Annotated in this window: 104 protein-coding genes and 1 tRNA gene (2 of these 105 running past the window's edge); 57 read left to right on the forward strand and 48 right to left on the reverse strand. The window is 49.0% G+C overall.

Annotation, left to right across the window (positions count from 1 at the left end):
* Window positions 1-232: the end of a hypothetical protein gene (locus AC1S52_RS32725; protein WP_482033241.1), read on the forward strand. It extends 443 nt beyond the left edge of the window; only the last 232 of its 675 coding nucleotides appear in the window; its start codon lies off the left edge, out of view; it ends in the stop codon at window positions 230-232.
* Window positions 233-401: 169 nt separating this feature from the next.
* On the opposite strand, the gene hemH is transcribed toward AC1S52_RS32725, so the two are convergent.
* Complete coding sequence (hemH, locus tag AC1S52_RS32730) at window positions 402-1,565, reverse strand: ferrochelatase (RefSeq protein WP_482033242.1); 1,164 nt, start codon at window positions 1,563-1,565, stop codon at window positions 402-404.
* Window positions 1,566-1,858: 293 nt separating this feature from the next.
* On the opposite strand from hemH, the gene AC1S52_RS32735 reads away from it, so the two are divergent.
* Window positions 1,859-2,428, forward strand: coding sequence for a deoxycytidylate deaminase (locus AC1S52_RS32735; RefSeq protein ID WP_482033243.1), 570 nt, complete (start codon window positions 1,859-1,861; stop codon window positions 2,426-2,428).
* A 30-nt stretch (window positions 2,429-2,458) separates the two neighbouring features.
* Here AC1S52_RS32735 and AC1S52_RS32740 read toward each other — a convergent pair whose 3' ends face one another.
* Both AC1S52_RS32740 and AC1S52_RS32745 read right to left on the reverse strand, forming a co-directional pair.
* Window positions 2,459-2,890 carry a helix-turn-helix domain-containing protein gene (locus AC1S52_RS32740; RefSeq protein WP_482033244.1) on the reverse strand — a complete coding sequence of 144 codons (432 nt, stop codon included), beginning with the start codon at window positions 2,888-2,890 and terminating at the stop codon, window positions 2,459-2,461.
* A gap of 188 nt (window positions 2,891-3,078) precedes the next feature.
* The gene (locus tag AC1S52_RS32745) at window positions 3,079-5,256 is read right to left on the reverse strand and encodes a protein kinase domain-containing protein (RefSeq protein ID WP_482033245.1); all 2,178 of its coding nucleotides are present in this window, start codon (window positions 5,254-5,256) and stop codon (window positions 3,079-3,081) included.
* Between the two features lie 479 nt (window positions 5,257-5,735).
* On the opposite strand from AC1S52_RS32745, the gene AC1S52_RS32750 reads away from it, so the two are divergent.
* Window positions 5,736-7,982 (forward strand): FdhF/YdeP family oxidoreductase, encoded by a 2,247-nt coding sequence (locus AC1S52_RS32750; RefSeq protein ID WP_482033246.1) that lies wholly within the window; start codon window positions 5,736-5,738, stop codon window positions 7,980-7,982.
* Window positions 7,983-8,347: 365 nt separating this feature from the next.
* Complete coding sequence (gene trmFO / locus AC1S52_RS32755) at window positions 8,348-9,745, forward strand: FADH(2)-oxidizing methylenetetrahydrofolate--tRNA-(uracil(54)-C(5))-methyltransferase TrmFO (RefSeq protein WP_482033247.1); 1,398 nt, start codon at window positions 8,348-8,350, stop codon at window positions 9,743-9,745.
* 34 nt (window positions 9,746-9,779) lie between these two features.
* Here the strand turns inward: trmFO and AC1S52_RS32760 are convergent, their stop codons facing one another.
* A complete protein-coding gene (locus AC1S52_RS32760) occupies window positions 9,780-10,127 on the reverse strand; it encodes a hypothetical protein (RefSeq protein ID WP_482033248.1) in 348 nt (115 codons plus the stop codon).
* Between the two features lie 147 nt (window positions 10,128-10,274).
* Here AC1S52_RS32760 and AC1S52_RS32765 point away from each other — a divergent pair, with 147 nt between their 5' ends.
* Window positions 10,275-10,505 (forward strand): hypothetical protein, encoded by a 231-nt coding sequence (locus AC1S52_RS32765; RefSeq protein WP_482033249.1) that lies wholly within the window; start codon window positions 10,275-10,277, stop codon window positions 10,503-10,505.
* 47 nt (window positions 10,506-10,552) lie between these two features.
* Here the strand turns inward: AC1S52_RS32765 and AC1S52_RS32770 are convergent, their stop codons facing one another.
* From AC1S52_RS32770 to AC1S52_RS32785, 4 genes are all read right to left on the reverse strand, one after another.
* Window positions 10,553-11,029 (reverse strand): nucleoside deaminase, encoded by a 477-nt coding sequence (locus tag AC1S52_RS32770; protein WP_482033250.1) that lies wholly within the window; start codon window positions 11,027-11,029, stop codon window positions 10,553-10,555.
* A 313-nt stretch (window positions 11,030-11,342) separates the two neighbouring features.
* On the reverse strand, window positions 11,343-14,702 hold the full coding sequence (locus AC1S52_RS32775) for an AAA family ATPase (RefSeq protein ID WP_482033251.1): 3,360 nt from the start codon (window positions 14,700-14,702) through the stop codon (window positions 11,343-11,345).
* A 199-nt stretch (window positions 14,703-14,901) separates the two neighbouring features.
* The gene (locus AC1S52_RS32780) at window positions 14,902-15,360 is read right to left on the reverse strand and encodes an SRPBCC family protein (RefSeq protein WP_482033252.1); all 459 of its coding nucleotides are present in this window, start codon (window positions 15,358-15,360) and stop codon (window positions 14,902-14,904) included.
* A gap of 237 nt (window positions 15,361-15,597) precedes the next feature.
* On the reverse strand, window positions 15,598-18,141 hold the full coding sequence (locus AC1S52_RS32785) for a sigma 54-interacting transcriptional regulator (protein WP_482033253.1): 2,544 nt from the start codon (window positions 18,139-18,141) through the stop codon (window positions 15,598-15,600).
* A 180-nt stretch (window positions 18,142-18,321) separates the two neighbouring features.
* On the opposite strand from AC1S52_RS32785, the gene AC1S52_RS32790 reads away from it, so the two are divergent.
* Window positions 18,322-19,587: an ABC transporter substrate-binding protein gene (locus tag AC1S52_RS32790; protein ID WP_482033254.1), complete on the forward strand. Its 1,266-nt coding sequence runs from the start codon at window positions 18,322-18,324 to the stop codon at window positions 19,585-19,587.
* Between the two features lie 263 nt (window positions 19,588-19,850).
* Window positions 19,851-20,849 carry a UDP-glucose 4-epimerase GalE gene (galE, locus tag AC1S52_RS32795; RefSeq protein ID WP_482033255.1) on the forward strand — a complete coding sequence of 333 codons (999 nt, stop codon included), beginning with the start codon at window positions 19,851-19,853 and terminating at the stop codon, window positions 20,847-20,849.
* A gap of 29 nt (window positions 20,850-20,878) precedes the next feature.
* Here galE and AC1S52_RS32800 read toward each other — a convergent pair whose 3' ends face one another.
* Together AC1S52_RS32800 and AC1S52_RS32805 are read right to left on the reverse strand one after the other, a co-directional pair.
* Window positions 20,879-21,097 carry a hypothetical protein gene (locus AC1S52_RS32800; RefSeq protein ID WP_482033256.1) on the reverse strand — a complete coding sequence of 73 codons (219 nt, stop codon included), beginning with the start codon at window positions 21,095-21,097 and terminating at the stop codon, window positions 20,879-20,881.
* A gap of 17 nt (window positions 21,098-21,114) precedes the next feature.
* The gene (locus tag AC1S52_RS32805) at window positions 21,115-21,738 is read right to left on the reverse strand and encodes an ABC transporter permease (RefSeq protein ID WP_482033257.1); all 624 of its coding nucleotides are present in this window, start codon (window positions 21,736-21,738) and stop codon (window positions 21,115-21,117) included.
* A gap of 269 nt (window positions 21,739-22,007) precedes the next feature.
* Between AC1S52_RS32805 and psb34 the strand changes: the two genes are divergently transcribed.
* The 7 genes from psb34 (at window position 22,008) to AC1S52_RS32840 (ending at window position 28,483) form a co-directional block, all read left to right on the forward strand.
* A complete protein-coding gene (psb34, locus tag AC1S52_RS32810; protein WP_482033258.1) occupies window positions 22,008-22,172 on the forward strand; it encodes a photosystem II assembly protein Psb34 in 165 nt (54 codons plus the stop codon).
* Window positions 22,173-22,390: 218 nt separating this feature from the next.
* Window positions 22,391-22,588, forward strand: a complete 198-nt coding sequence (gene pgr5 / locus AC1S52_RS32815) for a cyclic electron transport protein PGR5 (protein ID WP_482033259.1) — start codon at window positions 22,391-22,393, stop codon at window positions 22,586-22,588.
* 246 nt (window positions 22,589-22,834) lie between these two features.
* On the forward strand, window positions 22,835-24,064 hold the full coding sequence (locus tag AC1S52_RS32820; protein WP_482033260.1) for a geranylgeranyl reductase family protein: 1,230 nt from the start codon (window positions 22,835-22,837) through the stop codon (window positions 24,062-24,064).
* 258 nt (window positions 24,065-24,322) lie between these two features.
* On the forward strand, window positions 24,323-24,910 hold the full coding sequence (locus tag AC1S52_RS32825) for an FKBP-type peptidyl-prolyl cis-trans isomerase (RefSeq protein ID WP_482033261.1): 588 nt from the start codon (window positions 24,323-24,325) through the stop codon (window positions 24,908-24,910).
* A 17-nt stretch (window positions 24,911-24,927) separates the two neighbouring features.
* Window positions 24,928-25,566, forward strand: a complete 639-nt coding sequence (locus AC1S52_RS32830) for a lysophospholipid acyltransferase family protein (protein WP_482033262.1) — start codon at window positions 24,928-24,930, stop codon at window positions 25,564-25,566.
* A 506-nt stretch (window positions 25,567-26,072) separates the two neighbouring features.
* The gene (locus AC1S52_RS32835) at window positions 26,073-27,881 is read left to right on the forward strand and encodes a polysaccharide deacetylase family protein (RefSeq protein WP_482033263.1); all 1,809 of its coding nucleotides are present in this window, start codon (window positions 26,073-26,075) and stop codon (window positions 27,879-27,881) included.
* Between the two features lie 413 nt (window positions 27,882-28,294).
* Entirely contained in the window at window positions 28,295-28,483 is a 189-nt protein-coding gene (locus AC1S52_RS32840) for a hypothetical protein (RefSeq protein ID WP_482033264.1), read from the forward strand.
* 142 nt (window positions 28,484-28,625) lie between these two features.
* On the opposite strand, the gene AC1S52_RS32845 is transcribed toward AC1S52_RS32840, so the two are convergent.
* The 3 genes from AC1S52_RS32845 to AC1S52_RS32855 all read right to left on the reverse strand — a co-directional run bounded on the left by AC1S52_RS32845 (window position 28,626) and on the right by AC1S52_RS32855 (window position 31,834).
* Window positions 28,626-29,369, reverse strand: coding sequence for a Stp1/IreP family PP2C-type Ser/Thr phosphatase (locus tag AC1S52_RS32845; protein ID WP_482033265.1), 744 nt, complete (start codon window positions 29,367-29,369; stop codon window positions 28,626-28,628).
* 67 nt (window positions 29,370-29,436) lie between these two features.
* On the reverse strand, window positions 29,437-31,455 hold the full coding sequence (locus tag AC1S52_RS32850; protein WP_482033266.1) for an ABC1 kinase family protein: 2,019 nt from the start codon (window positions 31,453-31,455) through the stop codon (window positions 29,437-29,439).
* A gap of 49 nt (window positions 31,456-31,504) precedes the next feature.
* Complete coding sequence (locus AC1S52_RS32855; protein ID WP_482033267.1) at window positions 31,505-31,834, reverse strand: DUF6825 family protein; 330 nt, start codon at window positions 31,832-31,834, stop codon at window positions 31,505-31,507.
* Window positions 31,835-32,164: 330 nt separating this feature from the next.
* Between AC1S52_RS32855 and AC1S52_RS32860 the strand changes: the two genes are divergently transcribed.
* Window positions 32,165-32,443 carry a hypothetical protein gene (locus tag AC1S52_RS32860; RefSeq protein WP_482033268.1) on the forward strand — a complete coding sequence of 93 codons (279 nt, stop codon included), beginning with the start codon at window positions 32,165-32,167 and terminating at the stop codon, window positions 32,441-32,443.
* Window positions 32,444-32,857 carry a transposase gene (locus AC1S52_RS32865; RefSeq protein WP_482033269.1) on the forward strand — a complete coding sequence of 138 codons (414 nt, stop codon included), beginning with the start codon at window positions 32,444-32,446 and terminating at the stop codon, window positions 32,855-32,857.
* Between the two features lie 271 nt (window positions 32,858-33,128).
* Here the strand turns inward: AC1S52_RS32865 and AC1S52_RS32870 are convergent, their stop codons facing one another.
* A complete protein-coding gene (locus tag AC1S52_RS32870) occupies window positions 33,129-33,737 on the reverse strand; it encodes a chorismate lyase (protein WP_482033270.1) in 609 nt (202 codons plus the stop codon).
* A gap of 202 nt (window positions 33,738-33,939) precedes the next feature.
* Complete coding sequence (locus tag AC1S52_RS32875) at window positions 33,940-35,310, reverse strand: FAD-binding oxidoreductase (protein ID WP_482033271.1); 1,371 nt, start codon at window positions 35,308-35,310, stop codon at window positions 33,940-33,942.
* A gap of 290 nt (window positions 35,311-35,600) precedes the next feature.
* Here AC1S52_RS32875 and AC1S52_RS32880 point away from each other — a divergent pair, with 290 nt between their 5' ends.
* Together AC1S52_RS32880 and AC1S52_RS32885 are read left to right on the forward strand one after the other, a co-directional pair.
* The gene (locus AC1S52_RS32880; protein WP_482033272.1) at window positions 35,601-35,771 is read left to right on the forward strand and encodes a Tse2 family ADP-ribosyltransferase toxin; all 171 of its coding nucleotides are present in this window, start codon (window positions 35,601-35,603) and stop codon (window positions 35,769-35,771) included.
* Between the two features lie 13 nt (window positions 35,772-35,784).
* Window positions 35,785-35,982: a hypothetical protein gene (locus AC1S52_RS32885; protein ID WP_482033273.1), complete on the forward strand. Its 198-nt coding sequence runs from the start codon at window positions 35,785-35,787 to the stop codon at window positions 35,980-35,982.
* 67 nt (window positions 35,983-36,049) lie between these two features.
* On the opposite strand, the gene AC1S52_RS32890 is transcribed toward AC1S52_RS32885, so the two are convergent.
* Both AC1S52_RS32890 and AC1S52_RS32895 read right to left on the reverse strand, forming a co-directional pair.
* Window positions 36,050-37,531 (reverse strand): cytosine deaminase, encoded by a 1,482-nt coding sequence (locus AC1S52_RS32890; RefSeq protein ID WP_482033274.1) that lies wholly within the window; start codon window positions 37,529-37,531, stop codon window positions 36,050-36,052.
* Window positions 37,532-37,802: 271 nt separating this feature from the next.
* Window positions 37,803-38,777 (reverse strand): acetamidase/formamidase family protein, encoded by a 975-nt coding sequence (locus tag AC1S52_RS32895; protein ID WP_482033275.1) that lies wholly within the window; start codon window positions 38,775-38,777, stop codon window positions 37,803-37,805.
* Window positions 38,778-38,833: 56 nt separating this feature from the next.
* On the opposite strand from AC1S52_RS32895, the gene AC1S52_RS32900 reads away from it, so the two are divergent.
* The 3 genes from AC1S52_RS32900 (at window position 38,834) to AC1S52_RS32910 (ending at window position 42,489) form a co-directional block, all read left to right on the forward strand.
* On the forward strand, window positions 38,834-39,514 hold the full coding sequence (locus AC1S52_RS32900; RefSeq protein WP_482033276.1) for a potassium channel family protein: 681 nt from the start codon (window positions 38,834-38,836) through the stop codon (window positions 39,512-39,514).
* 113 nt (window positions 39,515-39,627) lie between these two features.
* Window positions 39,628-41,016: an asparagine--tRNA ligase gene (gene asnS, locus AC1S52_RS32905; protein ID WP_482033277.1), complete on the forward strand. Its 1,389-nt coding sequence runs from the start codon at window positions 39,628-39,630 to the stop codon at window positions 41,014-41,016.
* Window positions 41,017-41,373: 357 nt separating this feature from the next.
* A complete protein-coding gene (locus tag AC1S52_RS32910) occupies window positions 41,374-42,489 on the forward strand; it encodes a hemolysin family protein (protein ID WP_482033278.1) in 1,116 nt (371 codons plus the stop codon).
* 220 nt (window positions 42,490-42,709) lie between these two features.
* Here the strand turns inward: AC1S52_RS32910 and AC1S52_RS32915 are convergent, their stop codons facing one another.
* Window positions 42,710-42,901, reverse strand: coding sequence for a hypothetical protein (locus AC1S52_RS32915; RefSeq protein ID WP_482033279.1), 192 nt, complete (start codon window positions 42,899-42,901; stop codon window positions 42,710-42,712).
* A gap of 306 nt (window positions 42,902-43,207) precedes the next feature.
* On the opposite strand from AC1S52_RS32915, the gene AC1S52_RS32920 reads away from it, so the two are divergent.
* A complete protein-coding gene (locus AC1S52_RS32920) occupies window positions 43,208-43,669 on the forward strand; it encodes a phosphate-starvation-inducible PsiE family protein (RefSeq protein WP_482033280.1) in 462 nt (153 codons plus the stop codon).
* Window positions 43,670-43,712: 43 nt separating this feature from the next.
* Window positions 43,713-44,165 (forward strand): nitrate reductase associated protein, encoded by a 453-nt coding sequence (locus tag AC1S52_RS32925; RefSeq protein WP_482033281.1) that lies wholly within the window; start codon window positions 43,713-43,715, stop codon window positions 44,163-44,165.
* 568 nt (window positions 44,166-44,733) lie between these two features.
* Here AC1S52_RS32925 and AC1S52_RS32930 read toward each other — a convergent pair.
* A complete protein-coding gene (locus AC1S52_RS32930; RefSeq protein WP_482033282.1) occupies window positions 44,734-47,274 on the reverse strand; it encodes an EAL domain-containing protein in 2,541 nt (846 codons plus the stop codon).
* Between the two features lie 730 nt (window positions 47,275-48,004).
* On the opposite strand from AC1S52_RS32930, the gene AC1S52_RS32935 reads away from it, so the two are divergent.
* Window positions 48,005-48,538 carry a hypothetical protein gene (locus AC1S52_RS32935; RefSeq protein ID WP_482033283.1) on the forward strand — a complete coding sequence of 178 codons (534 nt, stop codon included), beginning with the start codon at window positions 48,005-48,007 and terminating at the stop codon, window positions 48,536-48,538.
* Between the two features lie 136 nt (window positions 48,539-48,674).
* Here AC1S52_RS32935 and AC1S52_RS32940 read toward each other — a convergent pair whose 3' ends face one another.
* Entirely contained in the window at window positions 48,675-50,369 is a 1,695-nt protein-coding gene (locus AC1S52_RS32940; protein ID WP_482033284.1) for a DUF1565 domain-containing protein, read from the reverse strand.
* Window positions 50,370-50,545: 176 nt separating this feature from the next.
* Here AC1S52_RS32940 and AC1S52_RS32945 point away from each other — a divergent pair, with 176 nt between their 5' ends.
* The gene (locus AC1S52_RS32945) at window positions 50,546-51,091 is read left to right on the forward strand and encodes an alpha/beta hydrolase (protein WP_482033285.1); all 546 of its coding nucleotides are present in this window, start codon (window positions 50,546-50,548) and stop codon (window positions 51,089-51,091) included.
* 25 nt (window positions 51,092-51,116) lie between these two features.
* Here the strand turns inward: AC1S52_RS32945 and AC1S52_RS32950 are convergent, their stop codons facing one another.
* Both AC1S52_RS32950 and AC1S52_RS32955 read right to left on the reverse strand, forming a co-directional pair.
* On the reverse strand, window positions 51,117-51,683 hold the full coding sequence (locus AC1S52_RS32950; RefSeq protein WP_482033286.1) for a Uma2 family endonuclease: 567 nt from the start codon (window positions 51,681-51,683) through the stop codon (window positions 51,117-51,119).
* A gap of 37 nt (window positions 51,684-51,720) precedes the next feature.
* The gene (locus tag AC1S52_RS32955) at window positions 51,721-51,969 is read right to left on the reverse strand and encodes a hypothetical protein (RefSeq protein ID WP_482033287.1); all 249 of its coding nucleotides are present in this window, start codon (window positions 51,967-51,969) and stop codon (window positions 51,721-51,723) included.
* Window positions 51,970-52,211: 242 nt separating this feature from the next.
* On the opposite strand from AC1S52_RS32955, the gene AC1S52_RS32960 reads away from it, so the two are divergent.
* Window positions 52,212-53,558, forward strand: a complete 1,347-nt coding sequence (locus tag AC1S52_RS32960) for a molybdopterin molybdotransferase MoeA (RefSeq protein WP_482033288.1) — start codon at window positions 52,212-52,214, stop codon at window positions 53,556-53,558.
* Between the two features lie 155 nt (window positions 53,559-53,713).
* Window positions 53,714-55,576, forward strand: coding sequence for a class I SAM-dependent methyltransferase (locus tag AC1S52_RS32965; RefSeq protein ID WP_482033289.1), 1,863 nt, complete (start codon window positions 53,714-53,716; stop codon window positions 55,574-55,576).
* A 5-nt stretch (window positions 55,577-55,581) separates the two neighbouring features.
* Here the strand turns inward: AC1S52_RS32965 and AC1S52_RS32970 are convergent, their stop codons facing one another.
* Entirely contained in the window at window positions 55,582-56,826 is a 1,245-nt protein-coding gene (locus AC1S52_RS32970; protein WP_482033290.1) for an allantoate amidohydrolase, read from the reverse strand.
* A complete protein-coding gene (locus AC1S52_RS32975) occupies window positions 56,783-56,956 on the reverse strand; it encodes a hypothetical protein (protein WP_482033291.1) in 174 nt (57 codons plus the stop codon). Before AC1S52_RS32975 ends, AC1S52_RS32970 begins: the two co-directional genes overlap by 44 nt.
* Window positions 56,957-57,056: 100 nt before the next feature.
* Here AC1S52_RS32975 and AC1S52_RS32980 point away from each other — a divergent pair, with 100 nt between their 5' ends.
* Window positions 57,057-57,467 (forward strand): allophanate hydrolase-related protein, encoded by a 411-nt coding sequence (locus AC1S52_RS32980; RefSeq protein ID WP_482033292.1) that lies wholly within the window; start codon window positions 57,057-57,059, stop codon window positions 57,465-57,467.
* Window positions 57,464-57,718, forward strand: coding sequence for an IS1/IS1595 family N-terminal zinc-binding domain-containing protein (locus AC1S52_RS32985; RefSeq protein ID WP_482033293.1), 255 nt, complete (start codon window positions 57,464-57,466; stop codon window positions 57,716-57,718). The genes AC1S52_RS32980 and AC1S52_RS32985 overlap by 4 nt, the downstream gene beginning before the upstream one ends.
* Window positions 57,719-57,764: 46 nt before the next feature.
* Here AC1S52_RS32985 and AC1S52_RS32990 read toward each other — a convergent pair whose 3' ends face one another.
* The 3 genes from AC1S52_RS32990 to guaA form a co-directional block, all read right to left on the reverse strand.
* Window positions 57,765-58,061 carry a DUF5615 family PIN-like protein gene (locus tag AC1S52_RS32990; RefSeq protein ID WP_482033294.1) on the reverse strand — a complete coding sequence of 99 codons (297 nt, stop codon included), beginning with the start codon at window positions 58,059-58,061 and terminating at the stop codon, window positions 57,765-57,767.
* A 14-nt stretch (window positions 58,062-58,075) separates the two neighbouring features.
* Entirely contained in the window at window positions 58,076-58,393 is a 318-nt protein-coding gene (locus AC1S52_RS32995; protein WP_482033295.1) for a DUF433 domain-containing protein, read from the reverse strand.
* Between the two features lie 186 nt (window positions 58,394-58,579).
* On the reverse strand, window positions 58,580-60,187 hold the full coding sequence (guaA, locus tag AC1S52_RS33000; RefSeq protein WP_482033296.1) for a glutamine-hydrolyzing GMP synthase: 1,608 nt from the start codon (window positions 60,185-60,187) through the stop codon (window positions 58,580-58,582).
* 475 nt (window positions 60,188-60,662) lie between these two features.
* Here guaA and AC1S52_RS33005 point away from each other — a divergent pair, with 475 nt between their 5' ends.
* Entirely contained in the window at window positions 60,663-61,100 is a 438-nt protein-coding gene (locus AC1S52_RS33005) for a hypothetical protein (protein ID WP_482033297.1), read from the forward strand.
* A 197-nt stretch (window positions 61,101-61,297) separates the two neighbouring features.
* Here the strand turns inward: AC1S52_RS33005 and AC1S52_RS33010 are convergent, their stop codons facing one another.
* From AC1S52_RS33010 to AC1S52_RS33020, 3 genes are all read right to left on the reverse strand, one after another.
* A complete protein-coding gene (locus AC1S52_RS33010) occupies window positions 61,298-61,492 on the reverse strand; it encodes a DUF2949 domain-containing protein (protein ID WP_482033298.1) in 195 nt (64 codons plus the stop codon).
* A gap of 713 nt (window positions 61,493-62,205) precedes the next feature.
* The gene (locus AC1S52_RS33015; protein ID WP_482033299.1) at window positions 62,206-62,859 is read right to left on the reverse strand and encodes a DUF192 domain-containing protein; all 654 of its coding nucleotides are present in this window, start codon (window positions 62,857-62,859) and stop codon (window positions 62,206-62,208) included.
* Between the two features lie 144 nt (window positions 62,860-63,003).
* Window positions 63,004-64,341 carry a TIR domain-containing protein gene (locus AC1S52_RS33020; protein WP_482033300.1) on the reverse strand — a complete coding sequence of 446 codons (1,338 nt, stop codon included), beginning with the start codon at window positions 64,339-64,341 and terminating at the stop codon, window positions 63,004-63,006.
* A 184-nt stretch (window positions 64,342-64,525) separates the two neighbouring features.
* Here AC1S52_RS33020 and AC1S52_RS33025 point away from each other — a divergent pair, with 184 nt between their 5' ends.
* The 4 genes from AC1S52_RS33025 to AC1S52_RS33040 all read left to right on the forward strand — a co-directional run bounded on the left by AC1S52_RS33025 (window position 64,526) and on the right by AC1S52_RS33040 (window position 69,155).
* Window positions 64,526-65,035 (forward strand): hypothetical protein, encoded by a 510-nt coding sequence (locus tag AC1S52_RS33025; protein ID WP_482033301.1) that lies wholly within the window; start codon window positions 64,526-64,528, stop codon window positions 65,033-65,035.
* Between the two features lie 216 nt (window positions 65,036-65,251).
* Window positions 65,252-66,553: an ABC transporter ATP-binding protein gene (locus tag AC1S52_RS33030; RefSeq protein WP_482033302.1), complete on the forward strand. Its 1,302-nt coding sequence runs from the start codon at window positions 65,252-65,254 to the stop codon at window positions 66,551-66,553.
* Window positions 66,554-66,602: 49 nt separating this feature from the next.
* The gene (locus AC1S52_RS33035; RefSeq protein WP_482033303.1) at window positions 66,603-68,219 is read left to right on the forward strand and encodes an FkbM family methyltransferase; all 1,617 of its coding nucleotides are present in this window, start codon (window positions 66,603-66,605) and stop codon (window positions 68,217-68,219) included.
* A 3-nt stretch (window positions 68,220-68,222) separates the two neighbouring features.
* A complete protein-coding gene (locus tag AC1S52_RS33040; RefSeq protein WP_482033304.1) occupies window positions 68,223-69,155 on the forward strand; it encodes a class I SAM-dependent methyltransferase in 933 nt (310 codons plus the stop codon).
* 3 nt (window positions 69,156-69,158) lie between these two features.
* On the opposite strand, the gene AC1S52_RS33045 is transcribed toward AC1S52_RS33040, so the two are convergent.
* Both AC1S52_RS33045 and AC1S52_RS33050 read right to left on the reverse strand, forming a co-directional pair.
* Entirely contained in the window at window positions 69,159-71,702 is a 2,544-nt protein-coding gene (locus AC1S52_RS33045) for a hypothetical protein (protein ID WP_482033305.1), read from the reverse strand.
* Window positions 71,703-72,065: 363 nt separating this feature from the next.
* Window positions 72,066-72,887, reverse strand: a complete 822-nt coding sequence (locus tag AC1S52_RS33050) for a glycosyltransferase (RefSeq protein WP_482033306.1) — start codon at window positions 72,885-72,887, stop codon at window positions 72,066-72,068.
* Window positions 72,888-73,518: 631 nt separating this feature from the next.
* Here AC1S52_RS33050 and AC1S52_RS33055 point away from each other — a divergent pair.
* The 17 genes from AC1S52_RS33055 to AC1S52_RS33135 all read left to right on the forward strand — a co-directional run bounded on the left by AC1S52_RS33055 (window position 73,519) and on the right by AC1S52_RS33135 (window position 88,719).
* Window positions 73,519-74,226 carry a transaldolase gene (locus AC1S52_RS33055; RefSeq protein WP_482033307.1) on the forward strand — a complete coding sequence of 236 codons (708 nt, stop codon included), beginning with the start codon at window positions 73,519-73,521 and terminating at the stop codon, window positions 74,224-74,226.
* 3 nt (window positions 74,227-74,229) lie between these two features.
* Window positions 74,230-75,171, forward strand: a complete 942-nt coding sequence (locus AC1S52_RS33060; protein WP_482033308.1) for an NAD-dependent epimerase/dehydratase family protein — start codon at window positions 74,230-74,232, stop codon at window positions 75,169-75,171.
* Window positions 75,172-75,248: 77 nt separating this feature from the next.
* Complete coding sequence (locus AC1S52_RS33065; RefSeq protein WP_482033309.1) at window positions 75,249-75,959, forward strand: class I SAM-dependent methyltransferase; 711 nt, start codon at window positions 75,249-75,251, stop codon at window positions 75,957-75,959.
* A 102-nt stretch (window positions 75,960-76,061) separates the two neighbouring features.
* Window positions 76,062-76,751 carry a class I SAM-dependent methyltransferase gene (locus AC1S52_RS33070; RefSeq protein ID WP_482033310.1) on the forward strand — a complete coding sequence of 230 codons (690 nt, stop codon included), beginning with the start codon at window positions 76,062-76,064 and terminating at the stop codon, window positions 76,749-76,751.
* An 11-nt stretch (window positions 76,752-76,762) separates the two neighbouring features.
* Window positions 76,763-77,515: a nucleotidyltransferase family protein gene (locus tag AC1S52_RS33075; RefSeq protein ID WP_482033311.1), complete on the forward strand. Its 753-nt coding sequence runs from the start codon at window positions 76,763-76,765 to the stop codon at window positions 77,513-77,515.
* On the forward strand, window positions 77,512-78,561 hold the full coding sequence (locus AC1S52_RS33080) for a GHMP family kinase ATP-binding protein (RefSeq protein ID WP_482033312.1): 1,050 nt from the start codon (window positions 77,512-77,514) through the stop codon (window positions 78,559-78,561). The genes AC1S52_RS33075 and AC1S52_RS33080 overlap by 4 nt, the downstream gene beginning before the upstream one ends.
* 64 nt (window positions 78,562-78,625) lie before the next feature.
* Window positions 78,626-79,939 (forward strand): UDP-glucose dehydrogenase family protein, encoded by a 1,314-nt coding sequence (locus AC1S52_RS33085; RefSeq protein ID WP_482033313.1) that lies wholly within the window; start codon window positions 78,626-78,628, stop codon window positions 79,937-79,939.
* 79 nt (window positions 79,940-80,018) lie between these two features.
* Window positions 80,019-80,891, forward strand: coding sequence for an SDR family NAD(P)-dependent oxidoreductase (locus AC1S52_RS33090; protein ID WP_482033314.1), 873 nt, complete (start codon window positions 80,019-80,021; stop codon window positions 80,889-80,891).
* Between the two features lie 112 nt (window positions 80,892-81,003).
* Window positions 81,004-82,008: a Gfo/Idh/MocA family protein gene (locus AC1S52_RS33095; RefSeq protein ID WP_482033315.1), complete on the forward strand. Its 1,005-nt coding sequence runs from the start codon at window positions 81,004-81,006 to the stop codon at window positions 82,006-82,008.
* On the forward strand, window positions 82,001-82,588 hold the full coding sequence (locus AC1S52_RS33100; RefSeq protein ID WP_482033316.1) for a D-glycero-alpha-D-manno-heptose-1,7-bisphosphate 7-phosphatase: 588 nt from the start codon (window positions 82,001-82,003) through the stop codon (window positions 82,586-82,588). The genes AC1S52_RS33095 and AC1S52_RS33100 overlap by 8 nt, the downstream gene beginning before the upstream one ends.
* 25 nt (window positions 82,589-82,613) lie before the next feature.
* A complete protein-coding gene (locus AC1S52_RS33105) occupies window positions 82,614-83,210 on the forward strand; it encodes an SIS domain-containing protein (RefSeq protein ID WP_482033317.1) in 597 nt (198 codons plus the stop codon).
* A 140-nt stretch (window positions 83,211-83,350) separates the two neighbouring features.
* The gene (locus AC1S52_RS33110) at window positions 83,351-83,647 is read left to right on the forward strand and encodes a hypothetical protein (RefSeq protein ID WP_482033318.1); all 297 of its coding nucleotides are present in this window, start codon (window positions 83,351-83,353) and stop codon (window positions 83,645-83,647) included.
* Window positions 83,631-84,554 (forward strand): glycosyltransferase family 2 protein, encoded by a 924-nt coding sequence (locus AC1S52_RS33115; protein ID WP_482033319.1) that lies wholly within the window; start codon window positions 83,631-83,633, stop codon window positions 84,552-84,554. The genes AC1S52_RS33110 and AC1S52_RS33115 overlap by 17 nt, the downstream gene beginning before the upstream one ends.
* A 42-nt stretch (window positions 84,555-84,596) precedes the next feature.
* Window positions 84,597-85,535 (forward strand): hypothetical protein, encoded by a 939-nt coding sequence (locus AC1S52_RS33120; RefSeq protein WP_482033320.1) that lies wholly within the window; start codon window positions 84,597-84,599, stop codon window positions 85,533-85,535.
* A gap of 127 nt (window positions 85,536-85,662) precedes the next feature.
* Window positions 85,663-86,421 carry a glycosyltransferase family 2 protein gene (locus tag AC1S52_RS33125; protein ID WP_482033321.1) on the forward strand — a complete coding sequence of 253 codons (759 nt, stop codon included), beginning with the start codon at window positions 85,663-85,665 and terminating at the stop codon, window positions 86,419-86,421.
* Window positions 86,414-87,481 carry an NAD-dependent epimerase/dehydratase family protein gene (locus AC1S52_RS33130; protein WP_482033322.1) on the forward strand — a complete coding sequence of 356 codons (1,068 nt, stop codon included), beginning with the start codon at window positions 86,414-86,416 and terminating at the stop codon, window positions 87,479-87,481. The genes AC1S52_RS33125 and AC1S52_RS33130 overlap by 8 nt, the downstream gene beginning before the upstream one ends.
* Before the next feature lie 173 nt (window positions 87,482-87,654).
* Window positions 87,655-88,719 (forward strand): NAD-dependent epimerase/dehydratase family protein, encoded by a 1,065-nt coding sequence (locus AC1S52_RS33135; protein ID WP_482033323.1) that lies wholly within the window; start codon window positions 87,655-87,657, stop codon window positions 88,717-88,719.
* Here AC1S52_RS33135 and AC1S52_RS33140 read toward each other — a convergent pair.
* A complete protein-coding gene (locus AC1S52_RS33140; RefSeq protein ID WP_482033324.1) occupies window positions 88,706-89,377 on the reverse strand; it encodes a class I SAM-dependent methyltransferase in 672 nt (223 codons plus the stop codon). The genes AC1S52_RS33135 and AC1S52_RS33140 overlap by 14 nt on opposite strands.
* A 75-nt stretch (window positions 89,378-89,452) precedes the next feature.
* On the opposite strand from AC1S52_RS33140, the gene AC1S52_RS33145 reads away from it, so the two are divergent.
* Together AC1S52_RS33145 and AC1S52_RS33150 are read left to right on the forward strand one after the other, a co-directional pair.
* Entirely contained in the window at window positions 89,453-90,397 is a 945-nt protein-coding gene (locus AC1S52_RS33145; protein WP_482033325.1) for a glycosyltransferase family 2 protein, read from the forward strand.
* A 9-nt stretch (window positions 90,398-90,406) separates the two neighbouring features.
* The gene (locus AC1S52_RS33150; protein ID WP_482033326.1) at window positions 90,407-92,218 is read left to right on the forward strand and encodes a glycosyltransferase family 2 protein; all 1,812 of its coding nucleotides are present in this window, start codon (window positions 90,407-90,409) and stop codon (window positions 92,216-92,218) included.
* A 146-nt stretch (window positions 92,219-92,364) separates the two neighbouring features.
* Here the strand turns inward: AC1S52_RS33150 and AC1S52_RS33155 are convergent, their stop codons facing one another.
* The 3 genes from AC1S52_RS33155 to AC1S52_RS33165 form a co-directional block, all read right to left on the reverse strand.
* Window positions 92,365-93,627: a hypothetical protein gene (locus tag AC1S52_RS33155; protein WP_482033327.1), complete on the reverse strand. Its 1,263-nt coding sequence runs from the start codon at window positions 93,625-93,627 to the stop codon at window positions 92,365-92,367.
* 158 nt (window positions 93,628-93,785) lie between these two features.
* A complete protein-coding gene (locus AC1S52_RS33160; protein ID WP_482033328.1) occupies window positions 93,786-95,048 on the reverse strand; it encodes a hypothetical protein in 1,263 nt (420 codons plus the stop codon).
* 220 nt (window positions 95,049-95,268) lie between these two features.
* Window positions 95,269-98,148 (reverse strand): CHASE domain-containing protein, encoded by a 2,880-nt coding sequence (locus tag AC1S52_RS33165; RefSeq protein WP_482033329.1) that lies wholly within the window; start codon window positions 98,146-98,148, stop codon window positions 95,269-95,271.
* Window positions 98,149-98,440: 292 nt separating this feature from the next.
* Between AC1S52_RS33165 and AC1S52_RS33170 the strand changes: the two genes are divergently transcribed.
* On the forward strand, window positions 98,441-98,689 hold the full coding sequence (locus AC1S52_RS33170) for a hypothetical protein (RefSeq protein WP_482033330.1): 249 nt from the start codon (window positions 98,441-98,443) through the stop codon (window positions 98,687-98,689).
* Window positions 98,690-99,058: 369 nt separating this feature from the next.
* Here the strand turns inward: AC1S52_RS33170 and AC1S52_RS33175 are convergent.
* Window positions 99,059-99,131, reverse strand: a tRNA-Ala gene (locus AC1S52_RS33175).
* Window positions 99,132-99,417: 286 nt separating this feature from the next.
* Here AC1S52_RS33175 and AC1S52_RS33180 point away from each other — a divergent pair.
* Entirely contained in the window at window positions 99,418-100,245 is an 828-nt protein-coding gene (locus AC1S52_RS33180; protein WP_482033331.1) for a metallophosphoesterase, read from the forward strand.
* A gap of 26 nt (window positions 100,246-100,271) precedes the next feature.
* Here AC1S52_RS33180 and AC1S52_RS33185 read toward each other — a convergent pair whose 3' ends face one another.
* The 5 genes from AC1S52_RS33185 to AC1S52_RS33205 all read right to left on the reverse strand — a co-directional run bounded on the left by AC1S52_RS33185 (window position 100,272) and on the right by AC1S52_RS33205 (window position 105,135).
* Window positions 100,272-100,811: a cell division protein SepF gene (locus tag AC1S52_RS33185; protein ID WP_482033332.1), complete on the reverse strand. Its 540-nt coding sequence runs from the start codon at window positions 100,809-100,811 to the stop codon at window positions 100,272-100,274.
* A gap of 377 nt (window positions 100,812-101,188) precedes the next feature.
* Entirely contained in the window at window positions 101,189-102,655 is a 1,467-nt protein-coding gene (locus tag AC1S52_RS33190; RefSeq protein WP_482033333.1) for a GAF domain-containing sensor histidine kinase, read from the reverse strand.
* Between the two features lie 498 nt (window positions 102,656-103,153).
* Window positions 103,154-103,672: a GUN4 domain-containing protein gene (locus tag AC1S52_RS33195; RefSeq protein WP_482033334.1), complete on the reverse strand. Its 519-nt coding sequence runs from the start codon at window positions 103,670-103,672 to the stop codon at window positions 103,154-103,156.
* A gap of 157 nt (window positions 103,673-103,829) precedes the next feature.
* On the reverse strand, window positions 103,830-104,327 hold the full coding sequence (gene rfaE2, locus AC1S52_RS33200; protein ID WP_482033335.1) for a D-glycero-beta-D-manno-heptose 1-phosphate adenylyltransferase: 498 nt from the start codon (window positions 104,325-104,327) through the stop codon (window positions 103,830-103,832).
* 121 nt (window positions 104,328-104,448) lie between these two features.
* The gene (locus tag AC1S52_RS33205) at window positions 104,449-105,135 is read right to left on the reverse strand and encodes a response regulator transcription factor (RefSeq protein ID WP_482033336.1); all 687 of its coding nucleotides are present in this window, start codon (window positions 105,133-105,135) and stop codon (window positions 104,449-104,451) included.
* A gap of 651 nt (window positions 105,136-105,786) precedes the next feature.
* Here AC1S52_RS33205 and AC1S52_RS33210 point away from each other — a divergent pair.
* Window positions 105,787-107,211: an NADP-dependent isocitrate dehydrogenase gene (locus tag AC1S52_RS33210; protein ID WP_482033337.1), complete on the forward strand. Its 1,425-nt coding sequence runs from the start codon at window positions 105,787-105,789 to the stop codon at window positions 107,209-107,211.
* A 121-nt stretch (window positions 107,212-107,332) separates the two neighbouring features.
* Here AC1S52_RS33210 and AC1S52_RS33215 read toward each other — a convergent pair whose 3' ends face one another.
* From AC1S52_RS33215 to AC1S52_RS33235, 5 genes are all read right to left on the reverse strand, one after another.
* The gene (locus AC1S52_RS33215) at window positions 107,333-108,448 is read right to left on the reverse strand and encodes an LptF/LptG family permease (RefSeq protein ID WP_482033338.1); all 1,116 of its coding nucleotides are present in this window, start codon (window positions 108,446-108,448) and stop codon (window positions 107,333-107,335) included.
* A 144-nt stretch (window positions 108,449-108,592) separates the two neighbouring features.
* Window positions 108,593-109,321: an LPS export ABC transporter ATP-binding protein gene (lptB, locus tag AC1S52_RS33220; protein WP_482033339.1), complete on the reverse strand. Its 729-nt coding sequence runs from the start codon at window positions 109,319-109,321 to the stop codon at window positions 108,593-108,595.
* A gap of 55 nt (window positions 109,322-109,376) precedes the next feature.
* Window positions 109,377-109,970, reverse strand: a complete 594-nt coding sequence (locus tag AC1S52_RS33225) for an LptA/OstA family protein (protein WP_482033340.1) — start codon at window positions 109,968-109,970, stop codon at window positions 109,377-109,379.
* Between the two features lie 199 nt (window positions 109,971-110,169).
* Window positions 110,170-110,604 (reverse strand): DUF309 domain-containing protein, encoded by a 435-nt coding sequence (locus AC1S52_RS33230; RefSeq protein WP_482033341.1) that lies wholly within the window; start codon window positions 110,602-110,604, stop codon window positions 110,170-110,172.
* A 275-nt stretch (window positions 110,605-110,879) separates the two neighbouring features.
* Window positions 110,880-112,055, reverse strand: a complete 1,176-nt coding sequence (locus AC1S52_RS33235) for a DUF58 domain-containing protein (protein WP_482033342.1) — start codon at window positions 112,053-112,055, stop codon at window positions 110,880-110,882.
* A gap of 311 nt (window positions 112,056-112,366) precedes the next feature.
* Between AC1S52_RS33235 and AC1S52_RS33240 the strand changes: the two genes are divergently transcribed.
* Entirely contained in the window at window positions 112,367-113,572 is a 1,206-nt protein-coding gene (locus AC1S52_RS33240; RefSeq protein WP_482033343.1) for a type IV pilus twitching motility protein PilT, read from the forward strand.
* Window positions 113,573-113,630: 58 nt separating this feature from the next.
* On the opposite strand, the gene typA is transcribed toward AC1S52_RS33240, so the two are convergent.
* A protein-coding gene (typA, locus tag AC1S52_RS33245) for a translational GTPase TypA (protein WP_482033344.1) crosses the window boundary here: on the reverse strand, window positions 113,631-115,343 show its 3' portion. It continues 84 nt past the right edge of the window; only the last 1,713 of its 1,797 coding nucleotides appear in the window; its start codon lies off the right edge, out of view; its stop codon occupies window positions 113,631-113,633.

Raw genomic sequence — 115,343 nt, forward strand, 5'->3', positions numbered from 1 at the left:
CTTCCTTTATCAGGTGATGAAGCCCATTGGAGACGGTGACAGCAGCCAGGGCATTCAAGTCCGCACAAATATTCTGCGCTTCTGGCTGGTGTTGTATGGCTTTGTCGGTAGCCAGCTTGGCTGGACGCTCCGACCTTTTTTTGGTTCACCCGGACAGTTTGAATGGTTTCGCCCCAGGGAAGGGAGCTTCTTTTCCGGCGTTTGGAACGCCCTCATCAATCTCTTGACCTGAAGTGTTCTAGATCTGCTGTTTACGTTCCGTAGGGCGTAGCAATGCAATGCCCCTACCAAACATCGACCACACCTTTGAAACACCACCTGCTAATCAGAGGTATGAATTTAAGCAGGATGAATCACAACTTTGTTCTAGTTCATCCTGCTATTCAGCTATCCTCTAATTGCTACAACAGCCCGATCGCGTGAAGTGGACCCCGTCCTAGCAGCATTTCCATCAAAACCGCAATAATTCCAATCATTGCCAGACGACCATTCCACACTTCCGCAGAAACGGTCATTCCCCACTCCCACTGCTCCGGTGGATACATTTTCACCTGCTTTTCTGGATGCATCACTTCCGACAGTCTCATGCTGGGAGCATTCATCGATTCCAGCACCATGTTTGCCAGATCGTCAATAAACACGGGATGGGTGTTGAGGGCAGGTACACGATGGAAGTTTTCGATCCCAGCTTCTTCGGCAATTTCTCGATATTCCATGTCAATCTCTTGCAATGTTTCAATGTGCTCTGAAACAAAGCTAATCGGCACGACGACCATATCCTTCACACCCTGCTCTGCCAGTTCTTTAAGGGCATCTTCGGTATAGGGCTGCAACCACTCAACTGGACCCACCCGGCTCTGATAAGCCAGGGTATGCGGATTTGGACGGTTGAGGGTGTACATAATTAGCGCGACACAATCCTCAATTTCTTTCTGATAGGGATCACCCGCTTCCTCAACATAGCTGATCGGAACGCCGTGGGCACTGAAGAAAACATGCACCTGAGTGGGATCAGAGAACTGATCAAGTTCCTGGGCAATCAGTTGTGCCATCGCTTCTAAGTAGCCCGGTCGGTCATACCAGGATTGCACCACGGTGTAGTCAACTTCCTGGAGAGCCGCATCTTCTTCCCAAATCTTTTCCAGCAGACGAAAGCTGGAGCCACTGGTACTGATGGAGAAATGAGGGTAGAGGGGAAGAATGACCAGTTGCTTGATGTGATCGCGCTTAATCCGGGCGATCGCCTCCTCGGTAAAGGGATGCCAGTAGCGCATCCCCACGTAGACGTGAGCTTCTTGCCCCTTTTGTTGCAGTCGGGTTTGTAATGCCTGAGCCTGCTCCTCCGTAATCCGCCTTAACGGAGAGCCACCGCCAATTAATTGATAGTTTTCCTGGGATTTTTTAACCCGCATGGTTGAAATAAACCACGCCAGGGGACGTTGCAACCAGGGAAAAGGCAACCGAATGATTTCTGGGTCTGCAAACAAGTTATATAGAAACGGACGAACATCCTCTATCCGGTCCGGTCCGCCCAGATTTAACAACAGAACCCCAACTTGACCCATGACGGCTACGACTTTCCCGCTTTCTAAGGTTTGTAACTGATTTTAACAATAAATCTATACTTGAAATAAAGATAGGGAATAAATACCTATCCAGGCTGGGTTTTGGCAATATTTTTGTCACATTGCCCCTTTATTATCAAGTTTTCGCTCAGTTATCTGTCGTCTGTTGCTTGTTGCCTATTGCCTGCTATATAAAGTTCAGGGTTATTACCTGTTGACTAATCAGCCCCATTTTATGGGTTCACAATAACTTTTCCTAGCATTCAATACATTTGATACCCGATAGGCTACCGATGAATCCAATCCCCCTAGATCATGACTCACATCAAAGACCATCCTGGGATGAATATTTTTTGATGCTTGCTAAACTGGCAGCGACCCGTTCAACCTGTTTAGCTTTCCCTGTAGGAGCCGTAATTGTAAAGCATAAACAGATTCTAGCAACGGGTTATAACGGACCGCCATCCGGTTCAGCCCACTGCATTACCCAGGGTTATTGCTATCCAGATCTGAGCAGTTGTGATGCCAGCAAAACCATGCCTTCGCGGGCAGTTCATGCGGAGGCAAATGCGATCGCCCAGGCTGCAAAGCATGGCATTTCAACCGATGGTGCAAGTATTTACGTGACCTTAGAACCCTGTCTTTTCTGTCTTAAACTTTTAATTTCAGCGGGAATCCGGGAAGTATTGTTTGAGACCAGTTTTATTAGTGGACCCAGTACCTTAATCAGGGATTCTTTTATCCAGGAAGGGCTTGTTAGTTTAAGGCAAATTGTACTATCTGACACAACAGCTAAAAAAGCATCTTTTTCCTTGTTGAATCCAACTTCGATCGCAAAAGCAAAAGATGGTATTGCTGAGTAGGAGCCACCCCTATCAATACCTGCAACTTATTTAATTCTCACTTCTAAAACGCTTCAAATAGTCCCATCCCCGTTGGGGATAAACTTCTCTCCCAATTTTTTCGGCAATCCAGCGGGCAACTTTAGGACCAGACCAGTTACCTCCTTCAGCCGGAGGTTGTTTTAGAGCCTCACGGAGTTCTTGCTGCTGTTCTGGGGTGAGGAGCGATCGCGGAGATGGTTGTCGTTTCTGACTGCGGCTTTTAATCGCGGCAGGACCTTCTCGATTGTATCGGCGGACAATTTCTTTAGCGTAGTCGTAGTTTAAACCAATGACATGGGCAGCTTGCTTAATCGTCCACTGTTCGGCAACAAGATGAAGCAGATGCCATCGACGGGCTTCTGTGGTGTCCTGCGCTTGTCGATAAAGACGCTTGAGTTCTTCAGCCGTCAGGTGGGGGGTCAAATGGGCTTTCGGTGGCATGCCCTCAGGGGTCAGAAAGGGGTAGGTAGGGTTAGGGGAGACGCGGGTAAGGGGGAGACACGCTTCATTTATCAGGAGTTTTGTGAATTCTCCGGATAAAAGCCGTGATTGATTTAGATTTTTTTAGTCTGAAATAGCAGGGGTTGGGTGTCAGATGTCAGGGTTTGCTACTCCCGTCTCCCCTCCTCCTACGGGCTAACTTCTCGCAGGTAGCTACCTGGATTCAGATCCGGGATATGGGAAACCGGCATCGTTACAGTGGATGATGGAGTTGAAGACAGGGAGGAGCGATCGATAAATAGATTGGGGTCATACGAGATCGCATCTGCCTCGACTGGTTGCAAGATTCCAGCTTGCTTCTGCTGCTGCAACCGGGCATACTCGTCCATTTTCTCGCGGGCTGTACCATAGGAAGGAGTGCCCAAGGGAACCTGTTTCAGTAATTCCATTGCGCTAGAGTATTCTTGCTTGGTTGCCCGCTCATTCGCTTTTAGCAGCAAATCATCTGACCAGACGGAGAGCCGGTCGGTATATTCCGCTGTTTTTTCTTGAACTTTGACATCCAGGGAGGAGCCAGTCGGAATTTTTTCTAAGGAAGTCAGGGCACTCAGATAGCTGCTGGCATTGGCTTGCCTTTCAGCGGTTTCTAACCAGGCTTTTAGCCGAATTTCTTGTTTTTTCGTGTATTCCGGGATCTTAGGTTTCGCCGTTCCATAGGCAGCCGTATCCGGGTGAATTTGCCTCAAGTAGATTAATGCACCTTCAAAATCGCGTTTAGCTGCTCGGTTGTAGGCTTTTTGCAATAGGGCAGTAGCTCTGATTTCCCGCTTCTGGGTGTACTCACGAATTTTTTCCTGTGCCTGAGCGTAAAGCGTTGTGCCGGTGGGAATCTGTTTGAGTGTGTCCAAAGCACTGGTGAAGTTCTTGGCGATCGCATCCCCATACGCCTTCACCATCAACTGGGTCGCCTTGTCTTCCGCAATTCGGTTTGCCTGCTGCACCAGGTCTGCACTGCGCTCTTTCCAATAAGCATTCTGGGGTAAAGCCTTCGCTTCCTGCAAGGCGGCTTGCCAGTTGGACTGCTTCAGTGATGATTGCATTTTCTGGTAAACAGAAGTTGCCTCGCGCCAGTCCTGTTGCCAGGAGTCGATCGCATCTCGGGCTGAGGTATAAGCCTGACTGGTAATCGGAATAGATTCTGCCAGACTAATTGCCTGCGGCAGTTTTCCTTGCTGATACTGATCTTTTGCCTGTTCTAAAACCTGCGGTCCGCGATCAGTCAGATCTGGCGGACTCATGAGAAAGGCATAGCCGACGCTGGTTGCCGTCACGACCGTGCCAATTCCCAACCCCACCATCAAAGTCATGCCATGCCGTTCCGCCGATGACAGGTTTCTGACCGGAGAATTGCTTTGGGCGACGGGATAGAGGACAGAACCCGGCTCTACAGTAACCGCTAAAGAAGCATCTCCAATCGGCTGCGGCGCAACTGTTTGCCCAAATTGCCGAACTGCCTCTAACGCCTCATTGGCAGAGGCATAGCGCTGGTTGCAGTCGGAATGCACCATCCGGTTGAGTAGCAAGACTAGTTCTTCTCTGGGGGAATCCCCATTTTGGAGAGACGACTGCCAGAAAAATTCTCCTTGTTTAGATCCGGTTTCAAACAGGGACGGATGGGTGCCGGTGAGTGCTTGAATGGCAATGACTCCAACGGCATAAACATCACTAGCCAGGCAGGGCATTCCCTGAAGCTGCTCTGGAGCCTGGTAGCCCTGGTTAATAATCTCTGGGGGCAAAACTGCCTGTCCGTGTAAGGACAACAAAGACTGGTGAAGTTGCCTGACACTATCAAACCCGACTAAGACAAACTTGCCATCCTGCATTCGCCGCACCAGATTTTCAGGGGTCATGTTCCCATGCCGAATACCCTGGCTATGGACAAATGCCAATGGCTCCAGACACTCCAGCAGCAGTTGCACAATTTCATGCTCATCCCAGGAGTGCTCTGCCTGAAGCTCCAGACTGAGGGGATAACCGCTGACAAACTCTTGAACCAGATAAAACCCCTCTTCGTCTTCAAAACAAGCTAATAGTTGGGGAATCTGATCATGGTCTGCCAGTTTTTCAAGGATGGCAGCCTCCCGGACAAACAGATGGCGGATGGCATCTTGATATTCGGGTTCAACCGCAATCGGCTTGACGTGCTGGATGATGCATTGGGGTTGGCTGGGACGGCGAGTGTCTTGTGCCAGATAGACCTGTCCCCCGTCCTCGGTACTCAACACCTGCACGACCCGGTACCGCCCATCTAACAGTGCTTCCAGTTCCAGGTAGGTTGTCCCCTCACGCGATAGCAAGTTTGACATGGGTTTTTCTTTCGGTATATGGCTTAACGGTTGATAGAGTGCTCATTAATCAACTCTTTCGCTGCCTGTTGCCAATCTCCGGATACCCCATACAAGTTGAATTATTTAGTTTTCAATGAAATTTTCGACTGATGGTGAAGAGGGGATGGGTGAATAAGTGGATGAGTGGATGAGTCGCCCCACTACCCGTCTATCCCACTCACGCAAAACGTCTGCCATAAAGCAACTAGAGGGGACTACGTGATCTATCAAGTTACGATAGAAATGGTTGTCGCCAGGTTAGGGTACGGCTCTGGTATGCGGTGGACAACCTGCAATTATTTGTACAGAGTGTAGACTGGGCGATCGCAGCCATCCGCATCCCCTTTTTCGCTCTTATAGATCATCGACAGGACGCGAATCCAGACTAATTTTTACAGCCAATCCCCCCATCTCCCATCTCCCATCCCCCATCCCCCATCCCCCGACACATCTCCACCATGCTACGCAAACCTAAAAAAGGCTGGACTCCCCAACATTGGGCAAGCTGGAAACCCTTTGGAATTGGCGAACAGTATCCCAATAACTACTGGGAAGTGTTTCGGGCAGTTTGGCAGAGCCGTGATCAGCTTCCCTACGCATGGCGGATTCTCAACCAGGGTGTTTGTGATGGTTGCGCTTTGGGCACCACCGGCATGAAAGATTGGACCCAGGATGGCATCCATGTCTGCAATGTGCGGTTGCGGTTGCTGCATCTAAATACGATGCCAGCGCTTGATTCCAGTCTATTAGAAGACATTTCGCTGCTTCAGTCCAAAAGTGGACAGGAACTCCGCGACCTGGGGCGTTTGCCCTATCCGATGGTTCGACAGAAAGGTGAAACAGGGTTTCGCCGTGTCCGTTGGGATGATGCCGTGAACCTGATTGCTAACCATATTCAGGAAACCACCCCAGACCGGCTTGGCTTTTACATTACCAGTCGGGGAACCGGGAATGAGACCTATTACGCTACCCAGAAAGCAGTACGGGCAATGGGCACGAATTCCATTGATAATGCTGCCCGTATCTGCCATTCACCCAGTACAGCGGCTTTGAAAACAACGATTGGTGCAGGCGCAACTACCTGTTCCTACAAAGACTGGATTGGGACTGATCTGCTGGTATTCATTGGCTCCAATGTGGCGAATAACCAGCCCGTTACGGTCAAATATCTCCACCTGGCAAAGAAAGCAGGGACTCGAATGGTCGTGATCAACAACTATCGGGAACCAGGAATGGAACGCTATTGGGTGCCCTCCGTGGTGGAGAGTGCGCTGTTTGGCACCAAGTTTGCCGAAGACTTTTTCCTGGTTAATGTGGGTGGTGATATTGCCTTTCTGAATGGTGTGCTGAAGTGGATGGTCGAGAAGGACTGGTGCGATCGCGATTTCATTCAGCGCCATACCACCCACTTCGACCAGCTAAAAACAGCCCTGGAATCCCAATCCTGGGAGGAACTGGAGCAGGTTTCGGGAGCTTCCCGGCAGGAAATGTTGACCTTCGCCCAGATGGTTGCAGCAGCCAAAACCGCTGTCTTCGTTTGGAGCATGGGCATTACCCAGCATGAGTGTGGAGAAGACAACGTCCGCGCCATTATTAACCTGGCTCTGAGCAAAGGGTTTGTCGGACGGGAAGGTTGTGGGCTGATGCCGATTCGCGGTCATTCTGGAGTCCAGGGTGGGGCAGAGATGGGCTGCTATGCCACCGCTTTTCCAGGGGGAAAGCCGATCACACCAGAGACGGCTAGCCAGTTAAGCCAGCAGTGGGGGTTTGAAGTGCCCTCTAACCCAGGTTTGACTGCTCCTGAAATGATAGATGCGGCTCATCGGGGTGAAATGGATGTGCTGTTTACCGTCGGCGGCAATTTTCTGGAAGTGCTTCCTGACCCGGATTATGTAGAAGCGGGCTTAAAGCGTGTGCCATTGAGAGTTCACATGGACATTGTTTGTTCTAAACAAATGCTGACTGACCCCAGCGAGACGGTCGTGATTCTGCCTGCAACCACCCGCTACGAAGTGCCCGGTGGGATCACCGAAACCAGTACCGAACGCCGGATTATTTTTAGCCCAGAAATTCCCGGTCCCCGTATTGGAGAAGCCCGCCCCGAATGGGAAGTGTTTATGGAACTGGCACAACGAGTTCGCCCAGACCTGAGCGAAACAGGCGACCGATCGCCGCTCGATTTCCCCAGCACAGCCGCCATCCGGGAAGAAATTGCCCAGGTTGTCCCCTTCTACGCCGGAATTCAACATTTAAAAGAAGCAGGAGACCAGTTCCAGTACGGCGGCTCCCATCTCTGCTTTGGCTGGCAGTTTGCCACCCCAGACGGCAAAGCCCACTTTACCCCCCTGGGGCTTCCCGATCGCACCATCCCCGCAGGCTACTTTTTACTCACCACCCGGCGGGGGAAACAATTCAACAGCATGGTGCAGGAGCGCAAGGACCAGATTACCGGTGCAGCGCGTGAGGCAGTTCTGATGAGCCAGGCAGATGCCAATCGCCTTTCTCTCAGCAACGGCGATCCCGTCTTACTGAAGAACGACCAGGGTGAGTATCGGGGACGGGTTTATCTGGCTCCCGTCAAGCCAGGAAATCTCCAGGTTCATTGGCCCGAAGCCAATCGTCTGTTAGACCGAACCCGGCGATCGCCGATTGGTGGTGTTCCTGACTACAACGCTCTGGTGCAGTTGGAGAAGTGTGAGGGGTGAGGAGGGAGAAAGGGGGTAGGGGGTGGATGGGTAAGGGAGTTGTTGGTTGTTAGTTGTTATACCAATTTCATTTAAGGATGAGCAGAACTAACCCTTGTCAGGCAAGGGGCTTAAGCCCCTTGTTCAGTGCAGCCTCATAAAGAAATGGTATTAGTTGTTGGTTGTTAGTTGTTAGATAAGAAGGAGGCGAGGAAAGCTGGTTATCAAGGGAGGCAAGGGAGGCATGGCAATGTTTCCAAAAGATACTCTCCAAATCCCACCCTTCCAATCCTCATCTCTCTATCCTCAACTCTCAACTCTTCATTCCCTTCCCCCTTGCTCCTCCGCCCCTCTGTCCCCCTCACCCCTCACTCCCTCACCCCCTCATGTCAAACCTTCTTCCAATTCAAGTCATCGGTGGTGGACTGGCTGGCACCGAAGCCGCGTGGCAAATTGCTCAGGCTGGGATTCCCGTTATCCTGTACGAGATGCGCCCGCAGCGGCTCAGTCCGGCACACCATAGCGAGCACCTGGCAGAGCTGGTGTGCAGCAACTCCTTTGGGGCGCAATCCAGCGATCGGGCGGCGGGGCTGCTGCATGAAGAACTGCGTCGTCTGGGTTCCATTATTATCAGCAAGGCGGACGAGCACCAGGTTCCTGCTGGCGGTGCCCTGGCGGTCGATCGCGCCATTTTTAGTCAAAACTTGACGGAAACCCTTGCCCAGCATCCCTTGATTGACCTGCGTCGGGAAGAAATTCACCAGATTCCCAGGCAAGGCTTGGTCGTTCTGACCACCGGACCTCTGACCAGTCCTGCTCTAGCAGAAGACCTGCACCGCTTCACCGGCATGGAATACATGAGCTTTTTTGATGCGGCTAGCCCCATTGTGATTGGCGAATCGATTAACTTTGAGATTGCCTTCCTTGCCTCCCGTTACGATCGCGGGGAAGCCGCCTACCTCAACTGTCCCCTCAGCAAAGAACAGTACCTCCATTTCTGGCAACAACTCTGCACCGCTGAACAGGCAGAGTTAAAGGATTTTGAGCAGGAAACCGCTAAATTTTTTGAGGGCTGTCTGCCAATTGAGGAGATGGCACGTCGGGGAGAAGACACCATGCGCTACGGTCCACTCAAACCAGTGGGCATTTTTGACCAGCGGTTGGGAGACTTTCGCGATCCCGACAACCGCCTCAAACGCCCCTATGCAGTAGTGCAACTACGTCAAGAAGATCGGGCAGGACAACTCTGGAATATGGTTGGCTTTCAGACCAATCTCCGCTGGGGCGAACAGAAGCGAGTCTTTCGCCTGATTCCCGGACTGGAAAATGCCGAATTTGTCAGGATGGGAGTTATGCATCGTAACACGTTCATCAACGCACCCGAATTACTCCATCCCACACTGCAATTCAAAACCCGCCATACCCTGTTAGCCGCTGGTCAACTGGTCGGCACTGAAGGGTATACGGCGGCAGCAGCAGGTGGCTGGCTGGCTGGCACCAACGCTGCCCGTCTTGCCCTGGGACAACCTCCCATCGCCCTGCCCCCAACTACCATGATGGGTGCCCTATTTGACTTCATCAGTTCCGCCTCACCCAAACACTTTCAGCCGATGCCACCCAACTTTGGCATCCTGCCAGAGCTACCCCAGCGCATTCGCAACAAGCAGGAACGCTATGGAGTCTACCGCGATCGCGCCTTGATAGAACTGGCGAACTGGATGGAAGAGGTCGGGACTGGGGGATTGGGGACTGGGTACCAGGGGGAGTTGAGAGTTGAGAGTTAAAAGTTTTGAGTTAAAAATACTCATCCTTCATCCTTTATCCTTCACCCTTGTGCCCCTCTTCCTTCATCGCGGTTATCGTCCATTGCTTATACCGCTTTGGGCTATAGCAGCCTCGGCTATAGCGGACTTCCTGCCGGTTGCTGGAGGTGAACTGGACGCACCACTGGCGCTGTAGGTGTTGCCAGTAGATAAAGGCGGAACCAGCCGCTAATAAGCCAATGCCTGTAGCGATCGCAATCAGTATTTTTTGCTGGCGTAGTATCTTCATAGACTCAATAATGCCCAATCTGTCTAGAAACCAATCGGGGGAAACTGTGGAAGGATGAAAGCTAAAGGATGCGGGATAAAGTTTAGAAGGCAGTAGCCCCTGGTCATTGGTCATTAGTCATTGGTCATTGGTATTTACAAAGGACGAATGACAAAGGACAACCCATTCCTCACTATCTGAAAACTCTCACCTCAAAACTCTCACCTCCCAACCCCCACCTCTTAAGACACAATGAATTAGAGAAATAGGAGGACGGCAGTAATGAGTGGTGGATTTCCCTGGTACTTTGTAATTAATGATCGCCCAGTCAAGGTAATCGCAACGCCGGATGGGGGAATGGATGTGCTGATCTTGAACCTGGAAACTGGCAAGTTAGAACGCAACATGGCATACCTTTCCCGCTGCTTTGAGCCTGGACAGGATGTGAACCGGCTTTCAGAGGAAGCGTTTAATCATCTGGTTGAAACCATCCGGCATTCTTTAAAAAAGTAGCCTTTATCAGAATAATGGTTGGAATGCTGTGTTTGGGCAATTGCTCATTAATATTCAACTTTATCGGGTTTAGCTGCCCATTCCTGAAAGACCGCGATCGCCTCTTCTGGTAATAACTGGTCCATGGGTAGTTTACGGGCTTGTATGGGAACATCCAGTTCATCATAAATGAACTGATCATCAAAACCGATAGCAGCCGCATCTACTTTAGTATTGCCATAGTAAATTCGGTCGGGTCTTGCCCAGTAAATTGCTCCCAAACACATGGGACAAGGCTCACAGCTTGTAAAGATTTCACAGCCAGTGAGTTGAAAGGTGTTTAGGGTGCGACAGGCATTCCGGATGGCAACCACCTCAGCATGGGCAGTGGGGTCGTTGGTGGAGGTGACCTGGTTGTTTCCCGTCGCAATCACTTTTCCATCTTTAACAATGACGGCACCGAAGGGTCCCCCCTGTCCCGAACGAATGCTGTGCCGGGAAAGGGCGATCGCCTCGCGCATGAACTGAGCGTTGGAATCAGTCATAGAAGAATTTTGAAGCATTGAATTTGTCATGAAATTTAGGTTTAGAACTTAATCATGGAATCGTTGAAGTCTAAACCCCAACACTTCAGTATTTTCGTATGGAAAACAACAAATTTGAATAGCTCCTATGGCAGTTGATAGGTAATCGGTGGCACGAGTGGTTAATTGTCGGTTGTTGAGTGGGCATAAACCGCCGCACCAGATGCGCCTTATTACCCAGCGTTGCTGATTTTGGGTATGAATTGGGAAGTTGTATGAATTGAAACGTCGTTCCAATTCATACGGCTATTCAGCACCACCTATTACCCTGATCTCAAACCGATAGGCTTAACTGGGAGCCGTTTTCGGTCTTGTATACTTCTACCCGCGACTGGAATGCCTCTTTAAAGTGAGGCACATGGGTAACGGTGAGGATGCAGGCGAAGTCAGGCGCGATCGCGTTGATGGCGGCAATTAAGCGATCGCAGCCCTCCGCATCTTGAGTGCCAAAACCTTCATCCACAATCAACATTTGCAAAGCCATGCCTGATCGGTGTGCTAGTAGCCTTGCCAGTGCCAACCGAATGGCAAAGTTAACCCGAAACGCTTCTCCACCAGAGTAAGTTTCGTAGGGACGGGTGCCGCGGGCATCGGCAATCAAAATATCCAGGGTATCAATCAGCTTGGCACCAGATTTGGTTGCAGATTTGCTACCTTTGCCTGCCCGCTGGGTGACAAACTGAACGTGTAACTGGTTAGCACTGAGGCGGCTCAAAATCTGGTTAGTTTCAGCTTCCAGTTGGGGTAGGGCATTTTCAATCATCAATGCCTGAATGCCATTCTTGCCAAATGCCTGGGACAACTCTTGATAAATCCGATACTGACGTTGGGCAGATTGCAGGTCGCCCTTGAGTTTTAAGCTTTGAGTTTTGAGTTGTTCTAACTGCTGTTGCTGTTGTTGTAGCCGACCCAGGTGGGCTAGTTTTTCGTCCAGGTGCGATCGCCGTTCCTGGATTTGTTGTTCTAATTGGCGAATCTGAGTTTGACCATCAGGTGTTTGCTCCAGTTGTTGAATCAGTGTTTCAAGGTTGAGTTGAACTGAGTGGAGGGCATGTTGACGTTCCTGAAGGGCGTGGGCTAGTTGTTCTAACCGTTGCTGCGCCTGGGGATAGTGTTGTCGCGCCTGGTAGAGTTCTTGATATCGCAGTTGCCAGGGTTGTGCTTCACGAATGTGCTGGCGCAATTCATTGTGTTGATCCAGGTTGTAGCCAACTTCTAAAATTTGGCGATCCAATCTATCTAATTGGTAAGTGGTTTCCTGATTCAACTGCTCTAGCTGGTTCTGTAACTCGGTCAGTTGAGCCTCTAGTTCGGGTTGTCGCTGGGCAATCTGGTGTTGTCGTCGCTGTGCCTGCTTAATTTCTGCCTGCCGAATTTCTGCCCACCGCCAGCGATCGACTTCGCCCCGTGCCAGGGCATGGTTTTTCTCGTCGTAGCCCAACGGGTGAATACTCTGATCTAACAGGAACAGCTCTTTCTGTAGCTCTGCGGCAAAATCTCCCGTTTGCAGCGATCGCTCCAGTTGACTCACTTCAGCCGTAATCTGTTGCAAATGGGTTTGCCCATCTGCCGTCATCTGAAGTTGTTCCTGAAGTTGACCACGGCGTTCTAGAACCGTGCCATACTGCCCTAACTCCTGCTCTAGTTCGCGGTATTCCTGCCGTAAAACCTGAATTTCTCGTTCCGAAACCGAGAGTTGCTCCCGAATCATCCAAATCTGCGCCAGAATTTCCTGCTGTTGAACCCGATGCTTTTCCAGCACCAGGTTCCAGTGGTGTTCATCCAGAGGGCGATCGCAAAGAGGGCAGGGGGGATAGGCAGAGGAAGCTGGCATGACTTCACCGCCAGCAAATCCATTCTCCAAAGGTGTATTTGAAGAGTCGGCGGGAGAGGAAGCCATTATCTCAGTTCGGTGCTGGGCGGGTTGGGTAATCTCGATGTCTCCCTCCTCTAAAGGGACTGAATCGGCTGTAATCGCCGTTCCCTCCCTCTCCCCTCTCCCCTCTCCCTGCATCAGCAGTTGAATCTTCTGCTCAACTTCCGCCAAGTGAGTTTCATAGTCGCGCTGATGAGCCTGGAGGCGTTCCATAAAACTGCGGCGCTCTAGTCCCTTCTCCCGCACACGCTGCTGGTAGGCGCGGCGTTCTTCCAGGGTCTCAATCCGGTCACTGACTTCCAGAACTGCCTGTTGCAGTTTGGGCTGGCGTGCCTGCTGGGTATGCAGTTGGTGGGCAGTGCTGCGGAGTTCTTCTAACCGTGCTGTCATAAGGGTTTGGGCACGGTCAAGCTGAGACTGAATCTGCTGGCGACGTTGCAACAGGGGGGCAACCTGTGCCTGTGCCTGGTCTAGTTGCACCAGATGGGCGCGTGCCTGCTGGAGTTGGACTAAAGCCGCCTCAATATCGGCAGACTTACTCAAGACATGCTGAATTTCACCTTCTTGCTGCCATAGCGCCTCCAGTTGTGCCTGAATCTGCTGCACCTTGCTTTGCAGTTGGGCTGTTGCCTCATTCTGTTGTTGCTGGTACTGCTGGCGTTGCTGCTGCATCACCTGGTAGCTCTTCAGCTTACCTGCCAACACTTCTTCCTGTGCCTGAAGGGATTGAAAATTGTGAAAACCAGCGGCGATCGCCCCCTCCTGCTGAAGCAAAGACTCCAACCCCTGGTGCTGGTGCTGGGCAGCGACTAGCTCCTGCTGCAACCGTTGACAGTCCTGGATTAAAATGCGCTGCTGTTGCTGCTGCCAGGTCAACTCCTGCTGCCAGGTTTGGCGCTGGTGCTGAATTGCCTGGAGGCTCTGCAACTGGTTGCTGGCTGCCGTTTGCTGCTGCTGCATTTCAGCCAGTATGGCATCCAATACTGCCTGTTCCTGGGCGATTGCCCCACTTTGCTGAAGCTGGTCTTGAATCGATTCCAGGTTTCGCTCCAGCAGTTCAATCTGTCCCTTCAACTGGCGTGCTTGATCCTTTGCTCGCTCTGCCAGAACATCGTATTGATCGAGCTTCAGCAAATCTGCCAGAATTTCCTTGCGCTCCCCAGGACGCTTCAACATAAACTCATCTGCCCGCCCCTGGCGCAGATAGGCGGAGTTGATAAACGTTTCATAGTCCAGCTTAAGATGCTCCAGGATAAGCTGTTGAGTCGCTCGAACTCCTTTTGCGGTTAGGGGGCGGAAGTTGGAAGGAAAGTGGGGAATAGGGAGTGGGGAGTGGGGAGTGGGGAATGGGGAAGCCGTTTCCAGTTGAGGATTGTTCGTTGTTGGTGATTCCGGTTGGCTCTCTGTATCCTCTTCCCTAACCCTCTGCTCCCCCGCTCCCTCTCTCCTACTCTGTTCCCCAATCTGAAATTCCAACACCGTTCCCTGTCCCCGGTAGCGGCTACGGATGATGCGGTAGGTCTGCTGATTGTTGGTAAAGATAAAATCAACCTGAGTTTCCTGGGTACCGATGTGGATGATGTCATCCTCAGACAGGGCACGGCTTTGACCCCAAACCACCCAGGCGATCGCCTCTAAGAGGGAAGACTTTCCCGCCCCATTGGGTCCACAAATACACGCAGTATGCAACCCTTCGAAGTTCAGGGTTGCCTCACGGTAGCTCAAAAAATTTTTCAGCGTCAGGCGTTGCGGAATCATAGCAGTCAAATGCCATAGCCTATAATTCCCAGATTAGCAGTACATCTGCATTAAAGTACATACGAACTTCAGTACAAATGAATTTAAGAGCCTAAAAACTTTACAGGTGGGATTATTAACGAAACGCCCTTCAAGCCCATTTTTAACAAAACTGCCGGAGTTTCAGATGCTTACGCTCCATCCTCTGTCCTTCAATTGACTAAAGTTCTCGTTGGTAAACCTCTTCCGCAACTTGCTTCAGTCGCCGTAATTGTGCTTGCATATCCGTTTGGGTCCAGGAGGATGCAATGGCATTGAAGCCAAGACGAACCAGAGGATTGGGAATTTCAAACTCAAATCGATTCAACAGGCGAGTCCCTTGCGCTTCTGGATTGCACTCCCAGCGATCGCGTCCCTTAAAAAAGCCCTTAAATTCCCAGACAACCAGACCCGGTTCTCGCTCGACCACCACACTTTTCAAGCTCGGTTGCACCAGCGGCACCTGAATGATGAAGCGGCTCTGGCTACCCAGATCGGTTGACCAGTCACCAATCGGTTCACACCGGAGGGCAGGGTTTAGCCAGCGATGCATCAGAGTACGGTCAGTAATACACCGCTCGACTACGGTGGCACTGGCGTTGATCTGGACAGCTTGCTCGAAAATTCTCTGGTCTGACATGGTTAGGGAAGTAGCGGGGAGGGGTTGTTAGTTGTTGGTTGTTAGTTGTTAGAGAGGAGCAGAGGAGTTGTTAGTCATTGGTGATTGGTCATTGGTAATTGGTCATTAGTCAGTAGGATTCATGATTGGTCATTAGTCATTGGTCATTGGTCTTTACAGATGACAGATGACAGATGACAAAGGACAAACAACCATTCCCCAACTTTCAACTTTTATCCTTCATCCTTTGCCAAAACTTTACCACCCTACAATTACCTTCCACATTAAAGAGCCGATCGCAACCATCGCCAGGTGTTGCGGCAGCAAATTCCAGAAGGACTGGCGGGCAATTTTTTGGGTCAGAAAGACGCTAAGCCAGAAGGCAAAAATCAGGGTCATGGCTTGCAGAAAGGCAATCACAGCAGGGTGGGCAATGGCAATTGGGAGATTGGCGGTGCCAAAGCCAAAGGTCGCAAAGGTGACGGGAATGATTTGCCCCATCTCGGTCAGTCCCAGCCGCAGGTAATGGGCCAGGTTTGCACCTAAAACCAGGGGCAGGTACCCATAGGCAAGTTCCCGAAAGGGACGGGTAGAGACATTTCGCCGTAATGTTTGGCTCAGTCGCAGTAGGGCATGGGCAACCAGGGCGATCGCAGTGGGCACTAGTAATGCCAACACCGACACTCCGGCATGAATCCCAAAATGGTCCAGATACAGATCCCAGCCAAGCTCACCTTCAACTTCTGGTAAGCGATGAAGAAACACTGCTCCAAACAGCAGAAACAGGAGGCAAACTTCAGAATAGGTAGGCTTGTGGGTTGTCCATAGCTCGATACCGGGTGGGCGTAAGTTAAACTCGACCGAACGGTGGGGGCAAGCTTTAAGGCAGGTCATACAGAGAACGCAATCCCGGTTGTCTTCCAGTTGTGCCGGATGGGAATAGAGGGGACAGCCACCCGTTTCCATGCCTTCGCCTTTCTGCGGTCCCCCTTTATAGCACTGGTAGGTGGTGCAGGTTGCGGAACAAATGCCCTGTTGTGCTCGCAGTTCCGTCACCGATAACTTAGCAAATAGCCCATTCATCCCCCCAATTGGACAGAGGTAACGGCACCAAAATCGGCGTTCAAATAGGAGGGAAAAAATAACGGCTCCTGCCGTAATCAAGAGCAACAAACACCCCGATAAATAGGCAGTATTTTCCAGGTCCCACAGTTCCTCCCACAGCAGAATCAGAGTGAACATGCCAAACAGGAACCAGCCCCCCCATTTTTCTGCTGCTTGCCGGTTCCAGGGCAACAGTTGACGCGGATATATCCAGAGAGACACTTTTTGTGCCAATTCGCCATAAATCATGAATGGGCAAAAAGCACACCAGATGCGTCCTAAAAATGGAAAGATTGCCAGAATTAAGAGCCACCACCATGCCCAGAAGAGGTTGAGCGCAACGTTGGCATTCCGGCTTTGGGGTCCCAGCATCAGGACGGCGACAACGACCGCGAACAAGCCTAAAGTGATGCCATAGTTGATGCGATCGGGATACCAGTCACTCCGCAGAAACTTACGCAAACTGGGATAAAGGTTCAGCAGATTAACCCGAAAGCGTCTACCTTTGGTATCCACTGACCAGAACACTTCTTCAGTTAGTTCGGCGGCTCCGTTTGCCTGTAACAGTGCCCGCTCTACCATACTTTCCAACTCAGTCAGGTTGCCAGGAAAGTCGTATCCCTGAAGCCGCCGAATTGCTTCAGGAGTCACCTTTGGTTTTTGAAACCCTCTGGCACGGCAGGTCAAACTCAGATAGTACTCAACCTGTCCAGCAATATCAGCTTTTCGCACTCGCAATGGGGGCACTTTGATGCTGTGACCGACCAGTCCTTTTCGCTTCAGGGCTGGTAAGACTTTCTCAGAAGTCATCATGATGCGCGCCTGACTTTGGCGGGGTGCGGGAGGGGGTTCGCCTTGCCGCTCCACTGGTGTGTATTCACCCGTTTCCAGCAGGTCCACTAGTTTTTCCTGAAGCTCCGTTGTCAGTTCTTGAACATTATTAAGCAGGAGGGTTCCTTCCCCCAGCCACTCAATCAGTCCCGGCTTGCCGCCTGCCCGCCCAAATAATTCTGCTCCACTGGCTTGAATGGTGTCACAGTTGATTTTGATCATTGGCTCATGGCGGTAGCTAGAGCCAAAGTGAATTAGCCCAGCCGCGTTATCTTTTCCCAAGCCCGGTTCACCAAAGATGAGGACGGATTTCCGATCTTGAGACGCTTTACGAATCTCCTGACGTAACCGCACGGCATAGCGACTGGTACCAATAATTCCCCGTTTGACTTTGGGCACCAGGTAGGGACGCAGGGCAGTCTGCCGCTCCCGTTCATAGGTCAGTTGGGCAGAAACCTGATCCAGTTCGGTGGCTAACTGGCGAGAGAAGATCTGACTAATTTCGGGGTATTGTTGGGCGATCGCCAAAAACTCAGCTTTCGGAAGCACCCACAAAACCCCATCACTTAAGGTAATTACCGTTTGTTCTGCCACCTGATCCAGCAGCAGTTCCTTTAAGTGCAAAATGCTCCCCGGTAGAAGGCTAACCGCTCTGGCAAGACTGGTTTTACTGGTCCGGTAACTCTCCAACCGTCCCGTTTTCAGAATATACAGTGCCTCCGGTGAGGTGTCCTCCAGCACAATGCGGCGGTTTTCCTGGAAGGGATCTTCCTGAATGGCAGCGGCGATCGCCCCCAATGCTTCTTCCGATAAAGATTCCAGATTGGTGTTTTGCCGCAACCATGCAATGCGTTCTGTCTGTTCCACCCGTTCACCTCCGGCAACCCAACTTCCTGGCAAGTCCTCTCTATTGTTAGAACAAAGGTCTGTAGCAGAGGAGTGGTGTTAACTAATCGCAATAGTTGAGGTGGCAGGTGCAGGGTACCTCATATAGCCGATGTGTTACAGCTATACCTATGAGCCTCAGAATTTCTTTTCAAAAGTGTTATGAATTTAGTAATGAAGTCGATAGGGATGTTCTTTTTGGCAGTGGTGGCGATCGCCCTCCCCGGTTGCCGTCCATCAATGCAGCAGTCTGAGCAGACGATCACTCTCCGGTTAAGCGGCTGGCAAAGTAACCCCAATGAAAAGCAGCTTTTAGAAAACCTGATTAGAAACTTTGAGAAAAAGCATCCTGACATTCAAGTGAAATACGAAACCATCAATAGCGAGTACATGGATGTAATCAAAACTCGCTTGATTGGGGATGTGGCTCCCGATGTGTTTTATCTGGATGTGTTTGAAGCCCCCCTGTTAATGAAATACAACGTGCTGGAGCCTTTAGATCTCTACATCACTCCAGGGTTTGATCTGGCTGACTTTGAACCTTCATTGCTGAATGCGTTCAAACACAATGGGCAGCTTTATGGATTGCCCAAGGACTTTTCCACCCTGGCACTGATTTATAACAAAAAAGCACTGGCTAATGCCGGAATTACCCAACTGCCCACAACCTGGGAAGCCTTGATGGCAGATGCGAAAAAGTTAACGATCGACCGCAATCGGGATGGAAAAATTGACCAGTATGGGTTGGGTCTTGCTCCGGAACTGGCTCGTCAGACATTCATGATCAAAGCGTTTGGGGGGCAGTTGATCGACCTGGATGGCTACGCTCAATTTGCGAAACCCAACAGCTTACAAGGGCTAGAGTTGGTGGTTGACCAATATCGCCACGATCGCACGGCTGCCCAACCCACCGATGTAGGCGCAACCTGGGGCAGTGAAATGCTGGGTCAGGGGAAAGCAGCAATGGTGATTGAAGGTCCCTGGTCAATTCCCTACTTTAAGGAAACCTTTCCCAAGCTGGATTTTGGCACTGCCGAAGTTCCAACCGTCAATGGTAAGCCTGGAACAATGGCATATACCGTTGCCTATGTCATGAACCGAAAAGCTAAACACAAAGACGCTGCCTGGAAATTAATTGCTTACCTGACTGAAAAGGAAGGGATGAAAGCCTGGGCGGATCAGGGGTTAGCCCTCCCTGCCCGTCGTTCGGTATTAGCTGAACTGGGCTACGACAAAAACCCTCTTTACGCGCCCTTTGCTAAGGGAGCCAGTTACGCGACCATCTGGCAGGCAGGGAAAAATTTGCCGATCATTCGGATGAATTTTAACAACCAGTTTGTTAGCGCCCTGCTGGGCGAACAGCCCTTAGCAGATGCCATGCAAAAAGCGCAGGATACGGCTAATCGGGAGATTTATTGGGCGAATTAAAGCAACGAGTAGGAGGTAAGGGATAGGAATTGGCAAGGATCCTCAACTTCTTCAGAGAAATCGGGCTTTTAGCCTGCATTGTTTATGGGCAACTGGGCAGAAGCGTGACAAAACACTTCTTCATGAATGCTCAATCAATTTGTTTAATCTTTGTGTGAAGCAAGGTAGGTGTTTTACACCCTTGCGATCGCCTAGTTAGACTGAACCAGAGAAATCGCTAGCTGAAATTTTCAAATTCAAAGTCATTAAGGGAAGGTGTGAACGTGTCATCAAGTAAGCAGACGGTTCTAGTCACCGGAGGCGCGGGCTATATTGGTTCCCATGCGGTACTGGCATTGAAACAAGCCGGGTACGAAGTCGTGATTCTGGATAATCTGGTCTACGGGCACCGGCAAATTGCCGAAGAGGTGTTGAAGGTTGAGCTAGTTGTGGGAGACACCTGCGATCGCGCCCTTCTGGATCAGTTGTTCGCCAGTCGTGAAATTGTCGCTGTGATGCACTTTGCCGCCTACGCTTACGTAGGAGAGTCTGTTACTGACCCAGCAAAGTACTATCACAACAACTTTGTCGGCACCCTGACCCTGCTGGAAGCTATGCTGGCAGCCTCGATCAAGACCTTCGTATTCTCCTCAACCTGTGCCACCTATGGCGTTCCCAACGAGGTACCCATTCCAGAAAACCATCCTCAAAATCCCATCAATCCCTATGGTGCAACGAAACTGATGGTTGAGCGGGTTCTGCAAGACTTCGACCAGGCTTATGGTTTCAAATCGGTCTGTTTCCGTTATTTCAACGCCGCTGGGGCTGACCCAGAAGGTCATTTAGGTGAGGATCATAACCCTGAAACCCACCTTATCCCACTGGTATTGCTAACGGCATTGAGTCAGCGCCAGTCCGTCTCTGTTTTTGGCACCGATTACCCCACCCCCGATGGTACGTGTATTCGAGATTACATCCATGTCACAGACCTGGCACAGGCCCATGTCTTAGGTCTGGACTACCTGCTTAAAGGTGGTGATACCACCGTGTTTAACCTGGGCAACGGCAACGGTTTTTCAGTCAAGGAAGTGATTGAAACGGCGCGTCAGGTGACTGAAAAGGAGATTCTGGCTGTCGAGTGCGATCGCCGTCCCGGTGATCCTCCTGCGCTGGTAGGCAGTAGCGATCGCGCCCGCACCATCCTGGGTTGGAACCCTCAATACGCGGATCTGAATGCTATCCTCACCCACGCCTGGAACTGGCATCAAAAGCGGCATGGGTAAAAAAAACTCACACTTTTCTCACCGTGTCTTTACAGGGAATTCACCCAATCTGCGATAGCAAAAGTTACCTTAGATTCAGTTGGGTTGGTAATGCCCACTCCATGAGAAAAACAGGACGGACAGCAGCGGGGGGCTTGTTGCTGTCCGTCTTGCTTTGGGGGGCTAACCATTACATCAGCACCACCAGGCAAAATTTCGGGAAATTTATCACTTGCCAGATTAATTTCAAATCCACTCTCCTCAGGCACGAAGGATTTCCCCCTGACTAAGTTTTGATCGCGAACCGTCTTTCTAGCCAGCCAATGCCGTAGTCAGCCAAAAGGGCGATCGCTGCTGCTGGAACGGCTCCTGCCAGAATTAACTGGTTGTTCACAACGGAAATGCCGCGAAAAATAAACACGCCTAATCCGCCTGCTCCGATGGCGGCGGCGATCGTGGCAATACCAATTGCAATCACGGCGGCGACTCTGACACCTGCCAGGATGACACTCATTGCCAGGGGAATTTCAACCTGGGACAACAGTTGCCTGTCGGTCATGCCCATGCCTCGTCCCGCCTCCTTCACCGCAGGGTCAATGCTGGTAATGCCCACGTAGGTGTTGCGAATGATGGGGAGAAAGGAGTAAACCGTCAGGGCAATGATGGCAGGCACAGGACCAATCCCGACCAGGGGAATCAGTAAACCAAACAGCGCCAGGCTGGGAATGGTTTGCAAAACGTTGGCAATTGCCAGGATTGGTTGTCGCAGTAGAGTATTTCGCGTAATCAGGATACCGAGCGGAATGCTGATCAAGATGGCGATCGCAATTGCAACGGTTACCAGTAACAAATGTTCTCCTGTGCGCTGCACAATCTCAGAACCGTAACGAATTAGAAAAAACTGGTTCATCTGAATTTTGGGGTTCCATCCACATGAGGATGTTCTACCTATACAGCACTTTCCCATCGCAGGAGCAAGTCTCTTCTAAGAGAGGCAAGGGATTGAGGGAAGCAGGTACTTCGCCGTTTTTTCGCCTGGGACTGGGGGAAGACAACGATAAGCCAGACCAATCTGTAGCATCAACAAATTTTTTCCGCAACATCTGTTGACATTTCGTAACAATTTGGTTTACATTTATTTACATAAGGAAACAGATGAAATTCTCAAGGAGAAACACCATGCGTACCGTTAACGAAGAAGGACTGTTGAACAACTACGCTACCGAGCCTGCTGTTTACTACGCTGAATATCCCTCTGTTGAAGAGCAGCGTCAGTATGTTTTCCAGGGCGCGATCGCAACCTTGTTTGTCATAGCCATGCTTCTGACTGCCTTTGTTGCCTAAACAGGAATTCAGCTATCAGCTTTCAAGCCAATCGAAAAAAACTGAAAGCCAGGTACAGATCGACTCCGAGCAGTTTTTAGGTTCTCGGTTCTTTCAATCCAGCCTGAAGCTATTCACTCTCTAAAGGCTGATAGCTGTACTCCTTTTACCTTCCACCTCCATTGTTTTTCGACTCCAATTAACCCTTTTCATTCATAGTCATTCACAGGAGACTTGAAATGTTTGCACCTATTGTTGTTGTCGTTCGTCGTTTGATGGGAGATGCTAAGTTTGTTCGTCTGCGGGGACAGGCGATCGCACTCCACTCAAAGGTCATCACCAATTTCTGTGAAAGAGTTGGGATTGATCGCAGCCAGCGCCAGAACATGATTCGGGTGGCGCGTGACAATGGCAAGCGTTTGGGATTACTGGCTTAGGCAGGAAATAGGTGATAGGTAGCAGGCAGTAGAGTGAACCGTTCTGGTTCTAGCCCCTTCGAGGCAAACTGTCGCCAGTATTGAAAGTTTTGCAGTTTCCGATTGAATGACTCCAAAACTCCAACGTTCTAGCGTTCCCAAGATGGTATTCCCCCACTTGACGAAGACGATTAAGAGCATTGAGCCGTTATGCTGATTCAAGCGTCTTTGTCGAAGTCATTGCAGGAACGGTTGGAGTAGGAACTGGTGAAAAGTTACGACTTAATTGTTTGTGGTGCGGGACCGGCAGGCGCAACCGCCGCCGCGATCGCAGCCAAAGCAGGGCTAAAAGTTGCGCTAGTCGAAAAGTGTTCCCTTCCCCGACACAAAACCTGCGGCGGCGGTATGCCAATGGTGATCCAGGATTTTCTTTACGATCTGGCACCTGAGGCATTCGTAGAATCTGATGTGCTCTTCATTCGCCATACCTGGAACTTTGACGACTCTTACCTGGCACCGATTAATCCCCAGGCTACGGATCGAAAGTTATCGATTTGGATGGTGCAGCGTCCCGTCTTTGATAATGCCCTGGCACAGGCTGCCGCCAAAGCAGGGGCTGATTTGCTGGATGGTTTAGCGGTACGTTCTGTTGCAGTTGAGGGCAATCAGGTCAAGGTTTGCACTCAGGCAACGGCTTCTGCGGCCAGGAGTAATGGATTTGAGCTCAACGCTTCTGCCCGTCATGTTATTGGTGCAGATGGTGCCAATGGCATGATTGCAAAGGCGGTTGGTTTACGCCAAAGTCGAGCGATCGCGCTTGGCATGGAAGTAGAATTTCCCTATGCCTGGAAGGAGCATCACCCTCATTTGCGTCCTGATGTGGTGCATCTAGAATATGGTGCCGTTCCCTCTGGGTATGCCTGGATATTTCCCAAAGCTGAACACTTAAATATAGGGGCAGGAGTCTTTCATACTAAGGGTGGGGATGTCCGGGGCGATCGCAGGGTTCGCGAACAGATTCGGCAGGCGATCGCCGGTTATCTGAATGCCTTTCAACTGGGTTATGACCTGGATGCCTTGCGATTTCATGCCCATCCTCTACCAGTTTGGAACGGGAAGGAAACACTCCATACTTCTGATGGGCGAATTCTATTAGCAGGCGATGCTGCCGGACTGATCAATCCTTTCTTTGGCGATGGCATTTTACATGCCGTCAAAAGTGGAATCCTTGCCGCAGAGTGTGTGATAGAAGGAAAGGTACTGGAATATAGCGATCGCATTCATACGGAATTTGCCAGCAGTTTTGATGCTGCCCGCCAGTTGGCACAGATTTTCTACCGCTTTCCCCATTTCTGTTACCGCTATGGGGTAAAAAACCCAAAAGCAACCCCTGCCGCGGCTCAACTGCTTGCCGGGGAACGACCTTTTAATGGGGTTGTCCGACGAGCCGTTCGCCATGTGGGGCAAACCATGGTGAGTTCCTTGAGCAATTGGTAGGTGTGGGGATTTCTTGGATCGAAGCTACTCACTCCCTGGACGGTTGGCGTTTGGAGCAGCCTGGTTCCAGAGCCAGGTTTTTAGACCCTAAATTCAAGGTGGTGCTGAATAGCAGTATGAATTGGAACGAAGTTTCAATTCATACAACTCTCAATTCATACCCAAAATCAGCAACGCTAAATTCAACGCTACCTGACCGCACGGCTAGGGAACTTCCCGGTAAAATGGGCAATGAGAGAAAGCCACAGGAGGGTTGTTGTGAAGGAAATTTTAGTCAGTTTTGGGGTGATGGTGGTTTGCGTTCTGGTGCTGCTGGTTTCTCAACTCAGCGGTAACCGGAGTCAGGCGATCGCCGCAAACCTACCCAAAGCCGAATCTCAAACTATGGCAGCCGCTGTCGAAAGTCAACTCACGATTGGCGAAACTTCAGCGCCTCTGGTAGCCGATAATAGTGCAGCGAATATTGCAACCGACACTGTTGCTGCCAATACCAAAGAAGGAGACGAAACGGTGATTACAACCCCTTCCGGTCTGAAATACGTGGATCTGGTCGAAGGAACAGGCACTTCCCCAAAAACAGGGCAAACCGTAGAAGTTCACTACACCGGCACCCTGGAAAACGGCAAGAAGTTTGATAGCTCCCGCGATCGGGGTGAACCTTTCAAGTTCAAGATTGGAGTTGGGCAGGTCATCAAAGGTTGGGATGAAGGGGTTGGCACTATGAAAGCTGGCGGTCGCCGTCAGTTGGTGATTCCACCGGAACTGGGCTATGGTGCCCGTGGCATTGGTCCGATTCCACCTAACTCTACCCTGGTGTTTGATGTTGAGTTGTTGGGTGTGAGTTAGTGGTTCAATGTTCAGTTATGAGCAGAAATCGCGAACCATTAACGAGTTTATTCCTCTATCACCTGTTTAAATGGTCAGTGGTAAGCCCGGTCCTGCATGTGTATTTGAAGGGTCGGGTTTACGGGGCAGACAATGTGCCAAAGGATGGTCCCCTGGTGGTCGTTAGTAATCACGCCAGTGATTTTGACCCACCAATTCTGTCCTCCTGTGTGCAGCGTCCGGTGGCATACATGGCGAAGGAAGAACTGTTTCGGATTCCCGTGTTGAAGCAGGCGATCGCCCTTTATGGGGCATACCCAGTCAAGCGGGGTTCTGCTGATCGCAGTGCGATTCGAGCCGCTTTGGGTTCCCTTAGCCAAGGATGGGCAGCAGGAGTGTTTATCACGGGTACCCGCACGCCCGACGGACGGGTGACTGACCCTAAGTTGGGCGCTGCCCTGATTGCTGCAAAGGCAAACGCGCCCCTGTTACCAGTGAGCCTCTGGGGAACTCATGCTATTTTTCAAAAAGGTTCCGCTGTCCCCCGCTCGGTTCCTGTCACAGTTAGAATTGGTAACCTGATCTCTCCGCCAGCGTCAACCGAACGGGAAGTCTTAGAAACAGTAACTCAGCAGTGCGCAGATGCGATCAACGCTTTACATGACTTAGGCAGGTGAATCGTTACACTTATGGCAGGCTCTATTAGTGGCAGGCTCTACTAGAAAGAGATACCTCTGCTACCGAATTCCCTTGTGATTGTCAAGAAAACTCGATAACGGGGCAGGTTCAATAGAGGAAGGCGATCGCGTATACAGTTTTTTGTCTAGAAATATAGAACGATAGTGCCTGTCCTAGAGTCAAATCACCATAACTAAACAGCCTCCTGCAAGGAGGCTTTTATTTTTTATAGCAATTCTCAAATCAGGGGGGGGGATAGCTGAGATTAAGCCATTTGGCAGGAGTCAGAAGTCATACTAAGGATTTCCAAGCAATCTCCGTATTTGTTGGGGCAAATGGTAGGTTTTTCCAAAATAAGGGGTTGGCATATCATTACTGATTATGCTGATCTCCGGGTAGCAAAAGGTCTATTTGATTTTTTTTTGAAGTAAGTGTCTAAAAGAACCTGACAAAGCGCCAAAAATGGGGTACATATAACAAGGAATTTTTTATTTTCTTAACCCCTATGCCACTGTGGTGTAAGCGTCAGTCTAAACGGGTTGCCAAACGTGGGTTTGGTAATCGTCTGCGGTTTCTGCTGGCAGGTAGTTTGACCGTTCTACTACCCATTAATGTTGGGGTACCCTCGCTGGAAGCATCGGTTGCGATCGCCCAGAGTCAGCCAGATCCCCCTACCATTCCTGCGATTGACTGTCCTCCTGTCCAAACCGTTGCCACGACAGGCATTACTCACCTCATGGGTAATCTGGCTCAAACGGCAACCTGGGCAGATCAACCGGCGATCGGGATTGGCTCCTTAATTGAGCAGGTGGGACCCCAACTCCTGGCATACCTGAATGCCAGCCCTTTTCCAGAGGTTAACCCGCAAGCAAGGCAGGCTAAGGTACCCGTGATGATGTATCACGACATCCTGCCGGAAAAGGAAGTGTTTTTTGACGTAACACCAGAGGAGTTTGAGGCGCATCTGAAACTGATTCAGGAGAAGGGATTGACTCCAATCAGCATGGATCAGTTGGTGACTCATCTGCGGACAGGACTACCGCTACCCGAAAAGCCGATCTTGTTGACCTTTGATGATGGCTACCTGGGGCACTACACTTATGTTTACCCCCTCTTAAAAAAATATAACTATCCCGCTCTGTTTTCCATCTACACCGACAAGATAGACAAGCGCTTAGGTCGTCCTGGTGTGACGTGGGAGCAGGTACGAGAGATGGCAGCAGACCCCTTGGTGACCATCGCCTCCCACAGTGTGACCCACCGCCTGATGCCCGATCTGTCCCCAGCGGACGTTCAAATGGAACTGCAAAAGTCCAGGCAAATCCTGGAGTCGGCGTTGGGGATCCCGATTCGTTACTTCACATATCCGGAGGGCAAGTACAACGCCAAGGTTGCTGAGGCTGTACAGACAGCAGGCTATACGGCAGCTCTGACGATGGATGATGCTGAGGATCGGTTGGCAGGGCAGTCAGAAAGCTTGATGGCGGTTGATCGGGTGGGTCAGTCTGGGATAGAGCAAATGGTGGATATTGCCTGGGGTGGGCCCAAACTGCAAGCCTGGAGTTTAGGGTTTGATTTTGCATCTCCCGTACAGAAAACAGAGACGGCAATTGACGATACCCCCTTCATTTTTATTTCAGGGGGTAAGCCAATTACCATCCATGCCGATAGTCGCTACCAGGTGCCAGAAATTCTGGCAAAGTCTGACACTGGGGCGATCGCGGCGGTTGATGGTGGCTTCTTTTCCCTCGAGTTTTTGGACTCCAATGAGATGCTGGGTCCTGTCCTAAGTCAAGTTCATGGTCGGTTCTTTCCAGGCAGAAAGGGCGAAATTCCCTTAATTAACAACCGCCCCCTGGTGCTGATCAGTGAAAATACGGTCAGGTTTGTTCCGTTTGATAGTCTTAAGCACAACACGCTGGAGGGCATCCAGGCTGAACTTCCCAATGTGACGGATGCTTTTGTGGGTGCTGGTTTTCTGGTAGAAAATGGGCAGCCTCAACCGCCTGAACGGTTTGGCAAGCTATTTGACTTCAATGAGCCTCGACATCGAGCGTTCTGGGGAATTAATCAGCAAGGTCAGCCAGTCGTCGGGGTATCTGTGGAGCCAATTGGTTCCGTCGATTTAGGTAAGGCATTGGCAAAAGCGGGTTTCCGGGATGCTGTGATGCTGGATTCGGGTGCCAGTACATCCCTGGCATACCAGGGTCACTCCCTGGTTGGCTATGTCCCACGTCCCGTCCCCCATGTGGTCGCGCTCGTCCCGCCTGCGGTGCAACTCAGTGCATCCTGTGCGTTGGTGTCCTCTCGCTAATTGGTGGATGGCTAGGCAGGAACGGCAAACTTGAACTTAGGGTTATCGCAATTTCATCCCCCCACTACCTACCTACCTACCATCCACTCACTACTGGACAGTTGTTTCTGCTGGTCTAGACTAGTAGAGCGCCCAACATTTTTAACGGTCAGATGTTGCAAAATTAATTACTCACTCCACTAAGGAGTCCTGTAGAAATAACTTAAGCGGCAAGGGGCTTATGGAAGTTGAATAATAAAGCGGGTAACAAGTAGGAGGCATCGTTGAGCGCCGTGCTGAAAATTGCAGCGGGAGCAAGTGGGTTGCAAGTGGCAAAGAGCGGATTGCTGAAGCGACGCAAAGCCGATAGGTATACGAGTGGGTGCATCGCTACGACAAAGATGGGATTCGAGGTCTGATGCTACGGGACGGACGTGGGCGCAAGCCTGCTTTTTTCCCCTCAGCACGAGAGCGCTCAAGCGGCTAAGCAATCGGTGCTCAATGGCACCCAGAAAGAATCTGCCAAGGATGGCATTCGTGCCAAGCGTCTCAGGGCAGGCTGGGATGACCACTATCTACTCAAGGTGTTGTCTCAGTCCTTCAGCCCTGTTTCTAAAACATGAAGAAACGCGTGCGTTTGCCCTAGGGACGTAGCTCCTGTCATCCCCAAAGTGGAATCAATCACTTCTCCTCGTTAGAAATAGCACAACCCCTCTATAAACTGCCTTAAAGGACTGCTCCAGGCTTCAGTAAAGGTACGGGTTCTCAACTTTCACCCCGCGTCAGACGGTCGATCGCGACAATAACCACAGTGATATTGTCACGCCCACCTCGATCCTTCGCGGCATTGATCAGGGCAGTGGCGGCTTTCTCACAGGCGCGGATGGATTTGAGATGGGAGGCAATAAGCTGGTCAGACAGTTCCTCGGTTAAGCCATCACTACAGAGCAGGAGGCGATCGCCCGGTTGCACCTGAAACGGTTGAATCGAAATCTCTTGCAGGTCTTCCCGTCCCAGGCATTGTGCCAGCACATGTCTGAGTGGATGAACCCGTGCCTGGTCAGGGGTAATTTCCCCGTACTTCATTAACCGGGCAACCAGCGTATGGTCTTCGGTAATTTGCTCCAGCTTGGAGCCGCGCAGTCGGTAGAGGCGCGAATCGCCCACATGGGCACACCAGGGCTGCTCCTCTCGGAAAATTGCCACCACGGCGGTCGTTCCCATATCAGACCGCTCCGGGTGATAGTACTGGTCTTGCAGAATTGCCTGGTTAGCAGCGATGAATGCCGCTTCTAAAAGTTGTTCAGAGGGTTCAACAGAATACCAATGGTTCTGCAAATAGGTTTGAATTGCCTGAGTAGCGATCCGACTGGCTTCTTGCCCACCCGCATGACCACCCATTCCATCTGCCACGATGAAGAAGCGTCCTTCTGGGTCAATAAAATAGGCATCCTGGTTCACAGAACGCAAAAGCCCTACATCAGTTTGTCCCGTAAAAAAAAGCTTCATCGGTGGCTGCCCTTCGTTTGGCATGTGAGCCAGGCTACCATTAGTTTACTGTGAGATGCCTGTGGGATTACGGAGTTCGTTCTGAACGTTCAAGACGGATCAGGAGGCGAATCAGTACGATGGCAAAGATAATCGCGGCGATCGCCGGTATCAGAGCCAACCAACCATGCCCGGTTGCCAGAATGATAGTTGCCGATAGGGTAAACGTACAAACTAGCAGGGTGTAGTTAGTCCCCATATTAACGCCATTCATGCGGCGTAATATCCGGTCGGTCTCCATTGAGCGCACTCGCACCCGCAGATCACCCCGCTCCAGTTTGTCGAGGGTTTCCTCAATTCGGCGCGGTAGCCCCAGGGCAGTACTGCTTACCTGGGCTGCCTGACGGCTCAGTTCACCTAGAATATTACCTGCATCTGATGAAGGATTTCCATTCGTCATAAGCCGCATTGCAAAAGGCTTTGCAACCTCCATAAAGTTAAATTCGGGGTCCAACCCCTTGCCTACCCCTTCCAGGGTAGAAAAAGCGCGCATCACAAACGTAAAGGTTGCCGGAAATCGAAAAGGCTGACCATAGGCAATCTCGTAGAGATCATCGCTAATTTCGCTCACCGATTGAGACTCAAACGGCTTATCCATAAAATTATCCAGCATAAACTGGACGGAGCGGCGCACAGGTCCCATATCATCTGCGGCGGCAAGTGCTCCCAATTCAATCAAAGCCGCTACCACGCGATCGCCATCCTTCTGGGCAATGCCAAAGAACAAATCCATTAACTTAGAACGGGTCACTGGTTTGACCTGCCCCATCATGCCAAAGTCGTAGAAGATTAACGATCCATCTGGGCTGGCAGCAATGTTGCCGGGATGGGGATCAGCATGGAAAAACCCATCATTGAGGAGTTGGTGCAGGTATGCCCTGGCACCCATCTGGGCAAGGGCTTTGCGGTCAAGACCTGCCGCTTCGAGCGCTTCGTAATGGCTAATCTTAATACCTGGAAGATACTCTAGAGTCAGGACTCTGGGTGAGGCATAGCGCCAGTAAACCCTGGGCACGTTGACCCAGTCTTCGTTACGGAAATTACGACGGAAGGTGTCGGCGTTGCGTCCTTCGTTGAGGTAGTCCACCTCTTCATACAGAATGCGACAGCACTCGTCATAGATACCTAACCAGTCTCGCCCTCTGCCCCAGTCAGGATGGTTCTGAAAATAGCGAGCAATGCCTTTCAAAATTGCCAGGTCAATCGCAAACAGCTTCAACAAACCCGGACGCTGAACCTTGACCACAACCTCTTCGCCCGAATGAAGTTGCGCCCGGTGTACCTGCCCCAGGCTGGCAGCCGCGATAGGAATTGGGTCAAAGTTGCGATAAAGCTCCTGGATGGGTTTGCCCATCTCCTCTTCGACAATCTCTTTAACCTGCTCGTAGCCAAAGGCAGGCACCTTATCCTGGAGTTTTGAGAGTTCCTCTACGTATTCCGTTGGAAACAGGTCTGCACGGGTCGAGAATAGTTGCCCCACTTTGATAAAGGTAGGACCCAGATCAAGGAAGGTTTCACGCATCCAAACCGCGATCGCCCTGCGCCGTTTTTCCTGTTTTGCTTCCGTTATCCCACCGGGATAGCTCCAGGGCTTTTGATAGAGCCAGAGAGCAAACAAAAATGACCAGACAAACCCCCAAATGTCTAGAAAGCGTCGTTGACGAGAGTAATTGCTGCGGTTCCAGCGATAAGCCTTGTCTCCATAAGCTTTTGGCTTGGAACGGTACTCTAAGCCAGCAGATTCCCCTAACGCCGACCAGCGTTTCGATTGCAAAGACTGTTCATAACGATGAGACACAGCTTCTTCCGAAAAGTACCGCTGACGAGAGGCTTCCTGTCCTAAGTCCTCCCGTTCATCCAAAGGAGAGCAACTGTCTGGAGTCTCAGACATCGAAGCTAAAAAATCACTCTCCCCACCTTTGGGTCTGTGGTTGTTCAACCCGTTCATGCCAATGTCAATATCTAAACCATCGAGATGCACATTCGTGCCCTCCAATGGCTCTGCTGGTTGGCTAGGGGGGTCAGAGTCGCGAGAAAAAACAGACACTCGATTTCCTGAACTGGTGATTCAACAAGGGAACGGTCTTGCCTGGCACTTAGGCAGTTTGGCTACTGCGGTAACGCTTTAGCTCGGAGCGCAACTGAGCAATCTCTGCCCGTAAGTCATCAATCATAGCTTGCAAATCAGCCGATTCCTGGTCACCCGGTGCCGTTGTGCCTGTACTACGCCCCCGCATAGCTTCGGCTTCTGCCCGGTTGGCGCGATCCACGACTTCTGCCGTAAATTGGTGCAGACTTTCTCGCAACTCTGCATCAAGTTTACCAAGATCACTAAGCGTATTCGTTAACGCTTTTTCTGCCTGCTCATACAGCGCTTCCGATAGCGCTCTGCCCACAAAGAAGGCATGAACCAGAGGATTAGTCATGAAACATTGCTACACACTTCGCCCAAATTATAACGCGCCTGAGTAGAAGAAGGGGGGCGGATTTGGCGAAGCAGATGAAGGGAGAGATAACAAGTGAGGAAGGGGAAGTGAAGAGTTAGACGTGGAAAAGTTAGGAGTGAAGAATTTAGGAGCCAAAAATTAAAGATTTCACAAGGTATGTCCTAGAAAGAAGAGGCTTATGGAAGTTGAATAATAAAGCGGGTAATAATTAGGAGGCATCGTTGAGCGTTAAGTGAGTCCCAATGATGAGCCGCCGTCCGATTCAACTGCAACTGAGCGCTGAGCAATAGCAAGCCTTGGAAAATGTTCGTGATTGCGCCCCGCAAGCGTACTGGCGTGGGCGCAAGCCTGCTTTTTTCCCCTCAGCACGAGAGCGCTCAAGCGGCTAAGCAATCGGTGCTCAATGGGCTGCGACATGCGCCGCAAACCTTTGGACATGAGCAAGCACACTGGCGGTTGCAAGACTTGTTGGAGCCGTGCCCGAGTTTAGGTCTCAAGAGCAGATCAGGATTGAGCAAATTGTTGTCCCGGTTCGACATTGGCTACAAACGAGGGCGACCGTATGTTCACAGTCCTGACCCTGACTAGGTGGGCAAATGCGACCAGATTGAACTGGCGTGTTTACGTGCCAAGTACGCGCCAGACAAGTACGTTGTGGTTTTCCTCGATGAAGTCACCTTCTACCGACAACTCACGGTAGCGCAAGATTGGGAGGAGCAAGTGTGGCGCTACCCACCCAAACTGCCGCAAAGTTGGCAACCCGTGAGTGCCACACCGGGCGACCCAAACGGACGGCCGATGGTGCTACTGAACTTGCCCACCTATGCCTCTTGGCTCAATCCGATTGAGAAACTCTGGCGTTGGCTTAAGCAGGATCTGCTGCACATGCATCGTCTCAGCAGCCGGTCGGATAACCTCAAGCAGAAAGTCGATCAGTTTCTAGATCGCTTTGATGCTCGCTCTATCCCCCTGCTGCGGTACGTTGGTTCATTACCCGATTAAATCGTCAACTTCCATCAGTCCGCTGTCCTACTGTGTACACACATCTCGACTCGCATACCAAAACTCTGCAAGATCCCGCTCAATCCCCCTTAAAAAGGGGGACTTCCAATCCGGTTCCCTCCTTTTTAAGGAGGGTTAGGGAGGATTAAGCCCAGCATTGGCTAGACTCAGATAACTTGTGTGTACACGGTAGGACCCTTGTCTTGTGAAGGCTAATTCTGCTCATCCTCAAATGAAATTGGTATTACTCATCTAAAAATCGCTGATTAAGTTACGAGTGGGTTGGACCCAGATATTTGGTGAGATAGGGAGAGAATACTTCATAAATTAGGGTCAGGGGTTGACCGTGGTGCCAGAAGAGATAATGGCGACCCCAGAAGGGACCCTGCTGTTCAAAAGCCTGTCCCAACGCAACAGAGTTGCCGTAGTAAATGCCCTGTACATCCCGGTAAAGTTCGGTTCGCAAGCGGGCAAGGCTTGCCCAGATGGGGAGCGATCGGTTTTGCAGGTACTCATCCACATGACTGGCTTCCCACCATGAAGTTGCATAGGCGAGTCGCTGACCCGTGGACGTTCTCAGCCACACCTGCCGTCGCAGTCGCGGTCCCGGCACAACCTGGATTTGACGGGGGGCGTTGTCAGTGTCCATGCCAACAGGTGACATATCAATCACATCCACTTCCGTCGGTTCCCCAGTCAACAACTGTAAATGCCGGGTCGGTGAACCATCGCCCAGTAGCAGAATTTGCCATGCGGGTGCGAGTTGATGGTGGGGTAAACCTTGTTGAACTATTGGCTCATCTCCTTGCCAGATAGGGTCAAGGGCGTGCCAGGTGGCTGGCAGAGTGAAGCTATCTGGAGATTTAAACGTTGCTGTCAATTTTCTTCACACAACTTAACCTCACATTTATCATAGCGTTACCCTGGGGCTTTATAGCAGGTGTCAGGCGGAACAGGACGGTGGGACAGCGTTTTGCGCGATCTCTTACAGCCATTTTCAGTTGTGTATGCCACACCTAGCCACTGTTTTGCATGAATCTAAAGGCATCACCTGGGTGGCACTCGTCTGAAAACCGCTGTAATTACATCAAATAACTCGATCGCTCCTGCCATGCTCGCATTTTGCCTGGGTTCAATAGCCCGTAGGGATCAACCATTTCCTTAAATTTGAGTTGGGTGACATCGACGGTTTTTCTGCCACCATCCTCCAGAATGCAAGTATGGGGGTCAAAAATCATGGCTCCCTGTTCTTCGTGGTAGTCCATAATTGCCTGGAGCCGTTCAGGGGTGGTGTAGCGGACAATTTGCAGAGCAGCGGGAATTGCCTGTCCGTTAAACCTCAGATATTCCAGGTGCATCATCACCTCGTCCCCAAAGTAGTGATACATGTGCTCAACCAGTTTCAGGCTTTTGTCTGCTGGGAACAGGGTTTGCAGGTAGGTGAGGGTAGGGTCTACACTGCGGGCATGCAGGGTGGTGTGGTTCCAGGAATATTCAATCAGGGTTGCCCCCTTACTGGCTTCCTGGGCTGTTTTTTGATAGGTGACGCTGCCACCAAATTCCTTTACCAGTTCCGCAAAGGGTTCCAGACAACACTCGGCTACCAGAACCAGGGCACAGTGGCTTCCCTCTGGCATGTAGCTTTTGAGGGCGGCGAAATAGCCGGGAATAGGAGCCGCGAGAATGCAGACCAGCTTTTTGATCATGCCGTCACTGTCGCTAAATACCTGTCCAAAACGGGCGGCGGTCATAAAGTCGGTAAAGGTGACGATCGCCTCAGCCCAGGCATAGGCGGGTCCCAGAGGAATTTCCAGTTCCGTGATAATGCCGTTGGTGCCCCAGGCATGGGCAACTTTGTAGACATCATCGCCACGCAACTCAATCACGCGGGGTTCATCTTCCATTGTCACAACCCGCAGTGCCAACAGGTTGCCGCGATCGCGCAGTTGCCCGTAGGTCACCGAACCGACTCCTCCGCTGCCGCCGCCAATGAAGCCACCAATCGTGGCTTTGCGATAGGTAGAAGGAGCCATCCGCATCTCCCACCCCGTTTCCCGTGACTGCTTATCTAAGGCTGCCAGCTTTACCCCCGGTTCCACGCAGGCAATTCCTGGCTTAATCCACTTAATTTTTTGCATATTGGACAGATCCAGAATCAGCCCCCCCTGGAGCGGCACACACTGCCCATAATTGCCGGTGCCTGCCCCGCGTACCGTTAACGGAATCTGGTGTTTAACGCATACTTTGGCAATGTGCAGCACTTCAGCTTCTGTCGTGGGACGAACAACCAGATCCCCTCGCTTATCACCCAGGATTCCTTGCAGGATAGGGCTATAGGTGTAGTAGTCCTGGGAAAGCTTGGATACCTGGGATGGGTCGGTAATGATTTCTATCCCAGGTAAGTCCGCAGTGATCGCCTTAAGGTCAACAGATTGAGTATCAGCAGATGTCATTAGAGTGAACTCCAAGCCTGAGAAAAAACCACAATTGAACTCTATTGAACTCCTGTTCTAGCCAGCCTGAGTTCCGCAATAGAATTTTTAAACATCACAGCCCATTGCGGCGTGTTGTTTGATGCAAAACTCTAGGGAATGAACAAAACCCCTGTTTCACTTTACCGAATGGGAAACGCTAATTCTCCCAGAGTGGATAACATACGCTCTCAGGACGTGAGTACGTATAAAGAAGCTGGCGAAGTTTGGGTTATAGCCAGGTCAGGCGGTATCTCTACCTTTTTCAGGGTATGGGAAAGAATTGGTGGAAGCTAGAGGCGGGAATTGAAATTCCAAAGGAGCTAGAGCTAGTGAACGTTCATGGTAATCATTGGTCATGGGAACCTAAGTACAATATGCGCATGGACGACTACAAAGCAGCACTAAGCGTTGTAGGTCGTTTCTTTTGTAAGGTGAGTTAGTGGAGGATTGGCTATGGAACTGTCTCCCAAAGCAATTCGGTTTATTATCGAGGCGCTGGAATATCGGATGAAAACCTATCAAGAGCTACTGTTAACAGATGGATTGGACGAGAATCAAATTTCAGATATTACTAATGACACCATGTATCTGGATTCCTTGTGCCAAGAGTTAAGGAAAACCCGCGCGATTTCTGCTTCACCCCTTTCGTAAGGAAGTTACAGCCAGTAAATTGAAGTAGTTGCCATCATTTCTTAAATCGATAAAAAATCGCTGGAAATTAATTCTCTGGTTGTTTCTTCAGTTGTAAGTCATCCAATTCAGCGTAGTCTGGCAGGGTGGTATCAATCACCTTACCCTCTCGCAGGACAATGCGATCGCGCTGTGAGCGGGATAACAATTCGCCATAGTTGCGTGCTCGAAATAGCACCAGATCTGCCGGTAAACCGACACCAATTCGCCCCACGGTGGGCAACCCCATCAGGTCAGCAGGGATAGTGGTGATAGAGCGACACCAGTTGCCGTAGGGTCTGTCTAGATGAGCGATTTTGACCGACATGGAAAACACTTCCAGGGCATCATGGTCGCCAAAGGCGTGGAATGGGTCGCGGCAGTTGTCGCTGGAGAGTGCCACGGGAACACCTGCCTGCTGAAGTTCATGGATTAAAGTCACCCCACGCCAGCGGGGAGTGCGTCCGGGTTGCCGATCTTGCAAATACAGGTTGCACATGGGTAGGCTGACTACCCCAATACCCGCTTTTCTAACCCGGGCGATTGTGGCTTTGGCTGGCGCGGACTCCTGGACTGACAGGCTACAACAGTGTCCACACACCACTTTTCCCTGGTAATGGTGACGGATGGTTGCCTCGGCTATATATCGTAGGGTAATGGAGCCAGGATCATCTGTTTCATCGGCATGAAAATCCAGGTTGAGTTTTCGTTCTTTTGCCAGGACAAAGGCGCGATCGACCTGTGCTTCAATATCGGGATTCATATAAGCCACTCCGCCTAAAATCCCCCCCAGTTCAGCGATCTGATCTGCCAGCTTTTCTCCTGCTGGTGTCAAAAGGTAGTCCAACGCGACCAGGCAGGCAGGTTGCAGAATGAGCCGATCCTGCCATTCCTGTTGCAGGGTTTTGAAAACTGTTAGGCTCAGGTTTGCCAGGTTCCCCCCAGAGTCGATATGAGTGCGGATCGCTTTTGTCCCGTGGGCATAACTGCACTTCAGCCCAAACTGCATGCGGCGGTAGACATCCTCCGGATCCCAGTAATGGTCAGAATCCCTTTGAATTTGGTTAAGGGCACTGGCAAAGCTGCCGTCGGGATTGGAGGTCCGCTCCCAGATGTGTCCCTTATCTAGATGGGTGTGAATGTCTACAAAGCAGGGAAATGCCATCCCACTGCGCAAATCGACTGAAGGAGCGGTGTAACTGGTCAGGGTTCCGGCTGTGGCAATGCTGGCAATGGATCCCTTAATAATTTCCAGATCGACGGGGAGCAGTTCTGGGGAGGGATTGGGAGATGGGGAAGATGGGGTCAACCAATTTCTGCTTTTACCCTGACCACTGCGCACCATCAAAGGAGGTGGAATGTGAACGTTGGTTAACCAGTAGTGATTCGAGTGGGGAATCATTTGGGGGGAAGGGGAGAGAGGGAGAGAAGGAGGGAGGGGGAGCTGATATTTGCCGAAGTTTGGGGGCGATCGCTGACCAGACAGGTAGATAAAGTACCCAAATGGAGGGCGATCTGGTAGGGATCTCATTATTTCGGAAGAACTGAGACAACCACAATCCGCTAGATGAGTGAAATTCATGACATCCAAGACCTCGGAGGTTTTCAAAACCTCCGAGGTCTAAGCCTGACGATATTTCCCACTGCTTTTGCTCCTGATCCCTGGCACCTGCTATATCTCACAAGCGAATCTTAGACAGCAATTCTCAGTATGGAACGAGGCTACTGGGTTCCAGCGATTTGTCGGCTTGTAAATAATCGTAAAAGCCTCTTTGTTTAAGGGCTTCAACGACCCCACTCTTTTAAAGTAAGAATTGCTGCACCGTAGGAGGCAAAATAGCTTTTGGTAGTAACCCATGTACCCCTTTTTGAGGGTTGTTCACCACCTGGGTAATGTGAAAGTTAGCCGTCAGGCTGCACAGAACGTATGCCTCTTCAGCGGAGATGCCCGTGTAGTGGACTAAAAAATCAATCATGCGCTGGAGGGCAACCTCAAAAGCTTCATCCAGGGTTTGCCCAAATCCCATTGAAATATAGTCAGTGGAAGTTTCAGCAAAGGGCGCGGTGAACTTCAAGTCTTTCCGCAGGATGAGTTGGATCGTTCCGTTCATTGAGGTTTCGATCGCCGTTACATTCACCTCTCCATCCCCTTGAGCCGCGTGCCCATCCCCAATGGAAAACAGGGCACCAGGTAGAAAGACCGGCAGAAAGACTCGCGAACCTGCTTGTAACTGGCGATTGTCAATATTGCCCCCATACAGTCCAGGTGGGACAGAGGTACGGTGGGTTTCCTGCGTTGCGACACCCAAAATCCCAAAGAACGGATGGAGGGGAAACTTGATGCCGCTTCCGGGGGGGAACTCAGCCGTTTGATGGATCAGATCCAGGGGAATAAAGCGCAGGGCAGGCTGGGTAAAGACCTCTGGCAACGCGCCCCAACCGGAACGGATCGCGTTAAACCCAATCGGCAAGCTGGGCGTAATTTCCTCTAACCTCACTTCCAGAACATCGCCAGGTTCTGCACCATTCACCACAATGGGACCTGTAAGCAGATGGGGACCAGGTCCAACTCGGCGATCGCTCGGTAGGTGTTCACAAATCTCACGCAAGGCTGCTGGCACAAACTCAGCGGGGGCTTTCTGGTACACATTCATGCCAGAGAAGGTTTCAATGTGGATGCGCTCGCCCGATTCCACGCACAAAGCAGGTTTTAGTTCAGATGAAAACCCTCCAAAATGAACAGTTTCACAGGTCGCCTTCAGAATATGTTCAGCCATTAATCATCAATAGAAAAAGTACGTTAGACTCAAAATTCTCCCACGGAGGTTGCTCAATGTATGTACTGATTGGTGGAGCAGGACTGGTTGGGCTGGAGTTGGCGCAGCAGTTGGTCAACCTGGGACATGTGGTGGCGATCATTGATGTGGATCCGGTTGCCTGTCGCTATGCCCGTGAACGGCTTGGGGTGATGGCATTTGAAGGTAGCGCTGTTAGTACCGAAGTGTTGCTGGAAGCCGGAATTCGCAAGGCAGATGCTCTGGCAGCGGTATTACGAGATGATGCGCTCAATCTGGCAATGGTGACTTTGGGAAAACACTTTGGGGTGCATCACATTTTGGTCAGAATGCGCCACCGGGACTTTATGGAACCTTACCGGATTGCCGGAGCAACTCGGATTATTAATGCGATCGACCTGGCGGTTTCGACGATGGCAAATGCGATCGAATATCCCCAGGTGGAATCAATCATGCATTTTGAGCAAGGTCAAATTGAGGTGTTGAAACTGTCTATTCCTGGAAACTGCAACGTGACTGGGCGTAGTGTCGCAGAAATCGCCCAAGATCCTCAGTTTCCTTCAGGTTCACTGATCATCGGCTACCAGTCTCATCCCCATGCTGCCTTAGCCATTCCCAATGGCAACACCGTTCTAGAATCCGGTTCAACCGTGCTGATTGTGACCAAACCCGGGTCGATGCACGCGATGATTGACTTTATTCAAGGATGTGGGATCTGAGGCAACGCCCGATCAGCATCCCGCTTACCTCGGAATGTTCAATCAACGCTAAACTCAATGATCAGTGCGACCATATCAGCACAACCAAATTCCACTTCACTTCTGTTTCATCCATGAATCGACGCATTATCGACCTTCTCCGCAATGGTCAACCCAATGAAACTGTCACTATTCAGGGCTGGGTGCGTACCAAGCGGGAGCAGAAAGAATTTAGCTTTGTCGAGGTGAATGACGGCTCCTCAATGGCGGGACTGCAAGTGGTGGTGAATCAGGATGTGCCAGGATATGCGGAAGCGATTAAGCGGGTGAATACGGGTGCGTCGGTAGAAATTACGGGTACGTTGGTGGAGTCGCCTGCCAAAGGTCAGCGAATTGAGCTAAAGGCAGCCTCGATCGCGGTCTACGGAGATGCCGATCCAGAAACCTACCCGCTTCAGAAAAAGCGCCACTCGTTTGAGTTTTTGCGCGAAATTGCCCATTTGCGATCGCGCACCAATACCCTGGGGGCGGTGTTCCGGGTGCGGAATGCCGCGTCTGCGGCAATTCATCAATTCTTCCAGGAACGGGGCTTTATGTGGGTGCATACTCCCGTCATCAGCGCCAGTGATTGCGAAGGGGCAGGGGAAATGTTTGCCGTTACCAACCTTGACCTGAAGCATGTGCCCTTGACTGAAGACAACACCGTAGACTTTGGCAAAGACTTTTTCGGTAAACAGTCCTACCTGACGGTCAGCGGACAACTGGAAGCCGAGATCATGGCAATGGCATTCAGCAATGTTTATACCTTTGGTCCCACCTTCCGGGCAGAAAACTCTAACACCTCTCGCCACCTGGCAGAGTTTTGGATGGTAGAGCCGGAAATGGCTTTCTGTGATCTGGAAGGCGACATGGATCTGGCAGAAGCGTTTCTGAAGTACATCTTCAAAACAGTGTTAGAGCAGTGCCCAGAGGATATGGAGTTTTTCAATCAGCGAATTGACAAAACGGTTTTGGCAACCGCTGACAATATCATTCATAACGAGTTTGCGCGGGTCACCTATACAGAAGCCATATCCGTCCTGGAGAAATCAGGTAAAACCTTTGAATATCCGGTTGAATGGGGTTTAGATATGCAGTCTGAACACGAACGCTATTTGGCGGAGGAGCACTTTAAGAAGCCTGTGATCGTGACCAACTACCCCGCTAAAATCAAAGCCTTTTATATGCGTCTTGACGAAGATGAGAAGACTGTCGCAGCGATGGATATTCTGGCTCCTAAGATTGGCGAAATTATTGGCGGCTCCCAACGGGAGGAACGACTGGACGTGCTGGAACGGCGAATTCAGGCTGTGGGGCTTGATCCCAAACCCTACTGGTGGTACCTCGACCTGCGCCGCTATGGGACGGTTCCCCATGCGGGGTTTGGGCTGGGTTTCGAGCGGTTGGTGCAGTTCATGACGGGAATGGGCAATATTCGAGATGTGATCCCATTTCCCCGCGCTCCCCAGGAAATAGAGTTTTAGAGTGTACTGGTCTTAGCAATGGAATGGTTGAACATTTCTGAATGAATAGCTGCGAAAGGTTCTGGCTATCCGGGCGATCTCGAGTCAAAGTCAGGAAAACCTCATCCAGAGCCGCAAATTATTTAGAAATCTGATGAATGCCTGGAAGCAGGAAAGTTATTATCAACAAATAACGATCGCTCTTTTTAGGGCTGGTGCAAAAAATAGCTCATGGATAATCGGCAAAAGGTAATCCCTTTACTATGCTTTGTGGTCGATTAGCTTTGACCAAATCCCTAATCTTTTTTGCGTCTGTTCTTTTCACTTGATTTACTCTTTGTCGCCTTAGGGCATCTCGTGAACTTACCCATACCATCTTTGTTTCTTACTGTTGTCGGTCCGCGTCCACTGTTCGGAGATATTGCGATCGATATAGCAGTGTTAATCCTGATGCTGGCACTGTCAGCATTTTTCTCCGGATCAGAGACCGCTATTACCGCCCTGGACAACCTGAAACTCCGAGCCTTGATCAACGAGCGGGGCGACCCAAGTCGGATTTTCACCCTCGTATTGAGTAATCGACGACGGTTTATCACCACCTTACTCGTCGGCAACACGTTGGTTAACAACTTTTCCAGCATTTTGACTGGTAACCTGTTTGCATTTTGGTTGGGGGGGAACCAGGCGATCGGGATTGCCACCTTTGTCATCACCTTTCTAACGCTGACTTTCGGCGAAATTATTCCTAAATCGCTGGCGATCAACAGTGCAATGCCTTTGTTCAAAGTGGTTGTACGTCCAATTTACTTGCTGTCCCAGATTCTGTCGTTTTTGGGCATTATCTGGCTCTTTGAGAAAATTACCCAAGCAGCCATCCGTGCTTTTCAAAGGAATCTAGTGCAGCAGGGTGAGTCCGTACAAGACTTACAGTTATTAATCGAAATTTTGGGTGGTAAGGGGCATCTCGACCTGGATAAACATCAGTTATTGAATAAGGCACTGATGCTGGACAAGCTGAGCGCCAGGGAGGTGGTTAAGCCCCGGATTGATATGAGGACGATTTCTCGAGAGGCAACCCTGCAAGAATTGATTGACCTGTGCCTGGAAACAGGCTACTCCCGCATTCCTGTCCAGGAGGAGTCCAAGGATGAAATTGTGGGAATTGTCTATTTAAAGCGGGCACTTCAGCAATTAAACCTGTTAAAGCGGGAAGGTAAAACTAACGCCTCTGTGACGGAGGCAATGGATCCGCCAGTGTATGTACCCGATACTAAACGGGTAGCCGATTTGCTCAAGGAGATGCTTCAGAGCCGCATTCACATTGCGATCGTTGTAGATGAGTATGGTGGAACGGTGGGGCTGGTCACCTTAGAAGATATTTTGGAAGAATTAGTTGGAGAAATTTACGACGAAAGCGATTTTCCCAGCCGTGGAATCGCTGCCAGACATGCAACTACACTGAACCGGGAGCGAGCCAGTCGGGGATTACGATAGGACTAAGCAAGCAGTCGCCTTAGCGAGACTATTCGCGGAAGCGTTCCCAGGGTAGACAAGCTATACAGACACTAGCGAAGCGGAGCGGAGCCATACCCCCAGGGTTATAGCCTACTTCCGCAGGCTAAGTAAATCTCTCCTTTGCCTGAGTTCGCACAGGCGGACTTTATTGGTCTAGTCGCGGTTTTAACCCCCGGATACTTTTCAAACACTCCCTAACCTAAAAAACGGGTCTGGCAACCTGGACAGGGCACCGATAGGGAATTCGATCGACAAAGTAAATCAGCCACGTGTCCATTTCATCCATCTTCACACTCCGAATCTGGACTCGCTTGTGGCTGCCTTTATGGGGCACAATCACAATTTGTCCAGGACAAAACCCAATCTTTTCACTGGTATCAATTGTTTGCATGATTAGCTGGAATAGGAATTACATATGAGGATAAAGTGATGAGCACAGCCTGCTGCGATAAGCTCATGCTGCAACAGTAGAATAACCCTGTATTTATACTGAACTTGTCACCCACGCTACTGGAAACTTGTTTTTAGGATCATCTTTCTTGAGTAAGATCACTGCCTAAAGTGGAATAATATTGTCCTAATGGATGCGGTAAGAGCCACGCATTATCCAGGCAAAACCTGATAAATTGGTGTCGATCACGCTCAATATGAGTAGGCTCAGATCCGTATGTGTATGTTGCGATAGGACAAGCAGCCTTTGCGTAAACTGTTTAAGCAGGTCAAGGCATCTTTTAGTGATGACAACTTTCTCCATTCTGTGCATCAGGTAGAGAGCATTGTTTCTAAGCTCTTATCGATCGCAATGGTTATCGTTATCCTGGTTGCAGTCTATGAACTGGGGATCTACCTGGTTGTGGAGCTGTTCACGCATCCAATTGCAAGGTTTGGTACCACTCTGCTCAATGTTTTTGGGCTATTTTTGAATGTTCTGATTGCCCTAGAAATTTTAGAGAACATCACTGCCTATCTCAAGAAACATGTGGTTCAGGTTGAACTCGTGATCAGCACTTCACTAATTGCGATCGCCCGTAAAATTATTATTCTCGACCTGGGAAAGACTTCTGGACTCGATTTATTAGCTCTGGCATCCACCATCCTGGCGATTTCAATTGGCTACTGGTTAATCAAGCGGGTTAACCGGAAGTCGGGTGAGCAGTAAGCAGGAGAGTACAATTTTAGGAAGCTTCCGACTCCTCTCTCCCATGTCCCAATTCTTTCAATTTGAATCTGATTTTGTCGAATCCCTGCGCTGCATCCCCATGCAGGTCAGGTTTAAGCTAGATACCTGTGGAGTCAAACTGAAACTGTCTCAGTGGAACCACTTCTACCAGGTAGATCGGCAGAACCTGGTTGAGTTGCCCTGTGAAACAGAGGATGAAGTTCATGAATACCGGGAGTTTCTCCATCAACTCATTCAGAAACGCACCCATGCCCAGGCAACCGATCTACCAGTTGATCCCGATCCACCGTGGCTAAGCCCCACAACTATTCCAGACAGTGTTTTAGAAAAAGCCAATGAAGTGGGGGTGGCGATCGCGCCTAATCAATGGGCATCCCTCACATCCTTACAACGCTTTGCCCTGATCAAACTCAGTCGTTCTGGGCATGAGAACAGTAACTTTCTCCCTGCCCTGCAAGAATTTCATCTAACTTGAAGAATGAGCTAGGATAAGTCAAAATACCTAAAAAAATACAGGCGATCGTTTTAATTTCCATGCCTAAAGGGGCAAAAGCTGTTGCCAACTTTTGCCCCCATTTATGAGAAACACCCTAACAAAAGTGCAAATTTTATTAAGGAATGTAAATCCTTCTCATTTGAAATTTTAGCCCCTTTTGAGCAGAACGCCCTGGCATCATTCCAGGAATCTAGAACGAAGAGATCATCCAGACAACCCCAACACTAGCCAGAGCAGCCATAATCGCCATCGAAACTGATTGTCCTAAATGTCTTTTTGAACTATCCATAATTGGATTACCACGTCTAGAGAATTGTATTGAAAATAACAGTTTTGATTAAGGTAAGGTTATCGGTCTCATCAAACTTAAACTTACTTAAACTTACTTAAGAAAAGGCTTATTTTTTAAGAGCAGAGATCTAACATTCCGCAGGTCGCACACCACAGAAAAAGTAATTTATTTGTACTACAACACGGAAAGCGTAAAGTTCAATGAGCTAGAACAACGTTCAACTCAAAACTCTCAACCTTAATATCCCCCCCCCTCCTACCACTGGGGATCGGTTTCAAGCAGAGCTTCTGCCTGGGTTGCGGTTAGCGGTTTTGAGAAGAAGAAACCCTGACCAAATTCACACTGGAGCGATCGCAGTTGAGCCAGTTGTTCAGCGGTTTCTACTCCTTCTGCCACAATATCCATGCCCAGGTTGTGTCCCAGCATAATAATGGTCTGGACGATTTGAGCATCTTCGCTGCCGTCACCCATCCGGCTGACAAAGGAGCGATCGACTTTAATTGTGTTTGTGGGAAAACGATGCAGATAGCTGAGCGAAGAGTAACCTGTGCCAAAGTCATCAATACTGAGTTGCAAATTAAGGGATTTCAGTCGTTGCAACAGGGCAATGGTAGACTCCACATCCGTCATTGCCGTACTTTCAGTAATTTCTAGTTTGAGGGTGCGCCCATCAATGTCCGTATCCTGAAGCATCTGCTCAATCTGTTCTACCAGATCGAGCTGGGAAAACTGCCTGCCGGAAAAGTTCACACTCACCAGTAAGGGAGGATCTTTAGGAAACTGTTTCTGCCAGAGTTTGAGTTGACTACAGGCTTCCCGAATGATCCATTGGCTGAGGGGAAGAATAAGATCGGTTTCTTCTGCGATCGGAATGAACTCAATGGGAGAAACCAGTCCCCGCTGGGGGTGATGCCAGCGAACGAGCGCTTCAAACCCGGCCACTTTACCCGTTTCCAATGAAACAATCGGCTGATAGTGTAGTTGAAACTCCTGCCGCTCAATGGCACGGCGCAAATCAGTTTCAAGCTGCAAACGGGTCATCACCTGAACCCGCATTCCAGTAACAAACACCTCATGGCGAGCCTTACCTGACTCCTTTGCCCGGTGCATGGCGGTATGGGCATCCCGCAAAATGTCTTCCGGCTCGTAGTCAGAATTTGCCTGTCCCAAAACGATCCCCACGCTGGCAGTCGTAAAGACCTCCTGTCCATTGAGTTTGTACGGCTGCGTGACTTGTTGCTGGAGCTGGTCTGCCAGATAGGTCACCTCTTCCGTTGTTTTAATTTCTTGTCGGAGAATGGCAAACTCATCCCCACCCACCCTGGCAAGCCTATCCATTGGTTGCAAACAGTTTTTTAACCGTTGAGTCGTTGCAACGAGTAGATGATCTCCGAGACGATGCCCAAAGCTGTCGTTGATTGTTTTAAATCCATCTAATCCCAGAAACAAAACGGCAACCGTTGGAGATCCTGAAGCAGATGCCAAATGGCTCGTGTGTTTGTGGGACTCGATCACCGATCGCAGTTGCTTCATAAACAGGGCACGGTTCGGTAAGCCCGTTAAAGCATCGTGGAACGTGTCATACAGCATCCGGTAAACTACAACCCCCGTCCCGGTGCTGACCAAAGTGATGATAGCAGGTACAAAGGGCACCCATCCCGCGCCCATAAAGGCACCCAAGCAAATCACGAACAAACCTACCCCCGTGGTGGTTATTCCTGCCCCCAGGACAAGAGGATGGCGAAACCGCCAGCCCAAAACTCCACCGACTAGAGACCAACTCCAGATCCACAGCATCTCGAAGGGTTCTGCCCAGTACCAGAAAAGTGATCGCCCATCCAGCACCGTTCCCAAAATCTGACTTACCATCTGGGCATGGACCACAACCCCAGAGGTTTTGGGACTGTCAGCCCCTGTCAGATTAAAAGGGGTGAGAAATATATCCTTGGCGCTGGGAGCCGTCGTGCCAATCATCACCAGTTTGTCTTTGACCCAGTCAGGATCAATCGCTCCATTCAGAACCTGGGTTAGGGTTACCTGTCGAGCGATATCATTAGGAGTTCGATAGTTCAACGAAACCTGATAGCCCAGATCATCCAATCCCTGATAGCCGCCAGCGTTATGGTTCAAAGGGGAAAAACGAGTGGTGCCAATTTGCAGATAGGTGGGCATTACCTGCACAGGCAAGTTGTGGTTTTTCAGGTAGGCGAGGCTCAACCGGAGGGAAAAAGAGTAGAGCTTCTCGGTCTCTGATTCGGCATAGAGTAAATTTCGCCGCACTACGGCATCCGAGTCCAGCAGAATATCGCTAAACCCGACTCGATGTTCTGGGATGCCAGGGGGGGGAGGAACCCCAATGCTATCGTCATCGCCTAAAAGCCTGACGGTCACCAGGTTAGGAGCCTGAAGCTGCTTTTGTAGCGCCCCCGCACCGGGCAATTGGGGTAAATCTCGATAGATATCCAGCCCTATCACTCTGGGTTGGTGCTGCTGGAGTTTTTCCAGTAATTCAGCCACTACTTGATCGGAAATGGGCCAGCGCTTTTGAGTCCGGATATCCTCTTCAGTGATGGCGACAATCAACAGCCGCTGGTCGCGCCCAGCATCTGGGCGCTGTCGCATTAACTGGTCAAACGCCATCAGTTCTAACGCTTGCAATCCACCTGTTTGCCGCACAGCAAGCGTTAAGCCTGTGACCAGAATACTGGTTAGAAAAACAGGATGTTTCAGGATCTGGGTCACCAGTTGGCGACTCGTCCTCACTATCCCTAATAGGGTAAATCGGGATTCCGTCATGTAAGCTTCAAACGCGGGATCAAGCGGAGGCTAAGCAGGGATTAATATTCTCCGACAAAACGTGAGCGATCGCCCAATGGTAGATGACCCCACCCCTCAACTCGTTTCCATCCTAATTGAATATACCCAGTGCAGAGAAGAAATGCACAATGACCGTAAACCCCATAGGCTTCTACAGAGGTAGGACTCCCACTCTAAAAACTGTCACTAAACGTAATTGCATGGATTTCTGCTTAATGATTTGATTATAGATAAGGAATCAAAAACACTTTTGCGTCAAATACACCCTTCACGAACCACTCTGGAGAACCGAACGTCTCTATGTAATCTGTCAAAAGATATGTTGATTCACCCGTTCAGGTGAGTCGGATGGACGAGGTAGAGATTATTGAAATATCGTATGTTGTTACTGTTCCGGAATTAGACATGAAGAGCCTGTAGCTAACTGGAAGTTCATTTCTGATAGTTCAGTTCCGGTCTGGTTCAGACCCGATGATGTAGTTCAGATCTGTTGCTTATAAAGTTGATTTCTTCCCCGTGAAGCGTCCTTTTGCCAGAAGGTTTTCCTTAGCTGTGGCTTTGCAATAAAAAGCTTATCAGCTTGTTGTTAGAAAGAAACTTAATTATCTGTAATCGATTTTCAATCTTCTACTCCTTAACCTTTGTAAGTTCGCTCTTTTCTGAATTTATTCAAACCTTGATTTCAATTAATTTATTTCCCTCAACAATCATGATGCGAAACCAACGATTGAACCACAATTTCCCCCAGCGTTCTTTGCTGAGCCGTTCTGTCAGCTTCTTGATCAGTACGTTGGCAGTTGGTGTCGCAGCAGTTAACCTCCCGGCGATCGCAGAATCTCCTGCTAAACCGTCTGTTCAGGTTTCTGCGGTTACTGCACCTGTTGCCAATCTGCCTAATGGGGTTTATCTTTATGGGCAATCTGCCCAACCTGAACAAATTGGGCAGGGCTATTTCGTATTTGAAGTGAATCAGGGCAAGGTGGTGGGTGCGCTATATATGCCCCGCTCTTCATTTGACTGTGCCGCTGGCTCGTTCAAGCAAGATCAATTGGCTCTCACCGTTACGAACAGCTACGATCGCAGCACCAATCCATTTGATATCGCTCTAGAAACAAGCTCTACCGTTGCCTCAACAGGCGGCAGTGCTGAAAAAATTAGCTTACAGGGGTTTCATCGCATCTCTGAAATTAGCGAGAACGATTATCGAATCTTAAACACCTGCAAGACCAATTTGCAGAATTAGCGCCAGGTTTAGGGCTTGAGAAGTTTAGGTGCGTCTCCCAGGGTGTATTTTCAAGGATGCGGGAGTTAGAAGCCAGGAGTCAACCACAGGTTGATTTCTGGCTTCTGTTGTTTAAAGTGAAGCCTTGAGAGTGGCTTCAGTTCCGATGTCCTCCTACCTCTTGATCGGGGGAAATCCCAGAAACAAGGTAAGGAGATGAAATGGCTTCTGCTTTGCCTGCGTTGACCAGGGCTTGATAGACAAAGGCGGCGACTTCCGCTCGGCTGGCATTGCGGTTAGGAGTTAGCTGGCTCAAGCTGGGATAGTTGACCACAATTTTACGTTGGGTCGCAGCCGCGATCGCTCCGGTTGCCCAGGATGGAATTTGCCCCACATCCTGGTAGCGCGACAGAATATCAGGACTTCCTGCACTAAAACCAAGCCCAGCCACCAGGGAAACTAATGCCTGGACTTTGGGGATCGGCTGCTCTGGTTGAAACACACCTTCTGGATAACCCTTCATAAAACCGCCTTGCACAGTTGATTGGATAGCCTGGTAGCCCCAGAAGGTGGTGGAAACATCCCTAAACTCGATGCGCGGTTGTTTAGGTGCCGGAGCAAAGGCTTTGGTGACAATGGCAGCAAACTGCGCCCGTGTTACCGGATCACTCGGACGAAATGTACCATCCGGGAAGCCGCTGATGATGGTTTGTTTTGCCAACGCATCAATATAAGCTTGTGCCCAGTGTCCCTGCACATCCCGAAAGGCGCTTTGTCCTGCTGAAGTCTCCGGAGCCATGAACTGAATATTTCCACTCACCCGTCCGGGATTCAAAACATTACCCACCGAGTAAAGGATGCCTCCAGTGACGTTATTCAAATCGTGCTGGCGGTTGCCTTGAATGGTGTTGTTCCCTGCACTTTCTGCATTACCCAGGTCGGGTTGCGCCCTTGTGGTGGCAACCACTCCATCACGCCGATTGTTTTCAATCAGATTTTTCCGCAGAATAGGACGGGCAGAGTCATTGACATAGATTCCATCTACGTTTTCAATGATCCGGTTGCCAGACACCAAGGGAGCAGAGTTGCCGCCGATCGCTAATCCAAACCCGGTATTCTGAAACACATTGTCATGAATTTCGCCTCTGGCATTACTGGCAGTTGAGATGCCATTACCACCATTTTGAGTAAACACATTTTTTTCGATATTGGGGGTCCCTGTCCCAGTCACAAATATGCCTTCACGGTGGTTGTTTGAAAAGGTACAGTTTTTGATTTTAGGATTGGTGGACTCTACCCAAATTCCGGTTCCTCGTACATTCGGATTGGTGACTGAGATACCCCGAATTTCCGAGTCTTTCCCCGCCAGAATGGTGACGTTTTGACGGGCAAAGGTAGGACTGATGAGGATACCGCCGCCAATCAGCGCAACCGTCTGTCCTTTGATTGGTTCTTCGCCAACCAGCGTCACACCGGGAGGAACGGTCAGGGGAAAGACCTCACCCGTTTGTTGGGTGTAGCTACCTCGCTCTAGCTGCACCACCATTCCAGCTTGTGCCTGTTGCAGGGCATAGCTAACAGTGCGGAAGGGGATAGCTTGACTACCGGCATTGGGAGCATCTTGACCAGCAGCGGGATTGACATAGATGACCCTGGCACCCAGGGGAAGTTGAGCCACTTCAATCGGGGAAACGGCTTTAGCCAAATTTGGGCTATTTACCAGGGAATCAGTTGCCCCAGTGCACCAGAGGAGGGTGATCAGACCAAGCGGCAGATATTTAATCGAGAATAGATATCTGTCTGAAGAGCGAAACCGTTTAAGTGGAATCGTTGGGGAACTCTGGGTAGCCATAACGCCTCTGCTGAGAATAGTGCTGCAATTGGTTTACCCCAGAGTCCAATAAATCAAACACAAAAAATGGGTTTTGTAATATCTCTGTCACTGCTTTTTATTCCTGCCGTCAGATGGGGCAACTATAGTAAACAAATAACGTCTGAATAATTGTGGTTCTTACCCTGGAGATGGCTATGGGTTTTGTTGGTCGATCTCGCTTTTTGCTGGCATGTCTGGTAGCTACTGCTGGCACAATTCTCTACTCTACTAGCAGTCTGGCGGCTGAAAAAGTTGTTTTGAAGTATGGAATTTTTCGCCAGTCGGTTCCTGTAGCAGACCTGACCGAGTTTGCAGAAACGGGCGATCCCTCTTTATTGAAAGGCTACCGAATTTCGGAAAGTGATGCCCAGCAAGTTCGTACAGCCCTGACTCAGCCAGTGCCAATCGATGTCCGCTGGTTAGACCGAGGGTTGAATAACCCATTGGGATCCGCTCTGCTGGATGAAGTCGGTCAAACGATTCATGCACCGGCAAAGGGTGCCAGCCGCGAGGCGCTACGGTCCGCCCTGGTTCTTTCTGCCGCCGATGATGGGCAGCTATCGCTCCTGGAAGTAATCCAGAAATACCCGACGCAGGAAGTGTATGTGGATGCCAAACGCCTTGCCACTACCTACAACCAAATTGCTCAGTTTGAGGGGCAGATCCGCCAGGTGCTGGGTGTGTTCGATTGGTTAAAGTAAGTGGACAATCCAGTATCTAAGCCCGCTATAGAAATAGCCGTGCCACTTCGCACCTAAATCCAGGCAGTAAGGGAGATGGGATTATATCTCCCACCAACCAGGTGACAAATCGAGCTAGCTGAGCCTGCTCCCGACGGTATACCTCAATCCGTTGAGTAATCCGATCGACAATCCAGTACTCCTCGACCCCTTGAATCGAATACAACTTCAGCTTGGCCAGACGATCGCGATCTTCATTGGCTTTCCCTGGCGATAGCACTTCTACTACAAGTTCAGGTGCCCCATGAAAATGCCCTGCTTCAACCTGAATGTGAGCCAACCGTTCATGACTGACCCACACCACATCAGGAGCCACATTATCAGAGTCTGAAAAAATCAGACCCGGCATAATCGATGATTCTCCCAAGCCACTGTGCAACGACCAGCTATCTAGCATTGAAAAAATTCGCCCTGTCACTTGCTGATGCTTGTGATGGGGCGCTCTTGTTACAAATAATTCTCCACCAATAATTTCGTAGCGAATCCATTCATTATCAGGAAATGCGTCTACAGCCTGAATGGTCCAACGAATACCAGTGGAAGCCTCACTCATTGCCTGTATTAGTGTTTAAACTTATCCTGACGAGCTACTAGTAAGCCAGGGTTTCCAAGGTTTCGCGGAGGTAGCTGCGAACCAGGGTATCCAGGCTTAAGCTATTGAATTTCCCATCCACACTATGTTCTAACTGCCAGCGCTTAAACCCGGAACTGGTGGCGATCGCCTGCTTCAAGTTGTGCCAGATATCAGAGTTGTCAGGTAACTGACAAAGAAGCTCCTTTGAAATTCCTTCAAGATTAGGGATATTCTCGAATGAAGGGGAGGATTGAGAATCAGTCATAGGATGCCTGTGTGGGGGAGTCACTTGAAAACAGCAGAACACTCAAATATTACAGTGGAAACAACTATGCAGCTTGTTATCAGGATAACGCACTCCTCAAACCGGGAGTGTACTTGCTGTGACAATTTGGCTGTCAACTGTTAAAGTTAAAAGCTGTCAGAGATTGGGTGAGTCGGTGCTATCAACGACGGGCTATAGTCTACTAGACTGTGCCCATACTACTAAACTCCTCTCGCTTTTCCATGCTAAGTGTTGCCCAAGCCGAAGCCACTATCCTGGGACTGGTTCAGCCCTTCAAGTTAGAGTCGGATAGTGAAATTCTGAATTTGCTAGAGGCATCAGGGCGAGTTTTAGCAGAACCTGTGACTAGTGCCCTGGATTTTCCCCATTGGGACAATTCAGCGATGGATGGCTACGCAGTCCGCTTTGAAGATGTTCAGTTCTGCTCTGGGGAGCAGCCTATCACGCTAGAGGTGGTGGAAGAAATTCCGGCGGGGTATCAACCGCAGCGGCTCGTAGAAACGGGGCAAGCTGCCCGCATTTTGACGGGTTCGGTCATGCCTGTGGGAGCAGACACGGTCGTCATGCAGGAAGATACGCAGCGAGAGGGGAAATGGGTCACTATTCAAATAGCTCCCAAACCGGGTGTGTTTATCCGACGGCAGGGAGAGTTTTACACAGCCGGTAAGCCTCTGTTGCCAGCGGGACTAATGCTTCAGGCTCCAGAGATGGCAGTCCTGGCAGCCGCTCAGTGTGCCCAGGTCAGAGTTTACCGCCGACCACGGGTGGCGATTCTTTCAACGGGTAGTGAGTTAGTGGACATTGACCAACCCCTCCAGCCCGGTCAAATTGTGGATTCTAACCAGTATGCTCTGGCAACCCTGGTGGCGCAAACCGGCGCAATTCCTCACCTGCTGGGGCAAGTACCCGATCAGCCAGAGAGTCTAAAGCAAGCAATAGCACAGGCGATCGCCGCTGCTGATGTGGTGCTTTCCTCTGGTGGGGTCTCAGTTGGGGACTATGACTATGTGGAAGAAATTTTGGCATCCCTGGGTGGCGAACTTCACATCCAGGCAGTTGCAATTAAGCCAGGAAAACCGTTGACAGTTGCAACCTTCAACCGTCGCCAGGAAGCAAAAGAAACGATTCCACCCAGCCAGCCGAAATTATCCCCTCTCCCTCTCTCCTCATCTCCCCCTCTGCCCTCCTCCAACTCCACTCTCTACTTCGGTCTTCCTGGTAATCCTGTCTCTGCCCTGGTCACCTATTGGCGATTTGTGCAGCCTGCGTTACGAAAGCTTGCTGGGTTGCCTCAATCGGGATGGGGACCCGCGTTTGTGATGGCAAAACCTCGCACTGGGTTAGGTTCAGACGGTAAACGGGAAGCGTATCTCTGGGGTTGTCTTTCTCTGATCGATGGACAGTTTGAATTTGAACTCGCCAGGGGTAGTCACAGTTCGGGTAATCTGATTAATCTGGCGGGGACGAACGGATTAGCCGTTTTGCCGGTGGGTCAAAAGCGGGTTGAGCCAGGGGAACTTGTTCAGGTAATGCTGGTGGGTTCACCTTTCATCGGAACCTTGCCCTAAAGTCTTTCACTAAAAAAGTCAGAGGCAGAGCTGGTTAAGCGATATTCCCAGGTAAAGCCTGAAACCAGAGTTAAAGTCCATAGTTCACAGTCTACGGTTTACAGCTAAGGTCTATAGTCTACAGTTCAAGTCTACTGGCGCTGAGGTGTCAAGCCATGATTCACTCGTTTTCGGTCATTGTTCCAGTTCTGAATAAGGAAAACGAGATTATTCACACGTTAGAAAGTATAGAAGCCAGCATTGCCTACTTTTTTGAACACCATACTGCCTATCCGGTTGCAGCGGAGGTGGTGGTGGTGAATGAGGGATCAAGCGATCGCACCCCGGAACTGGTAAGCCAGTTTATCGAGGACAAACCCCATTACAAACTGATCCACCACTCGGCACGGGTGAGCGCAGGTGCCGCCAGAAATACAGGGGCGAAGATTTCCAGGGGCGATATATTATTCTTCTGTGATGGAGATGATCTGTACTTTAAGCAGCACATTTATCTGTGTTTTCAGGTACTCAACCATGACCCGCTGAAACACCCCAATGCATCCTTTGTTTTGGCAACGGATCAGGGTTCAAAAACTATCCATTTACCCAATCAGTTTGTGGGCGTTGTCCGAACGGGGGTTTATATGAAAGACCCAATTCACCCCTATTGGAAAGTGGCAATTGAAAACACCTTGCCCCAGAATTTGTGTATCCGGCGGGACTGCCATGAATTTATTGAAGGTTATCCTGAATCCAGAATTCCTTATAACCAAATTACCTGTGAAGATATTAGCTATGACCTCTGGATTGCCAAGTTCTTCAAACTAGTCAAGATCGGCATAGAAACCGTCGAATATATTCGCTACCCCGGCAATATGTTTGATAAGCAGCTTAAGAAGTTTCAAACACCGCCAGAGCAATATCAAGATGATACACCGCCAGAAACAAGGGAACTGCACATCATTCGGCAACAAATTGAGCAGGAAAGAATCACCTATTTAATCGAAAAGTTTAGGCGAATTGAGAAGACACCGGAGTTCCTTTCAGTTCTAAATTGGCAGCCGTTGGGAACTGACTATTTAGCCAAGAATTGCTATCAAGAGGCGATCTTGCTATTTCAACAGGGGCTAATTACAGAACCGGGTAATCAAACTGCCAGAAATCTTTTAGCGGCTGCCTATAATAATTTCGGCTCCTTTCTACGGGGAAAAGGTGAACTTGACCAGGCAATTGATGCCTTTAAACAAGCAATTGAGACGAACCCGACGCTGTCTCAATCCGATCTAGCTAAGGTTCACTTTAATCTGGCAAGTAGCTTGAGGGACCAAAAACACTACGCTCAAGCCATGGAGTATTTACAGAAGGCATTAGATCTGGAACCCGATTTACCAGAGGCAAGGGCTGAACTGCCCAAGTTGAAATACCAGGCACAGGTTCACGAAAGGGAGTTTACCTTTTCCCAGGATTGGTTCAGTATCAACCTGCCAGTTTGGGAACACTTTTTAACCCGGTTTGTCGATGTACCCGATCTGCGAGTTCTGGAGATTGGCAGTTGGGAAGGTCGCTCAACCTGCTGGTTAATTGAACATATTTTGACCCACCCTTCTGCCCGGATCACCTGTGTTGATCCGTTTGAAGGAAGTGTTGAACATAAGGTAATGTGTGCCGAAGCCGATATTCAAACCATTGAGCAGCGATTTGATTTTAATATTGCCAAAACGGGTGCTCCAGAGAAGGTGAGAAAGGTTGTGGGAACGTCACAATCGGTGTTGCGATCGCTGATTCCAGACTCATTTCACCTGGCTTATATTGACGGGTCCCATATTGCCAGTGACGTGTTGGAAGATGCCATTTTAACCTGGCGTTTGGTTAAGGTGGGTGGCATGATCATTTTCGATGATTACGGCTTCATGTTCCCCCAGGGAATTGCAGAAGCTCCACCCAGGGTAGCCATTGATGCTTTTCTGAAAGTCTTTGAAAGGAAGGTGAAATTAATCCACCAGGGGTATCAAGTCTTAATCGAAAAAGTAGCTGAATAACCCGGTTAAGCAAAATCTGAATATATTTGATCCAGCTTCACTAACGTTTGTAACAACACGGTTGCGCCCTGCTGGCACTCTTCCAAAGAGGTGTATTCCTCCTCTGAGTGGCTGATTCCAGCCCGACTGGGGACAAAAATCATACCCATGTCAGTGAAGCGCCCAATTTCCTGGGCATCGTGCCCAGCCCGGCTCGGTAACTGAAAATAGCTCAAACCTTGTTCGACGCACACGTCCTCAAGTGTGTTCATAATTGCGGGGGTTGCCAGGGTTGGTAGAACGTGGAAGGTTTCCTTCATTCTAATTTCGGTTTGAGTGGCTACCGCGATCGCCTCCAGTTCCTGACTAATTTGTTCCCTTAAAAACTCCAGATGGCTCTGGGAAAGGTCACGTAAATCAATTCTAAAGTCTACCTGGGCTGGCACCGTATTAGTCGCATTGGGAGACACCTTCAGGTAGCCCACGGTACCCACCTGATCTCCGGGGGTTTCAAGGGAAATCCGATTCACGGCTAAAACACCCTGAGCCGCCGCTACCAGCGCATCCTTCCGCATGGTCATTGGCGTAGTACCCGCATGGTTAGAACGTCCGCTAACCTGCACAGCAAATCGGTATTGCCCTACCACGCCAGTGACAATCCCGATCTGTTTCTGGGCATGTTCCAGTACGCCTCCCTGTTCAACGTGGAGTTCTACAAAGGCAGCTATTTCCGAGCGAGTCCGTTTTGCAGTGGCGATCGCCGACCAGTCCCCGCCAATCGCTTTTAAGCACGCCTCAATTGGGGTGCCATCCTTGCGTCGATAGTAGTCTGGCTCTTGCTTAATTTCACCCGCCATTGCCTTAGCCCCTAACACGCTGGACTCTTCATCCGTGAACACAATCACTTCAATCGGATGGTTGAGGCGGAGGCGATTTTCGTTCAACACACGCACCACCTCAATCCCAGCCAGCACCCCCAGACAGCCATCGTACCGACCCGCCACCGGCACGGTATCAATGTGAGAGCCGGTTGCCAGGGCAGGTGCTGTTTCATTGCGTCCGGCGTATCTGCCAATGATATTTCCAGCCGCATCAATCCGGGTGGTCATTCCGGCTTCCTGCATCCAGGACTGAATTAGTTGGCGTGCCAGTTGATCTTCAATGGTGAAGGCAACCCGACTAACGCCGCCGTTGGGCAGTTTGCCAATTTCAGCCAGTTGAAAAAGACTACGGTTGAGGCGATCGCCATTCACATTTAGGGTTGAGAGCACCGTTGAGGAAAGCAGAGTCGAGCAATGAGTTACTTGCATCATTAAATTCAATGGGATTGAGTGTGCTAGAACCGTAACTAGAGAAATTTGGGTTGAGCAATTCGGGTTCAAAGGGCAAACCTGCATACATAAATGTATACTTACTTTGTATACAATTTAAGGGTAGACGTAAATCATCATCCGAACGGTATACGCTCCTACAGCTTGCAATCATTGAATTCAGAAAAGCGATGAGCCAAACCCAATCCACCAAACGCATCTTTATCTGTGGTTCCGCCCTACGTGGTCAACCCGATCACGGCAATTTGGGAGCCGCCCAATTCATTCGAGCCGCTAAAACTCGCCCAATTTATCGGTTGCATGCCGCCCATGACGGTTGGCATCCCGCGATTTATGAGGTGGTTGAAGGGGGAGTTTCCATTCCTGGGGAAGTCTATGAACTAACCCTGGACGAATTTAATTACCTGGCGGCTAACGAACCCCCCCATATGTACCCCAGCGATGTCGTGATGGATGATGGTGAGGTGCTGACCGCGTTCCTCTATCCCCAGGAACTGGTTGAGAAGTATGGCTGGCTTGACATTTCCCACCTCGGCGGGTGGGCAGCATATAAGTCAACTCTAGCCGTTAAACCCGCATGAAATGCCCTAGCTGTGGCTCAGAGCAAATTCAGAAAAACGGACATCGCCAGAGCAAGCAGAATTACCGCTGCAAGAATTGCGATCGCCAGTTCATCACGTTCTACTTCCAGCGAGGCTACTCTGACGATGTCAGACAAATTTGCTTGAGGATGCACCAGAATGGTGTTCGATTTCGTGAAATTGAGCGCCTGACTGGGGTCAGTCACAACACTGTGATTAATTGGGTACGGCAGATAAGGGACGGGGAGTAAGATTTAACAGCTTTACAGCGGTAAATACCAGACTTGACTCTCAAATTCATCTGGTTTTCCTCAGTTTTGTAACCAATTCTAGCTCAATGACACAAGTTCCCACTGTAACCTTGCTTTGGCGAGCAAAAATAACACCTGGAAAAGATTCTCCTGCCTGCTGGCGACACTTTGCTTCAGCAAGAAAGTCTTGATCCATTGAAAATACAATACGCTTCAGTTGGACAGCACGGTCAAATACGATTGAATCACTGCAACTAGTTAAACCATCTTCCTGCACAGTGAGAACATCGACCCTACGAGATCGCAACCCTTCTGTGATAGCAAGGGAGACATTTTCATCCATATAGAGCGCCAGTATCACAGAAGTACGCCTTGGGCACGCAATCGAGCTGCAAATGGTGATTCACCTGCGGTTGTCTCCAGTTCTTCAGCATGATGCTCCCGTTGAGAAATCTCAGCATCAATCTCGCTTTGATGATCCCAGTAATAAGCAAGAGCAGAGTGAATTTTACTTAAGGTCAAATGAGGGTAGTTTTCTAGCAGTTGTGCTGGAGTCCAACCATAGACCTTTGCTGAGGTGATTAGCTCCACCACTTTCATCGACGTACCTTCAATAAAAGAAACCTGGAGATCATCCAGTTGAATGTATCGATAACCTGTGGCGATGGTAGACATGGTTAGCACTAACCCTTAGCAAACCTGCCCCTTCATTATGACAGGTCAATTCTTGCAGTTCGCCTAAACGTTGACATCAGGCTGTTATGCCTGAACATCTCAACCCTAGAGATATACTTACCCTTACCAAGACTGGTAAGGGCAAAACATTCCACACAATAACTCCAAAAAGTATCCTTGCGGTTCCTACTCCCACTCAATGGTTCCAGGCGGTTTAGAGGTGATATCGTAGACCACCCGGTTCACGCCCCGAACTTCGTTCACAATCCGAGTTGAGATCAGCTCTAGCAGGTCGTAGGGAACCCGTGCCCAGTCTGCCGTCATCCCATCTTCACTGGTGATCAGGCGCAGCACAATCGGGTAGGCATAGGTGCGTTGATCGCCCATAACGCCCACACTACGGATCGGTAACAGCACCGCAAACGCTTGCCATAGTTCGCTGTACATGCCACAACGATTGATCTCCTGGCGCACGACAAAATCGGCATCCCGCAGAATATTCAAGCGTTCCTCAGTGACTTCACCCAGAATCCGAATTGCTAGACCGGGACCAGGAAATGGATGGCGCTTAACAATTTCTTCTGGTAAACCAATAGATTGCCCAACTTTACGTACCTCATCTTTGAAGAGTTTCCGCAAAGGCTCTACCAGCTTAAACCGCAAGTCTTTAGGCAAACCGCCAACATTATGATGGCTTTTGATCTTGACGGCAACCCGTTCACCCGTTTTGGGATCCACATTGGTATCCGCTGATTCAATCACATCGGGGTAGAGGGTGCCCTGTGCCAGATAGTCAAAGGGACCAAGGCGGCGAGACTCTTCCTCAAACACACGGATGAATTCGTGCCCAATTCGCTTACGTTTTTCTTCTGGATCAGTGATGCCATCGATCGCCGCCAGAAAACGCTCGCGGGCATTCACATACTCTACAGGAATGTGAAACTGCTCCTGAAATAGCTTGAGCAACCTTTCTGGCTCAAGCTTGCGCATAAAGCCCTGGTCAATGAACATACAAGTGAGTTTATCTCCAATTGCCTTGTACATCAAAAACGCCAGAGTAGAGGAGTCAACCCCACCTGAAAGTGCCAGTAGCACCCGTTTGTCTCCCACCTTCGCCCGAATTTCGCGGATGGACTCTTCAACAAAGGCTGCTGTTGTCCACAGGGGTTCGCAGTTACAAATGTGATAAACAAAATTGCGGATGAGCGCCTGTCCGCCAATGGAGTGAACGACCTCCGGGTGGAACTGCACCCCGTATAGTTTTTTCTCCGGGTGGGCGATCGCAGCACAGGGCGTATTATCCGTATGGGCAAGCAGCCCAAACCCATCGGGCAGATTGCTAACTGAGTCACCGTGGCTCATCCACATGGTGGTGCCTTCTTCCACATTCGTTAGCAGGTCAGTGGGATCGTCAATGAATAGGGATGCCTTTCCGTACTCTCCCCGGTCAGAGCGCTCAACTTGACCACCAAGCTGTTGCACCATTAGCTGCATGCCATAGCAAACCCCCAGAACTGGAATACCCAGATTCCAAATATCTGGATCGCAGTGGGGCGCACCTGGGTCATAAACAGAACTGGGACCACCCGATAAAATAATGCCTGCGGGATTAAGTTGCCGCAGTTGCTCGGCAGTCGTTCGGTAAGAAAGTACCTCGGAGTACACCTGAGTTTCCCGAATTCGGCGAGCGATAAGTTCAGAGTATTGAGAGCCAAAGTCTAGAATGGCAATCATTTGACGATTGATCTGATTCCTGGATGCAACCTGAGGCTGCGGTTCTGTCTGTAGAGTCACCGAACTGTCCTGATGTATACTGCGAGGGTGAACTATCGAAGCTTTGAAGTTGCCAATTATCAACAAACTTTAGCAATCGAGTCCGCAGATCGTAGCTTGTGGTTCGTTGACAAAACCGATTTAAATAACAGATTTCAAAGGAGCATTCATAAATCTAGGTATTCTATCTAGCCTAACAGCACTTGCTCAAGTAGGGAGGCGTTCCATTTTGCTCGTTGCAATCACCTGGTAGCCGGGATCAAACAGCACGGATCCAACAGTAAAGGGATGCTTACTACGGTGGGTAAGCATATCCTTCTGTACCCGCTCAATAGGATGGGCGACCGTAGATAGACTGGGGGGTTGTCTTTTTTCCCAGATAAAGCCCTATGGGGTTATGTTAAAAAACTTTATATTTTCTCGACAATATTAGCCAGAGTTTTATTAGTGAACAGGCTACAGTGAGCGAAGGATTTCATATTCCAGGAACCTGTCAATGAATACCTCTAAACGGCTGACGTTGTTCTCAGTTGCCATTGCAGTCAGTGTTCTCGCAACCGCTTGTGGTGAAAGTAAAGTTTCGCAGTGTAATCGGATCAGTGCTGTAGTGAATAAGGCTGCGGGAGAAGCGCAGGCAGCCAGTAAGAGCAGTAATCCCGATAAGGTTGGCGAACTGGAAAAAGCCGCTACCACCATTGATCAGTACGCGAAAGAATTGGAAGCGGTTCAAGTCAAGGATGAAACTCTTCAGGGGTTACAGTCTCGCTTTATTAAAATGTACCAGGCAACCAGCCAAGCGGGTCGCAACCTGGTCCAAGCGGCACGGAATAAAAACAATGCAGGGGTTACGTCTTCGCTCAAATCTTTGACCCAAGCAACCCAACAGGAAAGCTCTTTAGTAAATGAGTTTAATCAGTACTGTCGTGGCAAGTAGGGTGGGATGAGCCGGTAAAATCCTGGGTTAAATTGAAAGAGCGGGCTGATTTCAGCCCGCTCTTTTTTGAGTTTTGGTCTTTAAAGGAGTTAAGCAGGGAACGTGGTTCGGGAAGGTGTTCGCACCGGAGTGCCATACTTTCATGCATTGATCCTCCTCAAGGAGCATTAAGGAAACTCGGTCTATAGCCGTTTTCACTAGGCTGCCTGTTCCAACCAGTCATAGATTTGATCAAGCTGTTCAAGCGTGATCAGACCATACTGCCACAGGATCATCGGCATTGGACCAGGGTCTTGCTCAATATGGCGGAGGACGATCGCAATGGAAGACGCTGAAAGTGCCAGATCTTCTTGTAAGAACCGGATTAACCGGGTGTAAGTCGTCGGTGCCATCAATGTTTCACCTCCTTTTTTAGGGACACCATTTCTTAGGACACTATTTTGAGAGATTAGCGGATAGGGGAAGATCGGGCAGTGCCAATCTTTTATCTGTCTGTTAAAAGCCTGTCCGAAAACCTTGCTGGGTCTAGTACGCAGTCTAGTAATTTACGGCTTTTAAAGTGGCTTTAAATGCAGTCAGATTAACAACAACCCCAAATCACCTGGTTCCGCACTGCTGAATTTACTGCCTTAATTAAGCACCCTCAGCAGGGCATTGCATCTGCAAATCTACAGATCAGGGAACTTCAACTATCAATGGCTTCAGTTTTTCTACTTAAACCATTTAAACAGCTTTAAGGTCTACAGGTTTAACAACTTCCAAGCAGGCAAGCAAGTTTAGGCTGACCTGCTGCAAGCGATCGGCTAAACGCCTCTGCATCAGACCTTGACAAAACCAGATAAAACCCTCAAACACCATTTCTTTCAGAAATAGGCTTGCGGAAAAGCTCTGATTGATTTTCCTTCGCCTCACACCGCCATCGACTCGCTTATCGCTTTCAAGTTTCCCTTCAGCGAAGCAGTTCTAGCCAAAGAACTTAGAGGTTAAGGATAGAAGAGTTCTAAAGCCCTAAACTCTACCTCCCGAAAGATTACCGCATCTCTGCACGAAAAAGTTACAGTGCAATGTAAAACGATGTAAATTTTAGAACAATTATTATAAAGGGCTACTGGCTCTGCACTTCCAGGCGATCGCCGACCTTCACTCCCAGTTCTGCTGCCCGTCCACCCCGTAGCTCAATCACCTGGTCAACCAGGACATTGGGTCCATAGGTCGGGCAGGGATCTTCCTGACAGGGAGGGACATTACTGGAAATGAATTGCACTTTGCCGTCTCGCAGGAACACCATATCCAGGCTAATCAGGCAGTTCTTCATCCAAAAGCTGGCGCGGCGGGGAAACTCAAAGGGAAACAGCATGCCCCGGTCATCTGCTAATTCAGTTCGGTACATTAGCCCGATCGCCTGCTGTTCAACCGTTTTAGCCACCTCAAGCTGAATGAGTTGATCGCCAATCTTGACGGTTGCCCCAATAGGCAACTGCTGTCCCATCGCAATCTCCCCCTGATTGGACGACTGTCTTGCCGGAGTTGACGGTTTCGTGGGAGATAGGGCAGGAACCGGAGTTGTGCAGCCAATCAGAAGAAATTCCAAAACCAACACCCCGACTACAGCAGTTTTTAGACGAGTGCCACACAATAAATGCTTTTGTATTAAGGCACAGCCAACGTTCTGTGTGGCATACACAAATGAAAATTGCTGTAAGTATTTTTGCCAAGACCCTCTTAAATTCGTCCTGTGTTCATTTCGAGACTGCTGCATAGATGTATCCAGGGAAACGGGGAATAGGATGGGGAGAGTGGGGAGTTTTTGACGCGATAGCTACGTCTTCACTCTCACTCTTCACCCCTCCACTCTAAATTACTCACAACCTACTCCCTACCCCTCCAGTATTTGCCCCCCGATCTATGGCTGAATAACTTGCATCTCTGAGATCTTCCAACGATCGCCCATCTTTTCCATCACATAGCGGATACGTTGTTGTCCTCTCTCCTGGCTGGAGTTTTCCCTGCCATTGATGTAAAGGATCATGTGTTCTACCTGGTTTGCTTCACAAACCATCTGATTGCCATTCACACGAGTAATCACAAAATTATCGATCCTCGCTTCCTTGAATTTATAGGAGGCATTGTTGACCTTCAGCCATTCGCCTATCAGCATTGTCCGTTTTAGAGCAGGTCCTGTGGTTAAACTCTCAAGCCGTTGGCTGTTAAAGGGAGGGGCAAAAAATTCCTGTTTTGCCTGCATCCACTCTGTCATCAGGTTTCTTGCGATCGTTTCGAGTTTCACCTTTCTAGCACTGGAAATGGCTTCAAGCTGCTTCATCTCTGCTAGCAGTGAACTGGCTGATCGTCCGGCTTTCGCTGCCTGACTGATTTTGGTGCTCAGAAAACTGACCTGATCCTCCAGAATCATCTGGTATTGGCTGGGCAGATTTACCAATTGGCTATTTTTTTCCACCAGCACCCGATTTTGGATCGAGAGTCTGTCAGCTACCTGCCATTGGTTGAAGGCGGCGATCGCGGCTACCACTGAAAGCAGAGAAAATAGGCTGATCCCAGCCGTAAATAGCCGTTGCCGCCTGATTTCGGCTTTCTGGTGAGCAGTTTCGAGCTTGCGACTGGTAGCAATGTACTCTTGCTGAAGTTGGGTGGGTTGGGGGTCTTTACCAGTACTCTGACTCAGCCAGTCTTCTGCCTCTTCCAGATCTGTGCCCCGTAGTAAAAAGCTCTGATTACAAGCTTTTTTGTCCCATTCGATCGCCCTGACCAGCAGACGAGTGTGGGCACGCACATACTCCAGGTCGGTGTCTAATGCCTTGATCAGCAGTTGAAATGCTTTGCCAAAGTCGTCCCCTGCTCGAAAGAACAACCAGTTGTGGCGACTTAGAGACGGATGAACTTCCTGGGGATCAAAGCCTTCCCGATGCACGATGGGTAATAGCCTTTTATTGTGCTTAACCGCGTGTTCTACTTCTTGCTGACAAACCTGGGAGGCGATCGAATCTGGACTGAGTACAAAGACAAACGTATCAGCCGCCTCAATTCCAATTTCAATTGCCTGCCACCAATCTTCGGAAGGTTGAATGTCGTTCCAATCAACCCAGGGATTCCGGTTCAGGCGTCGGAAGGCAGCATCCAGTTGTTGAACAAATTCCTTATCTCGGCGGGAGTAGGAGATAAAAACATCATTAGGACGGACATCGACTGACGAGGTATCTCGGGAAACCACCGTTGTCTTCATGGACAGTCCTCTTAATTAGATGCAACTTTTCACAAAGGTAAAAGATTTTTTGCACCACGTCAAAAAATTCTCGCTAGAGCGGCTTTTACTGTGGTGAGGTTCACCCCCCTCTTGTTTGCATAACGTCCCCTGCTGCTGGAGATAGATCGATATAGATCATCCACTTGCCCCTTTGAGGTAATCTATGCTATCTGCCCTCAATGCGACTTCGCCAACCCTGATTGATACGGCGAGTTTTACTCGGCTGACGCTGCCTTACCAGTCTTTGCAGGGAGAATCGTTTTTGTCGTTGGCTCCCGATTGTCAGGGAGGCTTAATATTACAAAAATCCTTTTACGCTGATTTTGTTGCTCCGGGTGCTGCCGTTGGGGGGAGCTTTGATGCAAACTGTACGAGAATTTATGCGATCGGGAAGATTCACTTTTGCCCCCTTAGCAGTCATGGAGAACGCCAACAGGCGTTGCAGCGACGAATGAGATGTATTGAACAGCTTTATCACGTCACCAGTGCAGCCTCTCCGCTTCAACGGGCTTCCCTGATGCTAAGTCAGTTGTGTGACTGGGTAGGAATCCATGAAGCCAGCGAAATTCCAGCGGAATGGGTTGGCAAACTGGCAGGGGTAAATGCCAAAACAGTCCGGTTAGCGTGGGAAAAGTACTGGCAGGACTGCCAGCTCTTTGTGACCGTTGAATAGCCATGCTGGAACAGCAGCATCCCCACCTCTTCCTGGGCAACCTTTACTCTGATTGGAGAAGCAGAATAATTTGAGAACAGGTTGTTTTTATGCCCTGAGTTCTATACTTGAATTCATCATCAAAAATTCATTAGCCAATGACTAGCGCCCGTGATCAGCAAAGGTGCGTGTTTCAAGACCTGATTTGGATGTTTTAAGATTCCTACGCACGAAAATATGGGCGAAGTCGTAATTTCTCTCACCAACATTTCTAAGTGCTTCAAGCGCTATTCCCACCCAATTCAACGGTTGAAGGAAGCTTTACAGCCCGAAAAGCACCAGGATAAAGCATTTTGGGCGCTCCACAGAATTGACCTGGAGATCATCAAAGGCGAGACCTTAGGCATCATTGGGCGAAATGGTTCCGGTAAAAGCACCCTACTGCAAATTATTGCAGGCACCCTGACTCCCACAACCGGGCAGGTAAATGTGAATGGGCGGGTGGCTGCGCTTTTAGAGTTGGGCAGTGGGTTTAATCCAGAGTTTACAGGGCGGCAAAATGTTTTCTTTAACGGGCGGCTTCTGGGACTTAGTAAAGCAGAGATTGAAGCCAACTTCGATCGCATTGCTGCCTTTGCCGATATTGGCGATTTTCTCGATCAGCCGGTCAAAACCTATAGCTCTGGGATGTTAGTGCGTCTGGCATTTGCAGTTCAGGCCCATCTGTCCCCGGATATCCTCATCGTTGATGAGGCACTAAGTGTGGGAGACATCTTTTTTCAGCAAAAATGTGCTCGACGGCTAAACGAACTGCGCGAAAGAGGCACAACGTTACTGTTTGTGTCCCATGATATGGCAACGGTACGAAATCTTTGTTCCCGGGCAATTTACTTGAAGCACGGGACTATGGTTGCCCAGGGTGACACCAAGACGGTAATTCGCGAATATTTGAAAGAAGACTTGAGTATGGGGCTTGTTTCTGCGGAGGAAGAAACGGTTCAACCACAGCAAGCTCACCTGGAACTGAGTGAAGCAGAGTATTCTGAGTTGCTTCACTACAGTATTGTTGCTCCAGGGGCGGTAGAGAATGAGTTAGCAAAAGTGTTGACAGTTAATGTAATGACACCTGAAGGTGAACATGGTTTGAAATACCGAATTGGCGATCGCGTCATTTTTCAACTGTGTTTCCAGGCAAAACAACTTCTGACGGATGTGCATTACACGGTTCTGCTCCACAATCGCTTCGATCAGTTAGTCTTTTGTGGTGGTTCTTATACCAGTGGCGGCCAGCCCATTCAATGCCACACTGGGCAGAAAATCATTGCTAAACTGGAAGTCCTGCTCAATATTGAACCCGGTGTTTATACTTTTGAATTATCCGTGGGCAAGGTCTGGAGTAGCCGTCGCAACGTAGGGACAGCGCTGATTGAAACTGGTAGGCTAGGTCCCTTCGAGATGACCTGGGACTATGAGAATGAAGTTGCCCCATTTTTTGGATTATTTGGGCTGGAACATCAATCGTTTTTGTTCCAGGGGTAGCTTCTTTCCATTGGGTTGCTTCATTTATGGCGAGGAGAGCACGGTCACTGTGAGCCTTGAAAATTCAGTATCCAACTTACAGTCTGAGGAAATTCAACTTCATCAACTGATGGCGGCTTCGCTTGCAGCAGGCGTGATGGTTGATGTAGGAGCACATCATGGCGAAATGATGCTTCCTTTTTTGGAGGCAGGATGGAAAGCTTATGCCTTTGAGCCGATCGCCGTAAACCGGGAAATCCTGACACGTAAAGTGGGCCATCGCCCCAATCTCGTCATTCGTCCGGAAGCCGTTAGCAGTCACTCTGGTGTTAAAGATTTGCACCTGGCGCTCAACCTGGATCAGACATTGCATGAGTACTATCACAGTCTGGAAAAGATTGGCTTAGACCCCTATCACCAGAAAGGTGAAACCGTACCAATTCAAACGATTAGCCTGGATGATCTGGTCGCCCAAGGAGAACTGCCGCGTCACATTGACTACCTTAAAATTGATACAGAAGGGCACGATTTAGAAGTGATACGAGGGGCAACCCAGTTAGAATGTGCAGTCATCAGCGTTGAGTTTTGGTGTAACCACCATAACCTGGGACCCAGCCCTTCACCTCCTGAGGCGATCGTGGAACTGCTAAAGGAAAGAGGGTTTGAGCAATTTATCGTTATAAGCCGAGAAGATAATCAATCACCGACCTACCTGTTCTCCTCTCTGGCTGGGCTAGGAAGCCGTAGTTGGGGCAATATTTTCTTCTATGGACCTTGCCAAACTAGATTGTTCTCCGCATCTGTCCAGTTGTGTCAATCTCTAGCAAGCGGACCATTGGTGCGTAAAACTAGCTCTTTAATCCAGCTACTCAGCACAATCTTTGCCCGTGATGACTTGTTTGTGATTGACGTGGGGGCATTTAGAGGTGACTTTACGGCGACAATTCTGGCCGATTTTTCACGGACAAAAGCCCTTCTCTTTGAGCCAACTCCTCTCAACAATGAACTCCTCAAGCAACGCTTTAGAAATAACCCGGAGATCCAGGTTGTAGATAGTGCCTTAAGCAACCAACAGCAACAGCTTGATTTTTATTTAATGGATGATGCTGCCACTAATAGCTTATTGGTGCCAAATCAGCCATTCACAAATAAAACCAGGGTTCTCACTCAAACGCTTGATACCTATATCCAGCAGTCAAAAATTTCTGATAGAATTGATCTGGTTAAAATTGATACTCAGGGTAATGACCTGAAGGTGTTACAGGGTGCGGTAAAAACCATCCAGCAATACGCCCCAATCTTGCTGGTCGAGTTCATTTTTGTGCCTCTATACAAAGCTCAGGATTCCTATTATGAAATCCTGAGCTTTATGGATTCTCATGACTACTATTGGAGTGGAATCTACAACGTTCATTACACTCAGTCTGGTCAAATTGCGTTTTGTGACTCATTGTTTATTCCCCTGTCTAGCTATCAAACGCTGACTACAGGCGATCGCTTTATTTGCCAGGATCTAGAGTATTTAACTAATCAAAACCAAATGCTTCAAGCCGCTTGTGAGGAGCGCTTAGAGTTGATTCATACCCTGAACCAGACCGCAGAAGAACGCCTCCAGGTGATTCATGTTTTGGATTCAGAGGTAAAGCAGTTGCAGGCAGAAATTCAACGTCTTTCGGCAAAAGGTTGATGTATGGGCGCGGTCACGTTTTCGATTGATTTGCAGTTAGTAAAAACCCTGAAGCAAATCCTTCCTCTCCACTATTTCGTGGAAACAGGCACGTTTGAAGGTGCCACCGTGGAGCAAGTGAAGCCACTGTTTGAGGTGATTCACAGCATTGAATTGGCAGAAGAATATTATGCAAAAGCGGTGGAGCGGTTTCAGGCAACTCCCCATGTTCAGATCTATTTAGGGCGCTCTGAAGATGAGTTGCGATCGCTCCAACCATCCCTTGCCGATCAATCTGTTCTCTACTGGCTAGATGCTCACTGGTGTTTGGCTAAACACACAGCGGGACAAATGTCTCAATGCCCGATTCTGCAAGAATTAGATGCCATTCAACATCTGAACTCTGATAGCGTGATTTTGATTGATGATGCCCGCCTGTTTCTCTGTCCGCCCCCCTACCCCCATGAAATCAGCCAGTGGCCCAACTTCGATGCCATTCTTAGAAAGCTTTACTTGTTGAGTTCTGTCCATGAAGTGATGGTATTGAATGATGTGGTTCTCTTTTATCCCTCTACGATTCAAGCAACAGTGCAACATTATGCCCATCAAACATCCGTCGATTGGTTATCGATCTTTGACAAGTCCAGGGATTACGATATATTGCTGATTCAGCTTCAGGAAAAAGACCGGCATCTTCAGGAAAAAGAGGCACAAATTCAGCTACTGGCAGGTATTACTCAAGAGCGAGAAGAGCAGATCAATCTGAGAGAAGACAAAATCAACCAGCTAATAGAAGAAGTTAGTCGTCTAAAAGCACAGCTAGAGCAGCTTCAAGAAAAAGAGGTTCAAATCGAGTTACTAGCCAGGGTTGCCCAGGAGCGAGAAATTGAAATTGTGGAAAAGCAGGCGGTGATTCAACAATTGATGGGAGAGTTAGGTCGGCTGCGGTCCACTTAACCTTTACTTTGTAAACCCAACTGACTTTAGCTTGGCTGCCACAGGTCTATTATCTGAATTAGGTAAATGCTGAAAGTTAGAGAATCGTAAATCAACTCGCCTTCTGGTTCGCTCCTGTGGTGTATCTAATTGAATATCAAACTCTCCTGGTTGTAGGGTTTGCCTGCTGACTTCCTTCCCATCAACCAAAATGGCTAGCTCAGAGGTAAATGTTTTTCCCTCAAGCTGCGGCACTACGCCCTTAACAGTTAACTTTGAACTAGAGGGCGGTTGTTTCAGGTTCACAAAGGCAGCTTCAGAAACCCACCCATCCTCATAAATGCCAGAGTATTCCAGATCCGGGTTAGCCAGATCAGAAGGAAACGTGTTGAGTTGTTCCGGTGCGTCTAGATTGGCATATTCTTCCTCTGAAATCAGAGAAATTTCTCGCCCGAAGCCAACCAGTTTACGCCCATCAAGCATGACATCTTTGCCGTAAAGATTCATCAATCCAGTTCGGCTCTTACTGAAGAAATTTCCATCAACTCTCATATCAATACCCAAGTAGGAATCACCGGAGATCACCTGTGGGGAGAGTGGAGCAGAAAAAACACGGGCTGAACCTCGACCAATCAGTCCGAAACTTTTCCGTTCATTGCCAATCGCTTCAGCAGGGGGAAGTTTATTTTCGCGATCGCCCTTCAAACTGGTAGTCATGCTAAGGACAAGCCGCACATTGGGAGTCGGATTAAGCGCTTGCAGCAAGAAGTAACGCCCAACCCCTGCCATTGTTTCTTGAGGAAAGAACCAATCGCGTTCAAGCTGGTATAAGGAAATCCTGCTATTCTCACCTAAGTAATAGTGCTGACCAAGTTGAGAATGTTTGAAGATAATATGGTTCCGAACCTGTTCTAAAGGCTTAGTTTCAAAAAGGTTAGATCTAGAAGATACAACGGAGTATTTTCGGTTGAATATATCCTGCTTACCTCCTGCTGTAACCAGATGCCCAGTTTGTTTGCCTGGGGTTGAATTAACCCAAACTGGAGAGGGATTAACAAAATCGTTCTTCAGTAAGCCAGACTGCTCATGCATATCAAACTTTTCTTTAAGAGTAAATTTATCCAAATCCTTTAAGAGAGCCAGAGAATGAGCCGAGATCATTCTAGAGTGACCTGGGTATTTTGTATAACCAAGAGAGGCAATCTGGCTGAAGAAATCCCTGCTCAAAAAAGCTGTTGGAATAGGCTTTGTGTACAAAGCTTGAAACTTTGCTAAAACAATATTAGAAGTATCAATTATCAAGTTGTTGGTCGAAAAACCACTAACCAGTTTTTGAAAGGTAGTATTGATGCGTAAAGCTGATCCATTAGAGACTTCGACCAGCCCTCCAGCTGACATACCTCGACTTGCCTCTGTGTAACTCAGTTGTTGAGTTGGTAAATTCATCAAACCAATCAACAGAAGCGGGCTAATTCGTAAAACAGGCTGTTTGACCGTACCTAGCCACCAAACGACTAGACTGCCCATCATGAATGGCTGGATAAACATAGATAGTTTGAATAAGCCAAAATCGCTCTGTCGAACAAACAGAAGTGCTCCTAAAATCAGCATCACACTTGTCATCAAAGTTGCAGGGTGAGCCAGACGAACTAGCAAAATGCTGGCAGCTACAACAACAATAAGCAAAAAAGTTCCCAACAAGATACTAATTGATAGCCAGGGTTCACCTGATGGAGCTATGATGCTTTGCATCCCCCATAAATTTGCTAAACCACTAGGAACTAGGTAGTATGGAAACACGAAAAAAGAACGTTCCTGTGCCGTATTATTGAACCCTCCGCTTGTTTGGTCGAAAAGAAAGGATACTGAATTAAAAAGATAAAATCTGAGAAAGATAATCTGTAATAGCGCTACCAGTCCAAGCACAATCAGACATTTTTTCCAGGCTAACTGACCTTGAATCAGATAAACCAGAAAACAACATAATGCAGTCAGAAATAGGAAAGGAGAAACTTCCGGATAAAAGACTAGTGTTCCGGCAAGAATCATACTAAACAGAAGACACTGCAAAATCAACTGGTTTTCCGCTATCTCAATTTCTGCTTTTTTAAGCAGGCAAGGCAGCAAAGCTACACACCCTATCAAAAGGCTCAACCCGCTTACTTGAGCGATTAATTGATAGAGTGTACCAAGACTGTTTAAAGCAGACAGGGAAAGCAACAGACAGGTGAGAATTGTTGCCGAATAGAATGCTCTAGATTGATAAATTAGTGCTCCTGCTGTACTTATTAAAGTCAGATGAAAAGCGAGAATGGTGGGCATGAAAATCTGATGCGCAGTCAAACCCGTTAAACTACATACCCAGGCTAATATCAATTCACTACCAGGACGCACTCCACCTGGCGCGTGCATAAACCAGTAGAACAGGGAGTAGTCTTTCCCCTTGAGCAAATTATCTGAATTGGGAAGATCAAAGAATCCGTGGTTGAGAAAGCGATCGGCTCCAAGACAGTAATTGGCCATATCATCGTTAGCGTAGCTTACCCAGTCAAACCCAAACTCCAGCATTGGGCGACCTGTCAGCACTAGAGCCAACAAAAAAATACCAGTAAAGGGAAGATAGTCGCGCCAGGGAATCTTGGGACGAAACTTCCAAATTAAGGCAATGCCAGCTAACAGAAGGACTAATGCCAACAATTTGCCAAAACTCATGACTGGAATACCCAGTCGATTGAGCCAGAATACAGGCAGAATAGTAACAGCTAGTCCAACTACTGGGGAAAGCAGAATGCTTTGTAATGGGCTGCTTTGCTTATGCAATGCTGTAACAACAGCGTAACCAATTACAATCCAGAAAGTGAATAAGAGAATTGACAGTCCAAAAGCTAGCAACCCAGATTCTCCTTGCGACATAGTTACCTTAAAGGATAGCTACAGACGAGCTTCTTCTTTCTCTCTCTTTACGACCCTGGGCTTAGTATCTGGGGCAGGGAGCGAATATTTTTGGTGCGCTTTAAATCTCTCTAGAAAAAGCCGAAATCGAATGACTGCTAAATCTTTCAGAAGCCGCCATGATCCAGTCAGGGGGTTGAATCGGCTATCGGCATCATTACTCCAGAGTACCGGAAACTCCAGAACTTGATAACCGTTCATCAGCGCCCTCAAAATGACTTCGATATCAAACATAAAGCCATCAGTGAAGGTAGACGCATAAAGGTGACGTGCTACGTCACCTTTATAAAGCTTGAAGCCACATTGGGTGTCTGAAATGTATAGAGGCAGACCCATAAGGGTGTGGATCAAAACACTGTAAAACTTAGAGCCGATACGACGATAGAGGGGCTGTTTTCTGCGGATACTCCCTCTCATGCGACGTGAGCCGATCGCAACATCGCACATTTCCAAATCCAGCATAGTTAAGCCAATAGCCGCTATTTCGTAAGGAACGCATAGTCCTGCGTCAGCAAACATAACATTCCTACCTCGCGATTGGGCAATCCCGTATCGCAGAGCATATCCTTTGCCCCGGTTTTGTTTGTAACCCAAGACTTTAAGGTACGGAAACTCGGACTCCATTGCTTTAGCCACTTCAAAGGTGTCATCAGGTGAACCATCGTCCACCACTAAAATTTCCCCCGAAATTCCTTTTGAAAATAAAAAATCAGAAGCTGCCTGGATATCCTGCATTATTTTGCGGGTTTCCTTATAGGCTGGAATAATAATGCTCAAGCTTAACTCTGAGTTTACAGTCATCGACATCTTACTCCCTTAACCACACACCACTAGCCATATTTTGAACCGAGAGCTTGCTCCTCAATGATCGCCAAGATTGCTCTCAGGAGACTTTAATCCATGCTTTAAACACGAAATAATAGTGTTATAGTAGCTCAATTTGAATTTTGGAAGCCCTGAAGAATCACCTTCGTCTTAGATAACAGCACCCCCACTCTTTCATTAAGCAGCCAGATTTCCAGATGAATTATAGTTCTCACCAATAAATTCAACGAAAATAGCAACCAAAGTCAAAAATTTTAGTCCATCTTTTAGCGAGAAGTTTAATGTAGCTAACAGCAGCTTTAATAGTAGCTACTATAATTAGCCAGCATAAAGACTACCACAAGTGGGTAAGTAATTCTCATTTCAATGCATTTGTACCAATAAAAGCTTTTGCAAGATGGCTTAGCGAGCCTACTTCTAGATTGTGAGAAAGAATTGATTTGAGGGCTGCTGTAGAATTTAGGATTTAACGACTCCGCAAGCTGTACGGGCGGGTTTAACGCAACTATCCACCATGATTTAGGTTGGTTTAGCTCAAAATTGCTAGACATTGAGAACCAATCCTGGTAGCTTGCTGAGTATCCAGACTGAATGACAAAGAAGTTGCATGTTTAAAGTTAAGCTCTTTGCTGATGGTGCCAACCTGGATGATATGTTAGCTGCCTACCAAGGCGGGATTGTCCAAGGATTTACCACAAACCCAACACTGATGCGAAGGGCGGGGGTGATTGACTATGAGTCCTTTGCGAGGGAAGTGCTGGAGCTGATTCCCGATCGCCCGATCTCCTTCGAGGTTTTTGCTGATGACTTTGAAACCATGTATCGGCAAGCACTTCGGATTAATACTTGGGGCGAAAATGTCTATGTCAAAATCCCTATCACTAATACTAAGGGTGAGTCCTCTATTCCTTTGATCAAGGGCCTAGTGGGCGAGGGTATTAAGCTTAACGTCACTGCAATCCTGACGCTAGAGCAGGTGCAAACCGTGAACCGGGTTCTTAGTCCCATGATTCCAGCAGTTGTCTCTGTGTTTGCTGGAAGAATTGCTGATACTGGCATAGACCCAGTACCGCTGATGACAGCCGCTGCCCAAATGCTCAAGATCGAATCCAAGGCGGAGTTGCTCTGGGCAAGCCCTAGAGAAGTGCTCAACGTTTATCAGGCTGAAGCGTGTGGCTGCGATATTATAACTGCAACCAACGATGTGTTAAAAAAGCTAGCGCTTAATGGGAAAAATTTAGACCATCTTTCTCGTGAAACCGTGCAAATGTTCTATGACGATGCCTGTAAAGCAGGATTCCAGATTGAGCTTTGAACCATGACAAAACGGACTGTTCTGATTACGGGCGTGGCTGGATTTATCGGCAGTAATTTAGCTGATCGCTTACTGACTGAAGGATTTCGGGTGATTGGGATTGATAATCTTGCTTATGGGGTGATTGAGCAAGTTCCAGAAGGGGTTGAATTTCACCAACTAGATATTCGATCGCCGGAAATTTATCCACTATTTAAGCAAGTCGATGGCGTTTATCATCTGGCGGCTAAGAATTGTATTGCAGATTGCCAAAATGACCCATTAGAAACCAGTGACATCAATGTCACGGGTACCGTTAATGTGTTTGAGGCAGCCCGTCGAGGAGATGTAGGGAAAGTCATTTATGCCGAATCCTCTGCCCTATATGAAGGGTCAGACAAAATGCCAACTCCTGAGAGTGAGGTATATCCTCAAAGCTTCTATGCAGTCAGTAAGCTGGCAGGAATGGCGTTTGCTGAAGCATACCAGCGATTCTACGGGTTACGCACCACGGCCCTGCGCTACTTCTGCGTCTATGGTCCTCGGCAGGACTACCGACGCACGATTCCTCCCGTGATGAGTGCTTTTATCATCAACCTGTTGCAGGGTAAGCAGCCAACCATCTATGGGACGGGAGAAAAACGACGAGACTTTATTTATGTAGATGATGTTAACGATTTTCATCTGCAATGCTTAGATGATTCTAGAACTGATGGCAACGTCTACAACCTGGGGAGCGGTGAAAGTTACTCTGTGCGGGAAATCCTTGAAGTGACATCTAGACTACTTCAAACTAGTATTGAACCTATTTATAAACCTGATCTTCCAGGTGAAGCTGATATTACCCTAGCCGATATTACAGCGGCAAAAGCATTAGGTTGGCGACCCAAAGTGTCTCTAGAAGAAGGATTGCAACACTCGATCGCTTTCATTCAAGAGCATGTTTTAACCACTTCGCCGATTTGAATTGGCGTTGCTTTGAATCGTTATGACTGTCATCTCCATCGATTACTTCCAATAACCTCATCAAAATTCTTCAGCTAATGAACCAGGTAGCAACTAAATTTCCCAAAACCTTGCCGCATCTCACTGAAGAGCAGCGGCATATTCGCGAGGATTTTGTAAACTACTGGCATCAAGTTTTACCCAAGCGATATGGCGCTGTTGAAAAGTTTAATCATGGCTACCCCTTGCGATCTCATACGCCGGAGAAAATCCTCAAAACCCTAGAAATAGGAGCGGGACGGGGAGAGCATGCTTACTATGAAAACCTGGCTACGCAGGAGTATGTTGCTCTGGAATTAAGGTCAGAAATGGCAGAGGCAATTCAGGCAGCTCATCCTGCAATCAAAGTGATTGTGGGAGATTGTCAAAAAAAAAGTGATATCTCCGATGGCTACTTTGATCGTGTTCTGGCGATTCATGTGCTTGAACATTTGCCCGACCTCCCACGGGCACTCGATGAGATTCAGCGAGTTTTGAAACCGGGTGGATTGCTATCTGTTGTGATTCCATGTGAAGGAGGGCTTGCTTATACGCTTGCCCGCCGAATTTCTGCTCAACGGATTTTTGAGAAGCGCTACAAGCAACCCTATGATTGGTTTATTGCCTGTGAACACATCAATCTACCCCACGAAATCCTTTCAGAATTAAGCAGTCGATTTTCTATTGTTCATCGCCAATTTTTCCCACTTATGATACCAATCGTAAGCTTGAATCTATGCCTTGGCTTGACGCTGGTAAATGATAAGTGAGTCGCAAATACCTGAGTACACATTAAAAGATTCAGAAGTCGAAACTATTCCAGTATGATTGAAGCCCAAGAAAATAAGGATTATAAGCACGCGGACTACTTGGTGCGTTCAAGTGACCAATATGCTTTAGCAAAATATAGGATTGTGATGGACTGGCTGCCCCAGCGTAACAACCTAAGGGTTTTGAATGCTGGCTGTGGTTCTGGAGAGATGAATATTTTGCTGGCGCATAACCCTACCTGGCAAGTAGATGCAATTGATGTGGACGACGAAGCAGTTCAGATTTCTAACCAATTAAAGCTAGAAAATCAGATTCACAATCTAAGCGTTTCTAAGAGCAGTATCCAAAGCTTTTCGGCTCCTAAAGGCTATTACGATGTTATTGTCTCTAACGATGTTTTAGAACATATTGACGATGATTTAGCTGCCATGGGAAAGCTGGCAGAGTTGTTGAAGCCAGATGGAATTATTTGCGTTTCGGTGCCAGCGCTCCAATGGCTATTTGGCTATCACGATGAGCAGCTAGGTCATTACCGACGGTACAATCAACGCAATTTAACCCATAGGCTACGCCAATTCTTTGATGTTAAGAAATGTCGTTACTTTGCAGCTATTCTGATTCCCATTGCCCTGGTATACAGTTGCTGGTTGCGAAAACCTTATCCCGTTGGAGAATCTGGTAAAAACTCTTTGGTCGGTAGGGTGCTCAAGTTATTGTTGTCTATTGAAGCAGGAATTCCCTTACCTGTGGGAACCTCCTTAATTGTGATGGCAACAGCTAGAAATCGGTAAGGTTTAGGATTGTGATTTCAGTGCGTGAGGGAGTGGGCGTTTTAGTTTTAGCGGCAGGCAAAAGTACCCGCATCCAATTGGTGTCTGGAGGGTTGCCCAAGCCGCTATTGTCGGTTCAGAATCGCAGTATTCTAGAGCGCAACTTAAGTTGGCTAGCCAGTGCCGGAGTGGAAAAGGTGTGGATTAATCTTCACTACCGCCCGGAGGATATCCAAAGGGCGATCGCGACTGGGGCAGGGGTTGGTTTACAGGTGTCCTATTCCCTAGAACCAGAAATCCTGGGTACGGCTGGGGCGTATAAGAATTTGGAGCAACACTGGACTGGAAAGGCGTTGGTGGTATACGGCGACAGCTTGGTACGGTTTGATTTGACCAAAATGCTGGCAGATCACCGCAACTCTGGCGCGATCGCCACGATCGCGCTCTTTGATCAGAATACTCACCCCCATACAGCGATCGCGGGTGGTCGGGTCGTGATGAATGAGCGGAATCGAATTACAGATTTCGTAGAAACGGGAGCCGGAGAAACTCCCGTCTCTAGTTTGATCAACGCGGCTGTTTACCTCTTGGAGCCTGAAGTCTTGCCCTTGATTCCAGCCCAGACGTTCTATGACTTTGCCCGCGATCTATTCCCCAAACTGCTGGCTGAAGGGTATTATCTGCAAGGTCATCTGATTGATGGCTATTGTTTGGGTTTAGATACCCCTGAGAGCTACGCCAAAGCAATGTCCATCATTGAGTCGGAGCAAGTGAAACTGGCATGATCATCACACGTACACCATTTAGAGTCACGTTGGGCGGCGGTGGAACTGACCTGCCTTCCTACTACGAAAAGCATGGTGGGTTTATCTTTGCGATGGGCATCAACAAGTTCATGTATGTGATGATTAACCCACCCACAATCGACACCATGATTCGGCTGCATTATACCCAGAGCGAAACGGTATTTCATGTGTCTGAATTGCAGCATGAGCTGGCAAGGGAAGCTCTACGCTATCACGGGATTGAGGAAAAAATGGAAATTTCCTCAATGGCAGATTTGCCCGCTGGTACCGGGGTGGGTTCGTCTAGCTGCTATCTCATCGGTTTACTGACCGCCCTTCACCACTATCGACGAGACTATATTTCCTTGCAAGATCTAGCAGAAGAGGCGTGCCATATTGAGCTAGATATCTTGAAAAAGGGAATTGGCAAGCAAGATCAGTACATGGCAGCATTTGGTGGGCTAACAGTACTGGAAATTGATTCCGGTGGCTCTGTTAAAGTCAAGCCCGTCAGAATGGGCAGCAGTTCGATCGCCGAACTGGTTGCCAACACCCATATCTACTACACGGGTTTTCGCAGGGATGCGGTAGAGGTCTTATCGGAGCAGAACACAGCCATGCAATCTACCGAGGTGCCAAAGCACGATGTGGTTTCTAATAGCCTGCATCAAATCAAAGACTTGGGCTATCGGATTTTAAGAGCGATCGAGTCGGAAGACTTTGATGCCTGGGGTCGGATGCTGGATGAGCACTGGCGCTTCAAGAAACAAATGTCTTCCCGGATCAGCCTGACCAAAGTTGACCATATTTACGACGAAGCCCGTCAGAACTACAACGTGCTGGGTGGAAAGATTATTGGTGCCGGTGGGGGTGGCTTTTTGATGCTGTACTGCAACAAAGACCACAAGCGTCTGGAGCATTTTATGGAGTCCCAAAAGATGCCTCGCCTGCACTACACGATTGAACCGGAAGGTTCAAAAGTCGTGGCAGATGTGGCAAGTAATGATGCGCTCATGTTCCACTCCAGGGATTTAGTTACGAGATGAGCGAAAAGCAGTCATACTAACCGTGATTACTTTGGATTGAGTTGCAATGTCCTGAGGTTATATCATGTCTGCAAGCGAGAAAATTGGCATCGTTGGGCTATGGCATCTGGGATGTGTTATCTCAGCCGCATGGTCAAAGCTGGGGCGAACGGTACAGGGGATCGATTTTGATGAAACGCTGATTGCCAATTTGGCAAATAGTCAACCTCCTATTTATGAGCCAGATTTGCAGGAAACCATTCAGGCGGGGTTAGAGCAGGGAACGCTGGCTTATTCTACTGATCCAGCCATGCTCTCAAGCTGCCGCTATGTATTTCTGGCATACGATACGCCTGTGCGGGAAGATGACACGTCGGATTTGACGGTGCTGGAGCAGGCGATCGCCAAAATTGGTCCCCACCTCTCAAGCGGCACAATCCTGGTGATTAGTGCCCAACTTCCAGCGGGGAGTGCCAGACAGTTTCGCTTGCGACTGAAGGAATTTGATCCGTCTTTGGAACTAGTCTATTCGCCTGAAAACCTCCGGTTGGGAGAAGCCATCAACTGCTATTTGAATCCAGGGCACATTGTCATTGGGGCAGATGATACAAAAGCAGGTGAGGCGATCTCCAAGCTATTTACCCCTATGCAGGCAGAATGCCTATTTATGAACCTGCCTAGTGCCGAAATGACCAAACACGGCATCAACTCTTTTCTGGCAGCATCCATTACCCTGTCTAATCAATGGGCTGACCTCTGCGCGGCTGTAGGTGCAGACTTTACCCAGGTCGCAACCGCGATGAAGTATGACCCCCGGATTGGTAAGCGGGCTTACCTCAGCCCCGGCATTGGGTTTTCAGGAGGCACACTGGGGCGTGATCTGCAAGTCCTGGAAAGCATTAATCAGCATAGTGGCAATCCGGCTCCCATCTTTGGTAGCATCTGGCGTTACAACAAAGAGCGGGTCAAAATTGTTAGCACTGTAGCAGAAGCTGCCCTGGGCAACTTGCAAGGAAAAACGGTGACACTGTTGGGCATGACCTACAAACCAGGCACCAGTACTCTGCGGCGCAGTTTACCCCTGGAAGTCGCCGGGGACTTGATTGCTAAAGGGGTTTCCATTCAGGCATATGACCCCAAAGCCGATTGGAGCGAAGTGCAAATTCCTGATCAGCTTCAGGTCTTTGAAACTGCCAACGAGGCAGTGAAAAACGCAGATTTGGTTGTATTGCTGACGGAATGGACTGAATTTAAGACCCTTGACTTCAGTGAAATACGGACCCAAATGGCAGGTAACACCTTCTTTGATACGAAAAACTTTCTATTCGATCGGTTTGAAGAAATTAGATCCTTAGGCTTCAGGGTCTTGAGCATCGGACGCAGTAACGAGAACGGATAGACGGGTTCGCTTTTATAAGGTAGGCTGTGCTTGCCTTGCAAAATTTGATGATTGGGTTGAAGGCGCATGGGAGGTTAGCGTGTCTGAGCTTGCGATCGATTTGTCAAACAAAAATATCCTGGTTACGGGTGGCAGCATGGGCATTGGCTACGCGGCTGCCGAAGCCTGTCTCCAGGCAAATGGACGAGTCGTTATCTGCGCCCGTAATCAGGATGATATCAATCACGCTGTAGAGCAATTAAAGGCACAGGGGCAGGGGCAGGTAATTGGCATCTCCGCCGATGTGACTCAACTAGACGCGGTAGAGTCTGTTTTAGACAAGGTGGAATCTCACTTTGGGCCATTGAATGCGGTAATTCACTCGGCTGGCATTTACGGCCCCATTGGCAACATCACCGATGTTGACCCCGACGCATGGTTTGATGCCATTCGGATCAATCTGTTTGGCTCCTTTCTAGTCACCCGTCAAAGCTGCCTTCGCCTGAAAAAAAATGGTGGTGGTCGAATTGCCCTGTTTTCGGGTGGTGGGGCTGCAACTCCCTTTCCCAATTACACAGCTTACGCCTGTGGCAAGATAGGCGTCGTCCGGTTTACTGAAACCGTCGCGCAGGAAATGGCACCCTTTAATATTGGAATTAACTGCATTGCTCCAGGATTTGTGATCACTCGCCTGCACCAGCAAACCCTGGAGGCAGGGGCTAATCTTGCAGGCGAAAAGTTTTTGGAAAACACAAAGACACAGATTGAAAAAGGAGGAGTTCCTGCCTCAGTTGGTGGCACGGCAGCTGCCTTCCTAATCTCAGACCAAACCCAAGGGATTACCGGAAAATTTGTCGCTGCTCCCTACGATGGCTGGAAGGAGTGGACAAACCACTTGGAAGAACTGAAAAGTACCGATATCTTTACCCTCCGCCGTATTTTGCCGAAGGAACGAGGGATGGATTGGCAGTAGGTAGATAAGGATAAAGGTGCAGGGATACGAGCAGCGGAACAGGAACAGACCTTAGAGGACCAAAAATGTTCTGATCTAGAATCTGAAATCCAAAATCGAGGGGATGTGGGAAATGAAAGTTGCGGTCATTGGGTGCGGATTGATTGGCAGACGACGGGCACAATTTGCTGCTGAACATCCCAGTTCGGAACTGACGATCGCAGTTGATGTAAATGCCACAGCGGCAGAAGAACTGGCGAAGGCATATAACGGTCAAGCAGCAACCGATTGGCGGGTTGCGATCGCCAACCCTGAAATCGATGCCGTTGTGGTTGCTACGCACAATGGACTGCTGGCAGAAATCGCGATCGCCGCTCTTCAGGCTGGCAAACACGTTCTGATTGAAAAACCAATGGGGCGTAACCTATTTGAAGCTTTAAAAATGGCGGAAGCGGCTAAGGTTGCCCAAAAAATCCTCAAAATTGGGTTCAACCATCGTTACCATCCAGCAATTGCTAAAGCCTTCCAACTTTACCAGACAGGCACCATTGGCGACCTGATTAACATTCGTGCTCGCTACGGTCATGGCGGCAGACCGGGCTATGAAAAGGAGTGGCGAGGCAACCCAGAATTGGCAGGTGGTGGTGAGTTGACCGATCAAGGGGTTCACATTGCAGATCTAATTCATTGGTTTGCAGGCTTACCCACCGAATCCTTTGCCTACTTGCAAACAGCAGTCTGGCCCATTCAGCCTTTAGAAGACAATGGTTTTGGGCTGTTCCGCTTTGCTAATGGCGCGATCGCCAGCTTTCACACCAGTTGGACACAATGGAAAAACCTGTTCTCCTTAGAGCTATACGGTCAGAAAGGTTCCCTTACCATTGAGGGATTGGGAAAAAGCTACGGGTTAGAACGGCTAATCATTGCCCAACGTAAGCCAGAGGGAGGAGTGCCCGACATGGAAGAATTAGTCTTCGACCAACCAGATCAATCCTGGGAACTGGAATGGAAAGACTTTATTTCTGCTGTGCAAACCAACGCTCCCTACCTGGGTACCCCAGAAGACGGAGTAGCAGCCATGCGGATGTTAAACGCCCTCTACCAGTCTGCCAAATCGGGAGCCATTGCCCATGTCTAACGCCAGTCCTGCTGTCTTTCTAGACCGAGACGGCGTTGTGAATGAAGTCGTCTTTCGCCAGGGACAACCTGCTTCTCCCCGCGCCCTGGAAGAATTTGTCTGGACGGATGGAATTCTGGAGGCAGTCAAACGGCTAAAGGATGCTTCTTTTCTGGTCTTCATCGTCACCAATCAGCCAGATATTGCCAGGGGCAAACTTGACCCTCTGGTGCTTGAGCAAATTGCCCACACCATCTATTACACCCTTCCGATTGATGGCATGCGGGTTTGTCCCCATGACAACAGTGACCACTGCACCTGTCGCAAACCAAAGCAAGGTATGCTGGTTTCGCTGGCAGCCCAGTGGAAGGTAGACTTAAATTGCTCTTTCATGGTGGGCGATTCCTGGAAGGACATGGCAGCAGGCAAACGGGCAGAGTGTCAGACCATTCTGCTCGATCGCACCTACAACGCGGGCACCGAGTCAGATTACCTTGTAAAAGATATCAAAGAAGCGGTTGATCTGATTTTGAGGATGAGCAGGTTGTCTTCAGCCGATAATCAGCCCGAAACAGTGAAGATAATGCTGCCAAGCGATTGAATGATTTGTAAAGGAGGATTTTGTGATGGGTTACACGGCTGAATTTCTGGTAGACGCTAAAACAATTATTGATGCGGTTGATGTTTCTATTATTGAGAAAATGGTGGATGAGATTGCGTCCATTCGGGAAGGCGGTGGACGGCTCTTCTTTATTGGTGTAGGTGGCGGTGCTGGACATGCCAGCCATGCGGTCAACGACTTTCGCAAAATTGCTGGCATTGAGTCCTACACTCCTACCGACAACGTCTCTGAACTAACCGCTCGGATTAATGATGATGGTTGGGAAACTGCATTTGTAAACTGGCTTAAAGGTAGCCATCTAAACCAAAAAGATGGGATTTTTGTATTTTCGGTAGGAGGCGGCAACGCCGAAAAAAATGTCAGCGTTAATATCGTTTCCTCTCTAAAATATGCAAAAGAGGTAGGGGCAAAAGTGTTTGGTGTCGTCGGTCGGGATGGTGGCTACACGGCTCAGGTCGCAGATGCCTGTGTGATTATTCCCCCACTCCGTAGTGAAACCGTCACCCCGCAAACCGAGGCATTTCAGGCGGTCATCTGGCATCTAGTCGTTTCCCATCCCAAACTACAAAAGTTTGAAATGAAGTGGGAGTCTGTCCGCTAGAAATTTGTATTCTTGGGTGAATTGGCTTCTGAGAATCAATCCTATGAACAAAATGTTCTACCGACTTTCAGGGTACCTTTACCACTTCAGAAAAAACGATCGCTTCCTTCGTTGCAGTACCGCCTGTCAACAGCTTAATAATGAAAAAAATTAGAGGCATCTTCAAACGGATTTATCTGCTACTAGTTTGGCCCCTTTATCGCCAACTTCAGCATGAAATGTACATAGAAATTCAACGCATCCTTCAATGTCAGGTAGACACCCACGATCGCCTGGTGCAGCAGTTCTCCGATCAATTTATTCAAATGCACAGTTTAATGGATCAACTGCGGAAAGACCGTACCGATGAAAAACTTGATCTTGTGGTGTCTGAGCTAACCAAGATGCGTGAAAGCGTCGATCGCCTGAAGCTTGAGAAGAATGGAAAGCAATCCTAATCTCCCGAAGGTCAGTATCATTACTCCGTCATACAACCAGGGGGAGTTTATTGAAAGAACCATCCTGAGCGTTCTGGGGCAGGACTATCCTCATCTGGAATATATGGTGTTTGATGGGGCTTCCAGGGATGACACTCAACAAATTTTACAACGTTATCATTCCTACATCGATACAATTGTTAGCGAAAAAGATGATGGGCAGGCAGATGCCCTCAATCGGGGATTTCAACACTGTACTGGTGAGATTCTCGCTTATATTAATTCCGACGATTGCTATGCCACTAAAACGGTTGTCTCCAAAGCTGTGCAATATTTTCAGTCCCATCCAGAAGTGGATGTGATCTGCGGACAGCGCTATTTTATTGATGAGAAAGGTTACTTTCACTTCTGTTATCCTACCCGTCCTTTTTCAAAATCAGATCTTTACCTAAGCTGCTATATTTTTCAAGAATGTGTCTTTTGGCGCAGCAGTATTTATGAAAAAGCTGGAGGCTACATTGACGACAGCTTTAGATTTGCAATGGACTACGAACTCTGGCTCAGATTTTTAAAGGCTGGAGCCAATTTTACGATTGTTGATGATGTATTCGGCTTATTTAGAAGTTACGACAATCAGAAATCGATCGCCCAATGGCAACAATGCGGTTTGCCGGAAATTGAACGGGTCTACAAGCAGTATTGCGATCGCTGCATCCCTGAAGAAGAAATGATCAATGCTTATTTAGAGCACTTTTATCAGGTCAATCCGGCTAAGAACTTTGAATATTATCGTATTGCCTTTGATCTCTGGAATACCCTGGTTCTATATAAGAAAAATATTCTGACCTTACCCATTGATACCTGGGGTTTGGATGCGGACATCAGGCATCGCAAAAAAGCGGCAATATTGCACAAACAACGTACCTGAACCCCGGCTGAAATAGCCTCTTTTGATAGAGAAACCTTGCTAATGTTGACTATTTTTGCCACTCCTAAGCGCTTTCAGGGACTGATCGACACGCTTCAGCGCAATGCCATTCAAAGCTGGCTGATGCTGCGTCCCCAACCGGAAGTGATTTTGCTGGGAGATGACGCAGGGACGGCTGACGTTGCCAGGGAGTTTAACCTGATCCACATTCCACAGGTGCAACGGAATCAATACGGTACCCCGCTGGTCAGATCTCTGTTTGAAATTGCCCAGCAGGTCGGCAAAGGTCCCCTGTTCACTTATGTCAACTCAGACATTATTTTGATGAGCGACTTTATCCAGGCAGTGCAGCAGATACGGTTTAAGCGGTTTATGCTGACGGGGCAACGGTTGAACCTGGATGTGACTGAGCAGATTGCATTTACCGAAGGATGGGAGAACCCTTTGCGCGATCGCGCTGCCCAATTTGGTGAGCTTGCCGGTCCCCATGCCATGGATTACTTTGTGTTTACCCGTGACACCTACACCGATATTCCCCCATTTGGGATTGGTCGTCCCTGCTGGGACAACTGGATGATTTATAAAGCGCTGAATCTGGGCATTCCACTGATTGATGCCACTGGCGAGGTTGTGGCGATTCATCAGAACCATGACTATAACCACCATCCCCAGGGAAAGGAAGGAGTTTACGAAGGTCCTGAGGCACAGTACAGCCTGCAACTGATTGGTGGCAGGCACTATGCCTACTTCATGCTGGATCTGGCAACCTGGCAGTTAACGGCTCAGGGACTCAGACGACCGAAGTGGACTCGCGAACGCCGCGATCGCTACCTCGACATGATGCCCCTGGCACGCCCCCAGATGAAAGTCTGGGCAACCCCTTTGCTTAACCTGATCCGAGGGGGTAATCCTCTTCCCAGAGTTGCCTTAAAGATCAAGAAAATTCCCACCAAAATCGTCAATATCCTTCCCAGAAAATGATCGGCGAACCAATCAACCCTGTGAACCTACAAGCAATCTTGTCAAAGCGACCGTAGAGAATAATGGGTTCTGATGACATCCGCTATCTCAGGTTGTATACTTAGCCGGATGGTGCGGTGGAGGAGAAATGAAGCTGTCTATTGTGATTCCTGCTCACAATGAGCAGGGCTGTCTGCATGACACGGTTGCTCAGTTAGTCAGCGTTTTGGAGCGTGAGCGGATTCGTCATGAGGTGTTGATTGTTGATGACAACAGTACGGATGACACGCTGCTGATCTGTCAGCGGTTGACAGTTGCGTTTCCAACAGTGCGCTACATTCAAAATGCCCCACCCAATGGGTTCGGTTTTGCCGTGCGCTGTGGGCTGGAGAACTTTGAAGGGGATGCGGTTGCGATCGTCATGGCAGACGCTTCTGATGACCCGGAAGACCTGGCAAAAGGGTATTACAAATTGTTAGAAGGGTTCGACTGTGTCTTCGGTTCCCGCTTCATTAAAGGCGGGGCAGTGGTTGATTACCCAGTTCATAAGCTGCTGATAAATCGATTGGCAAACTGGTTTGTCAAAACCCTATTTGGTCTGCGCTACAACGACACGACCAATGCCTTTAAGCTGTACCGGCGAGAGGTGATTGAGGGAATTCAGCCTATCCTGAGCCATCACTTCAATTTGACCGTAGAACTTCCGTTGAAGGCAATTGTACGGGGCTTTAGCTATGCAGTGGTGCCAATTCGCTGGTACAACCGGAAGGCGGGAATCTCCAAGTTAAAGATCAAGGAGATGGGTAGCCGCTACCTGTTCATTGTCCTTTATGTGTGGCTGGAGAAGTATCTGTCTCGTGGAGACTATCACCGCCGTAACCGGGTTGCCGAGAAAGTGAATGCCTGAAAAAGTACTAATCCCTGGTGGGGCTGGTTTTGTGGGCAGTTCCCTGGCGATCGCCCTGAAAACTCGCCATCCAGACTGGGAGATTACCTGTTTGGATAATCTGCGTCGGCGCGGATCGGAGCTGAATCTGCCCCGGTTTAAGTCATCAGGAATTCGGTTTGTGCATGGCGATGTGCGATCGCCCTCGGATCTTGACCCTTCGGCGTTTGAGGTCGATACCATCCTGGACTGTTCGGCAGAACCCTCTGTACTGGCAGGCTTTAGTTCCCCCCAGTACGTGCTGCAAACTAATCTGCTGGGCACCATCAATCTGTTGGAACTGGCAAGGCAAGTCAGGGCACGGTTGCTGTTTCTTTCTACCAGCCGAGTGTATCCCATTCAGGCGCTCAAGTCTCTGAATCTGAAGGAACTTCCAACTCGGTTTGAAATCGCAGCCGATCAGTCCATACCAGGGGCATCCGCCCAGGGAATTTCAGAGCAGTTTAGCTTGCAGGGGGCACGTTCCCTCTACGGCACTACCAAACTTGCTTCGGAACTGTTGATTGAAGAATACCGGGATGCTTATAGGCTGCCAGCCATCGTCAATCGCTGTGGTGTGCTGACGGGTCCCTGGCAGATGGGCAAGGTAGACCAGGGGGTGTTTGTCCTTTGGGTCGCTGCCCACTATTTTGGTAAGCCGCTTAGTTACATAGGTTTTGGTGGTAACGGTAAACAGGTCAGGGATCTGTTGCATGTGGATGACCTGCTGCAACTGGTAGACTACCAGCTTGAGCATTTTTCTGAACTGGATGGGGCGGTGTTAAATGTCGGGGGCGGCACCGTGAATAGCCTGTCTTTGCTGGAAACCACCCACCTCTGCGAGGACATTACAGGTAAGCGGATTGAAATCCGGTCAGTGTTGGAGGAGCGCCCCGGTGATATGCCCGTTTTCATCACCGATTCCTCTGAAGTCATGCAACAAACGGGGTGGAAACCCACTAAAGATCCTGAAACAACCTTGCAGGAAATTTATCAGTGGATTGTAGAGAATGAGGAAACGTTAAAAACCGTTTTACTGTAAAGTTTTTGGGTAAAGAAGTTGGTTCGGTAGTGGTTGGATGGGCTGTAATGCTTCCCTGGCTTCCGGTAAGGTTGAATTGGAGGATTCTTCAACCGCTCCATTCCAGTCGTGCTTCTGGCTGTCATTCTGGTAGCTTTTCTGTTTGATTACTTAACGGAGGATGGCTCAATCAAATGCCTACTGTACTGGTCACAGGTTCCGCAGGGTTAATTGGTTCAGAAGCGGTTCATTTCTTTGCCCGCAAAGGGTTTAACGTCGTAGGTATTGATAATGATCTGCGATCGCACTTCTTCGGGGAATCAGCTTCAACCCAATGGAATCGGGATTTACTCAAGGACAAATACGGCGACCAGTACTGCCACCATGATCTGGATATTCGCGATCGCGAGGCAATTGAAACCCTGTTCAAGGACTATTCCAGCGACATTGATTTGATTATTCATACTGCCGCTCAACCGTCCCATGACTGGGCAGCCAGCGACCCCCATATGGATTTCACCGTGAACGCCAATGGAACGCTGGTGCTGTTAGAAGCGACTCGTCAATATTGTCCTGAAACCGTCTTTATCTTTACCTCAACCAACAAAGTTTACGGTGACACCCCCAACTTCCTGCCCCTGCAAGAACTGGAAACTCGTTGGGAAATTGACCCCCAGCACCCCTTCTGGGTTGGGATTGATGAGTCGATGTCAATTGATCATTCCAAACACTCCCTGTTTGGAGCCTCAAAGGTGGCAGCCGATGTACTCGTTCAAGAATATGGGCGCTACTTTGGCATGAAAACCGCCAGTTTTCGGGGTGGGTGCCTCACTGGACCGGCTCACTCCGGGGCACAATTGCACGGGTTTCTGGCTTATCTGATGCGCTGCACAATCTGCTCCGAACCCTACACGATCTTTGGCTACAAGGGAAAGCAGGTACGGGATAACATTCATAGTTTTGACCTGGTGAATGCTTTCTATCACTTCTACCAGAACCCTCGTAGTGGTGAGGTCTATAACATGGGTGGTTCGCGCCATAGCAACTGCTCTATGCTGGAGGCGATCGCCATCTGTGAATCTCTCGCAGGCAAAAAGTTGCAGTATTCCTACGCGGAAAACAACCGTTCCGGTGATCACATCTGGTACATTTCCGATGTCCGCAAGTTTGAGTCCCACTATCCTGACTGGCAGTACGAATACGACCTGGATACGATTTTGCGGGATATCTATCACGCTCAGGTTGCTAGGCTGGCTTAGACGCGACTGTAAACAACTGGGCACCCAGGATGTTCCAAACAACTGGCAGCTTGAGATAGATCTTCAGTAAAGCTGGAGATGAAGGGCGACCCTTAGTGGAAAACGGCAGGAATCTGGGAATCATCACATCAATTCTAAAGCCAATCGTTTTTAAGACTTCTTCCAGGGAGATATGGGTGATTGGCAAGTGGTGGTCAATGAAGTCGTAGTACTCCCTGAATGAATACTTGAAGTTTGGTTGAATCACTAACAGCTTTCCTCCCGGATTGAGGTGTTTATAGCAAAATGCCAGCACTTCAATCAGTTCTTCTTTGCTGCGTAAATGCTCAAAGAAGTTGGAAACAAAGATGCGATCGAACGTTTTAGACAAAGCTTTTCGTTGCTCAAAATCGAGTACATTAATATTCATCACCTGCACATCCGGATCAGCAAAGTGTTTCGCATCTGGGTTCAGGTCGATTAAATACTTTTCCCGTGCCTGCACCTGATTGATAAATTCGCAGTAACCGCCCCCAATATCTAAAACAACAGCATCTTTACCAACGAAGGGTTGGAGAAATTGTTGAATTAACACCTTCCAAAGCTTTGCCTTAGCCTGCTGTTCTTGCAGATTAAACCGATTGGAATATAGCTTTGCAAGGTATTCCTGTTGTTGCATAGGATGAGGCTTTGGTAAACATCTGCCCTAGCCTACCATTGACCCGCTTGACTTGATAATAGAAAAGAGTAATGTATGAGCCAGTCTGAACCCATCGTTTCCGTGATCATGCCCTGCTACAACCAGGGCAAGTATCTGGATGAAGCAATAGAGAGCGTCCTTGCCCAAACCTTCCAATGCTTTGAAATTATTGTGATCAACGATGGCTCTACCGATGCAGAAACCATCGAAATTTTGTGTGATTACCAGAAACCTGGTGTCTCCATCCTCCACACTGAAAATCATGGTCCCGCTTCCGCCCGCAATACGGGCATTCAGCAGGCACGAGGGCAATATATCTTACCCTTAGATGCAGACGATCGCATCGCCCCCACTTACCTGGAACAGGCAGTCAAAATTCTGGACGAAAACCCCAATGTCGGCATCGTTTACTGTGAAGCTGAGTTTTTTGGTGAGAAGACAGGTAAATTTGATTTGCCTGGATTCAACTTTCCAGGTATTTTGCTGGGCAACATGATCTTCAACTCCAGCTTCTACCGCAAAGCCGACTGGGAGAAAGTGGGAGGCTACAAAGATAACTACCGTGGTTGGGAAGACTACGACTTCTGGCTTTCTCTGCTTGAACTGGGTCGGGATGTCATTCGCATTCCTGAAACTCTGTACTTCTATCGGCAAATCAATACTTCCAGAAGTAACTCCATGAACCGCCAAAACTGGGTAGAAGACTACGCCCGTTTGTTCCAAAACCACCCCAAATTATATACCCAAAACATCAGTACCCTGTTTCAGCATATTGTTGATTTGCGGGAAGATGTTCACCAAACCCACTCCCGACTGGCAGAGGCTTTGCAGCAACTTCAGCAATCGCATCAACAACTTCAACAATTCCAGCAACAACTCCAGCAAGCGGAGCAACAACGGTTACAGGCAGAAGCCCAACTCTCTGCCATACTCAGCAGCAAGTTTGGGCGGCTGTATACTTGGTGGAGCAAGTTTAAGGCAAAGCTAGGAAAGGGTTAGTAGTTAGCAATGAATGTTTCCAGCATCACTACGAAGGTAGGAAAGCTGTTCAAGGTCTGGCGAGAACGGGGGACATATGGGCTTCTGAAGTTTCTGTATCGGCGTTCCCAAGAGGCACTGAAGGGCAAATTTACCTATGACGAATGGGTTGCGAGAACCCGTCTCAACCGATTGGATCTTCAGAATGCACGGCGACAAATCAACCAGTGGCAGCATCGCCCTAAATTTTCGGTGATTCTGCCTGTTTACAATGTCGAAGGGAAATGGCTGGAGAAAGCGATTCAGTCTGTCCGCAACCAGATTTACCCCGATTGGGAACTGTGTATTGCCGATGATGCATCTCCCCAGTCCCACATCAAGCCTCTGCTGACGCGCTACAGCAAACTGGATCCCCGGATTAAGGTGGTGTTTCGGGCTGAAAACGGCAACATCGTCGCTACCAGTAACGATGCCCTGGAACTGGCAACGGGGGATTACATTGCCCTGTTAGACCACGATGATGAGTTGGCGATCGATGCCTTGTTTGAAGCTGCCAAACTGATTAACCAGCACCCAGATGCCGATTTCATCTACACGGACGAAGACAAGATTGATACCCAGGGCAATCGCAAAGATCCCTTTTTCAAGCCAGATTGGTCGCCCGACTACTTCCATGCCTGCATGTATACCTGCCACATGGGAGTCTACCGTACCAGCCTGATTCGCGAAATTGGTGGCTTTCGCCCCGGTTACGATGGCTCCCAGGACTACGATCTGGTTCTACGGGTGGTTGAGAAGACCCAAAACATTTACCATATCCCCAAAATTCTTTACCATTGGCGAATTATTCCCGCTTCAGTCACGGCTGGCGGAGAGCAGGCAAAACCCTGGGCATATATTGCTGCTCGCAAAGCGTTAGAGGACATGCTGGCACGCAGCCCCTACCCCGGATGGGTCGAAACCACAGCCAGGGCTGGTTTTTGGCGGGTGCGGCGGCATATTGTTGGCACGCCGTTGATCAGTATTATCATTCCCAGTGCGGGCAGAGTCATCGAGACCCCACAAGGGGCACTAAACGTTCTGGAAAATTGCATTCAAAGTATTCAGCGCAGCACCTATCAGAACTTTGAAATTGTGGTGGTAGACGGGTACGACATTCCAGAACCAACTTTGCAACTCCTGATGCAGCCTTCAGAAACAGGCGCTTCTAGTATTCAGCTGGTTCGTTGTGCCGATCCATTTAACTTTTCTCAACGAATTAACCTGGGGGCTACCAGTGCCCGTGGAGAGTTCTTGCTGTTGCTGAACGACGATACCGAAGTGATTACGGTTGACTGGCTAGAATCGATGCTGGAGTTTGCTCAGCAAGCGGAAATTGGAGCAGTTGGGGCAAAATTGCTGTTTCCTGATGGCAGAATTCAACACGCTGGAGTGATGGTGTTGGAGGGAAATGCAGGTCATGCCTATCACGGGTTTGATGGCGACCACCCTGGTTACTTCTGCTCCAATGTAGTCAACCGCAACTACCTGGGCGTCACCGCTGCCTGCTTGATGATGCGACGTGAGCTATTCTTGCAATTGGGTGGTATGGACGAACAGTTTCCTTTGAACTACAACGATGTCGATCTCTGCCTGAAGATCCATCAGGCGGGCTACCGAAATGTGGTCAGTCCCTATGTGCAATTGATCCACTATGAGTCAGTCAGTCGTCCTCAAGGACTGAACCCGAAGGAGTGGCAAAATCTGAACAACAAGTGGGGAGACTACTTTAACAAGATTAAGTATGATCCCTATTACAACCCCAACCTCTCCTACCGGGCGGTGACGTTTGAGCTGGTGTAGTAGATAAAAGGTGGGTGGTGCTGAATAGCAATATGAATTGGAAGGAAGTTTAAATTCATACAACTCTCAATTCATACCCAAACTCAGCAACGCCGATAAAAGGTGAGAGTAGCGAGAAAAGGAGTGGGCAGTAGCAGAACAGAATACTAGCGCTTGACCAATTTCATAAACCAGCCCGGTGGATTAATTGGGATGATGACTTCTGTTCCCGCTGGTGCTTGCTCGAAAGTAGCGGCGTGTTCCTGAAACTTCAGGTCAACTAGGGGTGGATACTCCCAATCAGCAAAAATGCCGATGGACATCACTGCCAGTAGTCCGATCGCTGCAATCCTCAATTTGTAAGGCTGCTGCTGTCGAGCTAACCATACCAGAGAGGCAACGAATGCCAGGCTCGGGATGAGCCAGTATTGGGTCATGGCACCGGGCAACCAAAGCCGTTTCCAGGATACTGTTGCCGATGCCAAGGCAGCAGAAACCGTGAGCGTGCCATAAAAGATGAAAAACCGCAGTTCTACAGGACCCTGAAGGAAGGCGTAAAAGACAATAATTGTTCCTAAGGCACCAATGACGTAAGCGATCGGATTATAGCCTCCAGATAGAGAAACGAGTGTACCATACCCTCCATGCCCAATCAAACTTGCCACAAATACCTGCCCTGAAAGAATCCTGGCAAACAGGTCAAAGGTAGGTCCCAAGTTAGTTGTGTCGCGAGCTGGGACAGATATCAACATCAGCCCATACACTTGAACCAGTAAGGCAAGTAAACTAGTTGAAAGCAACACCACTAACCATCGATGGGGGCATAGTCGCCAATAGAGAAAAGCAAACAGAATAAATAGAATTGAAAATGAACCACTGAGAGCAGATAAGAGGACAACACCTAAATCGAATAAACGCCATCCAATCGATTTGCTTGGCTGTGCCAAAATAACCAGACAGGCTAGTAACGCCAGGTGCCAATGAATGGTTGCAATGTTGGCATGAACGGCAAAACCATTGGGCATTGCCAGGTAGAGAAATGCTAAAAGCAGACGCACCCAGGGGCTAGGGATGGCTAACGCAAACCGGGAAGAAATAATTAGATTAACCGGCAAAACTTGAATGCTTAAAGCCAGAACATTCGCAATCAGGGGTGCCCAAGCCAGGGGAAAGAGTTGAACAAACCCCATAATTAATCTTTGAGCAAAGCATAAAGCGCCGGAGTAGGGTAGAAAAAGAGAATTGAGAAACCCCAGGTTGTAGGCACTGGCATAAAAAACAGTTCCATCCTCTGCCCAAAACTGAGCATTAGAAATTCGGGTAGGCTCTCTGGATACCAGAATAATGAAGGCAAGCGTGAAAATGACAATGTGGAAGCCACATCTGACAAAACCATGAAAACGCGAGTTGATATTAGTTAAAGTTTTCACGTTGCTTCTAAGGAAATTTTCAACAGACAAAATAACCTGTGGGTAAAGATTTAGCAGTACTGCTGGGTAAAGGACTTTGAGGAACCCTGCCCCTACTCACGAGCAAAATTTTTCATGGAAATTATCTCATTTACGAAGGGAAAGAACTGGTGATCATCTTAATGCTTATCAAGATACATCAACCAACCTGTTGGGTTGATTGGAATGGTAAAGGTAGTGCCTGGGGCTACCTGTTCAAAAGCATGTGCATACTCCTGAAACTTTAAGTCAGGCAGGGGGGGATGATGCCAGTCTGCAATGATGCCGGTAGGCATGACTATGAGCAACGAGATCGCCATTCCCTGCAACCAACGGAGGCGTCGTTGCCATGCCAGCCATGCCAGAGCAGCAACAAAGGTAAGCATCGGATTATACCAGTAACGGGTAGCCCCTCCTGGCAATACCAGATGTTCCCAGGGAACGGTTGCCGATACCAGTGCAGCTACGAAAAGCAATCCGCCATACAGCACAAACAACTGGAGTTCTAGGGGTGCTTTCAGCAGAGTATAAAGAAGGGCGATCGCCCCCAGGACAACCCCTACCAGTACAATCAGGTCATACCCCAGAGATGGTGAAAGCAACCTACCATAGGCTGCCTGCCCAATTAATGAACTGAGGAACACTTGACCAACCAAAATCTTGGCAAACAGGTCAACCGTTACTAGAGAAGCCTCAGAAGTGCGTGCTTCAGATGCCGTGAAAAAAAGTGCAAGCCCTTGCACGAGGGCACCAACCATAAAAATTCCAAGCAAGCTAAACAACTGGCGGCTTCGTCGTTGCCACCAATAAAGGAGGGCGATCGGCATCAAGAGAATAGCGAATGGTCCACTCAAGGAGGAAAGTAATACAATGCCAACATCAAAAATGCGCCATCCCCAAAAGGAATTTGGTTTTGCCAGGATAACCATACAAGCTAGCAATGCAAGGTGCCACTGGCTGTTTGTGATGTTGCCATAAACTTCAGAGGAATTGGGTAATCCTAAATAGAGAAAAGCTAGCAATAGCCGCTGAGAAAAACCAGGAATTAAGAACGAAAACCGGGAAGAGAATAACAGAATAACTGGTAAAACTTGAATCGCTAGAGCAATACTGTTCAACAGTAGAGGAGCCATGTGGAATGGAAATGGCTGAACAAGGGATGCTGCGACTCTTTGAGCAACACATAAATAACCGGCATAAGGGATTAACAGAGCTTTTAGAGAACCCAGATTATACGCATCAGAATAAAACACTGAACCATCTTCAGCCCAAAATTGGGCATTAAAAATTCGGTCAGGCTCTCTTGATACCAGAATAATGAAGGCAAGCGTGAAAATGACAATGTGGAAGCCACATCTGACAAAATCGGGAAATCGTGGACTGACGTTAAGAAAGGTTTTCACGTTGCTTCTGATTTGCAAGAGAAAAAAACTGAACCCGAAAAGCGAAGAACCTGAATATCCACCAGCAGGGAGTTACCTTAGCAGATCCAAGGATGTTTTAACAGGTTTTTAAAGGAGCCTCCTTGATCTTGATCCCCTCAACCTATGACTTATCTACCCATCCACTCTTCCACAAGTCGTCGCAGTTGACCCATCTACAAATCGCGGCAAGTCCACCTATTTATTCCTGGTGGTTGAGTAGGGTAATAATCGTTCTAAGTAACACTTCTGGTTCTACAGGCTTTGAGAGGTGCTGTTGAAAGCCCGCAGCAAGAGCTTGCTGCTGGTTGATTTCACCGGCATAGGCGGTGAGGGCGATCGCGGGCATCTGCCCCCCTTGGTCGAGCGATCGCTCCCTGATTTGGCGAATTAGCATGTAGCCATCGGTTTCTGGCATTCCGATATCACTCAACAACAGATCTGGTTGAAATGGAGTCAGAGCTTGTAAAGCCTCGGTAGCAGAGGCAACGGTTGTAACCTCCGCTCCGTTTTGCTCCAGGAAAAAAGTGAGGAACTCCCGCATATCTGCGTCATCATCTACAACTAGAATTCTCCGGTTAGCCAGGGGTAAAGAGTGAGTGGTGGAAAATGGGGAGCCATCTTGTTCATGGTTCAGCCAGAATCCGGTTTCTTCAGAGTCTGATGGGTTCTTCAAGAGCGGTAGCCTGACTGTAAAAGTGGACCCTTTGTTCTCCCCTAAACTGGCAGCGTGAACGGTTCCTCCATGTAGTTCGACGAGATGACGAACGATTGCCAAACCCAACCCCAAACCCCCGAACTGGCGGGTAGTTTTACTGTCTGACTGCCGGAAGTAATCAAACACATGGGGCAGAAATTCGGGGTCAATTCCTTTCCCAGTGTCAGTCACTATAATCTCGACATATTTAGAAGGCTGGGGGGGAGGTGGCTCTGCCATTGTCGAAGGGTCGGTTGGACTGTTCGGCTGTTCCTGAATAGATCGTTGAATAGGGGCTTGAATGAATGGCAAGGCTTCCGAGTGCTGATGACCGATCTTCAGTTGCCTTTCTAATCGCACATCTACCTGCCCACCGTCGGGAGAAAATTTCACAGCGTTGGAGAGTAAATTCCACATAATCTGTTGCAAACGAGCCGCATCTCCTAAAACCTGGATTGGCAGGACAGCGTTGCCAAATTCGGGGCGCAAACTTTGGTCAGAATTCCATATTGCAGAAGAATTGATCTGGGTTTCTTCGTCGCTGGGCGGCAGCGGAACCGTCCCCCCTCTGACTTCAAAATTCAAATTGATAGACTTGGCTTCTGCCGCTAATCGAACTGTTTCCAGAGCGGCTTCCGTCACGGGCACCAGGTCCACCGGAACCATCCTGAGGTTCAGTTTGCCCTGTAAAATGCGGGAGACATCTAGCAAATCTTCGATCAATTGGGTCTGAAGTTTAGCATTCCGTTCAATCGTTTCCAGGGCATAGGCTGTTTTGGCTACATCCAACTGACCGCTCCGAAGTAACCTGGACCAGCCCAGAATTGGGTTGAGGGGCGATCGCAATTCGTGAGAAAGCACAGCCAGAAATTCATCTTTGATCCGGTTAGCTTGCTCCGCTTCTGACCGTGCTGTTTTCTCCCTTATTAGCAGTTGTTCACGCTCTCGCTCAACCTGTTTGCGTTCCGTGATGTCAATGACCAATCCACCTATCAGGTTATTGCCAGAGGCATCTAAGATGGGAAATTTATAAACCAGAAATTCGCCAATGCTGCCATCGGGACGGGATGCAGACTCCACTGTTTCAACCACCCGTTTTTCAGCCATAACCATCCGGAGGTTTTCCATAGCTTGCTCAGCCGTTGCAGCCGGGCAGATTTCATTAATTGTCTTGCCAACGGCATCTTGAGCCACATTAAACATGTAATAGTAGGTCTGACTCAGATAGATAATGTAACCGTTGGGGTCAGTAATCCAGGCGGCAGCAGGATTATGATCCATGAACGTCTGAAACCGCTGTTCACTCTCCCGCAGGGCTTGTTCAGACTGGCGCAGTTCTGAGGCAGATTTCTCAGCCGCCGTCCAGGCTTGTACTTGCGATCGCGTAATACCAAATAAAATCAGGCTGAGTAGCCCGCCAGTCATAGCAATGAACGGGACCAACCGGCTTTCCGAATTCTTGTCCAACTCAGGACGGGAGTGAAACACAAGTAGCCAGGGTCGTCCGGCGACTTTCAGGGAAGTGGTTGCGGCAAATCGGGAATGGGGGCGATTGTCTTCCTCGGCATTAGAACGATGCAAGAGATTTTCCCGGCGGATTTCTGTGCCATCGTAAATTTGAAAATCAACATAGGAATTCAGGTTATGCCCAAAAATGCCACGAATAAAATCGTCTACTCGAAATGGGCTAAAGACAAATCCGCTCAGTGCAGCTTGTCGTTCGGCTACAGTGTTTGGGATCGAGTCCCCTACATAAACAGGCGCATAAATTAAAAACCCAGCTTGTTTATACTGATCGATCTCCTGCATTAGCGTGACCCGACCCGATGCGGCAGGATTTCCGCTGTCGCGGGCACGTTCCATCGCTTCCCGTCGCACAGGTTCCGTAGACATGTCATACCCAATCGCTGCCTGATTTCGCTGATCTAGCGGTTCGAGGTAGAGGATGGCATGGTACTCATCGCGATCGGCTGAAGGACGAATCGAAAAAGACGCCGAACCCTGCCGCCTCATCTCAGCGATCAATGCCTCTTTTTGAGCAGGGGACACCCGGATTGAGAAGCCAATACCCTGAATACCGGGATATTCCTGTCGTAGCTCCAGGTGATTGGCAAAGGCGCGAAATTCTTTCTGGTCAACTTGCTGACTGGCGATAAATAAGCCATTACCTGCCCGCAATAGGGCAATGTAAGTCTTGAACCGATCCTGAATTTGATTCTCAACCCGTTGAATCGCTGTATCAAACCGGAGTCGATCCCTGGCTCTGGCAGATAGCTCAATCGAAATGGTTGCGATCGCGGTCAGCAACACAGATCCCAATAGAACCAGGTAGGGAAAGGCACCCCGGTGAGGCTGAACCGATTTTGGGAGCAAATTACCTAACATACTGGTATGATGCTGCTCAATGCAGGGTTACAACGACGGGATAGTCCAATTCACCAAAGCTTCTGGCTCCAAACCCTTTAAAAAAAGCGAAATGGATAGGATTAAATCTGCGTGATCTTAAAGTCTGCTATTGATCATAGCTTTCCAGTATCCCTGTCCAGGCGATCGCTGGACTAACCTATTCATGCCTTAAGATGGAGAAGCGATCGACCCCACTCTCTACCCCTAGCATGAGCAACTGCTTTTCTCCGTAATATAGAATCGATGCGGTAGTAGAAAAAGAGGAATCCCAATGGCAGCATCGGCACCTCTCAAAGGCGCAGAATTAATTGATTGTGCCAGAGCAAACGGTAGTTTTGGCGTTGAAATCGCATCCCAACGCTGTGGTTATGCTCAGATTGAGACATTTCAGCAAGAATTAAAGCAAGCCTGCGATTCAATCGGAGTTGAGTTTCAGGGCTTTGACGAGCTGGTCAAGTCTTCAGAACATCAGCAAGACCAGGGAGTGATTATTGCTCCTGATACTCCCAGTCAACTTTAAGGGATAAGGGGGTTGCTGAATAGCGGTATGAATTGGAACGAAGGCTTCGGCATGGGCATTCAGCGGAACGTCTCAATCCATTCAATTCCTAACTCATACCCGCAATCAGCAACGCCTAAAGTGGGGTTGCTGAATCAAGATGTGAACCGAAAAATCTACCCTCACCCTAGCCCTCTCCCAAAGGGCGAGGGAACAAGAGTTCTTGCTCCCTTCTGGGTTGGAGATGTGCTTGCTTCCCGCAGGATGGGCTAAACCGTACCTACATTCAGCAATGCCAAAAATTGCTTTTATTATTCTGATGGAAGCGAATCCTAAGGAAGCTTCTAAGCTTTCGGTCCACTTCAGTTAAATAGGTAAATGATTTCTATATGGAGATAAGCGGATTCGAACCGCTGACCCCTTCAATGCCATTGAAGTGCTCTACCAACTGAGCTATATCCCCGAAGCAAATCTAAAGCCATGTGGGTTGTATTGCATACAAATTGCTCACAGGACTTATGACCATCTGACGTTCAATCCTATCACAAAACCGCTCTAAGTTTCTTAGGGTAAATTTATGGGAAGTTTCCTGTCGCCTCTGGCATTACTAGCACCCATTTCTGAAGCAGGGGTGTTGTCCCTAAAAGCATTATTAAAGATATTTCCTGAGAAATGGAAAACATACTGACTCTGCCCATAGCTTTTCTAAAACCTTTGCTAGGCTGTAGAGGTTTTTGTCGTTGGATTCTATGCACCCTCTACTTACAGGTTCGTTAACCGTAGAGCAGATCCAGGTCAACATACCAGACCTGCCGATTACCCTGAAAGGACGCAAATTAGTTCAGCTCTCAGACTTTCATTTCGATGGTCTGCGGCTATCTAAATCTCTTTTACAGAAAGCGATCGCCACCAGCAACGCCGCCCAACCCGATCTGATTTTGCTAACGGGTGACTTTGTGACGGATAAACCCGCTGCCATCCACAACCTGGTACCGTGGTTGCAAAAGCTGGAAAGCCGAGATGGGATCTATGCCGTGTTGGGTAATCACGATAATTGGTACCCGCGATCGCGCCCCGAAATCATCCATGCCTTGAATGAGATTGGCATCCACGTTCTGTGGAATCAGATTGCTTACCCCTGGGGAGCAAAACTACCCATTGTAGGTCTGGCAGATCTTTGGTCATCCGACTTTTGCCCCGCTTCCGTCATGACTCAACTAGACGAATCGATTCCCCGCATCGTCCTTTCTCATAACCCTGACAGTGCTAAACAACTTCAGCAATGGCGAGTCGATCTCCAGCTATCCGGGCACAGTCACGGAGGGCAAATCGTGGTGCCTGGAATTGGCAATCTCGCTCAACACCTTTCAAACCTTTACAAATCCATGCCAAAACCAGTCCGGCGTTTTTTTCCATTCATGGAGGTATGCCATAGGACCGTTCGGCATTGGGAATGGGCGCAGGGATTGCACATTATCAACCCAAATCATCGTCTTTACGTCAATCGCGGTTTAGGCACCTACCTACCCGGACGACTGTTTTGTCCCCCAGAAGTCACAGTGATTACCCTCGGCTAGATCAGCCTGAGCTAAACCGCTTACCGCTAAATCATACGCGGCTTGCCAACCGCCCAATTGTGTACAGGAGGAGTTAAATGGGTGGGAGGAGGCACAGGTGCTTGCCCAACGTTCATCGATGCTGCCACTCCAGACGGGTAACTGCTAATCTGCACAAAACTAGGTGTAAATAGAAAAATATGCTCACCCAGACGTTCCTGATGTCCATCGATTGCAAAGGCAGCCCCTGCTACAAAATCTACACAGCGTTGGGCGGTATCTGGATCCATCAGACTCAAATTCATAATAATCGATTTACGTTCTCGTAATGCTGTCACCGCCTGTGGCATATCCTCAAAGGAACGAGGTTCCATCAGACACATCTCTGTCTGAGCCAAATTCCGATTTGGCATCCCAACGACGTTGGTAGCCTGCGCATTTACAGGAGCCGGACGCTGATCAACAGCGTAACGCCCATCCGCAGAGTAATACTCAGGGGGCATTTCCTCATCATACTCATACTCATATTCATCACCATATTGCTCCCCAAGTCCAATCGTGCCCCACATACGCTGAAAGATATTCATAGCAGCACTAACCCCTACCTAGTTCATACGTTCCATCTTAGCGGAGGATTAATCATCAGTCACGGTCCGCATACGGGTTAGGGGATTCCACGGAGGAAGCTTTTGGTCCTTTGGAGGCAAGTTTGACTAAGTTGGTTTCTCAACAGAAACCTTTTTTGTAAAAATACCTTTACAGAGGGAGCCGATATAACTTGGAATTCCCTGATTAAAGTTTAGACACTAGACTCAAAACTTTCAAACTCTTTAAATTGCTTTCGCTTTGAAGTCAAATATTCTACAGCGGTGCCCAGTGGTTGGTGGCGTAACCTCATTGGGGAGTCAGGAGCCAGAAAGCCTGTCTGATTCTGACTCCTGGCTTCTAAGAATTATCCGTATCTTTAAACCCCTTCATTTCCCTCAACCGTCTGGGGCAAGCTGATTAGATAGCGGTAACCCGACTCTGGCGAACCCTGAACTGTAATTTGCCCACCATGCATTTCTGCTAGTTGACGGCTAAGCAGCATTCCAATTTGGGAATGCAAAGTATTTTTTGAAGCTGCTTTTGCAACAACACTTCGAGAGGTTCTTGTAACTTCCCCACCGACTTTAGTCACGCCTGAATCCCCCCTAACCAAATCACCCTCCCACTCAGGTGAATGGAATCCCCCGTACAGTTCAACATCCGTACTATTTACATTGGCAGAGACGAGTGATGGTTGTCCACAAAATTCTGTGTAAGGCAAACCTTCACCCAGCCAGGGATGGGACACCCACACTGAAATGATTAAGGTCTTTCCACGATGGGATACATGTAAACGAACGATACTACCTGAATTAGAAACCTGAATCACGCTAAAGACGAGATGGTAGAGCATCTGTCGGACTTTATCTTTGTCTAATAGCCAAATCCGACGACCAGGTTCTACTGAAAGGCGAATTTCTTGTTCGCGACGTTGCGCCACTTGTTCCAGGGTATTAATTGCCTGTTGGCACAGCATCTCAATATCAACCGCCGCGAGATTTACTCCCTGGTGGCTATAGTTCAAATTGGATAGTTCTATAATTTCGTTCACCAGAGATAGTAAGTACTGACCACTATTGTGGATAATACTCAAATACTCTTTTTGTTTGCCCGTTAATGGTCCATAAATTTCACGGGTCAGAACACTTGCCATCCCCATCACTGATGTCAAAGGAGTTCGAAGTTCTTGGGTAAGATGGCTTAGTAATTCGACTTTTAACTGGCTGGCAACGGATTGGCTATCAGAAACGGGTTGAGAAGATAATTTTGGTGAAGGGGATGATGGAGGAGTAACCCCTTGCATCCGCTCAAACTCACTCATGCACCAGCGAGCAGTCAATTCTAAAAACTCGATGTCTCTTGCTGTAAAGTGACGGGGGGTTAAATCCATCACTGCCAGAGTGCCTACACAAAAGCCATTAGAGACGATCAGGGGAATTCCTAAATAGGAACGGATACCGTACTGGTGTGTCAAAAGGCTGCTGGCAAATGATGGATGGGTCAACGTGTCTTCAATTGAGAGAACTTGATGGCTGTCCACTACATGGATACAGAAAGATTCGGCACGGGGAAATTGCCGTAATGTTGCCAATTCATTCATCAATCCCAGTCTAGATAACCCCACCGCTGATTTAAACCGCTGCCGCTCCTGCTCCATCAGTCCCAGAATGCAAATGGGCATGTCCAGGAAATGGGCAGCAGTCTGAGTTGCTTCATCAAAAATTGGGATACTCTCAGCCTCCAGTAAGCCAAGCTCTTCCATCGCCAGCAGACGCTTCTGCTCACGAGTTGCAGCATTCAAACCATCAAGACGGCAAAATAGCCTGTGTTCAGGGTTTATCATTTCGGACCTGTAATCCCCGCGTGTCAGCATGGAACCCTTAATGGTTTCCAAGGGTTTTTAACTATACACAGCGTTCCCTAACATTTAGCTCAATGAACGCGGTACAGGTAGGGAGATTACTGAATTTTTCAAATTGCAAAATTGACAAGCAAGGAAGAACACTGAACTTAGTTAATTAGAGTTCATCTCCTCTAATTGCTCTTGCCAGGAATTAATACCAAGACTTTGAAAAAGAATATTTCCAAAAAGGATTTGTTCAGATTGACTACCAGGTTTTCTGGTTGAACACTTGAAATTGCAGCAATGCAGATTAAATCTGTCTGGTATGGCGATCCAAATATATAGCAAAAAATGAGAAAACCCTTTTTTGCACAGCCTTTTCATTTTATGAATAATTTAGAACTGCCATAGATTCTCTTGCTCACACCGATAGAACATCTGTGTGCAGAAAGGGGTGTAACTGCAACTATCAAAGTTTGTCAAGTGAAACAGGAATTATTATTTGGACCAGGCAGAATGTGCAAGTAGAGAAGCAATAACTCGCACGCCTCTTAACTGATTAGATAGCGGTAAGTGCCCTTTGGGGGCTGTAAGATCCCAGGTGAATTCTTGAGGGTAACGAGTCCAAGTATTGCCAGCCTTCCAACCAATTTTCGACCAAAACTTTTCCCAGTTTTTACCTACACCAAGCCAAATTTCTCGCTGAACGGAATAGCCAAACTTGCCGCCAGAGTACGTGAGCCAAAGATTATCGATTGTTTGTAAGTCGGTCGCAGGAAACTGTTCAACTTCCGTAAAGTAAAGCCATTTCCGCTGAGTGGCTGAATCCCCGGCTAGTTCGCAGAGTTTTTGGAGAGTGAATTGATCGGCTGCCTGAAAGTTTTGTTGGGCGAGTAGTTGTTGTAGTGGCGCATAGTCAATTCCAGCATCGGAAGTCAGAGGCACAGTAATTAAAGGGGTATTTTCAGAGTGATTACCAGTCAGATCGTTGATTGTGGGTTGATGCAAACTATCCATGAACTAAAACTAATGGAATAAGGAAATTTAAGAAAGGGGGCGGAGGGGAAAGGGGTGTTGGTTGTTGGTAAGAGAAGTGGGCAGAGGTTTCCTGGCTACCAATCACCGATGACTGACTACCCAACCCATGCTCAATTACCTGGGTAACCTGTGGGAGCTAAAGGCGAGTGGATGTCAGAATCCGGTCAATAATGGCAGAGGTTGAACTTGACACTTCAATTTGAATGAGTTCAATCCGACCGTTGTATGACTTCACAGCAATGGCTTCGGGTAAGGTCTCCATTTTATAGTCTCCTCCCTTGACATAAATGTCAGGTTTCAGAGTCTCCACCAGTTGGGTGGCGGTTGGCTCAACAAAGATCACCACGCCATCGACCGATTTGAGAGCAGCCAATACCTCTGCCCGTTGAGCTTCTGGCACGATCGGGCGTGGGGGAAATCCCGCAGCTTGAGGTTTAATCGCTTGTACAGACTGGTCGCTGTTTAAGCCAACAACCAGAGCCTTGCCGAGTTGTTTCGCTGCCTGTAAATACCGTACATGACCAGCGTGCAGAAGGTCAAAGCAGCCATTGGTGAGAACCAGTGGTCGCCAGTTCTGCGGGGCTGTGGCGATCGCTTGTTTCAGTTCATCCAGGGTATAAAGACCAGGAATCATGGGGAAAGGGGGAGGGAGAGGGGAGAGGGGTGAGGAGAGGGGAGAGGGGAGAGGGGTGAGGAGAGAGGAGAGGGGGAGATGATTTATTCTTCATCTTTCATCCTTCATCTCTGAATCTTTCCTAATTCTGCTCAGTCTCTTCCGTGGGTGGCTTGTAGCCACGCTCAAAGGCAAAGCGAACGAGTTGGGAACGGTTTTCGAGTTGTAGCTTACTGAGGATATTGCTGAGGTGGGTTTGTACGGTGCGGGGACTGACGAAGAGGCGATCGCCAATTTGTTTGTTGGTGTAGCCCTGAATGACTTCCCAAAATACTTTTTCTTCGGCAGGAGTCAGCGGTAGGGGGCTAGGTGTAGTATGGCTGACAGGAGGAGCAAGTTGGACGGAAGACCCGTTGGATTCAGCTTTTTGGAGCAACCGCACGATTTCAGTATGAATGCGGCGCGATCGCTCCAGTTGTGCTTCAATTTTTGCCAGCAATTCTCGCGGTTCAAAGGGCTTGATCAGGTAATCGTCTGCCCCAATGGAATGACCTTGAACCCGGTCTTCAACTTCTCCTTTGCTGGATAGAAAGATGAAGGGAACCAATTGTCCTGAACGGGTTGCCCGCAAGCGACGGCAAAACTCAAACCCATCCATTTCGGGCATCATCACATCTGAAACCACCAGATCAGGGGGATCTTCTTCAAAGGAATGCAGCGCTTCAATGCCCGAACCGACATCCTGCACTAGATACCCACGTTTGACCAGATACCGGGTAAGCGCCATTCGTAGCGTTGTGTCGTCATCAACCACCAAAATTCTTTTCATCTCGATTCCCACGCAGGTGTATGAGCAGGCACACTGAAAAACTTTTACAAATAGCCCTATGGGGAGAAGTAGAGCGAAATATTGATGGAAGTGGGTCTTTACTCTGAATAGCCGATCCGAATAGCCTTAACTGCCAAAACCCAGCACTAGAACCAGGAAGTTTTCGGACAGGCTTTAAGTAGAGTAAAGCCGATAAAGGGTTGCTCATTACTCTCATTTTAGAGTGCCCAAAGGATAGTAACCCAATGTCGTGAATGATCAAGAGTTTATGAAAGTGTTGATTTATCAAGAGTTTATGAAAAAGTCACTCAAAATACGACCGTTAAGGAGCAAAGAATCGATTAATCAGCGAGAGAATATATGGATCTTCTTTACAGACGGGTGAACCCAAAAAATTGCAGGGAGAGTGCTTTTGGGTTAACAGGTTTAGTTTTGTAGTCATAGGTACCGACTGTTATCCACTCTTACCCTGCATACTCAGATTGAGGATGCTAAAGAATCGTTCTCATGAATCTTAGTTTGACTTGCTGCATAATTTTACTTTTGAAACTGCTAGTGTAAGCTGTGGAAACTTTCCATGCCCTTCACTGTTTTGTGGCGATGGCTCCCCACTAAGAGTTTTCCTGTCCTATTTACCAGGAGTTGCTGTAGATGATGTATGAACGGATCACCCCTCCCGATGCGGGATCTCAAATTACGTTCAAGAATGGTGAACCCGTTGTTCCAGATAGTCCCATCATTCCCTATATTCGCGGAGACGGAACAGGAATCGACTTGTGGCCCGCTTCGCAGAGAGTTTTTGATGCAGCAGTTGAGGCAGCTTACGGCGGCAAACGGAAGATTGTCTGGTTTAAGGTATTTGCAGGTGATGAGGCTTGCGAGAAGTACGGCACCTATCAGTATTTACCAGAGGATACGCTACAAGCGATTAGAGAATACGGAGTGGCAATCAAGGGTCCCCTGACTACCCCGATTGGTGGTGGCATTCGATCGCTCAATGTCGCTTTGCGCCAGATTTTTGATCTGTACGCCTGTGTTCGCCCTTGCAAGTACTATCGGGGGACTCCCTCCCCCCACCGAACGCCTGAAAAATTAGATGTCATTATTTACCGGGAGAATACCGAAGATATTTACCTGGGAATTGAGTGGAAACAGGGTTCAGAGGGGGGCGATCGCCTGATCAAAATTCTCAACGAAGACTTAATTCCTGCCACTCCAGAGCATGGCAAAAAACGAATTCCTCTAGACTCTGGGATTGGCATTAAGCCTATTAGCAAGACGGGTTCTCAGCGACTGGTACGTCGGGCGATTAAACACGCTCTTCGCCTGCCCAGGCACAAGCAGATGGTAACGCTGGTGCATAAGGGCAACATTATGAAGTACACCGAGGGAGCTTTCCGCGATTGGGGCTATGAAGTGGCAACAAGCGAATTTCGGGCGGAGTGTGTGACCGAGCGAGAATCCTGGATTTTGGACAATCGCGAGAAACAACCTGACCTCAGCCTGGAAGACAATGCCCGCCTGATTGAACCCGGTTACGATGGGATGACGCTGGAAAAGCGGGAAAAAACCTGCGCTGAAGTGAAGGAAGTGCTAGATACCATTTGGGAAACCCACGGCAATGGGCAGTGGAAAGACAAAATCATGGTGAATGACCGCATCGCCGACAGCATTTTCCAGCAGATTCAGACTCGTCCTGATGAGTACTCTATTCTGGCAACCATGAACCTGAATGGGGATTATCTATCGGATGCGGCAGCGGCGATCGTGGGGGGGCTTGGTATGGGTCCAGGTGCCAACATCGGTGATCAGTGCGCCATCTTTGAAGCCACTCACGGGACGGCTCCTAAACATGCTGGGTTGGATCGGGTCAACCCCGGTTCTCTCATTCTCTCTGGGGTGATGATGCTGGAATACATGGGCTGGCAGGAAGCCGCAGACCTGATTACCAAAGGAATTGGGGCAGCCATTTCTAATCGTGAGGTGACCTATGATTTAGCGCGTTTGATGGAACCGCCAGTCAACCCACCGCTAAAATGTTCAGAGTTTGCTGAAGCGATTATTCGGCATTTTTAGAATCGGGAATGGGTAAAAAGAAGACAGGAGTCAGAAGCCAGGAAGGAACTGACTCCTGACTCCTAGCTTTTTTTTACAGTGGTGGTCTTTCGCCTTCAGTTAAAAGCCAGCAATACCTTTGCTACCGGCTATGGCGAATCAGAAGCGCCGTTCCTGCCCCCAGGATCGTCAAATTGGGCAGCCATGCGGCAACGGGGGCAGAGAGAACTTCAAGCAGGTAAAGCGTGTCGCAGATTTGGGTGAATAGGAAATAAAACAGGATGATTAGCAAGCCAACCAAAAAGCGAATGGCACGGCGACTGGTGCGTTGCGATCGAATCCCTAAAGCTGCCCCTACCAAGCCGAAAGCTGGACAGATGAAGGGAAAGGAAACTTTTTGATTCAGACGCAACCGCAGCCTGACGACTTCTTTCTGACTACTCGTTTCACCGACCGTCTCCAGATATTTCCGAATATCTGCCATGTTCATTTCAATCGGATCGGTGGTTGCTCGGGCAATATCCAGGGGAGCGCGAGGAAGCTGAAGCTGTTGCTGGTCAAACTTGAGAATATTTCGATAGGAACCACTCTGATCAACGACATAGATTGTGCCGTTGAAAAAATCCCAGGTTTTCTGGTCAGAGTTCCAAATGGCTGATTCTGCCATCACAATCTGATTTAACCCAATCTGGGAGAAATCTAAAATGGTCAATCCCTTCATTTGCCTGCCATCAAACTCTCTGGCATAAAAGATCCGGGTTAGACCTCTTTCACTCTCGCCGGATGGTAGCTGTAACCTGCCAAACTCCTGATAAAGAATATTTCTTTCCCGAAATCGGGTTTCCCTACCTTTTAACGCCAGATCCAGGGTTTGAGTAGCCTGTCGATTGGCAGCAGGAACAACCGCTTCGTTGAACACAAAGGTAATACCCGTAATCAACAGGCTCAACACCAGGGCTGGGACAACTAAGCGCCAAACGCTAACGCCACAACTGCGGAGGGCAATTAGTTCACTGTTTCCAGAAAGCTGATCGTAAACAAACAGAAAGGCGATCAGCAGGGAGATTGGAAATGAAAAGCTGATGAAGTAAGGCAGCTTCAGCAACAGCACTTGCAGCGCAATGGTAGGCGGCAGTCCTGCATCTGCAATTTTGCGCGACAGGTCAAACAGAACACCGATCGCCACCCCAATGGACGAAAAAGCTCCCACACAAAACAGGAATGGAGCAATCAACTCGCTAATGATGTAGCGGTCCATAATAGGTGCTCCCAGCCAACCAAAAGGGTTGCCAGGGAGCTTGCGAGGGGGGAAGGAGGTGGAGGACATGGAAGAGGGAAAAGGAGTGAGGGGGTTGATTAGTTGTTAGTTGTTGGTGAAGGAGAAGAACCCCTCACCCCTTTACTAGGGCTGAAAATTATCGCCCAAATAATATTGCCTGACGAGGGGGTTGCTGTATAGTTCTTCAGCATTACCAGAAGCCAGAATTTGACCATCACGCATGATATATGCGCGGTCAGTGATCGCCAGGGTTTCGCGAACGTTGTGGTCAGTAATCAGGATGCCCATCTGGCGATCGCGTAAACGAGCAATAATCTGCTGAATCTCAGCGACCGCGATCGGATCGACTCCGGCAAACGGTTCATCCAATAGCAAAAACTTAGGACCATTTTGTCCACTAGCCAGTGCTCTTGCCAGTTCTGTGCGACGACGCTCTCCACCTGAAATTCTTACTGCTAATGTGTTTGCAACTTTATTTAGACGAAATTCATCCAGCAAGTAGGATAGACGCTTTCCCCGTTCACGGAAAGGAATATTCGTCTGCTCCATAATTAACAAAATATTCTCTCGCACACTGAGGTGACGAAAGATACTGGCTTCTTGCGCCAGGTAGCCAATTCCTAATCGCGCCCGCTTATGGATGGGCAGCGCCGTAATTTCCACATCATTCAACCAGACCCGCCCCTGATCTGGTTTTTCAAGCCCGGTCGCCATGTAAAAGGTGGTTGTTTTGCCTGCGCCGTTGGGGCCCAGAAGCCCAACCACCTCTCCTTGAGCAACAGAAAGGCTGACCCGGCTGACAATGGCGCGTTGACCGTAGGACTTATGAACATTCTCAAGGGCAATTTTCAACAGTCCTCTCCTGTCTGAGCCACTCTACAAAAAAACAATCTTACCAAACTGAGGATCAACGTCCACCTGGTGGTAAAGGGGTTGTCGTAGGGGAGGTGGTTTCTAGCCGCACATCAGGGGATTGGGTGGAAGGGGAAGGAGAAAACTCTGATTGGGTTCCAAAAGGCGATGGTGTCGCCTCAGACCCAGGCGGGGGAGGGCTTGCATCGGGAACAAGGTAGATGGATTCAACTTGACTGGGGGGAGCAGGCAAGGCAACAAACCGCCCTTCATCAATCAGATACGTAATGGTTTCGCCCCTCATACTGTTTCCCTCTTGCAGCACATAAACATTACCACTCAGTACAATCCGTCGCTCTCGGCTGAAATACTGAGCCTGGGCAGCCGTTGCCTGGACCTGGCGAGCGGGATAGTTGATTTGAACATTACCACGGGCAGTTACTACACCCGTTTTGGCGTTCGCTTCCTGAACATCTGAACGTAAAGTCATTGCCCGCCCTTCGGTAGTTTGGGCTTCCGCAGGAGTACTGATAGAGAACAAGTTAACCAAACAGCTCGGATAGAAAGAAGCTGTCAGTATGACTAATGCCGTAATTGCCAGCTTGAGCCGATGGTTAAGGGGATGAAGGATTTCAGGAGAAGAGGTCATGGAGCGGAGACTCAGCAAAGAAAAAACGGTAAGGTCAAGGAAAGTTTGACATGAATCCTGTAGGTAGTTTACTCAAATTCAGTTGAGTCAGATAAACCTGTTCAAGAAATCATGGTTACTGGTTCTACCAGTGTATGACTGATGATGGCTCTATGAAGTTTCCCACCAGCGTTATTCGCTCCTGGAAGCAGTACAGGGATCAGGTTGAACTTTTTTTCAGCGTTGGAAGAGCGATCGCCCCTAACTCCGCTTCCCCCCGATTCTCGGCTCCATTAGTCCGATAGTCAACCTGCTGAACAATTTCAGCTACCTGTTCAGGTCCAGTTTCGTGGAGGATTTTCAACATCTGAGCCGCTTCATCCAATAAATTCTCAATATTAATACCTCCGTAATCTGGCTGATAGACTCTCAGGCGGTTTATCCCTTCACCCAGCAGGATAACGGCTCCGCGCCAGTTTTGACTTTCTAGATGGTACAGCGCTACCGCAATTTGCAAAATTCCCTGATAAAACTGTTTGTCGGGTTCTGAAGCCTCCATCCACAGAGCTTCTAAAGTGTCATGGCAGGCATAAAACTGGTGCTGATTAAACTGCTCAACACCCTGCCAGAATTCGTCAGGTTGGCGGTGGGTCATCAGAAGAAAGGTGATAGGTGGTAGTCAGGACGGGATGAGGAGTGAGGAGGAAGATAATTTAGTGGTCTATCGCTTGTCGCTTCCAAAACTCCCTCATAAATTTATAATTCTCAATTCTTAACTTTTAACTCTTAACTCTTAAATTTTCCCCTCTCCTCTCTGCTCCCCTAGTGGTTCACCCAAGGAACTTTGCCTGGGTATCTAAACCCGGAAAAACCAATTTCGGGGTTTTGAAGGGTTTGCAAACCCTTCAAAATCTGCTTGGCATACTAGCTTTAACCATTCTCTAGCTGAGCTTGCAAAGGCTGATCCGGTTTGATTCTAATGCCAGGACTGTTGCTAAGCAGGGGAGAAGAGTCTATGTCGGATGGTAAAGGTAACTGGGCATCAGTCCATAGAATCCAGCGGCTACCAGATGGCAGGGTATTCAGCCCATAAGGGTTCTGAGTCAACCAGATGAGGGGAGCAGAGGGCAAGTCTTGTGCATATACGTCTTCACCTGCCTGCACAGCCGCTAATGTTTCTAAAACAACCGGATTGCCTTGGACTAGCCCTGAACCTGCGGTCCAAAGTTTGACCCTTAAGCGGTGCTGGTTGGCGTAGAAATAAAGAGAAGCAGCAGCGATGACTGCCTGTTCAAAGTTTTCTGAGGACGAGGTCGCCTTTCCAGCCTGCCAGGGTCGGGCACTGTCCAGACAAATGACCAGTTCCTGTCCGCCTGTTAACACTTCCAGTTCTCGAATCCGCAATTCCCCGTAGCGGGCGCTGGTTCGCCAATGGACTAGGCGGGTAGGGTCTCCCCAGCGGTAGGGACGCAGGGATCGGGTAATCCCTTCGGTGGCTGCCTGGGTACGGCGATCGCTATTGAACTGCAAGCGGGTGTCTCGTCCCATGCCATCAATCAATGGACAGCGGGTGAGTGGTAGAACCGTGGGATAGACGACGGCTTTTACAGGTTCCGTTCGGCTCCGCCGACACCAGAACAAGCCCAGAGGAGCTGCCGTTCTTAACTCTATAGTCTGCCAGCGGTAGATGCCTCGCTGTTGGGTGGGTTGAAAGTAAACCCAGTGATAGGAATCTTTCGGAGGAAGGCTTTCAACGGCATGGACGACAGGCTTGCCCAGGATATAGGGCAGCTTGTCCAGAAATTGAATTAATGATTTCGGTTGATTCGTTGGGTTCTCCAACATGAGTTCAACCGTTAATTGGTCGCCAACACTGACCGGTTGGATAGGCTTGCGGTGAACGAAAATGTTGCGTAGTATACGCTCAGGTAGGATGGCAGCGATCGCTAACAGTGCAATGCCAATTCCGCTTAACACATAAAGCCAGCCTGCTAAGGTATTGGTAGCAGCGACAAAGAAAAAGAAGGTCAGCCCACCCAACAGCCAACCGCTGTAAGCAGGGTTTACCCAGCGGGTTTCTAGCCATTCAGCAATGCGTTTAACCATGCTTTTGTATCGTCAGGGTGGGTTAAAAAGTATAGTTCAATCAGGAGTTTTTAATGGGGCTATCGCCGAAGCGATCATCCCACCTCGATAACAAGAATCCTAAGAATAGAGATCAGTCCAGGTTGACTCGATACAATTAATGGATATTTTCTTAACGAAGTGTCTTCCTTAAGATTCACTATTTAAATCCATTGGTTTGGGAGAGCTTGCCAAACTCTATCTCGCTAGTTTACCCAGCCTATTACCTGTTGAACGACTCGGCTCCAGCCCAATCTGTTTCTCTAACCCAAAATCAACAAGTAGAGATACCTATGAACGGTTCTTCACCCCGACCTCAAGATCATTTGCCTGTACCCCCTCCCCCGCCGGCACCCACTCCCATGCAAGGGCAACAGGTTGAAGCACCGTCAGCCAATACGATTGAGCAGATGGTCAGAGATGCCCATGCAAGGCAGGCATCGGATATCCACATTCGGGTAGGGGAAGCTCCCCGCTTCCGTGTCAGGGGGCAAATGGTGCAGCCCAGGGATCAGGTCACTGTGACACCTGAGATTTTTGAGCAATACCTGACTGAGATTCTTCCCCCTGCTCAAGTAGAGCGATTTAATCGGGACAAAGAACTGGATACTGCCATCTTTTACCCAGGGTTCTTGCGCTGTCGGGTCAATGTGTTTGAAACCCTGCGCGGCGGGGCAATCGTGCTCCGTTTGATTTCCCTGGATGTGCCAACCATTGATGGTTTAGGATTGCCCCCTGTCCTGAAGCATTTGTCAGCTCAACCCCAGGGATTGATTTTGGTCACGGGGCCGACAGGGTCTGGTAAATCTACAACGATCGCCGCCATGATTCGGCACATGAATGAAACCCAGACCCGGCACATTGTTTCCATTGAAGACCCAATTGAATATGTTCACTCTTCCCATCGCTGCCTGATCAGCCAGCGGGAGGTGGGGCTACATACTCACGAATTCCACAGTGCGCTGCGTTCAGTCCTGCGGGAAGACCCGGATGTCATTCTAATTGGGGAAATGCGCGATCGCATTACAGTTGATACCGCACTAAAAGCTGCCCAAACGGGTCACTTGGTCTTAGGAACCCTGCACACCCGCAACGCCATCAACGCAGTCAGCCGCCTACTCAACATCTATAACCCGGATGAGCAGCCAGCCATGCGAGTCCAGATCACTGAATCACTGATCTCAGTCATTGCCCAGGTACTGATTCCAACCACGGATGGTCGCCGTACTGCCGCCCACGAAATTCTGATCAATACCCCCGCAATGGCAGACTACCTGCTGAAAGGCGAAGATGGAGAGGCGTTCCACTTAATGGAAACCGATACCAACGAAGGGATGCAAGTGCTCAACCAGGCACTCTGCGACCTGGTGTTGTTGGGTAAGATCAGCCCAGACGATGCCGTTCGTGCCTCTACGGACGCAGGCGACCTACGCCGCCGTGTCAGGAATGAAGGCTTTGACCCGTCCCGAAACGCTGGACGCGATTTTTCCCATGCATAAATGAGGTGATAGGTGGTCGCCGCCTGCCCCTACCACCTATCACCTACCACCTTAAGCATTACCGCTTTGCCAGCTTCTTCTCTTTTGCCACCTTACGCAGGCGGATTGATTTGGGTGTGACTTCTACCAACTCATCGGGACCAATGTACTCCAGGGCACGTTCCAGACTCATATCTACAGGTGCCTGAAGTTGAACCAGTTCCTCGCCGCTGGAAGCTCGGTGGTTGGTTAATTGCTTAGTCTTGCAAATATTCAGTTCCAGATCCTGTTGACGGTTGTGTTCACCCACAATCATGCCCTTGTAGACTTTCACCCCAGGCGTGATGAAAAATACGCCCCGGTCTTCCGCGTTTTTCAAGGCATAGAAGGTGGCAGTTCCCTCTTCAAAGGCAATTAATACTCCGTTACGACGGGCATCGATTTCTCCGGTAAGCGGGCGGTAGTCCAGGAAACTGTGATTCATAATGCCATTGCCACGGGTTAGTCGCATAAACTCACCCCGGAAGCCAATCAGACCCCGTGCTGGAATGACAAATTCCAATTGAGTCCGACCATTCGCACTAACCTGCATATCCTGCATTTCACCTTTGCGCTGTCCCAGGCGTTCCATGCAGCTACCGACTGCCTCTTCGGGCACATCCAGAACTAGTGTTTCATACGGTTCACAGGGCTGTCCGTTGACTTCGCGGTAGATGACCTGAGGCTGGGACACCTGGAACTCATAGCCTTCCCGTCGCATTGTTTCGATCAAAATGCCCAGGTGAAGTTCACCCCGACCAGAGACCAAAAACTTGTCGGGAGAGTCGGTTTCTTCGACACGCAGGGCGACATTAGTTTCCAGTTCGCGCATCAGGCGATCGCGCACCTGCCGTGAAGTGACCAATTTCCCTTCCTGTCCAGCAAAGGGGGAGTCATTCACTGAGAAGGTCATTTGCAGGGTGGGTTCATCCACCTTAATCAGAGGCAGTGCCTGGGGATCATTGGGATCTGTAATTGTCTCGCCAATGTTGGCATCGGCAAAACCCGCCACTGCCACAATGTTGCCAGCCGAGGCTGATTCAATGTCAACCCGTTTCAGCCCCTCAAAGCCCATGAGTTTCGAGATCTTGGCTTTCACAATGGTGCCGCTCTCAGTCACCAGGGCTGCCTGTTGTCCCATGTGAATCGTGCCATTATGAATTTTGCCAATCACAATTCGACCCAGGTAGTCGGAATAGTCCAGAGTAGTCACCTGCAACTGGAGTGGTTTAGTGGAGTCGCCAATTGGAGGTGGAACATGGTGCAAAAATGCGTCAAACAGGGGCTTCATGTCTAGGGGTTCATCATCCAACTGTTCGATCGCAAACCCTGCCAGCCCGGAGGCAAACAGATAGGGAAACTCGCACTGGTCGTCATCGGCTCCCAGTTCCAGGAACAGATCCAGCACCTTGTCAACCGCTCCGTGGGGATCTGCCTGGGGGCGATCAATCTTATTGACCAGCACAATTGGGCGCAATCCTTTTTCCAATGCCTTTTTTAGAACAAACCGTGTTTGAGGCATCGGACCTTCGTTGGCATCGACAATCAGCAGGCAGCCATCCACCATGCCCAGCACGCGCTCGACTTCGCCACCAAAGTCTGCGTGACCGGGGGTATCGACAATATTGATCAGCGTCTCTTTGTAGCGAACCGCTGTATTCTTAGAAAGAATTGTAATGCCCCGCTCCCGTTCCAGGTCGTTGGAGTCCATCACGCAGTCCGGCACGTCTTCTCCTTCACGAAAAGTGCCCGC

This window comes from Kovacikia sp. CALU 1929, from assembly GCF_056784235.1.

Excerpts from the sequence above, each read along its gene's own strand:
- hemH (WP_482033242.1), bottom strand. The coding sequence starts at position 1,565 with ATGGGTCAAGTTGGGGTTCTGTTGTTAAATCTGGGCGGACCGGACCGG.
- AC1S52_RS32735 (WP_482033243.1), top strand. The coding sequence starts at position 1,859 with ATGAATCCAATCCCCCTAGATCATGACTCACATCAAAGACCATCCTGG.
- AC1S52_RS32740 (WP_482033244.1), bottom strand. The coding sequence starts at position 2,890 with ATGCCACCGAAAGCCCATTTGACCCCCCACCTGACGGCTGAAGAACTC.
- AC1S52_RS32745 (WP_482033245.1), bottom strand. The coding sequence starts at position 5,256 with ATGTCAAACTTGCTATCGCGTGAGGGGACAACCTACCTGGAACTGGAA.
- AC1S52_RS32750 (WP_482033246.1), top strand. The coding sequence starts at position 5,736 with ATGCTACGCAAACCTAAAAAAGGCTGGACTCCCCAACATTGGGCAAGC.
- trmFO (WP_482033247.1), top strand. The coding sequence starts at position 8,348 with ATGTCAAACCTTCTTCCAATTCAAGTCATCGGTGGTGGACTGGCTGGC.
- AC1S52_RS32760 (WP_482033248.1), bottom strand. The coding sequence starts at position 10,127 with ATGACCAATGACCAGGGGCTACTGCCTTCTAAACTTTATCCCGCATCC.
- AC1S52_RS32765 (WP_482033249.1), top strand. The coding sequence starts at position 10,275 with ATGAGTGGTGGATTTCCCTGGTACTTTGTAATTAATGATCGCCCAGTC.
- AC1S52_RS32770 (WP_482033250.1), bottom strand. The coding sequence starts at position 11,029 with ATGACTGATTCCAACGCTCAGTTCATGCGCGAGGCGATCGCCCTTTCC.
- AC1S52_RS32775 (WP_482033251.1), bottom strand. The coding sequence starts at position 14,702 with ATGATTCCGCAACGCCTGACGCTGAAAAATTTTTTGAGCTACCGTGAG.
- AC1S52_RS32780 (WP_482033252.1), bottom strand. The coding sequence starts at position 15,360 with ATGTCAGACCAGAGAATTTTCGAGCAAGCTGTCCAGATCAACGCCAGT.
- AC1S52_RS32790 (WP_482033254.1), top strand. The coding sequence starts at position 18,322 with ATGAATTTAGTAATGAAGTCGATAGGGATGTTCTTTTTGGCAGTGGTG.
- AC1S52_RS32805 (WP_482033257.1), bottom strand. The coding sequence starts at position 21,738 with ATGAACCAGTTTTTTCTAATTCGTTACGGTTCTGAGATTGTGCAGCGC.
- psb34 (WP_482033258.1), top strand. The coding sequence starts at position 22,008 with ATGCGTACCGTTAACGAAGAAGGACTGTTGAACAACTACGCTACCGAG.
- pgr5 (WP_482033259.1), top strand. The coding sequence starts at position 22,391 with ATGTTTGCACCTATTGTTGTTGTCGTTCGTCGTTTGATGGGAGATGCT.
- AC1S52_RS32830 (WP_482033262.1), top strand. The coding sequence starts at position 24,928 with ATGAGCAGAAATCGCGAACCATTAACGAGTTTATTCCTCTATCACCTG.
- AC1S52_RS32835 (WP_482033263.1), top strand. The coding sequence starts at position 26,073 with ATGCCACTGTGGTGTAAGCGTCAGTCTAAACGGGTTGCCAAACGTGGG.
- AC1S52_RS32845 (WP_482033265.1), bottom strand. The coding sequence starts at position 29,369 with ATGAAGCTTTTTTTTACGGGACAAACTGATGTAGGGCTTTTGCGTTCT.
- AC1S52_RS32855 (WP_482033267.1), bottom strand. The coding sequence starts at position 31,834 with ATGACTAATCCTCTGGTTCATGCCTTCTTTGTGGGCAGAGCGCTATCG.
- AC1S52_RS32875 (WP_482033271.1), bottom strand. The coding sequence starts at position 35,310 with ATGACATCTGCTGATACTCAATCTGTTGACCTTAAGGCGATCACTGCG.
- AC1S52_RS32880 (WP_482033272.1), top strand. The coding sequence starts at position 35,601 with ATGGGAAAGAATTGGTGGAAGCTAGAGGCGGGAATTGAAATTCCAAAG.
- AC1S52_RS32885 (WP_482033273.1), top strand. The coding sequence starts at position 35,785 with ATGGAACTGTCTCCCAAAGCAATTCGGTTTATTATCGAGGCGCTGGAA.
- AC1S52_RS32890 (WP_482033274.1), bottom strand. The coding sequence starts at position 37,531 with ATGAGATCCCTACCAGATCGCCCTCCATTTGGGTACTTTATCTACCTG.
- AC1S52_RS32895 (WP_482033275.1), bottom strand. The coding sequence starts at position 38,777 with ATGGCTGAACATATTCTGAAGGCGACCTGTGAAACTGTTCATTTTGGA.
- AC1S52_RS32900 (WP_482033276.1), top strand. The coding sequence starts at position 38,834 with ATGTATGTACTGATTGGTGGAGCAGGACTGGTTGGGCTGGAGTTGGCG.
- asnS (WP_482033277.1), top strand. The coding sequence starts at position 39,628 with ATGAATCGACGCATTATCGACCTTCTCCGCAATGGTCAACCCAATGAA.
- AC1S52_RS32915 (WP_482033279.1), bottom strand. The coding sequence starts at position 42,901 with ATGCAAACAATTGATACCAGTGAAAAGATTGGGTTTTGTCCTGGACAA.
- AC1S52_RS32925 (WP_482033281.1), top strand. The coding sequence starts at position 43,713 with ATGTCCCAATTCTTTCAATTTGAATCTGATTTTGTCGAATCCCTGCGC.
- AC1S52_RS32930 (WP_482033282.1), bottom strand. The coding sequence starts at position 47,274 with ATGACGGAATCCCGATTTACCCTATTAGGGATAGTGAGGACGAGTCGC.
- AC1S52_RS32935 (WP_482033283.1), top strand. The coding sequence starts at position 48,005 with ATGATGCGAAACCAACGATTGAACCACAATTTCCCCCAGCGTTCTTTG.
- AC1S52_RS32940 (WP_482033284.1), bottom strand. The coding sequence starts at position 50,369 with ATGGCTACCCAGAGTTCCCCAACGATTCCACTTAAACGGTTTCGCTCT.
- AC1S52_RS32945 (WP_482033285.1), top strand. The coding sequence starts at position 50,546 with ATGGGTTTTGTTGGTCGATCTCGCTTTTTGCTGGCATGTCTGGTAGCT.
- AC1S52_RS32950 (WP_482033286.1), bottom strand. The coding sequence starts at position 51,683 with ATGAGTGAGGCTTCCACTGGTATTCGTTGGACCATTCAGGCTGTAGAC.
- AC1S52_RS32955 (WP_482033287.1), bottom strand. The coding sequence starts at position 51,969 with ATGACTGATTCTCAATCCTCCCCTTCATTCGAGAATATCCCTAATCTT.
- AC1S52_RS32960 (WP_482033288.1), top strand. The coding sequence starts at position 52,212 with ATGCTAAGTGTTGCCCAAGCCGAAGCCACTATCCTGGGACTGGTTCAG.
- AC1S52_RS32965 (WP_482033289.1), top strand. The coding sequence starts at position 53,714 with ATGATTCACTCGTTTTCGGTCATTGTTCCAGTTCTGAATAAGGAAAAC.
- AC1S52_RS32975 (WP_482033291.1), bottom strand. The coding sequence starts at position 56,956 with ATGTATGCAGGTTTGCCCTTTGAACCCGAATTGCTCAACCCAAATTTC.
- AC1S52_RS32980 (WP_482033292.1), top strand. The coding sequence starts at position 57,057 with ATGAGCCAAACCCAATCCACCAAACGCATCTTTATCTGTGGTTCCGCC.
- AC1S52_RS32985 (WP_482033293.1), top strand. The coding sequence starts at position 57,464 with ATGAAATGCCCTAGCTGTGGCTCAGAGCAAATTCAGAAAAACGGACAT.
- AC1S52_RS32990 (WP_482033294.1), bottom strand. The coding sequence starts at position 58,061 with ATGGATGAAAATGTCTCCCTTGCTATCACAGAAGGGTTGCGATCTCGT.
- AC1S52_RS32995 (WP_482033295.1), bottom strand. The coding sequence starts at position 58,393 with ATGTCTACCATCGCCACAGGTTATCGATACATTCAACTGGATGATCTC.
- AC1S52_RS33005 (WP_482033297.1), top strand. The coding sequence starts at position 60,663 with ATGAATACCTCTAAACGGCTGACGTTGTTCTCAGTTGCCATTGCAGTC.
- AC1S52_RS33010 (WP_482033298.1), bottom strand. The coding sequence starts at position 61,492 with ATGGCACCGACGACTTACACCCGGTTAATCCGGTTCTTACAAGAAGAT.
- AC1S52_RS33015 (WP_482033299.1), bottom strand. The coding sequence starts at position 62,859 with ATGCAGCAGTCTCGAAATGAACACAGGACGAATTTAAGAGGGTCTTGG.
- AC1S52_RS33020 (WP_482033300.1), bottom strand. The coding sequence starts at position 64,341 with ATGAAGACAACGGTGGTTTCCCGAGATACCTCGTCAGTCGATGTCCGT.
- AC1S52_RS33025 (WP_482033301.1), top strand. The coding sequence starts at position 64,526 with ATGCTATCTGCCCTCAATGCGACTTCGCCAACCCTGATTGATACGGCG.
- AC1S52_RS33030 (WP_482033302.1), top strand. The coding sequence starts at position 65,252 with ATGGGCGAAGTCGTAATTTCTCTCACCAACATTTCTAAGTGCTTCAAG.
- AC1S52_RS33040 (WP_482033304.1), top strand. The coding sequence starts at position 68,223 with ATGGGCGCGGTCACGTTTTCGATTGATTTGCAGTTAGTAAAAACCCTG.
- AC1S52_RS33045 (WP_482033305.1), bottom strand. The coding sequence starts at position 71,702 with ATGCTGGAGTTTGGGTTTGACTGGGTAAGCTACGCTAACGATGATATG.
- AC1S52_RS33050 (WP_482033306.1), bottom strand. The coding sequence starts at position 72,887 with ATGACTGTAAACTCAGAGTTAAGCTTGAGCATTATTATTCCAGCCTAT.
- AC1S52_RS33055 (WP_482033307.1), top strand. The coding sequence starts at position 73,519 with ATGTTTAAAGTTAAGCTCTTTGCTGATGGTGCCAACCTGGATGATATG.
- AC1S52_RS33060 (WP_482033308.1), top strand. The coding sequence starts at position 74,230 with ATGACAAAACGGACTGTTCTGATTACGGGCGTGGCTGGATTTATCGGC.
- AC1S52_RS33065 (WP_482033309.1), top strand. The coding sequence starts at position 75,249 with ATGAACCAGGTAGCAACTAAATTTCCCAAAACCTTGCCGCATCTCACT.
- AC1S52_RS33080 (WP_482033312.1), top strand. The coding sequence starts at position 77,512 with ATGATCATCACACGTACACCATTTAGAGTCACGTTGGGCGGCGGTGGA.
- AC1S52_RS33085 (WP_482033313.1), top strand. The coding sequence starts at position 78,626 with ATGTCTGCAAGCGAGAAAATTGGCATCGTTGGGCTATGGCATCTGGGA.
- AC1S52_RS33095 (WP_482033315.1), top strand. The coding sequence starts at position 81,004 with ATGAAAGTTGCGGTCATTGGGTGCGGATTGATTGGCAGACGACGGGCA.
- AC1S52_RS33100 (WP_482033316.1), top strand. The coding sequence starts at position 82,001 with ATGTCTAACGCCAGTCCTGCTGTCTTTCTAGACCGAGACGGCGTTGTG.
- AC1S52_RS33105 (WP_482033317.1), top strand. The coding sequence starts at position 82,614 with ATGGGTTACACGGCTGAATTTCTGGTAGACGCTAAAACAATTATTGAT.
- AC1S52_RS33110 (WP_482033318.1), top strand. The coding sequence starts at position 83,351 with ATGAAAAAAATTAGAGGCATCTTCAAACGGATTTATCTGCTACTAGTT.
- AC1S52_RS33115 (WP_482033319.1), top strand. The coding sequence starts at position 83,631 with ATGGAAAGCAATCCTAATCTCCCGAAGGTCAGTATCATTACTCCGTCA.
- AC1S52_RS33120 (WP_482033320.1), top strand. The coding sequence starts at position 84,597 with ATGTTGACTATTTTTGCCACTCCTAAGCGCTTTCAGGGACTGATCGAC.
- AC1S52_RS33125 (WP_482033321.1), top strand. The coding sequence starts at position 85,663 with ATGAAGCTGTCTATTGTGATTCCTGCTCACAATGAGCAGGGCTGTCTG.
- AC1S52_RS33130 (WP_482033322.1), top strand. The coding sequence starts at position 86,414 with ATGCCTGAAAAAGTACTAATCCCTGGTGGGGCTGGTTTTGTGGGCAGT.
- AC1S52_RS33135 (WP_482033323.1), top strand. The coding sequence starts at position 87,655 with ATGCCTACTGTACTGGTCACAGGTTCCGCAGGGTTAATTGGTTCAGAA.
- AC1S52_RS33140 (WP_482033324.1), bottom strand. The coding sequence starts at position 89,377 with ATGCAACAACAGGAATACCTTGCAAAGCTATATTCCAATCGGTTTAAT.
- AC1S52_RS33145 (WP_482033325.1), top strand. The coding sequence starts at position 89,453 with ATGAGCCAGTCTGAACCCATCGTTTCCGTGATCATGCCCTGCTACAAC.
- AC1S52_RS33150 (WP_482033326.1), top strand. The coding sequence starts at position 90,407 with ATGAATGTTTCCAGCATCACTACGAAGGTAGGAAAGCTGTTCAAGGTC.
- AC1S52_RS33165 (WP_482033329.1), bottom strand. The coding sequence starts at position 98,148 with ATGTTAGGTAATTTGCTCCCAAAATCGGTTCAGCCTCACCGGGGTGCC.
- AC1S52_RS33170 (WP_482033330.1), top strand. The coding sequence starts at position 98,441 with ATGGCAGCATCGGCACCTCTCAAAGGCGCAGAATTAATTGATTGTGCC.
- AC1S52_RS33180 (WP_482033331.1), top strand. The coding sequence starts at position 99,418 with ATGCACCCTCTACTTACAGGTTCGTTAACCGTAGAGCAGATCCAGGTC.
- AC1S52_RS33185 (WP_482033332.1), bottom strand. The coding sequence starts at position 100,811 with ATGAATATCTTTCAGCGTATGTGGGGCACGATTGGACTTGGGGAGCAA.
- AC1S52_RS33190 (WP_482033333.1), bottom strand. The coding sequence starts at position 102,655 with ATGATAAACCCTGAACACAGGCTATTTTGCCGTCTTGATGGTTTGAAT.
- AC1S52_RS33195 (WP_482033334.1), bottom strand. The coding sequence starts at position 103,672 with ATGGATAGTTTGCATCAACCCACAATCAACGATCTGACTGGTAATCAC.
- rfaE2 (WP_482033335.1), bottom strand. The coding sequence starts at position 104,327 with ATGATTCCTGGTCTTTATACCCTGGATGAACTGAAACAAGCGATCGCC.
- AC1S52_RS33205 (WP_482033336.1), bottom strand. The coding sequence starts at position 105,135 with ATGAAAAGAATTTTGGTGGTTGATGACGACACAACGCTACGAATGGCG.
- AC1S52_RS33210 (WP_482033337.1), top strand. The coding sequence starts at position 105,787 with ATGATGTATGAACGGATCACCCCTCCCGATGCGGGATCTCAAATTACG.
- AC1S52_RS33215 (WP_482033338.1), bottom strand. The coding sequence starts at position 108,448 with ATGGACCGCTACATCATTAGCGAGTTGATTGCTCCATTCCTGTTTTGT.
- AC1S52_RS33225 (WP_482033340.1), bottom strand. The coding sequence starts at position 109,970 with ATGACCTCTTCTCCTGAAATCCTTCATCCCCTTAACCATCGGCTCAAG.
- AC1S52_RS33230 (WP_482033341.1), bottom strand. The coding sequence starts at position 110,604 with ATGACCCACCGCCAACCTGACGAATTCTGGCAGGGTGTTGAGCAGTTT.
- AC1S52_RS33235 (WP_482033342.1), bottom strand. The coding sequence starts at position 112,055 with ATGGTTAAACGCATTGCTGAATGGCTAGAAACCCGCTGGGTAAACCCT.
- AC1S52_RS33240 (WP_482033343.1), top strand. The coding sequence starts at position 112,367 with ATGAACGGTTCTTCACCCCGACCTCAAGATCATTTGCCTGTACCCCCT.